Raw genomic sequence first — 115,343 nt, forward strand, 5'->3', positions numbered from 1 at the left:
CGGTGGAACCGGGCTGGGCCTGCATATTGTCTACAACATTGTGACCGGAGCTCTGGGAGGGCAAATGCACTACAGCAGCCCACCCGGAGAGGGACTGTCTTTCAGGATTGTCCTGCCGTCCCTGACCCCTCACGAGGAGGGCCATGTATCATGAGCGGAAAATCCCCCATGCTCAGCCCCAAGTCCCCGCGAAAAAAGAAGAAGCAAGGGGCAGACGAGGTTGCATCCACCGTTGCAAACGGCTGGCCGGTTCTGATTGTCGATGACGAGCCCGAGGTGCATCGCGTTACGGAACTGGCCTTGGCCGGATTCCGGTTCGCAGACCGCCCCCTTGAAATCATCAACGCCATGTCCGCAGCCGAGGCACGCAAAATACTCGAGTTGCGCAGCGATATCGCCGTTATCCTGCTGGATGTCGTGATGGAGACGGAGCACGCCGGCCTGGACTTGGCTCAATGGATACGGAACGGACTGGGCAATACCGATGTCCGGATTGTGCTACGCACCGGACAGCCGGGACAAGCACCGGAACGGGAGGTTATCACCACCTACGACATCAATGACTACAAGGAAAAAACCGAGCTGACAGCCCGCAAGCTGCATACCCTGTTTTTTTCCTGTCTACGGTCCTGGAGAGATATCAAGACCCTGGAGGCAACACAGCGCGGACTTGACCTGATCCTGAACGGAGCCGGATCTCTGTTTTCCTATCAGCCGGCCAACCGGTTTGCAGAAACCGCACTGCACCTGTTTCATGATCTTCTGCATCTACATGAGACAACAACTGAATCCCCCATGCACGGGCTGGTGTTAAGCGTTCAACGCCGCACAGGGAAAACTGCCATCATGGCAGGGGCGGGACGTTACAGTCCACCCCTGACCGGTCGGCTGGAAGACCTTCGCCCGGACCTGCCTGATGACCTGAAACGCCTGGAAAGCAAGATCCCGGAGAACGGTCATTTCGCCATGGATGGGACCATGGCACTGGCCAGTTTCCGCAGCTCGGTCGAGATCAAGAATATCCTGATGCTGGACGGCGTTGATGCCACGTCCATTCCCCAGCGACCCGTTCTTGATATCTTTTGCCGGACCATGGCCTATGCCATGGACAACTACAACTTGATCGATCTTGTGGAGCGTACCCAGAAAGAGGTTGTCCAACGCCTGGGAGAAGCCGTGGAAACCCGGGCCATGGAAAGCAGCCAGCATGTGCGGCGTGTAGCGGAATACTCCTGGATTCTGGCACTGGCAGCAGGCATGCCGCGCCGGGATGCACAGGTTCTGCTGGCAGCCTCTCCGTTACATGATGTCGGCAAGATCGGCATTCCGGATGCCATCTTGAACAAACCCGGCAAGTTGACCGATGAAGAGTGGGAAGTCATGAAAACCCACGCCATTATTGGCGAGGACATGCTGATCCAGTCTGACCTGGAAATTCTGAAATGCGCCGCCATTATCGCCGGCGGGCACCACGAACGCTGGGATGGGACAGGATATCCAAGACGCCTGTCCGGGAAGATCATTCCCCTGCCCGCCCGCATTACGGCTATCGCCGATGTGTTCGACAGCCTTGCCAGTGACAGCGTGTACAAGAAGGCGTGGCCACTCGAACGTATTCTACAATACTTCGAGGAGAGTTCGGGAACCCAGTTTGATCCATCCCTGGTCCGTATTCTTTTCGAGAAGCTGCCGGACCTTCTGGAAGCCCGCGATCGATACCGCGACGATATTTTCTAGACGCTGCCCGTGCTCTCGGGAGGGGGGCCAAACCGGTCCCGGATCCGCTTGATCAGCTCGTCACGCACCTGACGGTATGCATCCAGCCTTACCTCCCGCGATCCTTCAACGACAGAAGGATCGAACGTGTGCCAGAACTCGACATCACACGCCACCGTGCGGGTCAGCTCAACGGCCTTGTGTTGCGCTTCGGGCGACAGGGAAATCACCAGGTCAAAGCTGTCATCATCCAAGTCATCAAACGTCTTGGGGCTATGGCGCGACACGTCAATACCAATTTCGGCCATAACAGCAACCGCGAAGCCATCCAGCTGGCCACAACGAACGCCGGCTGAATCAACGTAGATTTTTTTTCCATACAGATGACGCAGGATGGCTGCCGCCATGGGAGAACGAATGGAGTTCATCGTGCAGACGAACAAGACAGCCGATGGATCGCTCCGCTCCACCCCTCAACTCCGCGCGTGCAGGACGCAGACCAAGGTGAACAAGCGGCGGGCCGTATCCAGGTCAATATCAATACCGGCATCGGAAAGCTGCTGGCGCAACATCGATGCTCCCTCGTTGTGGAGGCTCCGTCGCCCTGCATCAACCGCTTCGATACGCGACGGTGCAGCCGTACGGATAGCCCCGTAGTAGCTGTCGCAAACCATGAAATATTCCCGGATCACAGCCCGGAATCCTTTCAGGGACAGAAAAAACGTTTCAATTGGTACATCGCCTTCCGTCCGGACATCAAAATATAGTTTCTCTCCTTCAACGAAAAGGTGAAGACTGTACGGACCTTCATTCCCCGCACCCGACACACGGAACGTGTTGTCCTCGATCAGATCATAAATGGCGACCCGCCGCTCATGCTCGACCTCCGGCCTGCGGCTGCGAACGATTTTCTCATCCAGATAAACAGAGACAATCCTGTTCTTGTCCACAGCAAGAACCGCCGGTGTCTTCACACCGTCATTTCCTGACCCCGGCATCAAGAGGCACAGCTCCCGGACAGGGTCAAATACCGTCCTGTATGAAACAATCGGCAAGCCATAGTCTCTCCCAAGAACTGCCCGCAATGAAGGTGCCGGCCCGGCAAGGTTTGCCGCACCACAACATCTTGTCAAGGCAGCACATGGAAAAGACTGCGAAAGTTCTACCGGAACCGTACGTAGTACGAGATACCAAAGAACCCGAGACCCAAGGCGATGATCGCAACCAGAACAACCAGAACAATGGTCTGCAGGGCAGAAACAACAGCCCCGCCGCCGCTGTTTATGGCCGCGTTCAACTGATCCATACGTTCCTGGATAGGCTTCTGCATCGCCTTTTTCTTGCCAGGCGGCAAGGCGTTATACATCTCCTGCAGACGCTTCAATTCCTGGATATTCTCTGCACGAGACCCCAGCTTGGGCTTGGACTTGGGCTTGGCCATTAACCCCTCATCTCACCCGGCCCCGCGCCACGCGGATGCCACACACCGGCCTTTGCCGCTGCCCGACTATAGCACGCACTCCCGGGCAATAAAGGGGGGCGGGCCTTTCTGAAGCCGTGGTCTTTCCCGGTGGACGAGAATAAGACCACAGCACAACACACAGTAAAGAATCAGCCACGTAAACGCTCTATATTGGCACCGCAGGCGGCAAGCTTGGCTTCCAGACGCTCGTAACCGCGGTCAAGGTGGTAAATACGGTTCACAATGGTCTCCCCTTCAGCAGCCAGACCGGCCAGAACAAGGGAAACAGAGGCCCTGAGGTCCGTGGCCATCACCGGGGCACCGGAAAGACGGGGCATACCGCGCACAATGGCAGAAGCCCCGTGTACATTTATTCTGGCCCCCATGCGGCACAGCTCCGGCACATGCATGAACCGGTTCTCGAAAATTGTCTCGGTAATCATTGACGCCCCGTTGGCCGTTGCCATCAGGGCCATGAACTGGGCCTGCATATCGGTGGGGAAGCCGGGATAGGGCTCGGTCATCAGATCAATGCCCCGTATCTCGGCACCATCAGCGCGGATACGAACCCCACGCGAGGTTTCAATCACCTCAACGCCACATTCGTTCAGGGCAGAAAAGACTGCGCCCAAGGCTGCAGAATTGGCACCGACCAGCTCCACATCACCACGTGTAATGGCCGCCGCAATAGCATACGTCCCGGTTTCAATGCGATCGGGCAAAACCGAATATTCTGTCCCGTGCAGGGACGACACGCCCTCGACCCGCAAGCAATTGGAGCCAATCCCGGAAATACTGGCACCCATCAGGGTCAAGCAATTGGCCAGATCCGCAATTTCCGGCTCCTGGGCCGCGTTCATGATCACAGTCTCGCCCTCGGCCAGGCAGGCTGCCATCAAGGCATTCTCTGTTCCGCCAACGGTGACGGCAGGAAACATGATGGTGCCGCCGCGCAAACGGCCATTCAGATCATCACGGATACGGGCGTTGATATATCCCTCGTCCAGCGAAATCTCAGCCCCGAGTGCTTCCATGGCCTTCAGATGCAGATCCACGGGCCTGGTTCCGATGGAACATCCTCCGGGCAATGAAACACGACATGCACCAAAACGCGCCAGCAACGGCCCCAGAACCAGAACGCTGGCCCGCATTTTCCGAACAAGGTCATAGGGTGCCGTCAGGCTGGTTATATCGGCAGCCTGCAACTCCAGCACACGGCCTGATGCACTGCCGACACCGCCCTCACCCCCGTTCAGGTGCATACTGGTTCCGTGCTGGGCCAGCAGGTGCGCCATGGTGGTGATATCCGCCAGATGCGGCAGGTTGGTCAGACGCAAGGTCTCCTCGGTCAGGAGTGCCGCCGCCATCAGGGGCAAGGCTGCATTCTTCGCGCCACCGATCGGGATCGTTCCGCGCAGGGGCGTTCCCCCGACGATGCGGATGCGATCCATCCCTCCGCGCTGCTCCTGCCGGGGGCGCTCTACCGTCAGGCTGTCCGCTGCCGGGCGCTCTATCACAGCCGGGGCAGTGTCACGCCCTTCTGGCCCATGTACTTGCCCTTGCGGTCGCCATAGGAAGTTTCGCATTCGGGATTCCCCTTCAGGAAGATAAACTGACAAGCTCCCTCGTTGGCATATATGCGTGCAGGCAAGGGAGTGGTATTGGAAAATTCAAGCGTCACGTGGCCTTCCCATTCGGGTTCCAGAGGCGTGACGTTGACGATGATTCCGCATCGGGCATACGTTGACTTGCCAAGACAGATCACCAGCGTGTCACGTGGAATACGAAAGTATTCGACCGTACGGGCCAAGGCAAAGCTGTTGGGGGGAATAACGCAGACATCTGTCTTGCGGTTCACAAAGCTCTTGTCCGAAAATTCCTTTGGATCAACAACGGCGGAATCAACATTGGTGAAAATCTTGAACTCGTCGGCAACCCGGGCATCGTACCCATACGAAGAGACGCCGTAGGAAATCACGCCATCCCGTTCCAGACGGTCGGTAAAAGGCTCGATCATGCCGCGGTTGCGGGCCATTTCACGAATCCAAGTATCAGGCATGACGGCCATGGGGAACAGTCTCCATCATTTGGAACCGGGGTGTTGCCCTGTGACACAACGGGGCGGAAACGGCACCTTGTAGCGCAGCACGCGCCAGACCACAACGGCGTGTTTTTGGTTTCAGGCCCGTTTTACGGGCATATCATCCGGTTTCATCCCGGGGCACGGCAGATGCTGACGGGCATGTCCCTGAATCATCATCGGAAATGGCGCGCGATCGGGTCTGCTGCTTGCGTCGCAACAGGTTCTCCCGCAGGGCCATGGCCAGACGATCCTGGCGACGATCTTTCGACGGTCGGGATCCACCGCCCTTCTCTTCCGAAACAACCGGAGTATCTGTCATCAGATAATTGCCTGTACAAAACAATCGCACATGATCCCGCTGCCAACAGGCCGGAACGCTGGCACTGTGCGATGATCAGGTCATCACCGTCAACCCACTGGCCCACATTTTTATGCTTGCATGGGTCGATACGCTGTGCCATAAACCCGCCCACCCTGCGGGGTGCCCGAAAAGGCCTTGTCACAAGGCAACTTGGGCTGACAATTCAAGTCTTTGCTGCTGTAGCTCAGGGGTAGAGCACTCCCTTGGTAAGGGAGAGGTCGAGAGTTCAAATCTCTCCAGCAGCACCAGCCGGAACCCCTAGGAAAACCTGGGGGTTTTGTTTTTCCCGGACACACTGCCAGACAGTCTCGTATTGCACGCTTACCCCGTGCCTGCATGCCCCTTAATCAGGGCCGGCAAACCATGCCGCAGATACCACACATAGAACATCTCAAGATTATTTGCTTTTATGATTGAACTATCTTAGGGTGATAAGCGTCGGCAGGGTTCAAAAACCTGTCGATAGAGGCCCAAAAACCTCGTACATACCAAGAGCAGGCAGTCGCCCATATTGCGCGGCGACTGTCTGTACGGTGACGGACTGATTCCTCGCGGTCCGTGCACGTGTCTCATGGCGGGAGGGCGGCGAATAGAAAACCCGCAAGGGGAATAAGCCCGCCCGGTACCTCTGACTCTTGGCAGTGTTATTGGGTTTTGGCCTCCCGCCACCACGTGTGTTGTGGTGGCCGGCGTCTTCGTGCGCTGAACCGGGGACCCGGTGTGGCTTCCCCCCAATGGCCATCCCGTCCGGCTTCCTTGCTCCCCGCCGGGCAGGGGCATCGGGTCCCCGGTTTTTTATACGGCCCCCTCCCAGACATTCCCATAGCAACACAAGAATTCACGTTCGCACTTCCCCATAAACGCGTTACATAACAATGTACTACACGGTTCGCGCGAGATAATGCCGATAACATCTCATTAAATTCAGCAGAAAGTTGACCGCTCTATAAACAACCCTGTATTCAGAAAACAGGGAATATAACCTGTGCGTTTTCAGAAAGCGCAACGAATAAGCCTTTAATAAAATTCAGAGGGTGCCAAACATGTCCGTATTCACCGTATTCTTTTGCGGCACCGCCTCAACAAGATACGATGCCCACAATCCCAACTACCCTAACGGAGAACTGGTCGCAACGCTGGCTCACAACTGCCTTGGCAGGGAATTTGCGGACTGGGTGATCATTGACGGGCCGGGAAGCGGAAACCTTCAGGAAGACCAGCTCTGGGAAGAACCCGGTGGTTACTACAGCGTAAAGGGGACCCTTTTTGGTGCGGGGTGGGAAGAGAATGTGGCGCATGCCCTTGCCCTGACAAAAGGAAAAGCCAACTGGAAGCGTCAGCAACTGACCGAGCAGGAATACAACATCCTGAAAAATGCCGACATTCCCATACAGGATGCAAAAGCGATAGGCTCCTTTTTCTGGAGACAGTACGACTATGGCAAACGCATCGTCACCCCCCAGGACCTCCAGGAACAGATCATACGCATGTTCCGAAAAGGACAGCGGATTCCCGAGCAGGTCAATCTGGTGGGATGGAGCCGGGGTGGCATCAGCTGTCACATGATGGCCAACGCCATGGCGGGTGATCCTGAACTCAAGCATATTCCCGTCAACATCTTCGCTATTGATCCCGTACCGGGGCCAGCAAACTTCCAGAAGCACCGGACAGGAATTGGCGCCAACGTCAGGGAATATGTTGCTTTCTACGCCCGGGATGAACGTTCAAAGGGCTTTGCCTGCGTCATTCCAGAGAACACAGCCCACACACGCATGCATATTTTCCCCATGGCAGGCAGACATGCCACCTTGGTTGGAAACGGAGCCATCGACGGCGATGTGGGAAGGCAACGGTGTCTGGAACCCGGCATCATTGTACGCCATGTTGCGGAAACGTGCCTGACCCGATGGGGTGTTTCGCTATCCAACAAGCTTCTGTTGACAAACAGGAAACTGGAGGATGCATACGCAGCCCTGTCAGCAGACGAGGACCTGTACGTACAAATGCAGGCCAGCGTGTACACCATTCAGGAAAGCATTGGCGAGAACAAGGACCGCTACGTCTCTCACGGGAACAAAGGGATCGCCTTCCACGATGTGCATGGCAACGCGTTCTACACAACCGATGGACTGTCTGCCCGCATCGGGCCTGATAACGTTATCCCGCTTCTTGAGCAACAGCCTGCCCATGCCGGATAAAGTCTGCGCATCACCACTTGGTCTGCAAGGAAGATGCCCGGCAACAGGTCGTTGACCATACGTTGAGGTCATATATCACAGGGGGACAGGGCCAAGCACCTGTCCCCTTTCTGATTAATGCCGTACCCCGGTATCGTGATCTGCAGGTACATCACACCCGGCACGGGCCAAGGCATCCAGAACAGAAACACGGGCGGCCCCGACAAGCAAAGCCGGCTCGCAATCCCCCCAACAGCGCAGCATCTCGACTTCCAGCTCTTCCAGTGCCGTCAGGATTTCTCTTCTTTTGGTTTCTTGCTGATGGTCCATGAGGCAACTTCTCCTGAAAAGTGAGAATGCTGAAAAATGCAGGGATTACGTTAGCATTTCACCCATATAGTTCTTTTTGTGTCCAGCCGTACACAAAATTAGCAACACACTAGCGTGCCATCTCATGGCCTTTGTCCTCGGCCCCCGTGTCCGGTTATAACGCAGTGTCATCCGGCGCCACATCATCTTCCACCAAGGCAGAGCACCCATACCTTTCGTCATCCAGAAGGACTTTTTCAGAACGGGCAACAAGCACAGGCACCAAAGCCTGACCGGTTACATTTGTAGCTGTACGCATCATGTCAACAACACGGTCAACGGCAACAATATACCCGATGGCCTCCAGCGGCAGACCAACGGCACCCAAGGTCAGAGTCAGCATAACAATCGATGGCCCCGGAACACCCGCTGTCGCCAAGGACCCCACCACACCAATAACAAAGACAGTCAACAAGGCGCCAGCCGACAGATCGACCCCCGTGTACTGGGCGATAAACAGGGTAGCAATGGCAGGAAAGATGGCCCCGCACCCATCCATTTTCATGGATGCCCCAAGGGGGACGGCAAAACTGGCATAATCCTGCGCCACACCCAGACGCCGCGTTGTGCAAGACAAGGTCAGGGGCAAACTGGCAAAGCTGGACGCAGTCACAAACGCAACCTGCATGGCCGGAGCCACACCACGAAAAAACTTTCGCGGATCAAGGCCGTGCAGGGACAAAAGTCCGCCATACACAACGAACAGGTGGAACAGGCAAGCCACATACAGGGCAAGGATATAGTGCCCCAAGGGCAGAAGTGATTCTGCCCCTGATGTCCCCACTACCCAGGCAATCAGGCCAAATGTTCCGATCGGTGTCAGTTGCAGGACCAGACGAACAATCTGCATGACCGCCTCATTGGCCTGTGCCACGCATGAACGCAGCAAAGCAGCCTTCTCCCCCAGTACGGCAAGGCTGCCCCCGAAAAGGAGCGATACAAACAAGACCTGCAACACATGACCTTCAGCCATGGCTTGAAAAGGATTGGACGGCACAACAGACAACAGCACATCGACCGGCCCCGGAATAACGGGGGTACGGGCTTCACCAACCGCCAGCTGTCCGATACCAATCCCGGGCTCCAGCAACAGGCCGGTTGCGATGCCGACCGCAGAGGCCAAGGCTGCTGTCAGAATAAAGTACAGAACCGTTTTTACCCCCAGACGCAGGGCACCACCAATGCTCCCCAATCCAGCAACGCTGGAAACGATGCTGGTCAACAGCAAGGGAACCACCAGCATCCTGATCAGGGTAATGTACACATCCCCAATCGGCTTGAACCAGACCGCCGCTTGCGGACCGGCCATATAGCCAGCAATTCCGCCCGCAACAAAGCCCGCAACCACCTTCTTCCACAAAGCAACCCGCATCCACGCTGACAACACAGGCTTCTCCTTACCTCTGAACGACCCTTCCGTTGAAGATAGGGCGCGACCCTGAATTATACAAATTTTTTGGGCTAAATTTTTTATTTAACATAGTTTTACCGCTAAATAAGCCGCGTCCGCCTGGCGGCCCCGCTCGCACCCGCACCTATTTTTCTCTTGCGCCGTGCATCGTCCCCCTATATAAACCGCGCTCTCGATTGCGGGTGTAGCTCAGTTGGTTAGAGTGCCGGCCTGTCACGCCGGAGGTCGCGGGTTCGAGCCCCGTCACTCGCGCCATCGAGATCATGAAAGACCGACCATTCCTGTGGTCGGTCTTTTGGTGTAATATCCGGGATTATCTCTCCCGAACTATCTGCCAAAACACAAAAAAAGCTTGCCTGACCCGGTTCACATGGCTATAAAGCACCCGCACATCACAGCGCGGGTGTAGCTCAGTTGGTTAGAGTGCCGGCCTGTCACGCCGGAGGTCGCGGGTTCGAGCCCCGTCACTCGCGCCATAAACAAAAGCCCTGAACCATGGTTCGGGGCTTTTTGCTATGCCAGAAACCCCACTATCCATAGAACATCAGGCATCAACCCGGATCGTGCCCATCATACCAAAGGCCTGATGCTCGATGATATGGCAATGCACCATCCAGTCCCCGGGATTGTCGGCGACCAAAGCCACCCGCATACGCTCCTTGGGCAACAAAAGCGCGGTATCCGTAAAATGACCGGTACGGATAGACCGGCGGCTCGATGACAGCAGAGAAAAAGCCAGACCATGAATATGGATAGGGTGGAGGTGGGGCGTAAAGTTGTTCAGCTCCAGAATGTAACTGCGGCCTTGCTTCAGCACAGCCAACGGCGTTCCACCACCACACACCGCAGCGCGCACTTCGGGGAAACTTTGCCCAGGCAGGACCGGCAACACCATTCCATCCCTTTCTTCAGGATACCGCTCTACCCAGGCCCGCTTGTTGATCGACCACAGGGCATCCTCTGCTCCACCTTCTCCAAGACCGGCGTTGAAATCCATGCGTATAACCTCTGCTCGATCAACAGAAGGCATGGACACAGGGTTGGGTGGAAGCGGAACAATTCCGGACAAGGCACGGCGGCGCGACATCCCCTGTGATACAAGGCGCATCATAACCCAAGGCGTGCTGGATGATACGTTGTGCAGCTCGAACACCTCCCCCGGGTTGTCGGGCATGCGTACCACCACATCCATCCTCATACCGGGTCCCAGAAGCTCACGCTGCAAGGGCTCGGGAGCCACAAGCGGATGACCATCCACAGCAACCAGAATAGCTGGCGCCCCCTTCCCGACCACCTTGAAAACACGGGTCAGGTCAGCGTTACACAGACGCAAGCGCACAAGGCTACCCGAAGGTACCTGGTAATGCGGTTCCCGCTCCCAGTTTACCGTATGCCACCCCCCGAATGTACCGGCCCGTCCCGCTGCCTCGGGATCAGAGACGGGCAGCCATGCACCCTTCTCGTCACGGCGCCAGTCCCGAATCAGCAGGGGAATATCGGCATCATAACCGGGGTCATCGGCCTCCCGGACAACCAGAATACCGGCCAAACCGGCCCCAATCTGGTCAAGGCTTGCATAATGGGGGTGATACCAGTATGTCCCAGCATCCGGGGGAGCAAAACGATAGTGAAATGCCTCACCTCTTGCGACCGGATTCTGGGTCAGGAACGGAACGCCATCCATGGCAATGGGCAAACGAATGCCATGCCAGTGAACCGTTGTTGGCCGGGCCATGGCATTGTGGAAATGAACAGACAGAGTATCTCCTTGGCGTACATCCAGCACAGGAGGCAAAGCAGCCGGAGCAGCCGGCGTCCGGGCATAGGACAGGACCGGAACAGGCTCTCCCCCCCCGGGGGTACCCGGCGCCTCTATGGCATACAGAACTTCATCACCTGATGCCGGAATGGCACGGTACAACAGACCAGCACCAACAAGACCGGCACCAACCGCACCAGCCCCAAGAAACGAACGACGGGATAACCCCGCTTTTTCCTTACTTTCCGACACATAACACTCCCGCCACGAAACCAAGGATAAAATACTAACTTGTTTGCCCGCTGATGATAGTAATTATTATTGACACATGAAAGCACAAAGCGTAGCAGACCATTAAACAGTGCGGGCGTCACCGCATTGCGCAAACCCACCCGGATATTCCCGCACGGGACAGAGGGGATCAGATCACGATGAGAGCATTTCTTGCCACAGCAACATTCCTGACCGCCACAGCGCTGACAGCCGCAGCCCCCACGCTGGCTGCAAGCAAGGCACAGGAAAAGGACGTGGTGTCCACCTATATCACACTTGCCCATGCCAAGTTCGAAGATGCAGAACAAACAGCCCGGGTTCTGCAGAAAGCGGTTGATGCGCTGGTTGCCCACCCCGACGAGAACACGCTGTCTGCCGCTCGCAAGGCTTGGATCGAAGCACGCGTTCCCTATATGCAAACCGAAGTCTATCGTTTCGGGAACCCTGCCGTTGATGACTGGGAAGGGCGGGTAAACGCCTGGCCTCTTGACGAGGGGCTGATCGATTACGTTGATACAGCCAGCTATGGCGAACACTCTGACGAGAACGCCTGGTTCCGCGCCAATGTCATTGCCAATCCGGTACTGGAGATCGGCGGGCAGACCATTGATGCCACCGTCATCAACAAGGATCTTCTGCAGAAACTGCACGAAATTGACGAGATAGAGGCCAATGTGGCGACCGGTTACCACGCAGTGGAATTCCTGCTGTGGGGACAGGACCGCAACGGAACCGGCCCCGGCGCTGGCGACCGCAAAGCCACAGACTTTGACCTGAAAGCCTGCACCAATGGCAACTGCGACCGTCGTGCGGCCTATCTGAAAGCAGCAACAGATCTTCTGGTTGAGGATCTGGCCGAAATGACTGGCGCATGGGACAAGAACGGTGCCATTGCCAAGGATCTGTTGGCTTCGGAACCCAAGAAAGCCCTGACGGCCATGCTGACCGGGATGGGAAGCCTGTCCTATGGTGAACTGGCAGGGGAACGGATGAAGCTGGGCCTCATGCTGCATGATCCGGAAGAAGAGCATGATTGCTTCTCTGACAACACCCATGCCTCGCACTATTATAATGCCGTTGGAATCCGCAGCATCTACAGCGGATCATACACACGCCCCGACGGGCGCACTGTGTCGGGCAAAGGCATGAAGATCCTGCTGCCACAAGTGGAACGCAAGGAACTGGGTGCAGCCTTGGACAAGACCGTGGCAAAAATGCAGGTGCTGATGGATATGGCAGCCAAAGGCACAGCCTATGACCAGATGCTGGGCGAAAATAACCCCACCGGAAACAAGGTCGTTCAGGATGCGGTTGACTCTTTGGTCGCCCAGACCCGCTCTATCGAGCGCGCCACGGCTGCCCTGGGCCTTGGTACCCTGGAGCTGGAAGGATCGGACAGCTTGGATGCTCCTGAAAAAGTCAGTGGCAACAGCTGATCATCCTTGATCAAAAACCGGGCCGGGTGGATGCTTCTGCACCGTCCGGCCCGTGTTGTTTGAGACCCAATGTTTCTCACAACAATTGTCCTTACCCCGTCAAAGCGATGTCTTGATGCCCCGCCGTTTGTATTCCCTGTTGACTGCCTTGGCCCTGCCTTTCCTTTGTACCGGATCAGCCCTGGCGACAGAACCGCGGCCTGACCAAGGCGAACAGACATCACTTGATCGGCGGGCTTTTTCCCGCTTTCTGCCCGGCCTTTCCGCTGACGAGAAAATGGGTGCTGCCGTTGGAAACGGCTTCTTCAAGCGGCTCTGGGTCAGCTCTCCCTCCTCGACCCAGGCATCAGATGGTCTGGGTCCCTTGTTCAATGCCCGGGCCTGTTCTGGATGCCACGTCCGCAATGGACGCGGGCGCCCACCCGATCCAGACAACGGATACGAACACAGCCCATCCTTCTTCCTGCGCCTGAGTATTCCTCCCCAGACCGCACAAGACGAGCACGACATACAAAGCGGCCATCTCAGCGTTATTGGCGACCCGACGTATGGCACCCAGTTGCAAAGTGCCGCCGTTCCAGGACTGAAAGCTGAGGGACGCGTTGGCGTAACATGGACCGAGGAAACCGTAACACTGGCCGGAGGAGAAAGCGTTTCCCTGCGCCGCCCGACCTGGTCTGCCCGGGACCTTGCCTACGGCCCCCTGTCCCCGCAGATCATGATCTCGCCGCGCATGACCCCGCAGCTTCCGGGGCTGGGCCTGCTGGAGGCTGTTCCCGATACAACCCTGCTGAACCTTGCCGATCCGGATGACCGGGACAATGACGGGATATCCGGGCGTATCAACCGGGTATGGAGCGCACGTGAACACGCCATCCGCATTGGTCGTTTTGGCTGGAAAGCCGGCCAACCCACCCTGGATGACCAGAACCAGAGTGCCTTCAACAGTGACATTGGCCTGTCCACACCCCTGTTCCCGCAGGCCCATGGCGACTGTACCGCAGCACAACCATCCTGCCTTGCCGCGCCCCATGGCAACAGTGCGCAGTTTGACAATCTGGAGGCCCCCAAGGCTGTTACGGACTCTGTCCTGTTGTTTGTTCGTGCCCTTGCACCTCCATCCCGGCGTAACCGCACAGATCCTGCCGTGATGGCAGGCGAACAGCTCTTCACACAAGTTGGCTGTAGCGGATGTCATCGCCCGCACCTGCGCACAGGCCCCTCGCCATACCCGTGGCTGGCGCACCAGGACATTGCCCCGTTCACGGATCTGCTGCTGCACGACATGGGCGATGATCTGGCCGACCTCCGCCCGGAAGCGCTGGCCAGCGGTCATGAATGGCGCACCCCGCCACTGTGGGGCCTTGGCATGACCAAAGCCGTATCGGGCACAGAAACCTATCTGCATGATGGGCGCGCCAGAACCCTGACCGAGGCTGTGCTGTGGCACGGCGGCGAAGCACGGCAGGCACGTGAAGCCTTCCGTGAACTTCCGGCCAAGGACCGGGCAGCCCTTCTGGACTTTCTCAGGTCCCTGTAACACCAGGATCATGGATACCGACCCGACATGACTGCACGCCTTGCCCTGACCACCCTGCTCCTGGTCACGCTCCTGCCTGTGAGCGGACGTGCCGCTGACAGCCTGCGCCTGACAGCCGAGGCTGTTGACACCGTTATCCTTCCCGCTTTCCAGGCATTTGCCGAGGCAACCGCAGCCCTTGACCGCACACTGGACCACAGCTGTCCAGAACAGGACAGCAAGGCCGCCTTTGCCACTGCATTCTTGGCCTGGCAAGGCGTGCAACATGTTCGTATCGGCCCATCACAGACAGAAAACCGCCACTACCGTATCCAGTTCTGGCCTGACCCGAAGAACCTGGGTGCACGGCACATGTCCACGCTGCTGTCGGCACCGGATACAGCCCTGACACCGGAATCCCTGTCCCGGGCCAGCATTGCGGTACAGGGGTTCCCGGCACTGGAACGCCTGCTCTGGAGGCCTGACCCTCTGACTGCACATGAATGCCGGGTTGCCCAAGCGATTGGACAAAACCTGTCATCCATGGCCCAGGCTATCAGAGCGGAATGGACAGAGCCAGACGGCGGATTTCGGGCAATACTTCTGAGGCCGGGTGACAATAACACCCTGTTCCGCAACCCGGCTGAGTCCTTGCGAGCCATACACGGGACACTGTCCACCCTTCTGCAGGCTGCGCAGGACATGAAACTGGGCAGCCCGATGGGATCCAATCCGACAAAAGCACGCCCGGAACGAGGCGAAGCATGGCGGGCGGACTTGCCGCTACAGGCGCTTCTCGCCAATCTTGATGCAGCCCTTCAGCTTTACCAAGGCCGCGCAGGAAAAGATGGAGGACTGCGCGCCGGAGTTCTGGAGTATGAAGACAGCGAAATCGTTGATATCAGCATCCTGCACGGGCTGACCGAAGCCCGCCGCCTGACGGCAGAACTGGCAACACGTCCCTGGAAAAATGTTCTTGCCGATCCTGCGGGCTACAGAACCTTGATGCTGATCCGGGCCAATATCGGTACCGCCCGCAGCATGGTGGAAACGGAAATGGCCGGCATGCTGGGGCTGGGCATTGGTTTTAATGCCTTGGATGGAGACTGACCCCCGTGGATGATCAGAACACCCCCCTTATATTATCCAGACGCTCCCTTCTGTTGGGCGGCATGGGGGCCTTGGCAGCAGGCATGATCCTCCCCGCCACGCCAACACGGGCAGCCATCCATGGAACGGGAAATACTCTTCTCAGCTCTGCAAGAGACAACAGCGGACGCGATCATGCCGTGGCATGGTCCGAAGATTTTGGCATCGTATGGAAGACCCCCCTGCCCGGGCGTGCCCACGGTCCCGCCGTATCACCGGATGGAACCCGAGCTTTTTTGCCGGCACGCCGCCCGGGAAACTGGGCCACGGCGCTGAACCTTACAGAGGGTACCATAGCCGCATCTGTAGAATGCCAACCCGGAAGACACTTCTTCGGGCATGCTGTGTATACAGCCGATGGCCGCCATATCCTGACAACCGAAAACGCTTTTGATCACGGCGAAGGCCGGATCGGCATTCGGGATGCCCACAGCTATGCCTGGATCGGCGAGTTCCCCAGCTTTGGAACCGAGCCTCATGAACTGGCCTGGATGCCTGATCAGCGGACACTGGTTGTTGCCAATGGCGGCATCCTGACCAGCCCTGAATCCGGACGAGCCAAGCTGAACCTGGGTGTGACCGAACCCTCCCTGACCTATATCGACAGCAAGACCGGCACCCTTCTGGAAAAGCGAACCCTGCCGGCGGCACTGCGGGCCGTCAGCCTGCGCCATTTGGCCGTTGCCCCTGATGGAACCGTTATCGTGGCCTGCCAGTACCAAGGGGCGGCGACAGACCGTGTACCCCTTGTTCTCCTGCACAGGCGTGGACGCGACCCTGTTTTTCCGGCTCTTCCCGATGCCGTCGTCACTGGCCTGCGGCAGTATTGCGGCAGTGCCCTGTTTTCGCCGGACGGGGCCTATTACGTTGTCACCAGCCCGGTAGGGGGCATTGCCATCCTGGGCACAACAAACACCCCCGGAACTGTTCGAACAATCCAGCTGCCTGATGTCTGCGGTGCCGCCGTGCTGAACGGAAACCTGATTTTGACCAACGGCTTTGGCCAGATCATGGGCGGGTCGTTTGATGACTTTGACCCCGAACCCCGATCAGAGCCCCTGAAATGGGACAACCACGCCATCGCCTTTTCCAGCCCGTACACCTGAACACTTGCCGTTGGCAACAGTCCCGGCTAGAACCCGCTCATGGAAACTGACATCGTTATCATCGGGGCAGGCGCCGCAGGTTTAATGTGCGCCATGACGGCTGCCCGCCGGGGCCGCCGGGTTCTTGTTCTGGAACATAATGACCGTCCGGGGCGGAAAATCCTGATTTCCGGCGGGGGAAAATGTAACTTTACCAACCGGAATGCCGGCCCTGAATGCTATGTGTCCCATAATCCCCACTTTGCCCGCTCGGCACTGAAGCGATACACGCCGCAAGACTTTCTTGATCTTCTGGCAACCCACGGCATCCCTTGGCACGAACGGGACCACGGACAGCTGTTCTGTGATCACTCTGCCGCTGATATCGTCAATGTTCTGGTTGAAGAGGCTGTAGCAGCAGGGTCCACTATCCAGTGTGGCGTCTCTGCCGGTCATGTTGTCCCGACCGGGGAGGAAGACCGGCGCTGGCTGGTGGAAACATCCGCCGGCCCTGTTCGCTGCCAGTCGGTTGTGCTTGCAACGGGCGGCCTTTCCATTCCAAAGATCGGAGCCAGCAATTTCACCCTGCGCGTGGCAGGGCAACTGGGCATCCCGGTTCTTGATCCCTATCCGGGTCTGGTGCCTTTGGTCTTTGGAGAAGACGATCTGGCGTTTATGCGCCCCCTGACCGGCATCGCCCTGGACGCCACCGCAACCTGTGGCAAGACCCGTTTCCGCGAAGCCCTTCTCTTCACGCACCGCGGCTTGTCCGGACCGGTTATCCTGCAGATTTCCTCCTTCTGGAAACAGGGTGACGCAGTACGTATCAACCTGTGCCCCGACAGGGATATACCGGCATGGCTGGCTGAACGCCGCGACAGCCGCCCAAAGGCACGCCTGCATACGGTTGTCAGCGAGATCCTGCCCAACAGGCTGGCGCAAAGCCTGTGCGAACGCGCCGGCATGCCCGACACCGTGATCGGGCAAACCGGCAACAAGACCTTGTCTATCCTGGCCGACCAGATCCAGGCTTGGACCGTCTACCCGACCGGGACCGAGGGATACCGAACCGCCGAGGTCATGGTGGGAGGTGTTGATACCAACGCCCTGTCTTCCCGGACCATGGAAGTCAAAACCAAACCCGGCCTGTACATCATCGGTGAGGCCGTCGATGTCACAGGCTGGCTTGGCGGCTATAACTTCCAGTGGGCCTGGGCCAGCGGTCATGCCTGTGGCGAATGTGCCTGAGACACAGGCTGCCAGATAACCCCTTGTTATGACCGCTGCAAAGGTGGCAGAAACGCGCAGACGCGAACGGGCACCAACCCGATAACCGCGCTGCGACTGCTGTGCCAGAAGGCAGACAACAGCAAAAGAGCAGCACCAATCCCGGCACTGGAAAAGGCAAACCCAAGGCTGACCGCATCGCCGTGATCAAACAGAGATGCAAACACATAAACAACGTATCCAAGAGCGGATACCATCAGCGCACGGCGGTCAACAAGAAGGGATATCAGGGCCAATACGGCATACAACCCCATGACCAGAACAACACTCTCCAAGCCAACGCTCTCCTCTCGCACCCCCAGGAAGCTGAACACCGGGTGCACCAGCAAGGGAGCCGCCAGAAGGTGCAACCAGAAAGCAACGTCCGAGCGACGGGTCTGACGGCGAATATCGGAACTATCCCAGCGCATTGCCAGGAAAAACACAGCCAAACCACAGACAAAAAGAACAAGGTTATCGTAGGCATCCAGACCGGGAAGGAGACTGTCCAGAACAGTTACGCTCGTCAGGACAAGACCGGCAACACCAGCCGCCACCGTGACCGGCACACGGAAACGGATCCAATGCAGGGCCGCAGCCAAGGCCGCAACAAGTCCTGCAATGCTTGCATCGGCACCACGGTCATACAGGGCGGCAAAGGCACACCCGCCCGAGCCCACGACAAACGCACCAAGCAACGCGATCGATGGCAAAGCCATGCGGCGCTTGCGGGTAAAAAACTCCGCCAGAAACCAAGAGACCACAGCAACAAGTGCCGGTCCGGCCCATGGTTGGAACGAAAACCCGATCCAGGCACAAGCCCCAAGCAGCAAGCCACAGGCAATAACCACAAAGATATCATTGAAGCCACTGATCAGACGGAAATGCTCTTCATCCACAGCCAGCGTATTGCTACGCTGCTCCATATACTCACGAAAAGCCGCAACCACACCGGCAGACAAGATGCCGTCCGTTACGGCTCCGTCAAGATCATCATCCGTATACATTCAGCATAAACCCTTACGATATCATCCAGTGACGCATGCCTCACATAAGAAAGTGGCACAGGCATGACCTTGTATATCATTCATAATGGGGGGATTATTTACAGTCAGAATAGCCCACACCCATCGAGAACAGTATAAACATGCAACCAAAGATTATGACGCGCATGACAGCCCCAAAGAAAAGAGCCTTGTTCCAAGGCTATACAAGAGAAAAGACATCATTGATCGAAGAATTAGAGAAGGCAAATCGCGCCGCTTGGCTGCGCCGACGGTCATATTGAATACACTAGATGTTTTGACGTTGTCATAAGCTTCGGATACAGGCACATTCTCAAAAAGTTGGTCATCGAGAGCGCAAACACCCCTATCATAAACCTACATACCTCATATCTTCCCTGGAATCGTGGCGCTCCATCCTAACTTTTGGTCTTTCTTTGACTGCACACCAAGCGGCGTATCCATTCATTTGGTTGACGAAGGAATTGATACAGGCCCTATTCTCTACCAACGTTACGTAAACTTTACCAAAGAACAAAAGACATTTTCCCAAACATACAGGCAGCTCATTGTGGAGATTGAAAGCCTTTTTAAAGAAAACATCCGTGAAATCATACATGGTACCTATGAAGCTACCCCACAGCGAAGAAAAGGCTCTTGCCACAAAGCGGCAGACCTGCCACCGCAGTTTCGTGGGTGGGATTCCAATATCTAGGGAGAAATCACAAGGCTGGTTTCTTTAATGATCAACAGGGGTTGATAGTAATGCTTATCATATCAGGCCGGGAAGTATCGGAGCATCACCCCCCGTATGTCATTGCCGAGATTTCTGCAAACCACAACGGCTCGCTCGAACGTGCCAAGCTATCTATCGAAATGGCCGCAAAATCGGGGGCAAACGCCGTCAAGATACAAACTTATAACGCCGATACGATGACGATCGACTGCAACAAAGATGATTTTATCGTAAAGGGTGGCTTATGGAACGGATACAAGCTGTACGACCTTTATCGCGAAGCCCACACCCCCTATGAGTGGCACCAGGAACTCTTCCGCTTTGCCCGTGAAATTGGGATTACGTTGTTCTCGACACCCTTTGATGAAACTGCCGTTGACTTGTTGGAATCCCTGAATACACCGGCTTATAAAATAGCATCCTTTGAATTGACTGATTTGCCCCTGATCAGCTACGTGGCAAAAAAGAAGAAACCCATGCTGATGTCTACCGGAATGGCCAGTGAGGGGGAAATAGCGGAAGCCCTGGAATGCGCCCGAAGTCATGGGTGTGATTCCATTCTTCTATTCCACTGCATCAGCAGCTATCCCGCACCTGTCGAGCAAGCCAATATACGATCCATAACACAGCTGAAGAAGACGTTTGGTGTAACCGTTGGCTTATCCGACCATACGATCGGCAATATTGCGGCAACGGCTTCTGTTGCCTTGGGCGCTTCTGCCATTGAAAAACACTTTACCATCAGCAGGGCAGACAAAGGCCCTGACAGCGCGTTCTCAATAGAACCGAACGAACTGGAGAAGCTTGTAGGGGACGTCAACGAAACCTGGTCGGCCTTGGGAAAAGACGAACTTGTCAGGCCCAAGGCGGAGACCAACAGCAGGGTTTTCCGTCGATCGCTGTATTTTGTCAATGATCTCAAGGCAGGAACCCCCATAAAACCCTGCGACGTAAGAAGGATACGCCCCGGGTATGGGCTGCCGCCAAAGCATTACGATGAAATCATCGGAAAGATCACATCAAGAGATGTAGAACGTGGTCAGCCTGTCGGATGGGATGACATACAAAAACATTAAACGAACCCTCATGCCCAGCCACATCAATGACCTGACCGGGCATGACCGGGTCCCGATCCGCCCCCTCTACTCCCACTCGATCGTGCCGGGTGGCTTCGATGTAATATCGTAAACAACGCGGTTCACGCCCTTGACCTCGTTGATAATACGATTGGACAAACGGGACAGGAATTCATGATCAAAATGATAATAGTCTGCTGTCATGCCATCTGTTGATGTAACAGCCCGCACGGCAAGGGCATAGTCGTAGGTACGGCCATCACCCATAACCCCAACCGTACGCACAGGAAGCAGCACGGCAAACGCCTGCCAGATGGCATCATACAGCCCGGCATTGCGAATTTCTTCCAGATAGATCGCATCCGCCTTGCGCAGAATATCCAGCTTTTCACGGGTAATATCCTGCCCCGGAATACGGATGGCCAGCCCCGGCCCCGGAAACGGATGACGTCCGACCATTTCTTCCGGAAGCCCAAGTTCACAACCCAACGCACGAACCTCATCCTTGAACAGTTCACGCAGCGGCTCCACTAGCTTCATGTTCATGCGCTCGGGCAGACCACCAACGTTGTGGTGAGACTTGATCGTGACGCTTGGCCCACCGGTAAAGGAAACAGACTCAATCACATCAGGATACAACGTCCCCTGGGCCAGGAACTCGGCACCCCCAATCTTGCCAGCCTCGGCCTCAAAGACATCAATGAAGGTTTTACCAATGATCTTGCGCTTTTCTTCGGGGTCTGTCTTGCCGGACAGAAGGCCAAGGAACAGCTCCGAGGCATCCACATGCACCAGATTAATATTGAAACGATCCCGGAAGACCCGCACCACCTGCTCGGCCTCTCCCTGACGCATCAACCCATGATCAACAAAGACACAGGTCAGCTGGTCACCAATCGCCTCGTGCACGATGGCAGCCACAACAGAACTGTCAACACCCCCGGACAACCCGCAAATAACACGACCCGTCCCGACCTGGGCCCGGATGCGGGCAATCTCGGTCTCGCGGAAGGACGCCATGGTCCAATCCCCGGAACAGCCGCAAATATCACGAACAAAGGTCTTCAGAAGCTGAGCCCCATGCGGGGTATGCACGACTTCGGGGTGAAACTGGACCCCATAGAAACGGCGTTCATCATCAGCAACGGCCGCAAACGGCGCTCCTTCAGAAGACGCAACAGCACGGAACCCGGGAGCCAGGGCTGTCACCCGGTCACCGTGGCTCATCCATACCTGCTCGACAGCATCAGGAATCCACGTTCCGTCAAACAGGCGGCAATGTCCCTGTACACGTACAAAAGCCCGGCCAAATTCACGGTGGTCCGACCCTTCAACATGGCCACCCAGCTGAGCCATCATGGTCTGCTGCCCGTAGCAAATCCCGAGAACAGGCAACCCCATGGAAAACAGCTCCTGCGGTGCACGCGGCGTATCCGTTCCTGTGACCGAGGCCGGGCCACCAGACAGAATAACTCCGGCAGGAGAAAAAGCCCTTATGCTGTCGGCACTCACCCGGTTGAACGGGTGTATTTCACAGTAAACACCAGATTCGCGCACACGCCGGGCAATCAGCTGGGTGACCTGGGATCCGAAATCGATAATAAGAATACGGTCAGTCATGGGGTTCCGTACAGATACAGGGCCAGAATCGGCAGAACAGGGGCGGACCTTAGCGCAAAGCGGCCCCGGCCTCCACCATTGTTTCATTCCTGCCGTGAACGCACGGACATATTGCATGTCTGCCCGGGCATTACAGCCCCGTATCCGTTGTTCATGCCTATCCCTTAAAGGATAAAGTTGCAGCAATAGCCGTCATGATCGGACAAGTGTCATGTTTCTGAGAAAAGCGCGGATCGAACTCCAGCTGGGGCTTATTGTCGGTGCCATTGTCATCGGCTTCGTGCCTATGTGGGGCCTGTCCCGTTGGCAGGAGCATACCATCCATCAAGCGTCCGAGCGTCAAAACAACGCCAGATCAATCAGGGATGGCGTTGAGGACATAAGATACAACTTCCTGAACGCCCGACGGCGGGAGAAGGACTTCTTCCTGCGCCTGAATGAAAAAGAAATCGGCAACCATGCCGCCGTCACAGAAGAGATTCTTTCTGATTTCAAGGCACTGGAAGCGCAACTGGATAAAGAACAAGCAGCCAATGCAGCCTCCGCCTCTGAAAAGTTCAAGACCTACAACGCCAAGTTCCAGTCCATTGTTGAGATGTGGAAAACTGTTGGCCTGAAAGAAACAGAGGGCCTGCGGGGGGATCTTGAAAAACGTGCCCTCGCGGCAGGCAGTGAAACAGCCATAAAAACCAGCGCCAGCCTGATGGCACGCTATCTGGACCTGCGACGCCTGGAAAAGGACGTCATGCTCTACAGCCGGCCCGCAGATATCGAGGAGTTCCGGAAAGATGCCACTGATCTTCTAACAGCGACAAACAACAGCGCCGTTATTGCGGACTGGCTGAAGCTGTTTGATCAGTATGTTGCTATCAGCGGTACCTTGGCCAAAGAAACATCCTCGCTGAGCAAGCTGTTTGCCGAAGCTGAACCCTTTCTGGAAGCTCTTATTGAAAGGGCCCGCAACGATGTTGCAGCCGCACGTGCGGCCCAGGACGAAACCATGGCGACAAGCCAGCTTATATCTTCCATCACCATGCTGGTTATCCTGACCGTTGTTGTTTGTATAACAATTATTGTTGCCCTCAGCATTTCGCGCCCCTTGGCCCAGATGACAACGGCTATGGAGAAAATATCAAGCGGGAACCTGAGTGTAGATATCCCGGCCGTTGGCTGGAAAAACGCCATTGGCCAGATGGCAGCGGCTCTGGTTGTTTTCCGCGACAATGCCTTGGAGGTTACCCGCCTGAATGCCATGGCTGAAAGCACCCATGTCCGCACAGATGCAGAGCGGCGTGCAATGATGGAAAAGCTGGCCGAAGAGTTCCAAGCCACAGCCGGTGCCATGGTTGAAACGATGGTCAGCATGATTTCCCAAATAGGAGACCAGATCCGTTCCGTGGCCAACGATGCGAAAATGGTTCTGGAACGAGCTGATGCATCCAGTCGCTCGGCTGGGTCTGCCAGCCACAACGTCGAGGCTGTAGCTGCAGCCACCGAAGAGCTGACAGCATCAATCGGTGCCATATCAGAGCAAGTGGAACGTTCCGCAGGGTTGGCGCACAAGGCATCAGACAGTGCCCGCATCACAATCCAGCGTGTGGAAAGCCTTTCAACCGCTGCCGTAAGGATTGGCGAGGTTGTCAGCATGATCACCGCGATTGCCGACCAAACCAATCTGCTGGCCCTGAACGCCACCATCGAAGCTGCCCGCGCCGGCGAGGCCGGAAAAGGCTTTGCCGTGGTCGCCAATGAAGTCAAAGGCCTGGCAACCCAGACCGGCCGCGCCACAGAAGAAATTGTCCGCCAGGTAGGAGCCGTACAAGCCGCAACAGAAGAAGCCGTACAGGCCATTAACGCCATTGCCGGCAATGTACACAATATCAACGATAACATTGCAGCCATTTCAACCGCTGTCAGCGAGCAAGGCGCCGCAACACGCGAAATCTCGAACAACGTGATCAATGCGGTTTCAGCAACCAGCGAAGTGTCTGACAACATCCGCGAGGTGGCCAGCTTGGCCAACACAACCAGCAAGGCCACCCATACCCTTGACGGGACCATTATAGAACTGCGGAGCAAAGCCTCGGCATTGCAGGACAGCGTGACCCAGTTCCTGGGCTATGTGCGGGGTGACAAATAGGTTCACGCCTCTGACGGCTCCGCACGTTCCAGCACGGCAACGAAAAACCCGTCGGTATCATGCTCCAGCGGATCAAGCCGTAAAAACGGGCCTGTCGCAGGGCAAGGAGCCGTGCCCACAAGATCGGACCACAGGGTCCGGACATCCAAAACGCGAAAATCCGGCGAAGATGCCAGAAAACGTTCTATACGTGCCTCGTTTTCCTGAGGCAGCAGGGAACACGTGGCATAGACAACTCTCCCGCCAGGCCGGACCAAGCGGGATGCGCTGTCCAGAATATGCCCCTGCAGCTCATCCAGGGCCTGCACACTCTGACGATCCAGCCGCCAGCGGGCATCGGGGTTGCGGCGCCAGGTCCCGGTCCCACTGCAAGGGGCATCAATCAGAACCCGATCAAAACGACCGGCAGAGCGCTTGACCCACTTGTCCCGTTCACCGGACAAGACATGTCGGGTCACATTGTGAACCCCGGCACGCCGCAAACGGACAGCTGAACGTTCAAGGCGCCCCTGTGACACATCACAGGCAACCAGCCGCCCCTTGTTCTGCATCCCCGCAGCCATAGCCAAGGTTTTGCCACCCGCACCGGCACAAAAATCAACCACGGCCATTCCCGGGCGGGCATCAACCAGCAGACCGACCAGCTGCGATCCCTCGTCCTGCACTTCGACCAGACCTTCACGGAACGCCTCGGTTGCAGGCAGGTTGGCACGGCCCTCCAGCCGAAGAGAGAGCGGCGACAACAGACCGGGACGGACCGTAATCCCTTCATTCTCCAAGCGGGCGATACCCTCGGCCACATCCGCTTTCAGGCTGTTGACCCGGATATCAACCGGGGCCTCGCGATTGAGCGCCTCAAGGAGCGGCATAACCCGGTCACCGTAACAAGCCGCCAGGTCCGGGATGATCCATTCCGGAACCTCACCCTGCACCCAGTCCGGCTGATCACTGTGGGTCAGCCTTTGGCCCCGCAACGCACGGATCAATGCCTTTTCCCGCTCGCGCAGACGATGCGGGCAGAATTTATCCCCTGAACAGAGGAGATCCAGGTCTGACAGGCTGTATCCCGCAACCAGCACACGATGAGCCAGAACCCGCAGACGCGGCGGAACATCGCCCCATTCCGGAGCTTCTCCCGGCAGGCCAAGCTGGCTGTGCAACCGACGGATCCACCAGCCGATACGCGCCCATGTCCGCAGGAGGCTCCATACGTCATCGGCAATGAACCGGCGATCTTTCGAGCCGATATAACGGCGTGCCCGGAAAAACTCCGACGCTGTGCCATCCGCCGGACGGGGGGAGGAGACAACAGCCTCCAGAAGATCAACAGTAGCTTGTAAACGGGCAGCAGGAATCACGATTGCAATCTTTTCATACCAAGCAGGAACCAGGGACAAGCCCCCAAGAAACCGGAGCCGATGGCAACCCACCGGCTCCGGAGCAAAGCATCAACAACGAAGACCAGATACCCTTACGCCCCTACACGGTAGTTCGGCGCTTCATGGGTAATGGTCACATCATGGACATGGCTTTCACGATAGCCGGCGGTCGTAATGCGACGGAATGTACACCGTTGCTGCATTTCGGCAATGGTACGGTTGCCGGTATAACCCATGGCGGCTTTCAACCCGCCAACCAGCTGATGCAGGATATTGCCCGCTGCACCCTTGTAAGGCACACGCCCCTCGATCCCTTCGGGAACCAGCTTGAGGTCATCCCGGACTTCTTCCTGGAAATAGCGGTCAGCCGATCCACGCGCCATGGCGCCAACAGACCCCATCCCACGGTAGTACTTGTAGGAACGCCCCTGATACAGGACCACCTCCCCGGGGGCCTCGTCCGTTCCGGCCAGCAGGCTGCCGATCATGCAGGAGTCAGCCCCGGCAGCAACAGCCTTGGCCAGATCACCAGAGAACTTGATCCCGCCATCAGCGATCAGGGGAATGCCGTGACTGTGGGCCACCGCACTGACCTCAAGGATGGCAGACAACTGGGGCACACCAACACCGGCCACAACGCGGGTTGTACAGATCGAACCCGGACCAATCCCGACCTTCACGGCGTCAGCCCCGGCTTCTGCCAAAGCGGCCGCTGCTTCCGGGGTTGCAATATTGCCGGCAATAACCTGGGCCGCCGGATAGTTCGACTTGATATCGCGAACAGCCTGAACCACCCCGGATGAATGGCCATGGGCCGTATCAACGACCAACACATCGACCCCGGCCTCCAGAAGGGCCTCGGCACGCTTCATGCCATCGCGGCCCACACCTGTTGCCGCAGCAACCCGCAACCGTCCATGATCATCCTTGCAGGCCAGCGGGTAATTCTGGGCTTTTTCCATATCGCGGACGGTCACCAACCCCACACACCGATAGGCATCATCGACCACCAGCAACTTTTCGATCCGGTGGCGGTGCAGCAGGGCCTTGGCCTCATCCTGGCCAAAGCCCCCAGTCACAGTAACCAGGTTGGTATCGGTCATATAGGATGAGACCGGCTGGGACCGGTCATTGGCAAAGCGCACATCCCGGTTGGTCAGAATACCGACCAGGCGACCTGTGCCACGATCAACAACGGGGATACCGCTGATGGAAAACTGCTCCATCATCTTCAGGGCATCGGCAAGTGGCTGGTCAGGATGAATGGTCAGGGGATTGACAACCATACCGGACTCAAACCGCTTCACACGCCGCACTTCCTCGGCTTGCTCGGCAATACCAAGATTTTTATGGATGACGCCAATACCGCCTGCCTGGGCCATCGCAATGGCCATCGGGCTTTCCGTAACCGTATCCATGGCTGAGGACAAAAGCGGAATTCCCAAGGACACACCACGGGTCAGACGCGTGGAAACATTGGCCTGGGCAGGCAGAACATCAGAGGCTGCAGGAACCAGCAGCACATCATCAAAGGTCAGGGCTTCAGAGAAATTCATTAATTTTGCACCTTACGACCGGCAGCAGCATATTTCGGGATGCGCGCCATCATACACAGAAAGTTTTCTGTGCCAAGCAACAGAATTGCAGCCCCGCACCCCGAAAAGTGCAACCCGGAACACCTATAGACAGCAGATCCCCTAGCCCCGGAACCCCCGGGCGACTAGATACAGCTCCGGGCTTTCCTTGCGACTGGCCGGGGGTTTTATGTGCTTGATGCTGTCAAAGCGGGGCTTGAGAACCTTGAGCAGGTCACCCGTCGCCCCACCCTGAAACACCTTGCAGAGAAAGGTTCCACCGGGGGCCAGAACCTCGGCCGCAAAGTCCCAGGCGACTTCCAGCAACGCAATAATCCGCAGATGGTCTGTACGGGGATCCCCGGTTGTTGGGGCCGCCATATCGGACATCACCACATCGGCAGTCCCGCCAAGGGCGTCTTTCAGGGCCTGCGGGGCAGCCGGATCAAGAAAGTCCAGGGTAATACAATGCGCCCCGGGAATTGGACCCCATTCCAGGATATCGATCCCGACCACGGTTCCGCCACGGGGCTGATCGGCCCGTGTCCGTTCTACCGCAACCTGGGTCCACCCACCAGGCGCAGCACCAAGATCAACCACTTTCTGACCGGGCTTAAGGAACGCCAGCTGCTGGTCCATCTCAACCAGCTTGAAAGCAGCCCGGGACTTGTAACCCTGCTGACGTGCAGCCACCACATAAGGGTCATTCAGCTGGCGTTGGAGCCATTGCACAGACGACGTACTGCGCCCACGGGCAGACTTGACCCGTACAGACGTCATCCGCACCGACACCGCCGACCGGTTCGATGCAGACGGTACGCGACGACCGCTTTTTTTTCCTGGTGCTCGTGCCATAACAACCAAAAGATTAGTATACCTGACAAATACACTCCATGCCAAAATCGGCCGGAGTATTACGTACCCCCATAAGCCCCATAAGCAGCCCTTCGCGCAAGCCCCGATCTGCAATCGTCAGCGAACCACCTGGCCACAGACTGAAAACAGCCTCCAGAATGGCGCACCCAGCAATAACCAGATCAGCCCTCTGAGGCCCAATACACGGCGAATCTGCCCGTTGCCGGGCCGTCATGCCCATCAACCGCTGCCCTGCGTCAAGAATGGCCGCACACGACACATCCAACCCATCAACTGCTGCGCGATCATAGCGCGTCAAGCCAAGATGAAAAGCCCCCAAGGTCGTAACTGTCCCGGACGTACCCACCACCTGGAGCTGCTCCATCGTCACACGTTCCGCAAGATTATGGCGCTCCCCAAAGGGTTGGACCATGGAGCAAATGCGGGCGCACACCTCCCGGTATGTGCGATACGAGAAGTCCCCCCCTCCACAGGCATCCGCAACGGTCACGACACCGAAGGGAAGAGACATGAAACCCTCAACCCGTAACCCGGAGGCACCCTGCACAATCAAGACCAACTCGGTCGACCCGCCGCCAATATCAAACAGAAAGATAGAACTGGACCCGGCAGAAAAAAGCCCCGAACACCCGACCAAAGCCAGGCACGCCTCTTCTGCGGCAGAAATACACTCTACGGTCAAACCTGTCTCGCGGTATACGGTCGCCAGAAACTCCAGCCCGTTCCCGGCGCGGCGACATCCTTCTGTTGCAACGTGGCGCGAGCGAACCGGACCAAACCGGCCAATCTTTTCGGCGCAGCTGCGCAAGGCGTCAAGTGTTCGCTCCTGCGCAGCAGCAGACAAAACGCCCGTTTCAGCCAACCCTTCCCCCAAGCGGGTTATGCGTGAGAATGAGTCCACAACCCTGAAGCGCTCTCCGTCAGGGCGGGCAATCAGCATACGGCAATTGTTTGTCCCAAGGTCGATCGCCGCATACGCAGATGCCACGTCTGTCAGGCCACCACCGGAACCAGCAGAGTATCGACGCCCCTCTAACGGCGCGTTTACCGCAAGATCTGCCATACCGGCCCCTTCCATGCCAACCATACATACCCATATAATCATATCCTAGAGGGTTACAAACGGGGAAGCATGCTCCACGACAGCACTGAAAGTTAAAAAAGATAATAAAGGGGGTTCACAGCATGGAAACAGAAGGATATAAGGGCGCCCGCCTGCCGGATCGATCGATCAAGAGTGATCAGGCTGACTGTCCTGTTGGGGGATAGTTTAATGGTAGAACAGCGGACTCTGACTCCGTTAGTCTTGGTTCGAATCCAGGTCCCCCAGCCAAAAACGAAACTCCCCGCATACATGTGCGGGGAGTTTCGTTTTCAGGGCAACGGAAACAAGGACCGGATAATACCAGCCCTTGCCAAGCTGCCCGCCTGTCACGCCATAACCATGGACTTTGCGATATAAGAATCCACGGTCGATACAACCGTATCAATATGGCCGGAGAAAAAGTGATCTGCCCCCGGAATGGAAACATGATCCACGCTGATATTCTTCTGGGCCTGAAGCTTGTCGGCCAGCTTCTTCACAGACTCAGCGGAAACAACCCTGTCAGCCGCACCATGCACGATCAACCCGGGAGAAGGGCAAGGCGCCAGGAACGAAAAGTCATAATGGCTGGCCGGCGGCGCAACACTGACAAAACCTGAAATCTCCGGACGACGCATCAGAAGCTGCATCCCGATCCATGCACCAAAGGCAAAGCCTGCCACCCAACACTGCCCTGCATGCGGATTTATGGCCTGCATCCAGTCAAGAGCGGAAGCAGCATCGGACAGCTCCCCCTGCCCGCTGTCAAAAGAACCCTGTGAACGGCCTACACCACGAAAGTTGAAACGCAGGACCGAAAAGCCACGCTGGGCAAACACATGAGAGAGGTCAAAGACAATCCTCTGGTTCATCGTGCCGCCATGCTGGGGATGGGAATGCAGCACAAGCGCCAAGGGGGCATTTGCGGTGCTGGAATGGTGATAGCGACCTTCCAGTCGGCCTTCAGGACCATTGAAGATGACTTCATGCATTGGCGTCTGTTTCTTCAGCAAGTTGGTTACCGGAATAAATGCGTGGAGCGAAATCGCACAGCAGGACCAGAACGAAATAAGGCGGCCCGGCGACAGTATAGCCCTGCCCGGACACAAAAAGCCATTCCCACGATACAGGGAAGAACGGAAACACACCACGACTGACCACAATTTTATCATAAACGCAATGAAAAACACGTTTGTTCATGCCCGTGTACGACTATTTTACGTTGCGCCGCCCCCGATTACTTGATCTTTCTTGTCAACTATCCTAGATTCGCCATAAAAAATAAAAGGCCTTTACACAGGCTTGGGAAGCCGGGGCCAACTCGAAAAATCGGGATCTCCCAGACATCAGGACAGCGCAATGATTTTCAGTCGCCTGAAAGAAGACATAGATACGATCCTGGCCCACGATCCGGCAGCACGCAGCCGGCTGGAAGTGGTCTTGGTTTACCCGGGCGTTCACGCCATCATCGCCTATCGTCTGGCACATCGACTCTGGAAAACAAACCTGCGCCTGCTGGCACGCGTGATTTCCCATCTTGCGAAAATGGTGACAGGCGTTGAAATTCACCCCGGCGCGACCATCGGGCGTCGCGTTTTCATCGATCACGCAACCGGCGTGGTCATTGGAGAAACCGCTGAAATCGGCGATGACGTGACCCTGTACCAAGGCGTGACCCTGGGCGGTACATCTCTTGCCAAGGGCAAGCGTCACCCCACCCTTGGCAAGGGGGTTATCGTCGGGTCGGGGGCACAAGTTCTGGGACCGATCACCGTCGGCGACGGTGCCCGGATCGGGGCTAATGCGGTGGTCCTTGCCGATGTTCCTGCCAATGCGACTGTGGTGGGCATCCCGGCCCGACAGGTTGTTCCCCGTGCGAAGCACGAGGCTGAATTCTGTGCCTATGGTATCCCTGAACGGGATATGCCTGACCCACTCGAGCGGGCTATAACAACACTGTGCGAACAGGTACGCACCCTGTCTGACCGGATTGACACGCTGGAGAAACAGAAAGGCTCAGCGGCATCCGCCCAGCCGGAGACCAGTCATACGGCCGTTGTTATCCCCACTCCGTTTGCCCAACCCGGACCGGACCGGACCCCGGGTGATGATAATACCGAAGACGGCAAAGCCGCTTCAGGCATTTAAGAGCGGGAGCCGAAAACCGTGAGACTGAGCACCAAAGGACGCTATGCGGTTATGGCGATGGCTGATCTGGCCAGCCAACCCGAAGGGAAGCCTGTTTCCTTGGCTGATATCGCCGTACGCCAGGAAATTTCACTGTCCTATCTGGAGCAGTTGTTCGGGCGGCTCCGCAAAGGCGGCCTGGTCAAAAGTGTTCGGGGACCGGGCGGCGGCTACCTTCTTGCCCGCACAGCCGGGCAAACGCGCATTTCCGATATCATCCTTGCCGTGGATGAACCTATTCAGGCCACACGCTGCACGCCGGGCAGTCCCGCTGGCTGTCACAACAACCGTGGACGCTGCCTGACCCATGACCTGTGGGAAGAGCTGGGCAACCAGATTTACCTTTACCTCAGCTCTGTTTCCCTGGAGCAAGTAGTCAAACGTACGATTCTGGGGACAAGCGGACCTCTGCCGGTGGTGGCCACCACCGCTGGAACCTGACGAGCAAAAACAACACAACCTGCCTGAAAAATGAACACGCGAACCGTTTATCTGGACTACAACGCAACGGCACCGGTCAGACCCCAGGCGATTGATGCCGTGGTACGCACCCTGCACATGACCGGAAACCCGTCCTCTGTGCACAACCCAGGGCGCAAAGCCAGGGCCATTGCAGAAGATGCACGGGAAACCGTTGCACAACTGGTCGGCGCTGTTCCGTCCCAGGTCATCTTTACATCCGGCGGGACGGAAGCCTTGGTCCTTGCCCTGCAAGGATACCCGCCCGGTCCCCGGCTTATATCGTCCATAGAGCATCCCTGCGTACGGGTTGCCACACCAGAAGCCAAGGATATTGCCGTAACGCAGGGCGGCATTGTTGATCTGGAGCATCTTGAAAACCTGCTACGGACCGTTCCTGCCCCAGCGCTTGTGGCGGTTATGCTTGCAAACAATGAAACTGGTGTGATCCAGCCTATCCGCGATGTTGTACGGATTGCTCATGCTGCCGGCGCCAAGGTTGTTTGCGATGCCGTACAGGCTGTTGGAAAGATACCCGTTGATTTCCAGAGCCTGGGCGTGGACGCACTGGCTCTGAGTGGCCACAAATGGGGTGGCCCCCAAGGCATTGGTGCCCTGATTACCCGCACACCGGAGCAGCTTGTCCCGCTTTTCACTGGAGGAGGACAGGAACGCGGAAAACGCGGCGGGACCCCCAATACTCCGGGTATTGCCGGGCTGGGCGCAGCCGCCGAGGCTGTCCTGAACCAGGGGCAGGCCGAACGGGAACAAATCCTCCATCTCCGTAACACCCTGGAAAGCCGGATCGTCTCCCTGGCTCCCGGGGCCAGAATCTGGGGCCATGCGGAAAACCGCCTTCCCAATACAACCTGCGTTGAACTGAAGGGGGTCAACCAGCAGCGTCAGATCATGGCCCTGGATCTTGCCGGCATTGCCGTATCTGCCGGATCGGCGTGCTCGTCCGGGAAAACAGCACCCAGCCCTGTTCTGGCCGCCATGGGGGCAAGCGAGTCGCAAGCCCGTGACACGATCCGCATCAGCTTGGGCTGGAACAGCCAGAAGTCAGATATTGAAGCCTTCCTGACAGCTTGGTCTCCCTTGGCGCGGGCTGCTGCGTAGGACAGCAGGGACCAACCGCCTGTTTCCTGTAAAATGCCTTGCCCCAACGCAGGACAGGAGCTATCCATTCCCGCACGTGTAACCATAATCTGTTATCATGGAGAGCTGTCGGCATGCCGAAGATGACCTTCCTCAGCCCTGATGGAACCCGACTCGAGGTCGAAGCCCCGGAAGGCCTGTCTGTACTGGAAATTGCCCATCGCAACGACGTTGATCTGGAAGGCGCGTGCGAAGGATCCTTGGCATGCTCCACCTGCCATGTCGTCATTGCTCCGGACTGGTTCGACCGCCTGGAGCCACCGGCAGAGGATGAGGAAGACATGCTGGACCTCGCCTTCGGGCTGACAAAGACCAGCCGGCTCGGATGTCAGATTATCATGAAGCCGGAACTGGATGGCCTGACCGTGCACCTGCCGGCAGGAAGCCGTGGGACAGCGGGAAGCTGACGCCCCCGCACAACACACCCGGAACAGAACACGTTCGCCGGAAACCCCCTCGGATACCGTTTTTGCTATGCAGATGATGTCCCACGCCCTGATTGATCTGGATATTCCCGGCAACCCGGCTGATACACGGGTTGTTGTTGCCATGTCTGGCGGCGTTGACAGCGCGGTGGCCGCAGCCATCCTGAAGGATGCCGGTTACCAGGTCATCGGGATGACCATGCAGCTTTACGATGCAGGCATAACGGTCGGACGCACCAAGACCTGTTGCGCCGGTCAGGATATCTATGATGCGCGGCGGACGGCAGACCATCTGGGTATCCCCCACTACGTGGTGGATTACGAAGCGACGTTCATGAAAGACGTCATGTCCGCCTTTGCCGATTCCTATATTGCCGGCGAAACGCCTGTTCCCTGCGTGTTGTGCAACCAGACAGTCAAATTCCGGGATCTGGTTCAGGCCGCTCGGGATCTGGATGCCGCAGCCCTAGTGACCGGGCACTATGTCCGCCGGATACCAACCCCGCAAGGGCCAGAGCTGTGGCGCGGTGCCGACCACGGGCGGGATCAGAGCTATTTCCTGTTTGCCACAACGAACGAACAGCTGTCGTATCTGCGCTTTCCCCTGGGTGCCTTGGACAAGGATCAAACCCGCGCCATTGCCCGCAGGCACGGGCTGGCTGTTTCCGAAAAGCCGGACAGCCAGGATATCTGCTTCGTCCCCGATGGCAACTACGCCCGCGTGGTGCAGGAACTCAGACCGGAATCTACCATGCCGGGTGACATTGTTCACATAGACGGCACCGTACTGGGACAGCATGAAGGCATTATTCACTTCACGGTCGGTCAACGCCGTGGACTGGATATCGGCGGGACGGCAGAGCGGCTGTATGTTATACGCGTGGAACCAACGTCCAGACGCGTCATTGTCGGCCCACGTTCAGCACTGGGCAGGGATCGCTTTGCCCTGCGGCATGTCAATTGGATGCCCGACAAGGGAACCTTGCCCACCGAGGGGGCTGCTGTCAGCATCAAGGTGCGCAACAGCTTCCATCCCGTTCCTGCCACAGTATACGGGCGCCCAGGTGGATGGGCAGAAGTCGTTCTGGATAACCCCGCTGATGGAGTATCCCCCGGTCAGGCGTGCGTTTTCTATATCGGGGAACGTATGGCCGGTGGCGGCTGGATCGCACGGAACGCTCCGTGGGAGCAGGATATCTGAAAGTCTTATAGCCTTCCTGCGCAACGCAAGAAATAGCCCAACAAAAACCCCGCCATGATCTGGCGGGGTTTTGCACATAAGCACCTTGTGAAACGCGGCCTACCGCTTCCACCAGCCCCGACGGGGAGCAGCGGCAGCATCGGACTCCCCAGCAGCTGCCATGGCAAGCTGCTGTGGCTCTGTTGAAGGAAGCGACTGATGCTCATCAACCTTCACGCTGGTCTCCTTGGCTGACGCCCCATCAGCATCGGCCACAGGGGTCGCAGCCTTTCGGGAAACACGACGCTTCTTGGGTTTCGGATCAGCCGCTTCCGCAACAACCAGATCTGCTTCAACAGCGACTGCTGCACGGGAACGGGACGTCCGCTTGCGAGCAGGTTTTTTCGCTGGCACCGCCTCTTCCCCCCCGGAATGCTCAACCACATCCGCCACAACAGCGGCAGGAGCAACGATATCGACCCGGTCCAGAACAGCCACAGCATCCCCAGCCCCGGCCACAGCATTTACCGCCGCCATCAAGGACAGGTTATCAACAACAGGATCGGGTTGACCGGGATCTTCGTTCCGACGAACCCGCCTTACACGGCGCGGTGGGGGCCGTGTAACAGTCTCGCCGGCAATGCCATCAGACGGCGGAGTTGCCGTGACAGCATCACCGCTCACGGGCAGCGCCACCTCCGGGTCACCATGATCCGCCAAGGCCAAGCCCACCACATCACCACCCTGTTCTGTAGGCCGCCGCCGACGACGGCCACCACGCCGGGAACGGCGACGGCGCTTGGCATCACCCCCGTCATCATCAGACGCATCAGCCGTGACGGCGATACCCTGAGCCTCATCAGAAGAGTCATCGCCATCAACCGCGACAACCGCATCATCAACACCCATATCACCGGACACGGTAAGATCACTGCCTGACGGCTCCACAGGCATCACAGCTCCGTCACGACGCCGACGCCGACGCCGCTTGCGCCGCTTGCGAGGATCCCCCCCTTCTCCCTCACCCGGTTCCCCGCCTTGGGAGACAACGACAGAGACAGGCTCACCCACAGCGGCGACTGGAACTTCAGCAAGCACCTCGTCACCGGAAACGGGCAGATCGTCCTCTTCCTCATCCAGATCGGGCTGAACAGAAATCGGTATAGAACGAACACCGGCAGCGGGAAGCGATATAGCAGGCTTCAGCCGCTCGATCCGACACTCTGGTGGAATCAAGCTGTCATCACCCTTCAGGAAGGCCGTCAGGGCATAACGCTGTTCAATCTCGGTCAGGGCCGCACGCTTGTTGTTCAACACATACAAGGCAACCGGCGTTGCAACATGAACCACAACCTCGGAAGCACGACGGCGCACACCCTCTTCCTCGATCACCCGCAGAATATGAACCGCCGCACTTTCAACAGAACGCACCATGCCCGTACCGGCGCAACGGGGACAGGGCTGAAAACTTGTTTCCATAAGGGATGGACGCAAACGCTGGCGTGAAAGCTCCAGAAGACCAAACATACTGATCCGGCCCACCTGAATACGGGCACGGTCCAACCGCAGGGCTTCTTTCAGACGCCGCTCTACCGCCGCATTGTTGCGGGGCTCTTCCATATCGATAAAGTCAATGACCACCAGACCGGCCAGATCCCGCAGACGCAACTGACGGGCCACTTCCTCGGCCGCTTCCAGGTTCGTCTTCAGTGCCGTTTCCTCGATGTGACGTTCCCTGGTGGCACGCCCGGAATTGACATCGATGGCAACCAGTGCCTCTGTCTGGTTGATGACAACATACCCGCCAGACTTCAACTGCACCGTCGGGTTGTGCATGGCATCCAGCTGACTGTCCACCTGGAAACGGTGAAACAACGGCATGGACGGATCGCGGTAAGGCTGAACACGGCGCGCATGGCTGGGAGTCAGGATTTTCATGAAATCCTTTGCAACGCGGTATCCGTCCTCACCTTCCACCAGCACTTCATCTATATCGGTAGAATAGATATCACGAATGGCGCGCTTGATCAGATTACCTTCCTCATGCACCAAGGCCGGGGCACAGGACTGCATGGTGATATCCCGTATCTGGACCCAAGTTCGGATAAGATATTCGTAGTCACGCTTGATTTCGGCGCGGGACCGTTCCTGACCGGCTGTACGCAAAATCACTGCCATCTGGGACGGAACATCCAGATCGCTCATGATTTCCTTCAACCGCTTGCGGTCAGCGGCGTTTGTAATCTTGCGGGAAACACCGCCCCCACGAGCCGTATTGGGCATCAACACACAGTAACGCCCGGCCAAAGACAGGTAGGTTGTCAGCGCGGCCCCCTTGTTGCCCCGCTCTTCCTTGACTACCTGCACCAGCATAATCTGGCGGCGCTTGACCACTTCCTGAATTTTATAGGACTGCAACAGGGATGGACGGCGGGAACGATAGGCCTGCACATCGCCGCCTTCATCGACGGCTCCCTCAACCTCTTCCTGCTCTGCGGCAACGTTTTCGCGTTCGGCTTCTTCCGCTGCACGGGCAGCCTCTTCAGCCAACAGAGCCTGACGGTCAGCAACCGGAATTTGGTAATAGTCCGGATGGATTTCACTGAAAGCCAAGAAACCATGACGCCCGCCGCCATATTCAACAAAAGCAGCCTGGAGGGATGGCTCTACACGAATAACTTTTGCTAAGTATATGTTCCCTTTTATTTGTTTCTTTGTTGAGGTCTCGACATCAAACTGTTCGAGCCGTGTCCCATTCAAAACCACAACCCGTGTTTCTTCCGGGTGGGTCGTATCGATCAACATGCGCTTGGCCATAAGCCCTGAAACTCCGTGTCACCGCCGGCATACCCCGAACTTGGGGCAGCCTTTGGGAAATCGTGCCGACAAGGCTTCCGGCGCCACGCATCATGTCACCAAGGACACAGCCACCACGCACCGCGCCGGCTTGCCGACTGCGGAGCGAAAAAGAAAACTGTGTTACATCCATGGCGACGTGGGGCTGCACAAAAGCCTCGAATCTTTGTGGTTAATACCGTTTACCTTGGGTTAACCAGCCTGCCGGATTGCTGCGGTGCGATACTCCCCCTTCACCACGAACCTTCTCTGAACCGGCTTGACCGGCCGCGTCCGTTGGTAAAGCACACACGCCACACAGCCTGTTCAGACGCTACCCCCGCCCCCTCCCGAGAATCCAGCAACGCAGGGCTTGTGAGGAGGTAAGGGAGTAATATGGCAGGAAAACTGTCCAACGCCTGTCTGGCAACGGTAACCCATCACCGATGACAATAACGGTCCGTGCCCCCGGGTACAACATTTTGTTCAGCAATACCCCGCTATCACATCCCTTCGGCACCCGTCCGGATCTTGCAGATACGCCGCAGCTTTGCTGTTGCAAGAAGGCTAGCACGTGGAGAAACTTGTCAAACTTGCGAAATAGCGCCATATGATCCGCACTGGATGCCATACGCCAATATCGTCCCGGAGCAGTGAAACGGGACAAAACGCTACCCAAGGATGATTGGGGCCACCACAGAACACCTGCACGCCACCGCCTGATACTGATACACCCTGCCCTGGCTGACATTTCCTCGATACCGGATACCATGGACACGCCCAAGACTCCTTCCAGAAATACACTTGTCGCTTTTGCCCCCGCCCGGGATGGACTGGAATATCCCTGCCTGTCACGGCGGGCTATCCTGGCTGGTGCAGCCGGGCTGGCCGGGGTCGTCCTGTTCTCCAGCCACGGGGCGGAAGCGGTTGGCGCACGGAATGTACGCCTGGGCAACCATGGAACGTTTACCCGTGTTGTGATCGATGTAACCGGCGACGTCCCGTTCAGTGCCTTCTCCCTGACGAACCCGGCACGGATCATCATCGATCTTCCGGAAATTGACTGGCAGTTCGAACAACCCACTGTTCCGGGGAAACCGGGCCTTCTGGTCAAGGCAATGCGCTATGGCCTGTTCCAGCCCGGCAACTCGCGTATTGTCCTGGATCTGGCAGAACCTGCTGCCGTGAAGAATATGTTTGTTCTCCCCCCGGGGGAACAAACCAGCTGGCGTCTGGTGGTGGATCTGGCACCCGTTGACGCAGCTATGTTCCAGCGCTCTGCCGGACCAAGAAACCGGACCGGCACATTTCGCCCCAAACATGGCCCACAGGATACGGAGCCGGCAACAACACAAGCCGACAACGCTCCACCCCGCCAGCCGATGACACCGGAAAAGCGAAAGGCCGTACCCTCTCCGGCCAAGCCTGTGATTGTCCTTGACCCGGGCCATGGAGGCATTGATCCCGGCGCCACCGGGGTATCCGGTATTTTCGAGAAAAACCTGACCCTGTCCACAGCGCGGGAACTCAAAGCTGCCCTGGATAAAACGGGCCGGTACACGGTACACCTGACACGGGACCGGGATATCTTCCTTCAACTAAGGGAGCGCGTGGCCATTGCCCGCACGCATCGGGCCGACCTGTTTATTTCCATACACGCCGATGCCGGTGCCAAACCATCGATACGGGGCCTTTCCGTCTATACCCTGTCGGACAATGCCTCTGACGCCGAGGCTGCCGCCCTTGCCACATCGGAAAACAAGGCGGACATTATTGCCGGAATCGACCTGAGCCACGAGAGCAAGGAAGTCACCAACATCCTGATTGACCTGGCCCAGAGGGAGACCATGAACCTGTCATCCCGGCTGGCTGAAATTGTGATTGCCGAACTGCGGCGCGACGTCACACTGCTGCCGCGGTCACACCGTTTTGCCGGATTTGCTGTCCTGAAAGCACCTGATATTCCGTCATTCCTGATGGAAATGGGCTATCTGACAAACCGTGATGAAGAACGCCTGCTGCGAACCCGGGGCTATCGCAAGAAACTGGCATCAGCCATGGTCCGCGCCATAGACCGTTATTTCTCGGCCACCCAAAAAGCCTCTCTGCCATGAAACAGACACCAAACTTCGGTAGCTGGCGTGACCTTCAGCCGCTATAGTGTTCGGCTTCTCAGACGTATAGGCATCTGCGGCAGCGGCGCCGTGAAACAAAGGTATACCCGCCCATGTCCAGGGTTCTGGTGGTTGTTTTCAGTTTGTTGCTTTTGTCCATTATCGCCGGGATCGCTGTTGTTGGCAGCGTTATGTGGCACTTTGGACGTGATCTGCCGGACTATCGGCAGCTGGCTGACTACCAGCCACCGATCACAACGCGCCTTTATGCCGGCGACGGGCGGCTGATTACTGAATATGCTGTCGAGAAACGGGTTTTTGTTCCTGTCTCCGCCGTCCCCCGCCGGGTTGTCGATGCCTTCCTGTCCGCTGAAGACAAGAACTTTTACCAGCACTACGGCCTGGATCTGACAGGCCTGGCCCGCGCGGTTATCGTCAATGCCCGCAATTTCGGTTCCGACAAACGCCCGGTTGGCGCCTCTACAATCACGCAACAGGTCGCCAAGAACTTTCTGCTGACCAACGAGGTCTCCATAGAGCGCAAGATCAAGGAAGCCATTCTGGCCCTGCGTATCGAGCAGGCCTTCTCCAAGGATCATATTCTGGAGCTGTACCTGAACGAAATCTATCTTGGCTACGGTTCCTATGGCGTAGCAGCAGCAGCCCTGAATTACTTCAACAAAACGCTGGATCAGCTCACCGTTGCCGAAGCCGCCTATCTGGCTGCTGTCCCCAAGGCCCCAAACAACTATCACCCGGTACGCAAACACGCCGCTGCCCTAGAGCGACGCAACTGGGTCATCATGAGAATGCTGGAAGACGGCAACGTCAGCCCGGAAGAAGCCACCGCAGCACTGGCAGACCCCCTAGAAACCAGGGCCCGCGATGAAACAGAGTATGTCCAAAGCGCTGATTTCTTTGCAGAAGAAGTCCGCCGTCAGATTGTCGCCCGCTATGGCGAGAATTCCCTTTACAAGGGGGGCCTTGCCGTCCGGACAACACTGGACCCTATCTACCAACACCTTGCTGAAAAAGCCCTGCATAACGGCCTTATTGCCTATGACCGCCGCCATGGCTGGCGGGGTGTTCTGGCAGAGCTGGCTGACCCGGGTGCCTGGAAACAGGTTCTGGGCACATTCCGCCCCCCCCTTGGCACACCCGAACATTGGGGACTGGCCGCCGTTCTGAAGGTTGAACGGGAACGGGTCGTGGTTGGCTTTGCCGACGGCAGCACCGGGACCGTTTCCTTTCAGTCCATGAAATGGACACGGGCGCAAAGCCCGGGCGCTATCGTCAAGGTTGGCGATATCATCCTGGTTGGGGAAACCAACCGGGCACATGAATACAGCCTGGAACAAATCCCCAAGGTAGAGGGGGCCCTTGTGGCCATGGATCCCCACACCGGGCGCGTTCTGGCCATGGTGGGTGGCTTTTCGTCCGAACGGTCGGAGTTCAATCGCGCCACACAAGCCCTGCGCCAGCCGGGATCAGCGTTGAAGCCGTTTATCTATCTGGCTGCCCTTGAGTCGGGATTCAGCCCGTCAACCCTGATCATGGACGCCCCCTTTGTGTACGACCAGGGCCCGGGCCTGCCGCTCTGGAAACCTAAAAACTACTCCGGCCAATACTATGGCCCAACCACCCTGAGGGTCGGGCTGGAGAAGTCCAGAAACCTGATGACCATCCGCCTGGCCCAGGCCACCGGCATGGACAAGGTTGCACACACCGCTGAAATTTTCGGTATCGACCGGAAGTTCCCGCGCAATCTGGCCTCATCCCTCGGTGCCGGGGAAACCACGGTTCTGCGCTTGACAACAGCATATGCCATGTTGGCCAACGGCGGAAAACGGATCACACCAACCCTGATCGACCGAATCCAGGATCGCAGCGGCACAACAGTATACCGGCATGACACACGCCCATGCCCGGATTGCCGGGATGTGTTCTGGACAGGACAGCCGATGCCGGAAATCCCGGATTACCGGGAACAGATTGCAGATCCACGCAGTGTGTACCAGATCGTGCATATTCTGGAAGGTGCGGTCCAATATGGTACGGCACGTCGCCTCGCACCGCTCGGGGTTCCCATGGCGGGCAAAACCGGAACCACAAATGACAGCAACGACACCTGGTTCGTCGGATTTACCCCGGATCTGGTTGTTGGCGCCTTTGTCGGGTTTGATGAACCCAAGTCACTGGGGCAGCGGGAAACAGGTGCCAGTACAGCTCTGCCAATCTTCCACGATTTCATGAAAGAAGCCCTGAAAGGAAAGCCGGTACGCCCCTTCGCGGTCCCACGCGGGATCCAGCTGGTCCGGGTGGATCACCGCAGCGGCCGCCTGGCTATGCCCGGTGACAGCGATGTCGTCCAGGAAGCGTTCAAGGTCGGCAACAGCCCGGGCTTTACCACCGGCGCCGTTGTTGACGGATCGGCAGCCATGGCAGAAAGCGTTGAAAGCCAGGACGATGCCGTCATTACCGACGAAGACGCACTTCTTGGCCCTGCCGATGTGTACCGCGAACCAGCCGACAGTGCAAAACGCCCCCCGCCCCGCCAGGATGGCCAACCCCGGGCCGGCGGGCTGTACTGAATGCAGGTATCCCATGCCGCAGGGTTGATACCACGGGCAAGATGCCATAAAACCCTCCTCCGTCAGGTGCAATGCCGGACACGGACATAAAAGCGAACAGGAAAGATACGAAACCATGCGCGCTGAAGCACAGGCGATGGCCGATGAGATCAAGCAGGCAATGGCCCTGCTGAGGAGGCATCTTTGACTGGGATACAGCCCACCTCCGACTGGATGAACTGAACGCCTTGGCTGAAAACCCGGCCCTGTGGGACAAACCGGCTGAAGCCCAGAAGGTGATGCAGGAACGCACCCGCCTGGAACAAGCCCTGACCAGCTTTCGCAAGCTGGAAGAGGAGTTTGAGGATGCCTGCACCTTGGTTGAACTTGGCGAGTCTGAAGGTGATGAGCCAACCGTCGAGGAAGGACTGGCCGCCCTGCGCCAGGTTCACGCGGAGACCGAGAAGCGCCAGCTGGAAAGCCTGCTCTCCGGCGAGGCAGACGCCAATGACGCCTATCTGGAAATCAATGCGGGGGCCGGCGGTACCGAAGCCCAGGACTGGGCCAACATCCTGATGCGCATGTATACCCGCTGGTGCGAGAAACACGGCTACAGCGTCGAGATTCTCGAGGAATCGGAAGGTGAAGAAGCTGGCATCAAGTCTGTCACCCTTCAGGTCAAGGGGCACAATGCCTATGGCTGGCTGAAAACCGAAAGTGGCGTGCACCGGCTGGTACGCATTTCACCGTTTGACAGCTCGGCCAGACGGCATACCTCGTTCTCGTCGGTATGGGTCTACCCGGTTGTTGATGACAACATCGAGATCGAGATTGCCGAAAGCGATTGCCGGATCGATACCTACCGGGCATCAGGGGCGGGTGGACAGCACGTCAACAGGACCGAATCCGCCGTGCGTATTACCCACATACCAACAGGTGTTGTCGTGGCCTGTCAGACACAACGGTCGCAGCACCAGAACCGCGATGCCTGCTGGAAAATGCTGAAAGCCCGCCTGTACGAGCTGGAACTCCAGAAACGCGAAGCGGCAAGCCAGGCCGAGCAGGACGCCAAGACAGATATTGGCTGGGGGCATCAGATCCGTTCGTACGTGCTGCAACCCTACCAGATGGTCAAGGACCTGCGGACCAGCCTTGAAACATCCGATACCCAGGGTGTTCTGGATGGCGATCTTGATCCGTTCATGGCAGCATCACTGGCACAGAAGATCAAGGGATACGCCGACACGGCCAACAGCGGATAGACAATGAACAACTTGGTCAACATAGCAGGGGCAACACTGGGCATTGGTATTGCCCTCTATGTTCTGGCTGTTTTTGGCATGTTCGCCTTCCAGCGTCACCTTCTGTATAAGCCGGAAGGAATACCGGCCCCGCCAAAGGCCAATGATGTGCCGGAAATGCGTGAAATCCTGTTCCGCACAACCGACGGGTTGGCTCTTGCGGCCTGGTGGTCTCCACCCCCGTCGGAAGAGGCAGCGACTGTCATTATCTTTCACGGCAATTCGGGAAACCGGGCGTGGGTAGCCCGCAAGATCCGCCTGTATCTGGATGCCGGCTTTGGCGTCATGGCACCGGATTATCGGGGATTTGGCGGAAATCCCGGCTCCCCCAGCGAAGATGGCCTGCGGATCGATGCGGTAGCGGCACGCAACTATGTTCTGGAAGAAGGCGTGCGTGAAAATCGTCTTTTCTATCATGGTGAGTCGCTGGGAAGCGGTGTGGCCACCTGGCTTGCTACCGAACATCCGCCTCGTGGGCTGATTCTGGAGGCCGCCTTTACCAGTATCCCGGATGTCGCCCAAGGAATTTATCCATGGCTTCCGGCCCGGGCTGTCGCACTTGACCGCTTTACGTCACTGCGCCGTATCGGTCAAGTACGGGCACCGGTTCTGCTGCTGCACGGCGAGAAAGATGAAACGGTGCCCCACACGCACAGCCAGGAACTTCTGGAAGCACACCCCGGCCCCAAGCAAAGAATTACGTTCCCTGACGGCGAACATGCCAATCTGTATGACCACGGGGCCGGTGTGATCGCCATCAGCTGGATACACGACCAGCTCTATTCCCGGGAATCCGGATCCGCTGCTTCGGGCTCAGGATCACTGCCTGCGCCGGAGCACTTGTAATAACTGCGATGCGGTGTTGCGACCGAACATTGCCAGTGTGATGTATGGGAAAACAGGGCTGTCCGACCGGTTCTGCGGCACTGCGCATCCGCCATGTCCTGCAGAACAGCTGGATCTTCATCCGAAACGTGGCAGATCACAATGCGATCCATGGTCGAAGCCCCAACCTGCTTGCCGGGGGATCCAGCCTCACGCCGGCTGTCAACCCATGGTGCCCCGGTACAACCGGCCACAGAGACCGCCAGCAAACATACGGACCCCAGAACCATCACTTTCCGACACACAGACCGCACAGTATTACTCCTGCCTGTAAAAGAATGTCCTTCTTACCCCTCAAGACAAGATGGAGCAACAGGGACGCCATCACCACCCTTATTGATATTAGTTATCATTATCATAAATGATGTGGATTCCGGGTCACAACAGCCCTATAGTGAGCGTATCCTTGTTCGGTTCTGCCTTCCCGGAGCGTACCTGATGTTTTCCGACAAAACCCTGACCCCGCGCGAAGCCATACGCTTGTGCATTCTGGGAACTGTATACCAGAGTACCATGCATTACGCTGATCTGGCCTCCTCTGCACGACTTTTTATTACGCGGCTGTCCGGTCCATCGCTGGAGCTGATGGGGACGTCAGTAGAGCTGCTGCGCTACGAAGGACTGATTGAACCTTTGGATGGAAAGGGCATGGAAGACAACGCGCGTGTTGCCATAACAGAGGCCGGCCGGAATGCATTCCGTACCCTGATGACAGCCCCCCTGCGGCCTGCCAGCGATCTGTCCAAGCTTGTCACTGCACTGAAGTTCCGTTTCCTCCACCTCCTTCCCCCGGAAGATCAGCGTGAACAGGTTGATCTTCTGGTGGAAACACAGGAAACAGGCTTGGCCCGACTGGCTGATCTGCGCGATGCGACAGCCGCTGATTCCGGCTACATGACACGCTGGCTGGATGAAGAAATACTGCGGGCAGAACAGAGACTGTCATGGCTACAGGGCCTGCGCGACCAGGTTGCCCCCTGAAAACACGAACAGGGCGACCGTGTTATAGCGCCTGCGCTCTTGCGCCATAAAAAACAGCGCCCACATCGGGGCGCTGTTTCGCGGAAACAAACGGATCAGAACGCCGGAACAATCGCCCCCTTGAAGGTATCCCGGATGAAGGTACGAATGTCTTCTGCCTGATAGGCCGCCACCAGATCCTTGACCCAGCCCTCGTCCTTGTCCTTTGACCGGACGACAATAATATTGGCATACGGGCTGCTGGCATCTTCAATCACAATAGCATCTTTCAGCGGGTTGAGGCCCGCCTCCAGGGCATAGTTGGTGTTGATCGCCGCAATATCAACATCATCCAGGGAACGTGGCAGCTGGGCGGCATCCAGTTCTATGAATTTCAGTTTTTTCGGATTGCCGGTCACATCCGCCGCACCGGGCGTCATGCCGGCAGACGGATTGACGGTTATCACGCCCTTGGCTGCCAGCAGGAGCAACGCCCGGCCACCATTGGATGGATCATTGGGGATGGCAACCTTTGCCCCCTCTTTCAGGTCGGACAGGGACCGCACCGTGCGCGCGTAAACCCCCATTGGCTCGACAAAGTTTGTCCCGGCCACGGCCAGATCAACCCCCAGCCCCTTTTTCTGCTGTTCCAGATACGGAACATGCTGGAAGCTGTTGGCATCAAGATCACCGTTGGCCAAAGCCTGGTTGGGCAGAATATAGTCGCTGAAGGTGATAATCTTCAGGGTATGCCCTTTCGTCTTGATCAGCTCGGCCACCTTCTCGACAACCTGTTCGTGCGAGCCTGGCGTCACGCCAATACGGATCTCCTTGGCTTGGGCAAGAGAAATCAGGGTACCTGTAACAACAGCGGCCGCAGCCAGAACACCATACAAACGCATTGTAGAACCCCTTTATAATCTGCGTATCCCGTTACTGGATATTTCGTTTGTCAGCCTTGCGGGCCAACCAGTCCCCCAGTGTCTGGAGCCCCTGCACCAGAGCCACCAGGACCACCACCACGGCAATCATCACGTCCGGACGGAAGCGCTGATAACCATAACGGATTCCCAAATCCCCAAGACCACCCCCGCCAACAGCACCCACCATGGCGGAGTACCCAATCATCGCCACCAAGGCGAGGGTAATACCGTGGATCAAACCCGGCAGGGCTTCGGGGAGCAATACCTTGAACACCACCTGCAAGGGCCTTGCGCCCATTGCCTGGGCAGCTTCAACCAGACCGGCATCTACCTCGCGCACAGCCCCCTCGACAATACGGGCCAGAAAGGGTACTGCGGCCACGGTTAACGGAACAATTGCCGCCGTTGTCCCGATAGAGGTCCCGGCCACCAGCCGTGTAAACGGAATAATGGCGACGGCCAGAATAATAAAGGGCACCGACCGGGCGGCATTGACAACCGGCCCAACCACAACCTGGAACCAAGGCATCTCGAAGAGCTCACCCCGACGGCTTGTGGCCAACAGCACCCCAAGCGGAGCACCAAGCAGCACACTCAGGAACAGGGACACCGAGACCATGTACAGCGTCTGCAGGGTTGCCTCCCACAAGATGCCGATCGTGGCACTATCGAGCAGCAGTTCGTGAATCGAAGGCATGGCCGTTCTCCAGGGGAATCACATTGCCGTCTTCTTCCTCGTGACCATGCGCAAGCAGCAAACGGGTCACCGGGTGACGGGGGTCAGCAAAAACATCGGCTGTCGTACCGCTTTCCACCACTTCACCGTGGTCCATGACGGCAACCTTGTCACACAAAAGGCGTACCACCTCCATTTCGTGGGTGATCACCACCATGGTCAGGTTAAGACGCCGGTTGATATCTTTCAAAAGGCGCAGGATCTGGCGTGTGGTCTCCGGATCAAGAGCCGAGGTTACCTCGTCACACAGCAGAACATGGGGCTTGCTGGCCAAGGCCCGCGCAATGCCAACCCGTTGCTTTTGTCCACCGGATAGTTCCGACGGATAACGGTCACGCTTGTCTGCCAGTCCGACCAAAGGCAGGAGCGGCTCCACCGCCGCCTTTATATCGGCACGCGAGGCCCCCGCCAGCTCCAGTGGCAAAGCGATGTTCTGGAACACCGTGCGCGAGGACAACAGATTAAAGTGCTGGAAAACCATCCCGACCCGACGACGAAACAGGGGAAGTTCCCTCTTGCTCAGGGCCAGGACATCGATGCCATCAACTTCCACCAAGCCGCTGGTCGGGCGCTCAAGAACATTGATCGTCCGCAACAAGGTTGATTTCCCGGCACCGGAACGACCGATAATACCAAAGACCTCCCCTTCCCCTACGGTCAGGGTGATGCCCTTCAGGGCAGCATGAGGCAAAGTGCCCTTGCGGGCAGGATATACCTTGCACAAATCAACAAGACGGATCATTCAGGATCCTCCGGGCAACAAAAAAACCGCCAAGCCTTGCGGCCTGCGGCGCTTTGGGTATTCCCGTGCACTCGCTTTAGCCGCATTTATTAAGCGCCCGCAAGCTGAGAAGCAAATCGGCGCTGTGTACACACGTTAGCGGAAAGAAAGCATACAATCAAGCCCTAAAAGTGCAAAATATCCGGAAGGACAAAACCGTGCGGTTGGGTTTCCGCCAGAAAGCCGGAATCCAACCGCACCCGAAAGGCCAACAATCAGCCCAGACGCACCAATGCGTGCTTCTTTTTACCGGCCGAAAGACGTACAATACCATCCACCAGATCCGTACGGGTCAGACAAAAGGCTTCGTCCCCAACGCGGGAATCATTAAGGCGAACACCCCCACCACGCACCAGACGCCGGGCCTCGCCCTTGGATGCTGCCAACCCGGTTGCAACCAGAACATCAAGCACAGAAACGCCCGCATCCAAGGCAGAACCATCCAGGGACACCGATGGCAGATCATCACCGGCGCGGCCGCGTTCAAACGTTTCCTCGGCGGTACGGCGCGCCGCAACCGCTGCCTCATCACCACGGGCCAAAGCTGTAACCGCATCTGCCAGAATCTTCTTGGCTTCGTTGATTTCAGCCCCCTGCAAAGACTCAAGACGTGCAATTTCATCCAGGGGCAACTCCGTAAACAGGCGCAGGAAACGCCCGACGTCCGCATCCTCGGTGTTGCGCCAGTACTGCCAGAAGTCATAGGCCGGCAGGCGCTCCTCGTTCAGCCACACGGCGCCTCTGGCTGATTTCCCCATCTTGGCACCGGATGCTGTTGTCAGAAGCGGCGAGGTCAGACCAAACACCTCACGATACGACTCTGTACCACCCTGCACGCGCCGCGTCAGTTCCACCCCGTTGACGATATTGCCCCATTGGTCGGATCCCCCCATTTGCAGGCGCACCCCTTTCCGCCGGGCCAGCTCGCAGAAGTCATACGCCTGAAGGATCATGTAGTTGAATTCCAGGAACGTCAGCGGCTGTTCCCGGTCCAGACGCAAACGGACTGAATCAAAGGACAGCATCCGGTTGATAGTGAAGTGGACACCGTACTCACGCAGAAACGTGATGTAATCGATACCGGACAGCCAGTCATTGTTGTCCACCATCATGGCGTCGGTGGCAGCATCACCAAACGTCAGATAACGGGCAAACACCTTGCGAATACCGGCCATGTTTGCCGTAATCTGCTCATTGGACAGCAGGCGACGGGCTTCGTCCTTGCCAGAAGGGTCACCGATACGCGTTGTACCGCCGCCCATCAGAACCACCGGCTTGTGCCCGGTCTTCTGAAGCCAGCGCAGAAGCATGATCTGGATCAGGGAACCAACGTGCAAACTGTCGGCCGTGCAGTCAAAGCCGATATAACCCGGTACAACCCCGGCACACAAGGCATTGTCAAGGTTTGCCAGGTCGGTACACTGGTGAAAATAGCCCCGCTCGCTCACCACCCGAAGAAATTCAGAGCGGGGGGTGTAAACAGCGGTATTCATCGACAGGTTCCTTTTGTACAGCAGTCAAAACAGGGGTAGAAATCAGGACAGGGGGCAAGCTTTAGCATACCTGCCCAGACACGACAACGGAGCCGGAACCTCAATGCTTCACCTGCCCTGCCGCGCCTTGGGACTGATGAGCGGCACGTCGCTGGACGGTGTGGATGCCGCCCTGATCGAAACGGATGGTGAGCGGGTCCACGCTTTTGGCCCTTTCCTGACCCAACCTTGGCCGGATGGTTTCCGCGATACACTGCGCGGGATCCTGGGGGAGAAGGACAACACAGAACAGGTCCGGCTTGCAGAACAAACCCTGACCGACGTACACGCCCGGGCCGTATCAGCCCTGCTGGAGAAAGCAGGGCTGGGCGCGCAGGACATCGGGATTATCGGCTTTCACGGCCAAACCATCCTGCACCGGCCCCAGCAACGACAAACCCGGCAGATCGGGGATGGTGCGCGACTGGCAGCCCTGACCGGTACACCGGTTGCCTTTGACTTCCGCAGTGCCGATGTCGCTGCCGGAGGACAGGGGGCACCACTGGTGCCGGTCTATCATCAGGCCCTGCTGGGATCTGTGGCCGATACAACGGTGGTGCTCAATATCGGCGGGGTGGCAAATGCCACGGTCATCACACCCCATGGGCCCCTGATGGCGTTTGACACCGGGCCGGGCAATGCCCTGCTCGACGATTGGGCCCAGCGCCATACCGGCATTCCAGCTGATACCGACGGCGCCCTGGCCAAGGCCGGAACCGTTGACCACAAGGCCTTGGCCACCATGCTGGATGACCCATGGTTCCACAAGCCACCCCCCAAGTCCCTGGACCGGGATGATTTTGCGGGCATGATGCGCCATATCAACTCTCTGGGTGCGACTGACGGCGCCGCAACCCTGACAGCATTCACCGTTGAAAGTGTCCGCCTGGCACTGCGCTGGATGCCGACACCTCCAGACCGATGGCTGGTCTGCGGGGGAGGACGCCACAATCCCGCGCTGATGTCCGGGCTGCGGGCAACCCTTGGGAACGTCGATCCGGTTGAAGCTGTCGGATGGAACGGCGATGCCCTGGAAGCACAGGCTTTTGCCTTTCTGGCCGTGCGCCATATCAGGGGGCTGCCGCAAAGTTTCCCCGGTACAACCGGCTGCCCCCGCCCAATGACCGGAGGGCGCCTTGCCCCTGTACCGGGGCACGAAAAACCCGGCTGAGCAACAGCCCAGCCGGGTTCCCGCAATACAAAACAAGGAACTATTCGCTACGGCGTCCAATCAGCAGGCCATAACCGGCACCGCGACTGTCCGCAGCTACACGACACGAGCCGGGCCAGGGCGGCAAGCCGCGGTCACAATGCAGGGCAGAGACCAAGGCCGGACCAGAGGCCGACGAAGAGAGTGCCATCACGGATTTCGGCAGCACATCATCCCCACCTTTGCCCAGCGCGGACGACAAGACGGCAACCGCATTTCCGGCAGCCCCGGCACCCGCCGCCGCAATACCGGAGCGGAATTCGTTGACATGGTCATTGATGGCCAACGCAACCGCCAGAGGCGTATCGCCACCGGACGCAGGTGTCAGGAAGCTTCCAAAACCGGGGACCATCCGCCCGGTTCCGAACGGCTTGCGCATGGTCAACGCACACGCCACGGCTGAACCGGACGGATCAACCACTACAAAACCGGTACCACCGCCGCTCAGCCCTGCAACGGGCGCAACGGCACGCTTGATCCAGGCATCATGAATGCTGCCACCGGCACCGGACATCGGAGGTGTATACAGGGTATCATGCCCGTTCACGATCGTTTCAGGGGTGACCCAGCGCGGCTTCCACGACCGCATATGCTCAAGGGTCAATGAAGCCCCGGCATGCCTGGATGCGGCAACAAACTCGCGCCCCAGGACACCACCATACAAGTCAGCCGGATTCCGGCGCAGTCGTCCGATGAAGGCCGCCAAATCCATTTGGGTCAGATGATCGCCGGCCCGCACCGGCTCGCCGGTACCCCGGGCAAAAACCTGACGCGCTGCGGAATCGTGAACCAGACCGGCGCCATGCGTGCCCAGATCAACAGCCAGTGCCCTGGAAACGGGTTCCCCGAACCGGGCCAGTTGCTCCGCCGGGCCAAGAATTTCTTCCCACCGCATACGGCCATAGCGGGCATGCAGGGCAAACAAGCCACGCGGCAGGGCTGGCACGGCTGCAGAAGACTGTCCGGGCAGGAAGTCCAGCACCTCGGTTGTCCCTTGAGCCCGGTCGTGCACCACGCAGATGCCGCCCCCGCCGATACCGGCAGATGACGGCAGGGTTACGGCCAGCGAGAAACCCGCGGCAACAGCGGCATCAACCGCTGACCCACCGGCCGTCAGCACATCACGCCCGACCAGAACAGCCCGCGGCTCATCTGCCACAATCCCGCCAGCAAAACCTTTTACATAACCTACTGTTCCGGTTTTCAGGTCACGGGCCGGATCCCAGCATCCGGACAGAGCCGGGACCAGGGCTGTCATGACCATCGCCACAAACAGCCCCCGTTGACGGGGAAACATCCCCACCCTACGCTTTGTTTCTCTTTCCGGGGTCAAGACTGTGCACATATTCTTCTCGATCACTCGCATGTTTCGATACGCTGTCCTGGCATTGTCAGCCATGGCGATTATTCCGGGGAATGCCCTGGCCGGACGGGGTGGAGGCATCCTGCGGGATGCCGAAGTAGAAAGTATCATTCGTTCCTATGCCGATCCACTGTTCCGAGCCGGCGGCATTCCACCGGCCAGTGTCAGGATACGGGTGATCAATGACCCGTCGCTGAACGCCTTTGTTACATCCGGATCACGGATGTACATCCACTCCGGCCTTCTGGAACGTACCGAAAACCCGGAACAACTGATCGGCGTCATTGCCCACGAAACAGGACATATTGCCGGAGGGCATATTGTCAACCGGATCGATGCCCTGGAAAAAGCCGGCATATCCAGCCTGGCGGCACTGGCAGCAGGTATTGCCATTGGTGCGGCATCAGGTCGGCCGGATGCCGGACTGGCCGTCACATCACTGGGAACCAGCGTGGCAACCCGGAACTATTTCTCTTTCTCCAGAACACAGGAAGCTTCAGCGGATGCCTTTGCCCTCAAGGTCCTGGACAAGACCGGGCAAACCGCAGAGGGGCTTCTGGAATTCTTTCATATCCTGGAAGGTCAGGAATACTTGGCCTCGGCCAGCCAGGATCCCTATGTCCGGACACACCCGCTGAACGCAGAACGCATATCTGCCGTTGCCGCCCATGTGGAACAATCTTCCGCAACAACGCATGCACCAACGGCACAGATGGCCGCACACAAGAGAATGGTGGCCAAGATGTTTGCCTTCCTGCAAACCCAGGGCCGCACCCTGCAGAAATATCCGGAAACAGACCAATCTGTCGCGGGACGCTATGCCCGCGCCATCGCCTACTTCCGCCGTGGAAATACGGCCAAGTCCCTGCCCCTGATTGACGGCCTTCTGAAAGAGTATCCGTCCGATCCCTACTTTCATGAACTGCGCGGGCAAATGCTGGTGGAAAATGGGCGGGTTGCCGAAGGACTGCCAAACTATCGCAAGGCTGTCTCGCTGCTGCCCAACGAGCCCTTGATCGCCACAAGCTATGGCCATGCCCTGATTGAAAGTGGATCACCCGAAGCCATGAAGGAAGCAGCACAGGTCTTGCGAACAGCCCTAGCCCGTGATCCGGAGAACAGTTTTGGCTGGAGACTTCTTGGCACAGCATGGGGCCGCACCGGGAATGAAGGCCAGGCATCATATGCCCTGGCCGAATACGCCCTGCAAACCGGTGACCCCTCGCAGGCGTCCTTTCATGCCGGAAAGGCCGAAAAGCTTCTGGGGCAAAGCCATCCCCTGTGGCTGAGGCTTCAGGACATCAAGATGGAAGCCCAGAACCAGCTTGACAAGAAGTAGGCCTTTCCACTCTGCTCACGCCCCGAAACACAAATCCGGAGAGTGCCCCAGTGCCCCTGTACCCGTTCCTTCGTCGCCTTGCCCTTTGCCTTGCCGGCCTGATCGCCTCGGGCATTGCCTTACCAACAACCACCTGGTCCTCTTCCCAGATCGACAGGACAGAGCTGCACCGGGAAATCCGGTCCTATCTTCTTGAACATCCGGAGGTGATTACCGAGGCCATAGACGTCCTGCGGGCACGTCAGGCAGAACAGGCAGAGACCGAACTGCGCTCCGTCCTGGATGCCCGCCGTCCCGAACTGGTGGCTTCAACAGCCGATCCGGTTCTGGGCAACGCCAAGGGTGACGTAACAATCGTCAGCTTCTCCGATTATCAGTGCGGATACTGCAAGCGGATGCTCAAACCCTTGATGGAGGTGCTGAAACAAGATCCGAATGTACGGATTGTTTTCAAGGAACTTCCCGTTCTTGGCCCGATGTCCACAAATGCGGCCGAAGCCGCTTTGGCTGCACACATGCAGGGAAAATACCGGGCGTTCTATACAGCCATGATGGAGCGCCGCGGCGCCTTGACCGAAGCCATCATCCGTGACACAGCGCAGAAAGCCGGGCTGGACATGAAGCGCCTTGACCGGGATATCAAGCAAAAGTCTATTGCCGGAACGCTGGAGAAGAACATCGCCCTGGCAACGGCACTGGGTATTCGCGGCACACCGGCTTTTGTCGTTGGCGACCGGATTCTACCCGGGGCCGTAGACACCAACACGCTCATGACGGCCATAAAAAGTGCCCGGGAAGCATCCTGATCACGTACTTCTGATCGCACATGGCTTGCGGGCCCCGTGGACATATCCTGTATCATCGTTCTTCAGGGCACATCTTATCCCGTAACCGGCCCGGATTCGGGCCCTTGCCTGTCGGGGAACGATGAACATACGCCATGCAAGATTCGAAATTGGCCAGATTGTCCGGCACAGGATCTTCCCGTTCCGCGGCGTGGTTTATGATGTAGACCCGATTTTCTCCAACACCGAGGAATGGTGGCTGGCCATACCGGAGGAGGTGCGCCCTCCGAAAGACCAGCCCTTCTACCATCTTCTGGCAGAAAATACCGAAGGCCCCTATCACGCATACGTTTCTGAACAAAGCCTGATCGAGGACAACAGCGGTGATCCCGTTGAACACCCGGACGTCGACAGCCACTTTGTCTGCCTGCGTGACGGACACTATGTCCCGCGCCATGGAACCCCGAATTGACTGTTTCTGCTTGACCCCGGCCCGGAACGCTCTATGGTCCGGTTCGCCAGATGGCCGGATGGTCGCCCCTTGCCACCTTTGATGATGGCGGGGGGAGGAAAGTCCGGGCTCCACGGAAAAACGGTGCCGGATAACGTCCGGCGGGGGCGACCCCAGGGACAGTGCCACAGAAAGCAGACCGCTGCGGCCTTGGCAGCAGCAAGGGTGAAAGGGTGCGGCAAGAGCGCACCGCGCCTCTGGCAACAGGGGCGGCATGGTAAACCCCACCGGGAGCAAGACCAAGTAGGGACGGCAGCCGCAACAGGCGGCAGGCACTTTTCCGGGCCGCCGTCCGGGTCGGTCGCACCAGGTGTCCGGTAACGGGCATCGCAGATGAATGACCATCCAGCGCACAAACCGTGCGTGGACAGAACCCGGCTTACAGGCCATCTGGCACATCCCCCCCCGCCACTCAGGCGCATAATCCACGAAAAGAAACCATTGCGCGATAAAATACGTCGCGACAAAACCTGTACGCTCATGAAAAAGGTCAGCGTTCATGCGGGATGCGGCCTTTTATTCCCCGGCGGTCAAATCCCGTTATCACGGGGCAGGTGTCGTTGACACCCATGTGATCCCATGACATACCATGACATACCATAATTGCTTCCCGCCCAGCACGGACTCCGGCCACCGGCTTCACTGTCGGTCAGGGCGTATCCAAAGCGGAAAGCGTTGCTTTTGACACACCTGCGGTGCTGGTCACACCGCCCAACCATGGGAAGGCCTGGGAAGCGATGTCGCTTTTCGTTTCCACGATCATCAACAAGATTGACCGGAAGGGACGGGTGTCTGTTCCGGCACTGTGGCGATCATCCCTGACAGGGCAAGGCTTTGCCGGTGTTGTCTGCTACCCGTCCTTCACGACATCCTGCCTGGATGGCATGGGCATGGATCGCCTTGAAAAGATTGCCTCCAGCCTGGATCGGCTGGATATTTTCTCACCTGAACAGGATGAAATGGCCCAGCTTGTTTTTGCGTCTGCACGCCAGCTCGCCTTCGATACCGAAGGCCGGATCATGGTCCCCGAGGATTTGCTCGAACATGCGGGGCTGTCGAGTGAGGCCGCTTTTGTCGGTCGGGGGCGCACCTTCCAGATCTGGGAACCATCTGCCCTGAAAAAGGCCGAAGCCGAAATCCGGCGCCGGGCAGCGGAACGCCGCCCGTCCCTGCACCTTGGCAGCGGGGACTGAACCATGACAACAGAAACAGCCCTGCACATCCCGGTTATGCTGACCGAAGTCCTGGATGGCTTGCAGGTACACCGTGGCGGAACATACGTTGACGGCACATTCGGTGCCGGTGGTTACAGTCGCGCCATTCTGGAAGCTTCAAGCGATACATGCGTTGTTGCCATCGACCGCGATCCCGAAGCCGCACCGCGCGCAGAGGATCTGGCCTCCCGCTATCCCGGCCGCTTCCTGTTCCTGCCCGGTCGTTTTGGTGACATGGCCGCCCTGCTGCAGCAAGCCGGCGTTGGCCTTGTCGATGGCATCACCCTGGATGTCGGGGTCTCGTCCATGCAGATCGATACCCCGGGACGAGGGTTCTCTTTCATGCGCGAGGGTCCCCTGGACATGCGGATGGAAAAGGCCGGTCTGTCTGCTGCAGACGTAGTCAATACCTTTGAGGAAGAGGATATTGCCTCGATTCTGTATCGCCTCGGCGAAGAGCGGCAGTCGCGCCGCATCGCACGGGCCATTGTACGGGAACGCCACAACGGCCCGCTGCAGACAACCCGTCAACTGGCCGAGATTGTCCGCTCTGTCGTGCATAAGGGCAAGGATACCATAGACCCGGCAACGCGGACTTTTCAGGGACTGCGCATCTTCGTCAATGATGAAATCGGTGAACTGCGCCGCGGCCTGGAGGGAGCCCAGTCCATACTGGCCCCCGGTGGACGGCTTGCTGTTGTGTCCTTTCATTCCCTGGAAGACCGCGAGGTGAAGGCCTTCCTGTCAGAACGCTCTGCCAAAAGCGCCTCACGCCTGTTGCCGGGCGAAATACCGCCCCCGCCAGCAACCTTTGTCGGGTCAGGACGCAAGGCCGTACAATGCTCGGCTGCCGAGGCACAACGAAATCCCCGGGCCCGCTCCGCAAAGCTGAGAGTGGATACCCGAACCGATAGCCCCGCACAGGATGGTGCAGCATGATCCGCGGCACCACAGCATTATGGGTTTTTCTTGTGCTGGCCGTCAGTGTCGGCATGTTTCTGATGAAATTCCAGGTCCAGAACCTGGAAGACCGGCTGGCCGGACTCAACCGGGATATCCACAAGACACACAACGAAATTCGCGTTCTGTCTGCCGAATGGGCTTATCTGAACGATCCGGCCCGTATTGCGGACCTTGCGTCGCGCCTGCTGGGCCTTGGTATCCTGGATGGACAGGCCATGGCACAGATTGCCGACCTGCCGCTGCAACAGCCTGAAAACCCTGCACATCAGGGAACCTTCTCCCCGACACTGGCCAACCATTCCAGTCCGGAGATGGTGCCATCGCATACATCGCGATCCCGGGTTCCCTCCAGAACAGGGAAGCCATAGCATGATGGCCCGCCTGTTCCCACGTCGTCGGAAGGTCGCACCGTTTCTCTACCCAGGGGAAGAGCTGCTTCCATCCGCAGGCATTGACCGGAAAGGAACCCATGTGGTTCTGGACGGAGAGATCAAACAAGCCCTGGAAACCGGGCGCGTCCGCATGCTGGTCACAGCCAGCCTGTTTACCTTGGCTTTCTGCGGGATCAGTGTCCGGCTGTTCGACGTCATGGTCCTGGGAGCTGTTGACCACCAAGTCTCGTACAAGGCCAAGGCCGTCGCGAAAACCGAGGTTATTACACACACACGCGCAGACATTGTGGACCGGAACGGGCTTCTTCTTGCCACAAACCTGCCAACCGTCAACCTGTATGCCGACAGCCAGAAACTGATCAACCCTGCCGAGGCCGCAGACAAACTGGTCGCCGTTCTGCCTCACCTGAACCGACACGATGTGTTCAACCGCCTGACATCCGGTCGGCGCTTTGTCTATCTTGACAGGAACCTGACGCCACACCAGCAGCAAAGCGTCAATTCCGAAGGCATCCCCGGTCTCTTCTTCGAGAATGCCGAGCGGCGCGCCTATTTGCAGGGTTCGTTGTTCAGCCACGTCCTTGGCGCCACAGACCCCGACAACAATGGCATTGCCGGAACCGAACTAACCTTCAACGAAGCCCTGCGCCAGAACCCCTCCATCCCGCTGCGCCTGACCGTGGATGCCAGGGTCCAGCATGCCGTCCGCCACACTCTGTTGCGCAACATGGAAAAGTTCAGCGCCACAGCGGCAAGTGCCGTGATCATGGACGTACGCAGCGGAGAAATCGTGTCGCTGGTTTCACTGCCTGATTATCAGCCGGAAAACTTCGGAGCCTCTGATGCCAATGCCCGCTTCAACCGGGTCACGTTAGGCGTTTATGAAATGGGCTCCATCTTCAAGCTGTTCAATACTGCCATGGCCTTGGAATCCGGTCAGATCCGCCTGCAGGACAGCTATGACACGATCAATCCGCTGAAAGTGGCACGCTTTACCATACGCGATGTACACCGCGAGAACCGTCGGCTGAATGTCGCCGAAATTCTGACCCGCTCGTCCAATATCGGTTCGGCCCGGATGGCCATGCAGCTGGGAACCGAATTCCAGAAGAAATTCCTTGGCAGGCTGGGCATTCTTGACGCAGCCCGTATCGAACTTCCTGAAACGGGCCACCCGCTGTACCCCCAGCCATGGCGGGACATCAATACCATGACCATATCGTTTGGCCACGGCATTGCGGTCACGCCGATCAGCATGATCAGGGGACTGGCTCCCTTGGTCAATGGCGGCTACATGGTTCAACCCACCCTGCTGCCACGCGATGCCGGTGATCCGGAACCGCAGAAAGTCCTGCGCACGGAAACCTCTCTGGCCCTGCGCAAACTGATGCGGACCGTCATTACGGATGGCACGGCCCGCAAGGCCGAAGTTCCCGGCTATATGGTCGGTGGCAAGGGAGGAACAGCCGAAAAGATCTCTGCATCCGGTGGATACAACCGCAAAAACAACATGAACAGCTTTGCCGGTGCCTTTCCCATGGATGATCCACGCTATGCGCTGGTTGTCACACTGGACGAGCCAAAAGGACTGAAGTCCACATGGGGCTTTGCAACATCGGGATGGAATGTTGTTCCAACAGCCGGCGAGATCATTGCTGAAATTGGCCCCATTCTTGGTATACAGCCCCATGTCAATGGCCAACCGATTGAGGTCAGGGCCATGAAAACTGCCCAGGCACGGGTGGCCAGGACAGCGGTTGTGGAAGAGGAAGGTATTGATGTTGCTCGGTGACCTGGCAGAAAAAGCCGGCATACAGAAACCGGATGAAGGGGCTTGCCGGACAGACATCCTTGGCATTACGGCCGACTCGCGGCTTGTAAAAGGCGGTTTCCTGTTTGCTGCCATGCCCGGAACCCGGTCCAACGGGCAGGATTTTATTGCCGATGCCCTTCAACGGGGGGCCGTAGCCATTCTTGCCGCACACGGCACCACCACACCTCGTGAAGCATCCTGCATTCCTGTTCTTGGAACCGACAACCCCCGGCGCGACTTGCCCCGGCTGGCCTCTGCCTTCTATGCACGCCAGCCCGAAACAACAACCGCTGTCACCGGAACCAACGGAAAGACATCAACGGCTGTCTTTTTCCGCCAGATCATGACCCTTCTGGGCAGAAGGGCCGCCAGCCTGGGCACGCTGGGGCTGACCGGTCCCGACTTTGACTGCACAGAAGGCATGACCACCCCGGACCCGGTCAGCCTGCATCGCCTTCTGGCCATGGCGGCGGATCGGTCCTGCTCTTTCCTGTGCCTGGAAGCGTCCAGCCATGGGCTGGACCAGTTCCGCCTGGATGCCGTGCGACTCAAGGCCGCCGCCTTTACCAACCTGTCCCGCGATCATCTGGACTATCACGGATCGATGGAAGCCTATCGGGCCGCAAAGACACGCTTGTTTACAGATGTGCTGGAACCGGGTGGCCTTGCTGTCCTGAATGCAGACAGTCCGGACTATGGCATCCTGGATGCCGCAACCCGTAAAGCCGGGCGCCGTGTCTGGAGTTATGGCAGAAACGGACATGAAATCCGCTTGCTTGAAAACCGGGCCAGTCTACGCGGACAAGCCCTGTCGCTGGATGTCCTGGGTAACAGGATGGATGTTGACCTGCCCCTGACCGGGCATTTCCAGGCGATGAATAGTCTTGCTGCCCTTGGACTGGTCCTGGCCTGCGACCGCTCCGTCACACCGGCTGCAGCTGTGGCCACACTCCCCCGCCTGACCGGGGTGCCAGGACGACTGGAATATGTAGGCAGCTGTGCTGATACAGCCGCTGTGTATGTGGACTACGCCCACACACCGGATTCCCTGGAACAGGCCATACTGGCCCTGAGGCCCCATACACAAGGGAGATTGATCGTTCTATTTGGTTGCGGTGGCGACCGCGATCCCGGCAAACGCTCCCTGATGGGCGAGGTCGTCCATCGTCTGGCCGATGGCGTCATCCTGACAGATGACAACCCACGCACCGAAGATCCGGCTGCCATCCGGGCTGACGCACGAACCGGGTGCCCGGACGCTGTTGAAATCGGTGATCGCGGCGAAGCAATCCGCACCGGCATTGCCATGCTGCGTGCGGGCGACGTGCTGTTGCTGGCAGGCAAAGGGCATGAAAGCGGGCAAACCATCGGCGCAATCACGCTTCCTTTTGATGACCGCCACGTTGCCCGGGAAGCCCTGAAAGCCCGCATGCTACAGGAGATGGCACCATGACCCTATGGACATCATCGGACATTGCCAAGGCTACCGACGGCAAAAGCAGCGGAGCTTTTCCGGTCACGGGCCTGTCGATTGACAGCCGGACAACAGCACCCGGCGATCTATTCATCGCCCTGAAAGGCCCCAATTCCGACGGACATGACTGGGTAAGGCAGGCTCTTGAATCCGGTGCGGTCGGCGCCTTGGTCCATAAGGCGGTACCAGACGTCAATCCAGAACAGCTGATTATGGTCTCCGATACCTTTACGGCCCTGCATGCCTTGGGACGAGAAGCGCGGAACCGTTTTGGTGGCCGCGTGGTTGGTGTCACCGGCAGTGTTGGCAAAACATCAACCAAAGACATGCTGGCGCATATCCTAGGCAATTTCGGTCCCACGCATGCCGCCTTCGGGAGCTTCAACAACCACTGGGGTGTTCCGGTTACCTTGGCACGGATACCTGCCGATGCACGCTACAGCGTCGTCGAGATGGGGATGAACCATGCCGGAGAACTCCGCGCCCTGACAGCCCTCGCCCGGCCCGACATTGCCGTGATCACATGGGTTTCGGATGCACATCTGGAATTCTTCCGTGACGTCTCTGAAATTGCTGATGCCAAGGCCGAAATTCTGGAAGGCGTACAGACTGGTGGCACAGCCATCCTGCCCCGCGACAATCCATTCTACGAACGCCTGGAAGCACGGGCACGGGATCTGAATCTGAACATCCTGACCTTCGGACAACACGGCGAGGCTGACGTGCGGCTTCTGGATCTGGTGATCGGGGCAGAGCAGACCGAGGTCTCTGTACGGCTTGACCGGGAAGGACTGAATTATACCATCGGAGCACCAGGTGCACACTGGGCCCGCAACAGCCTGGCCGCTCTTGCCGTTGTCCATGCACTGGGGCTTGACACGACACAGGCCGCCCGCACACTGGCAACGCTGGTCCCCTCACAGGGACGGGGCCAGACCCGGATCATCCCCCTGCCCGATAGGCGTGGATGTATCACGCTGATCGATGAAAGCTACAACGCCAATCCGGCATCGGTCCGCGCCGCCCTTGAAGCTCTTGCCGTTGCAAAACCCGGACCGGGCGGACGACGTATTGCCGCACTGGGGGACATGCGCGAACTGGGACCAACCGGTCCAGAACGGCACGCAGCCCTGGCAAAGGAAATTGTGGCACTGGGGATAGAGCAGGTGTATACCGCTGGACCCTTGATGATGAACCTGCATGAAGCCCTTCCCCCCGCGATCAAGGCTGCCCACGCCGTTGACAGTGCCACACTGGCGTCGTTGCTTGCACCGGCCCTGAAAAATGGCGACGTTCTGATGGTCAAGGGATCATTCAGTACCCGGATGGGGCATCTTGTCTCCTTCCTGGAAGCCATGACCGACAGCGTAAGCGAGGCGACCTGACCGGAAGCCCCCGCCCGTTTCCTCTTGCTACCCAAGGATCACAAGAAGACCACACGATGCTCTATTATCTATCCCAGCTGTCCGGCGATCTCAGCATCCTCAACCTGTTCCGGTATCTTACCTTCCGGGCCGGGGGTGCTGTGCTGACAGCCCTGCTGGTGGCCTTTGTCTTCGGGCCGGCTATCATTCGCTGGCTGAAGCACAAACAGAAGCAAGGGCAACCGATCAGGGAGCTGGGACCGGAAAGTCATCTGCTGACCAAAAAAGGGACACCGACCATGGGCGGGATGATGATCCTGCTGGGATGCACGGTCTCTACCCTGCTGTGGGCAGACTTGGCCAACTCCTATGTCTGGGCTGTTCTGCTGGTCACCATCGGCTATGGCCTGGTTGGCATGATCGATGACCTTCTGAAAGTCACCAAGCGGAATACAAAGGGCGTTCCGGGCAAGATAAAACTGGTCGCACAGTGTGCTGTCGGCGGGGTGGCCACATGGTGGATCATGTCGATCACAGATCCATCCATTGCATCGGCGCTGACCATTCCGTTTTTCAAGAACGTCCTGATCCAGATGGGTTGGTTCTATCTTCCTTTCGGCATGGTTGTCATTGTCGGCTCCTCAAATGCCGTTAACCTGACCGACGGGCTGGATGGGCTGGCAACGGTCCCGGTCATGATAGCCGCCGGCGTCTTTGCGCTGATCGCCTATTTCGTGGGATCAAACCTGTACGCAACCTATCTGGGGATCCAGCACATTCCGGGATCGGGCGAACTGTCGGTCTTTCTGGCCGCCCTTATCGGTGCATGCTTGGGATTCCTGTGGTTCAATGCACCGCCCGCAATGGTTTTCATGGGTGATACCGGGTCCCTGGCCCTTGGTGGCGCACTTGGCAGCGTGGCCGTTGTGACCCGCCATGAGATTGTCCTCGCCCTGGTGGGGGGGCTGTTTGTGCTGGAAACCGTCTCTGTCATTGTCCAGGTTGTCAGCTTCAAGCTGACAGGGAAGCGGGTCTTCCGGATGGCTCCCCTGCACCATCACTTCGAGAAAAAAGGCTGGGCCGAGCCAACCATCGTGGTCCGGTTCTGGATTATTGCCACTATTCTGGCCATTCTGGGCCTGTCTACCCTCAAACTGAGATAAGGAAGCCGGCGAATGCACCCAGCGCTGCATTACCTGAAAAGTCGCGTCGCCACCCTGGGACTGGGCAAGTCCGGGCTGTCAGCGGCGCGTGCTCTACAGGCTGTCGGAGCAACGGTGCTGGCGTGGGATGACAACCCCGAATCCCGCAACAAGGCCGCACGCATGGGGATTTCCATTGCCGAGCCATCAGAGAAAAACTGGGTTGGCCTGAAATCCGTTATCTGGAGTCCGGGTATCCCGAGTACCCTGCCCTCTCCCCACCCGACAGCACTGCTGGCACGCCGGATGGGTATTCCCCTGGTATGCGACGTTGATCTTTTGTGCGAGGCACGGACAGACGCCTTTGTCATTGCCATCACCGGCACAAACGGAAAATCCACAACCACGGCCCTGATTGGTCATATCCTGGAACAGGCCGGGCTTCCCGTTGCTGTTGGTGGCAACATCGGGGTTCCAGCCATGGACCTGCCAGAGATGGACTGGCGGGGAACCTACGTCCTGGAACTGTCAAGCTATCAGTTGGAGCTGATGCCTCACCTGAAGGCAAACGTGGCCGTATGGCTGAATATCAGCCCTGATCATCTGGATCGCCATGGCAACATGGATGGTTACGTCCGCGCCAAGACAAGGGTCTTTGCCGATCAGCCTGCCCATGCCACCAGCATTATCGGCGTTGATGATCCCGACAGCGCCCGTATGTACGAAACAGTATCACGGCACGCCCTGCACAAGGTCATTCCCGTACGCACAGGACGGGCAGTCGCCAGCGGTATCTTTGTTGCCGACGGCATCCTGTTCGATGCCAGTGAAGGCACGCCCGTTGAAATCTGTGACCTGCGTCCGCTGAAGCGCCTGCCGGGGATCCACAACGGACAGAATATTGCCTGCGCTTTTGCCGCAGCCAGGGCACGGGGTGTTGCCGTCCCCGTTATCATAGAAGCGCTACGCACCTTCCCCGGCCTTCCACACAGGCTGGAACTGGTCGAGGACATAGAGGGCGTACCCTTCATCAATGACAGCAAGGCAACCAATGCCGAAGCCACAGCCCGCGCCCTGGCCTGCTACGACCGGGTCCTGTGGATCGCCGGCGGGCAGGCAAAAGAAGGCGGCATCCAGGCCCTGCGCCCGCTGTTTCCACGCATTCGCCATGCCTTTCTGATTGGAGAGGCGCAAGACCTGTTTGCACAGGAGCTGGGGCAGGATGTGCCTTGGACCAAGTGCTCTGACCTGCAGAACGCGGTTGAACGTGCAGACGAAATTGCCGACCACGGCGATGTGGTCCTGCTCTCCCCGGCCTGCGCATCCTTTGACCAGTTCCGGAACTTCGAGCACCGGGGCGAAGTCTTCCGCCGGATTGTTCAGGAACTGGCCGAAGAAGAGTCCGAGGACGTACCCGAAGGAGAAGAGGCAACATGACCCTTCTTCAGTTCACCCGTACCGACACATCGATTATCGGCCGTTGGTGGTGGACCGTGGACAGGGTTTTGTTAACGGTTACACTGCTGCTGGTCATCATCGGGGCTATCCTGCTGATGGCAGCCGGACCCGCTGCTGCGGGGCGCATCCATGCCGAGCCGTTCCACTTTGTCCGGCGCCAGTTTGTCTTTCTTCCCTTGGCTGTGGGCCTTATGTTTGCGGTGTCGCTGCTTTCGCCACGCTGGATCCGTCGTGTGGCCTTGGCGGGCTTCCTGGCATCGGTGACCCTGATGATTGTGGCACCATTCAGCGGGGTGGAAATCAAGGGCGCAACACGCTGGATCCATCTGGGTGGCCTGTCGATCCAGCCGTCCGAGTTTCTCAAGCCAACCTTTGCCATCGTTGCCGGGTGGATGTTTGCCGAAGGCCGAACGTCCGAAGCGTTTCCCGGGTTCCGGATTGCCAGTGCCCTGTTTCTTGTTGTTGTCGGCCTGCTGCTGATCCAGCCTGATTTCGGGCAAGCGATGGTTGTCACCGCCATGTGGAGCACACAGTTCTTCCTGGCCGGGCTGTCCTTGTTCTGGGTTTTCCTGCTGGTTGCGGTCAGTCTTGGCGGGGCGGCAGGGGCCTATTTGATCTTCCCGCACGTGCAAAGCCGCGTTGACCGGTTCCTGAATCCGGACGGCGGGGATACCTACCAGATCGAGAAAGCGCTTCAGGCATTTCGCAACGGCGGTATTTTTGGCCGTGGCCCCGGAGAAGGACGGGTCAAGGAGCAGCTTCCGGATTCCCATACAGACTTTATCTTTGCTGTTGCCGGGGAAGAATTCGGGGTTCTGTTGTGCCTGCTGATCGTGGGGCTGTTCGCGGTTCTTGTCCTGCGGGCCATGAGCCGAACCCTGCAGGGCAACAGCCTCTTTGTCCTGATTTCTGTTGGTGGACTGGCCGTTCAGTTCGGTCTTCAGGCCATTATCAACATGGCTTCCAGCCTGCATATGATGCCGACAAAAGGGATGACCATGCCTTTTGTGTCCTACGGGGGGTCATCCATGCTGGGACTGGCACTGGGGATGGGCATGATCCTGGCCCTGACCCGGCGCCATCTTGTGCTTGGCCCGGGGGGGACGCTGCCATGAATGGACAGGTGACTCCCCGTGGATGCATTGTGCTTGCGGCCGGGGGAACAGGCGGACACGTGTTCCCGGCCGAGGCGCTGGCCACAGAACTGTCAAAGCGGGGTTGGTCCCTGAGCTTGATCACCGACCAACGCGGACGCGCCTATGGGGGAACTCTGGGGCAGGTCGAAACATTTGGGGTGTCATCGGCGCAGGTTCTGGGACAAAGCCCCCTGGCCCGCATCGCCGCCCTTGCGGCGCTGCTGCGTGGAACCTGGCAAGCCCGGCGCATCCTGCAGCAAATACGCCCCAAGGCCGTTGTCGGGTTTGGCGGCTATGCATCAGTTCCGGCCATAGCTGCAGGCATACAGCTGGGTATCCCGGTTCTGATCCACGAGCAGAATGCCGTTCTGGGGCGTGCCAACCGCCTTTTTGCAAAACGGGTTCAGGCTGTTGCCACTGTTTATGACGCGATCCGCTTCCTGCCGCCACAGGTTCCGGCGATCCGTGTTGGTATGCCGGTCCGGAGTGGCATACAGGATATTGCAGGAACCCCTTACATACCACCGGGCCCCGATGGCCCCGTTGAACTTCTGGTCTTGGGCGGCAGCCAGGGCGCCCGCATCCTGACCGACGTCGTTCCCGCAGCCCTTGCCGCCTTGCCCGACGCCATACGCACACGCATTACCGTCAGCCATCAGGCAAGACCGGAAGATCTGGAGCGTGCCCGTCATGACTATGACCGTGCCGGAGTCCCCGCAACGGTCAACGCCTTCTTCGACGATGTACCCGAACGTCTGGCACGTGCGCACCTGCTGATCGCACGCGCCGGGGCATCAACCGTTGCCGAGGTAACCGTCGCCGGCCGGCCTTCTGTTCTGATCCCCTATGGCGCGGCAGCCGATGATCACCAAACGGCAAATGCACGGGCTGTAGAAGTCGCCGGTGGCGCGACTGTCATACCTCAGGATTCCTTTATACCCTCGACCCTGACCCATACCCTTGTGCATCTTCTGTCCGCCCCCGAGCATCTGGCTGCCATGGCACGGCACGCCGGCGCGTGGTCCATACCGGATGCGGCTGTCCGCTTGGGCGATGCGGTCGAGAACCTTGCCTGTACCCCGGAGACTGCCTGACCATGCGTGCGATTCCCCTTGATATTGGCCCCCTTCACTTCACCGGCATCGGCGGCATCGGTATGTCCGGTATTGCCGAGATCATGCATAACTTGGGATACGCCGTTCAGGGATCGGATGTTGCCGAGAATGCAAACGTCCAAAGACTGCGGGCGATGAATATCCCGATTTCCATCGGTCATGATGCCGCAAATCTGGGGAACGCAAAGGTTGTTGTCGTCTCTTCGGCGATCCAGGCTGCCAATCCGGAAGTCGAAGCCGCACGCACACGCCATCTTCCAATCGTACGCCGCGCTGAAATGCTGGCCGAACTGATGCGCCTGAAGTGGGCCATTGCTGTCGGCGGCACGCACGGCAAGACCACAACCACCAGCCTGATTGCCGCTTTGCTGGATACAGCCGCCATGGATCCAACCGTGATCAACGGCGGTATTATCAATGTCTGGGGCACGAATGCCCGCCTGGGCACGGGTGACTGGATGGTTGTAGAGGCTGATGAATCTGATGGCACCTTTACCAAGCTGCCAGCCACGATTTGCGTGGTGACCAACATCGACCCCGAGCATATGGACCACTATGGCCGTTTCGAACGGCTTCAGGACGCGTTCCACACCTTTGTCACCAACATCCCGTTCTATGGCTTTGCCGCCCTGTGCATTGATCACCCGGAAGTGCAGACCCTGATCGCCCGGGTGGCAGACCGGCGCATTGTCACCTATGGCTTCAGCCCGCAGGCAGAGATACAGGGGATCAACGTTGAGGGCGGTGTCAACGGGGCCCGCTTCGATGCCGTGGTGCGAAATGGTGATCCGCACACATCCCGTACGATCGAGAATATCCGCCTTCCCATGTTCGGGGATCACAATGTGCAAAATGCCCTGGCAACTGTTGCCGTCGGAGTGCGCATGGGGCTGACGGATGACGTCATCCGCCGGGCCTTGGCTGCATTTGGTGGTGTCAAACGCCGGTTTACGCGTACAGGCGAAAGTGACGGGGTCACCGTCATCGATGACTACGGCCACCATCCGGTGGAAATTTCTGCCGTCCTGAAAGCCGCCCGCCAGGCAACACGTGGACGCGTGATTGCTGTGGTGCAGCCGCATCGTTATTCACGTCTGAGAGACTTGTTCGAAGGATTCTGCACCTGTTTCAACGAAGCGGAGGAAGTCATTGTCGCCGACGTCTATGCGGCCGGAGAAGCACCCATCGAAGGCTTTGACCGCATGGCTCTGGTCAACGGCCTGCGCGATCATGGACACCGCAGCGTCCATGCCCTTGAGGGACCAGAACATCTGGCATCGCTGGTCAAGTCCCTGACCGCACCGGGTGATCTTGTTGTATGCCTTGGGGCCGGCAATATCACAGCATGGGCACAGACCCTGCCCCGTGAACTTGATGCCCTGTCAACCTCGGCCGGAAAAGTAACAGCCTGATGACGGAAAGCGCACGAACCATGACCCGAACAGCCGGAACGCATCTGCTGGAGCGCCTGCGCCCCCTGATGGACGGGGTTCGCGGACAGCTGCGTGCCGATTACGATCTGTCGCGGGTTACATGGTTCCAGGTCGGTGGCTTGGCCGATATTGTTTTCAAGCCAGAGAATGATACGGATCTGGCGCATTTCCTGTCTGCGCTGCCGGATGATGTTCCCGTAACCGTTATCGGTGTCGGCTCCAACCTTCTTGTACGGGACGGCGGCATTCCGGGGGTCACCATCCGGTTGGGACGGGGATTTTCTGCTGTCGTATCCAGCGAGGGGCACATCCTGAAGGCTGGCGCGGCAGCCTTGGATATTCATGTTGCCCGCTTTGCGGCTGTACAGGGTTTGTCCGGTCTGGAATTCCTGAGCGGCATCCCCGGAACTCTTGGCGGTGCCCTGCGCATGAATGCCGGGGCCTATGGATGCGAAATGGCCGATATTCTGCTGTCCGCCACCGCCATCGACCGCAGCGGGCACTACCACACCCTGGACCGGGAGGCTATGGGACTGTCCTATCGCCACTGCGCAGTTCCGGATAGCTGGATCTTTACCCATGCCACCCTCCGGGGAACACCGGGCTCCAGCTACGCCATCCAGTCACGGATGGACGAGATCGCCCAGTCCCGCGAAGACACACAGCCAGTCCGGACCCGAACCGGCGGCTCCACATTTGCCAACCCGGACGGCCACAAGGCATGGGAATTGATTGATCGCGCCGGCTGCCGTGGCTTGCGCCATGGTGGGGCGCAGGTCTCGGAGAAACACTGCAATTTCCTGATCAATACCGGCAGTGCCACGGCACGTGATCTCGAAGAACTGGGGGAAGTTGTCCGGCATAAGGTCTGGGCCCGGTTCGGGGTGGAACTGCGTTGGGAAATTCGTCGTATCGGAGTCGAAAAACGGACGCCTGCCGGAGACAGATCATGAACCTGGACTTCACCAGCACAACAGCCACGCAACCTGCCAATGCCGCAGCTGTCGAAGAAGTTGCACGGCTGCGCGCAAACCGGCGCCACAGGAAGGTAACCGTCCTGATGGGGGGATTCTCCGCAGAGCGGGAGGTTTCTCTCAGCTCGGGAGCTGCCGCTGTCAGGGCCCTGGAAAGTATTGGTTATGCCGTACAGGCGGTGGATGTCTCACGCAATGTCGGGGCCTTGCTGCATCATCTGGAACAAACCAGCCCGGATGTTGTGTTCAATGCCCTGCATGGACGTTACGGAGAGGATGGCTGCATCCAGGGCATGCTGAATGTTCTTGGCATCCCCTACACCCATTCGGGTCTGATGGCCAGTGCCCTGGCCATGGACAAACCGATGGCAAAGAAACTGTGTGCCAGTGCCGGCATCGCCGTTGCACGGGAAAAGATTGTCACGCGGGAGGACTTGATCGCGGGTGACCCCATTCCGGTTCCCTATGTTGTCAAACCACACAACGAAGGCTCATCGGTCGGTGTCGCAATCATCACCGACACCAAAAGTCCCCGGCCTTTTGCCACCCACTGGCCTTATGGCGAACGCGTCATGGCAGAAGAGTTCATCCCCGGGCGTGAACTGACAACAGCCGTCATGGGGCACCATGCCTTGGGGGTTACAGAAATCACAACCAGCCACAGTTTCTATGACTACGATGCCAAGTACGCGGCGGGTGGATCCGCGCATACCCTGCCTGCCGACCTGCCTGCCGATATATATGCCGAGGTGCAGCGGCTGGCTGTCGTGGCCCATCATGTCCTGGGATGCCGGGGCGTATCGCGCGCAGATTTCAGGTATGATGGAAAACGGCTGGTGATTCTGGAGGTCAATACCCAACCCGGTATGACACCCACATCACTGGTGCCAGAGCAGGCTGCCCTGTCCGGGATTTCGTTTCCCGACCTTTGCACCTGGATGGTGGAGAATGCGCAATGCGACACATGACCATGGCCGTTCCCTTTCTGGTCTCCCTACCCGGTACCCGGGCCCGGAAATGGCTGGCAGCAGGTACGATGACCACGGCCTTGGTCATGGCAGCCTGGATGTCTGGTGCCATCGCATGGACGCAGAACATGTTGCGCGATGTAACGCTGGACGGCCTGATGGATATAAGCGCAGACGCCGGCATAAAGCTGCGCCAGATTACCGTAACCGGACGGGGGAGCACAGACCCGGATGATCTGCTCGGTGCCGTGGACCTGCCACGGGGTGCGCCGCTTCTGGAGCTGGATCCGGCAACCGTCCGGACACGGCTTGAACAGTTGCCATGGGTCCGGCTGGCGACTGTTGAACGGCACCTGCCCGATGAACTCCACATCACGTTGGTGGAAAAAACACCCATTGCCCTGTGGCAGAACGGAAGTGATTTCCGAATGGTCGATGCGGACGGCAGCGTCATCGGTCCCATGTTGCCGGAATACAGCCACCTGCCCTTGATCGCGGGTCGGGGTGCGCCCGATGCTGTCAGCGACCTGTTAACCCTGTTATCCGCAGAACCCGATATCATGCAACGTGTCCGGGCCGCTGTCCGGGTTGGATCCCGGCGCTGGGATTTGTGGATTGATGCTGTCGGCGAGGGAGGCACAGAAGTCAAGCTGCCTGAATTTAATACCGGCACGGCCCTGTCGCGACTGGCCGCCATGGACCGTGAGCAGAAACTTCTGGAGCGTGGGCTGGAAATGATCGACCTGCGTGTTGTGGACCGTATGATCGTGCGTGCCGCACCGACCACGCAGACACGCAGCACACCTCCGGGCAAGGGGCGTACCCAGCCCCCTGCACTGCCTGCAACCGGTCCGGCACGGAATGCCTGACGTTACTGAAACAAAAAACAAATACATAACAGAGTGCACGGAGACTACAGTATATAATGGCAAGAAACCGCCAACGTAATGATCCTGTTACTGCTCTTGACGTGGGCACGACAAAAGTTGCCTGCTTTGTTGCAACAGCGGATGAAAATGGTGACCTGCGGGTACTGGGCGTGGGGCATCATCGGTCACGCGGTATGCGCAACGGACAGGTTGCGGATATGGCCCAGCTGGAAGAATCTGTCCGCGCTGCGGTTGATGCAGCTGAACAAACAGCCGGCGTCCGCGTTGGGGATGTTTGCATCAATGTCACTGGCGGAGGCCTGCACTGCCGTAACGTGGATGCAGAGGTCTCTGTTGCCGGTCACGCCATCCGCGACAACGATGTGCGCCGCATCCTGGAACAGGGACACCAGTTCCTTTTGGCCGAAGGTGGCGACCGGGAGCTGATCCACTGCATCCCGACGGGTTACACCATTGACGGGACCGACGGCATTGTTGATCCACGCGGCATGTATGGCGATCGCTTGGGCGTGCGCATTCACATGGTTGCTGCGGGTGGCGGTGCCCTGCGTAACCTGGCCAATGTCATTGATCGTTGTCATCTGCGCATTGAAAGCCGCACGGCAAGTGCCCATGCCTCTGCTGTGGCCTGCACCGTGGATGACGAAAAAGAAATGGGCGTAACCGTCATCGACATGGGCGGCGGGACAACAAGCATCTCTGTATTTCTGGATGGACACCCTGTCTTTGCCGATGTCGTACCGGTTGGCGGGCATCATGTCACCAATGACATCGCTCGTGGCCTGTCAACACCAGCCGGAATGGCAGAGCGCCTGAAAACCGTCTGGGGCACAGTTCACAGCGCACCGGCCGATGCGCGGGAACTGCTGAAGGTTCCGCAAGTCGGCGAGGACGAAGATGCAGGTGCGCAGGAAATTCCGCGCTCCGAACTTGTCCGTATCATCAGACCCCGTATCGAGGAAACATTTGAGCTGGTCCGCGCACGGCTGTCCACGGCAGGAATGCTGCATGCCGCAGGCCGGCGTGTCGTGCTGACAGGTGGCGCAAGCCAGTTGCAGGGACTGCGTGAAATGGCCGAGCTGGTGCTTGACAAACAGGTGCGACTTGGACGGCCGCGACGGATCCGTGGGGTCCCCGAGAACGCTCTTGGTCCCGCATTTTCTACCTGCGCAGGACTGCTGCGTTACGCCATACGCGACCAGGCATTCCGGACCGCACCCGCCGATGCCGACATGGCCGGATTGGTGGAAAGAAATGCGCGCCCCAGTCGCGGGATTGGTCGTGTCTTTGGATGGCTGAAAGAAAATCTTTAGGAAAAAGCGCCGGGCCTCTTCCAACGTGGCTCAGGATTATGTACCAAGGAATGTCAAGATACGTAAAACAGAAACCTGACATAATGTAGCGGGATCAAGAACGGTATCAGTACCGCATCCGCACTTTCGTCAAAGGCACTGAACAGAAGCAGAAGCGATCAAGCCCGGAGGCCCACGATATGATAAACCTCACTGTTCCACAACAGGGTGAGCCCCTGCTCAAACCCCACATCACAGTTGTTGGTGTTGGTGGTGCCGGTGGTAACGCGGTCAACAACATGATTGCAGACAATTTGCAAGGCGTTGACTTTGTCGTTTCCAATACGGACGCACAGGCCCTGACCATGGCGCGGACCAACCGCCGCATTCAGTTGGGGGCAACCACCACCCAGGGACTGGGGGCCGGTGCACGTCCGGAAGTCGGGCGGGCGGCCGCCGAAGAGACAGTCGAGCAAATCGCTGCAGAAATCCAGGGATCGAACATGGTGTTCATCACCGCCGGTATGGGCGGTGGAACCGGAACCGGTGCTGCACCCGTCATTGCCAGGGTAGCCCGCGAGATGGGCATTCTGACCGTTGGTGTCGTAACCAAGCCGTTCCAGTTCGAAGGCGCCAACCGCATGCGTCTTGCCGAAAGCGGTATCGAAGATCTGTCCCAGTACGTTGACACCCTGATCATCATTCCGAACCAGAACCTGTTCCGGGTTGCCAACGAAAAAACCACCTTTGCCGATGCCTTCAAGATGGCGGACAACGTCCTTCACCAAGGCGTACGCTCCATCACCGACCTGATGATCCTGCCCGGCCTGATCAACCTTGACTTTGCCGACGTACGCACCGTCATGAGCGACATGGGGCGTGCCATGATGGGAACCGGCGAAGCCACAGGGGAACGGCGCGCACTGGACGCCGCCGAGGCCGCCATTGCCAATCCCCTGCTGGAAGATACCTGCATGAAGGGGGCACGGGGTGTTCTGATCAACATCACAACCGGCATGGACGTGACCCTGTTCGAGGTCGATGAAGCAGCAAACCGCATCCGTGATGAAGTGGAAGGTGAAGCGCATATCATCTTCGGCTCGTGCTTTGACCCAAGCATGGAAGGCACCATGCGCGTCTCCGTTGTTGCGACAGGCATCAACAGCGAGGCCGCCTGCCTGCCCCAGACCACGCCGATGCGCCCGGCAGTCCAGCAACAACCGCAGCCCCAGACGGTTCAGGTTGTACAGCCTCCCCGTGTTCCGGAACCTGCGCCTGTTCATGCCCCACCTGCCTTTGCTGCACCGGCTCATGCCAACCCTGCCGCGGCTCAATCACCAATACCGGTCCCGGTGCAGGCGACGCAGACGACAGCACAGCCTTCATATCAGGCCATGCCCGCACAGGTTTCTGTCAGCGCAACAGCCCAGATGCCACCAAGAAGAGAGGCCGACAGCTTTATTCCTGCGCAGTCTGCAAGCCATGACCCCTTGGCCTATCAGATGCCGCAGCAGCATGGCTATGCCTCCGGCGCTACGGCTCATGCCCAAGCTACGGCAGTAGCTCCGGCTGCGGCAGTGGAACCCGTTCTGTATGCCGAAGAGCGTACAGCCCCGGCCAGCGCACCACGCAACAACCTGTTTGCCCGGCTCAGCCGCTTGGCACACCGGGATGAAATGGCCCCGACCGAAGCCCATGTCGAGGCTCACCCGGCGGCGGTTGCCCCTGTAGCAGCGCAGGCCATGCCGGTAACCCGGCGCGAGGAGGATGAGCTGGAAATTCCGGCGTTCCTGCGTCGCCAGGCCAACTAGTGGCTTTTGTGCTGGATTGCTTCACCCACAAAAGGTCCGGTGCATGATACCGTTTGCCTGATGTGGCAGAAACGTGCCAACCTGACAGGGAGAGCTTCGGCTCTCCCCTTTTTTTTCATATATTGACAATGCGTTATGGAGTATCAGATTGCACGCTTGAGAAGAATAATATGCCCCTTGCAATCAGGGCATATCGCCCGGTATGAAACATTTCGCAACAATCATTGATTTGCTCTGTTGTCTCCGGGTTGCTAAGCCTTTACCGGTTGAAAAGTTTGATGGCCCGCCGCTATAGGCCGGGTGTGTTTTGTAGTGTTGTTCAGATTGTGCCCTGTGGATTGGATTGTACCAATGATGTTTGATGGTCTGGCTGATGCATCTGTTGCCTCCCATGCGGTTGACACCAAGCGGGTGTCCCGTCGTGCCGGAGGGCAAAGGACCGTCTCGTCATCATCCTTGTTGCGGCAGAGAACACTCAAAAGCACCATATCCTGCACAGGTATTGGGCTGCACAGCGGCATCAAGACCCGCATAACGCTGGCACCTGCTGCCCCGGACACAGGCATTGTTTTCCGCCGCACGGATATCGCGGGCAGCGCGGCCATAATCCCTGCGAACAGCGATCATGTCCGGGATTCCCGCCTGTGCACAGTTATCGGTGACAATGCAGGCAATACCGTGGCAACGATTGAACATCTGATGGCCGCACTGGTCGCCATGCAGGTAGACAACGTGGAAATCCAGATCAATGGCCCGGAAGTACCGGCCATGGATGGCAGCGCCGCACCTTTTGTCTTCCTGACAGAATGTGCCGGGATCGTGGAGCAGGATGCCCCTCGCCGGGCCATACGGGTTCTCAAGCCCGTAAACGTCAGCGCACATGGGGCCGAAGCATCCCTGCACCCAGGGCGAGGCTTCAGCATAGACTTTACTGTTGATTTCCCTGCAGCTGCCATCGGTCGTCAGTCCTGTTCGCTGGACGTAACCAAAACGTCTTTCAAGGCTGCCCTGTCGCGCGCCCGTACGTTCTGCCTGATCGAAGATCTGCCGAAAATGCGTGATATGGGGCTTGCACTGGGGGGGTCCCTGGACAACGCCGTTGTGGTCAACGGGGCCGATGTCCTGAATGACGGCGGTCTGCGTTACGGCAACGAGTTCGCCCGTCACAAGGCCCTTGATGCCATAGGCGACCTGGCTCTTGCCGGACGGCCCTTGCTTGGTCATTACAGCGGCCTGAAGTCCAGCCATGCACTGAACACTGGCTTGGTCAAAGCTCTTCTGGCGGATCCTTCAGCATGGGAAGAGATTACCATGACAGAAGAAGACCTTACGCCCAACCGCGCCCCACTCTTCGCCGCCTCGGCCTGATATCATCTTTACGGTTGTTACCTGTGAAAAAAAACACGGCTCTTCTGGGACCGTGTTTTTTTTGTGCTGGCGCCCACGGTCAAGTTCTTCCAGAATTCCAGGCAGGCCAAAAGCCAAGGAAACCAGAAAAGACCATGCCGAGGATTATTCCAGTACTGTGCGTCCTTGCCGTACTTCTTCTTGTCCCGGTCTGGACAGAACAACAGGTGCGTGCCGCAGCTCCGGTATCACTGAACGGGATCTGGAAAGCCAGCAACCGGCCCGATGTCCTGTGGGTGGAGGCACCCTATTACACGATCTATCAGATGACCGGCCCCACGACCCTGATCCGCAAGCGGGGCATGGTTGATGACTTGCGCCGCGATGCTTCCGTTATTTCACGGCAGGGCGCCGATGAACTGATGATCACCAAGGGGGGTGATCTGGTTCCCGTACGTTACCAGCTGGCTGACGATGATACCGTGCGCCGTATCAAGGAGCGATCGGTGATGGAGCCAGCACGGGGGACAACCCTGACCCCTGATCTCAATACCATGGTCTTTCTGATGCTCTTGGCCAACGCCAACCGTTCCGAGGAAAGCCCCAACCTGAAAGAACAGGCAGCAGCCATTCTGGAAAACCTGCCCACAGCCAGCATACATGGCTCGGAACTCTTTACCCGCCTGTGCACAGCCTTGATTGAAAGCGGCGACGACCTGGGCACCATGGTCCGCCCTGACGGAGCACTCTGCGAGGCTGCCCCGGCATCGGCGGGCACCATGCTGAGCCTGTGGAAACAAGCGGGGGGTGCATCCGGCGATACAAGCGATGCAACCAGTCTGGAAGCCTTGCGCGGGGCGTTTATTGCCCATATGAACCGCACCATGCTGGGCGGGAAAGCCGTATTCAGTGCCCGGGGACGCATTGTCCGGGGAAAACTGGACGATGGATCGGCCTGGCTTGGGGTTCTCGACCTGGAAGGTTTGTCCGAGGAATCAGGGGCCGTCACAAACACGCAGGCCCTGATCAACGCCTTGAGCGAAGCCCTTGATGACCTGAAAACAGCACCAAGACTGGTCCTGGACCTGCGCTTCTCCACCGGCGGCGGCCTGGCGACGGGACTGGAACTGGCCAGCCGCTTCACAGATGCCACGCGCGTTGCGTTTCTGGTTGCCCCGGCAAGTCCGCAGGCCGGTCTGACCGATGCAGAGGAAATTTACGTAACACCCAGCCTGCGCAGCAGCTGGTCCGCGCCCGTCGCCGTCCTGATCAGCGACCTGACAGCAGGAGCCGCTGAAGCCGCTGTTCTGGCCATGCATGATGTTCCCGGGATTATCCTCGTCGGGGACAATACACGTGGCGAGCTGGCCGAATCCCATGACTGGGTTCTTCCCAACAACTGGCGCGGCACCCTCAGCGCAACCCGCTTCCTGGCCAGCGACGGCACAGCCTATCAAAGGACCGGCATTCCCCCTGCCGTCAGAACATCGCCGGGCAGCGCCGATACCTTCCTTGATGACTTGGTAGCCGATATCAACCTGGCGATAACACAAATCCCGGCCCTGCCCCGCTAAACAAACGGGTTGGTTGCGAACGTCGTGTTTCTTCGTCATGGCACAGAGTATCTCTTGCCCCGCAGCCGGACCTGCGTGATATAGTCTGCCGACCTTCAAGACAGGGTGAACCGGATTATACCATGCTTCTGCTGCCCAACCCGCAGACACTCCGTTATCTTCTCCGCCACATGGCCACCATCTCTGTGGTCGCGCTGCTTGCCGCCTGCGCCGGAGACAAGGACCAGGAATACGTGGAACGCCCGGTCGGCGAGCTTTATGGCAAGGCGATCGAGGAACTGAACGACCGCAACTACGTTGAAGCCGCCCGGGCTTTTGACGAGGTGGAGCGTCAGCACCCGTATTCGACGTGGGCTACAAAAGCCCAGCTGATGTCAGCCTATGCCTATTACGAAGACGCAAAGTACGATGATGCCATCATTGCCTTGGACCGCTTCATCCAGCTGCATCCCGGCAACGTCGATACGCCATACGCCTATTACCTGAAGTCCCTGTGCTATTACGAGCAGATCAGCGATGTCGGTCGTGACCAGAAAATGACCGATATGGCCCGTTCTGCCCTGGAAGACGTCATCAACCGTTTTCCCGGCACATCCTATGCCCGGGATGCCCGCCTGAAACTGGATCTGACCCTGGATCACCTGGCCGGCAAGGAAATGGAGGTCGGGCGCTGGTATCTGCGGCATCAGAAATACCTGGCCGCCATAAACCGCTTTCTGGTCGTCATCAACCAGTATGATCGCACATCCCATGCCCCGGAAGCCCTGTACCGCCTGACCGAATCCTATACGGTCCTTGGTCTGAAGGATGAAGCCAAAAAGACAGCGGCTGTGCTGGGGCACAACTACCCGGGCAGTGACTGGTATGACGACGCCTATGACTTGGTCGAGCGTGGCGAGACAAATCCCGAGGCCAACAACGCAGCCCTCGACGAAGGCGGTGAAGGCTGGTGGGACAGCATTACCGACATCTTCTGAGAACGGCGGGTTCTGTCTCCGTATGAACACAAGGATAGCATCCTCTCATGCTTGTACGGCTGTCCATTCGTGACGTTGTTCTGATCGAACGTCTTGACCTGACGTTCGGAGCTGGCCTTGGCGTGCTGACCGGTGAAACCGGGGCTGGCAAGTCGATCCTGCTGGACAGCCTGGGGCTGGCTCTGGGGGAACGGGGTGACAGCGCGTTGGTCCGCAATGGAAGCGATCAGCTGTCGGTTACGGCGGCGTTCGACCTTCCGGCTGCCCACCCGGCCCTGCTGCTGGCCCGTGAACAGGGACTGGACAGCCCGGACGGCGAGGAACTGGTCCTGCGTCGCACCGTGTCGCGGGATGGTCGGTCACGGGCCTTTGTCAATGACCAGTCCGCCAGCATCGGCCTGTTGCGCCAGCTCGGGCGGGCTCTGACGGAAATACACGGCCAATTCGATGCCCATGGCCTTCTGGATCCATCAACCCACCGGGGTGCACTTGATGAATGGGCGGGCACAGGCCAGGCCCGCCAGATATGCCAGCAGGCATGGCAAAGCTGGAACACAGCCCGCACCAACCGCCGCCGGATACAGGAAGGGCTGGACGCCGCCCGACGGGAAGAGGACATCCTGCGCCACCACGCGGAGGAACTGGCGGCTGTTGCCCCCAAAGCCGATGAAGAAAACAGCTTGGCCGAACAACGACAGTTGTTGATGAACCGCGAGAAACTGGCTGAAGGTCTGGAAACAGCCTTGCGGTCCCTTGCGGCGGGTGGAAGCGGGGTTGATGCCCTCTTGCGGTCTGTCTCACGGCAACTGGAACGCCTGACCCCCATGGCCGGGGAGGTCTTTCACCCCGTTATCGAATGCCTGGACCGGGCCGCTCTCGAAACGACGGAAGCCCACGCCACGCTTGAGCGGATCAGCAGCGCCCTGGATCTGGATCCCGGACAGCTGGAATATCTGGAAGACAGGCTGTTCACACTGCGCAGCCTGGCACGCAAGCACCATTGCCGGGTTGATGACCTGCCTGCTGTCCTGGAATCCCTGCATCAGAAGTTACGCGCCTTGGATGACGGGGGGGCTGATGTGGCGCAATGGGAGGCTGAAGAACGGCGTGCACGCGAGGCGTACCAGCATGCCGCACAAACCCTGTCGAACGTGCGTACCAAGGCCGCCGGACAGCTGGACAAGAAGGTTGCAGCAGAACTCCCCCCGCTGAAACTGGATCGTGCGCGCTTTGTGACGCGGGTTGAGGAACTGCCCGAAAACCGCTGGGGACCGGATGGAACGGATCTTGTCACCTTTGAAGTGGCGACCAATCCAGGGGCAACTCCTGGCCCGATCGGGCGCATTGCCTCCGGGGGGGAACTGTCGCGCTTCATGCTGGCCCTGAAGGTTGTTCTGGCCCGTTCGTCCACCATCCCCACGCTTGTGTTTGACGAGGTGGATACCGGTATCGGTGGCGCCACCGCAGCCGCTGTAGGGGAACGACTGGCCCGGCTGGCCGCGGATGTCCAAGTTCTGGTTGTCACCCATTCCCCCCAGGTCGCCGCACGGGGAACCCACCACTGGCGTGTGGTCAAGACAGTCCGGGGCGGAAAGACAACAACCGGGGTCGAACCTCTTGACGAAACAGCACGGCGCGAGGAAATTGCCCGCATGTTGGCTGGCGAAACCGTGACCGAACAGGCACGTGCCGCCGCCGACAGCCTGATGCATTCCATCTGATCCGGACCGTGTGGATGAAAGAAATTGCTGCCCTTTCCCGACAGGAAGCTGTCGCGGAGATCGAAGCCCTGTCGGTCGAACTGCGACGACACGACACCCTGTATCACCGCGATGACGCCCCGGTTATCAGTGATGCGGATTATGACGCCCTGAAACGGCGCCTTCTGGCTTTGGAAGAACAGTTTCCCGATCTACGCCGTCCCGACAGCCCGTCGCTGCGGGTCGGGGCTCCGGCTGCAACCGGCTTCGGCAAGGTGCGGCACAAAGTCCCCATGCTGTCTCTCGACAATGCTTTTGATGCAGAGGAAACCGCCGAGTTCGTAGCCCGGGCCCGCCGCTTCCTGTCCCTGCCTGAAGACACCATCCTGGATATCCTGGCCGAGCCCAAGATCGATGGGCTGAGTTTTTCTGCGCGTTACGAAGATGGTGTTTTCGTTCGTGCCGCAACCCGCGGCGACGGACAGGAAGGGGAAGACATCACAGCCAACCTTGCAACCATTGCCGACCTGCCGGCACGGCTGAATACATCCACCCCGCCCCGCATTCTTGAGGTCAGGGGCGAGGTGTACATGCGCCGCGATGATTTTGCGGCCCTCAACAGCAGGCATAGTGCACATGGTGGCAAGGTCTTTGCCAATCCCCGCAATGCGGCCGCCGGGTCCCTGCGTCAGCTGGATGCCAAGATCACGGCATCGCGCCCGCTACGCCTGTTCTGCTATGCGTGGGGTGAGCTTGACGGCTTCACGCCGGAAACCCACAAGGGCTGGCTGGACCAGCTTCAGGCCTGGGGGCTGCCTGTCAATCCGGAACATCAGTTGTGCCGGACACTGGAAGATGTAGAACGCTTCGCAGCCGATATCTACGCACGGCGGGCCGATCTTCCCTATGACATCGACGGGCTGGTGCTGAAAGTCAACGACATAGCACTACAGAAACGGCTGGGCTTTGTTGCCCGTGCACCCCGGTGGGCCATTGCCCGCAAGTTTCCTTCGGAACAGGCGCAGACACGGCTGCGGTCCATTGAAATACAGGTCGGACGGACCGGGGTTCTGACTCCGGTTGCTCATCTGGAGCCTGTCACGGTTGGCGGCGTGGTTGTCAGCCGGGCGACCCTGCACAACGAAGACGAAATCCGCCGGCTGGATGTACGCGTCGGCGACTTGGTCACCCTGCAGAGAGCTGGCGACGTGATTCCCCAGATCCTTGGGGTTATAACCGGGCAACGCCCCGCAGACAGTACCGCTTTTGTGTTTCCCCATACATGCCCGGAATGCGGAGCCACCGCCACCCGCGAAGACGGCGCCGTCGCCTGGCGCTGTACGGGCGGCCTGACTTGCCCGACCCAGGCAACCGAGCGTCTGAAACACTTTGTTTCCCGCAATGCCTTTGATATCGAGGGACTGGGCGGGAAACACATCGAGGCGTTCTTTGCCGATGCCCTGATCCGCACACCGCAGGACATTTTCACCCTGGAAGCACGCGACAGGGCAAGTCTGTCCAAACTGAAGAACCGCAACGGCTGGGGCCCGGCCAGTGCCGAGAAGCTGTTTGATTCCATCAATGCTCGCCGCACCATTACCCTGGACCGTTTCCTGTTTGCCCTTGGCATCCCACAGGTTGGACAGGCCACCGCCCGCCTTCTGGCCCGTCATTACGGATCTTTGGGCAATCTGCTGGATACCCTGGACGCAATCCCCGTACCGGATGAGGAAGCCCGCCTCAGCGAGGCATGGCTCACCCTGACCGGTATTGAAACCATTGGTCCAGCCGTTGCGCAGGAACTTCTGGCTTTTGCGCGGGAACTCCACAATCGCGATGTGCTGCGGGCCCTGCAGGCTGAAATTACCATTCTGCCTGTCGAGGAACCGGATACAACCCACTCCGCGATTGCCGGCAAGACCATTGTGTTCACAGGAACCCTGACCCGGATGGGACGGGCTGAAGCCAAGGCCAAGGCCTTGGCACTGGGGGCAAAGGTCGCAGGATCGGTGTCAGCAAAGACCGATCTGGTTGTTGCCGGGCCGGGTGCGGGATCAAAACTGAAGCAGGCCGAGGCGCTGGGGGTCACCGTCATGGACGAGGACAGCTTTTTTGACCTTGTTTCCAACATGACCTGATGCCACACAGACGATCGTTTCCCTGCTCTCTGGCCCGGGCAACGGAAACCTGCCACAATTCACCTGCTTTCCCTGTCCCTGCTTGCGGATTATGCCCTGATGAACGCCTCGCCCCTCCCCTGGATGACTCTGGCCGACTGGCTTGGCTTGGCCAGCTTCTTTGCCTTGTGGACAGGTTATACAATCTTTGCCGATATCAGCCCGGCACGGCATCGATCGATTGCAACCCTGATGGCCAGCAGGCGGCGGGCCTGGTTCAGGGAAGCCACGCGACGGGATTTGCGCATTGTTGATGCCAATATTCTGGGCAACCTGCTGCAGGGCGTCAGTTTCTTCTCCTCCACCACAATCTTTGTCATCGGGGGCTTGATGGCCATGCTGGGAGTTACGGAAACCGTGGCCCATGCCATCGGGCGCCTTCCGTTTGCCGAAAATGGGAGCATCGATGCCCTGGAAAGCAAAATCTGCTTTCTTCTCGCCATTTTTGTATACGCATTTTTCAAGTTCAGCTGGGCATTCCGGCTTGCCAACTACTGCTCCATTACGGTAGGCGCACTGGGCCCGGCAGCGGATGCCGACAGTGAACGCTCCCGCTGTATTGCAGAAACAGCTGCGGTCCTGTCCTCGCGCTCGGGGCATCACTTCAACCGTGGCCTGCGAGCCTACTTTTTCGCACTGGGGGCGTTGGGGTGGCTGGTCAACCCTTTTCTTCTGACGGCTGTAACAGCCGGGGTTGTCGTAACCCTGTACCGTCGGGAGTTTCACTCCCTGGCCCTGCAATCCCTGTCGCACCTGAACGCGATCGATCCGGCACCTCCGACAAGGCCCGGCCAGTAATCACACCACGGCCCCGGGGTGAGCCATATTCCCGCCCCGGAACGCGTACATCAATGACGGGAAGAACGGTGTCCGCCACGCACCTTTGCTTCGGCCACAGCACGGTGGCGCAGGGCGGCAGCAGCCAGAACAGCGATACACAGAGAAGCTCCAAAGACTGCCATAAATGATGCCATAGGCCCTGCCCCCGTCCTGAAGAATGACGATGGCTCTATAGTGGGGAGACCCGCACCGGGCCGCAAGGGAGCCGTAGGAACCATAGGCTCTTTTTTCCGGACGGGAATATTCATAAAGCCCTTGATTGTATCTACAGATACAAGAAACCCCATGGATGCTGCTCAGAGCCCCGGCTTTCACAGATCTTGGGCACGGCACGCAAACAACATCGCACGCAGAGCTACCGGATACCCTTACCGCACCGGATTACCCCGAACGGCGAATCCACCCTGCCGGGCAACACGAGGGAGGAACCTCCTCTCCTGGAAAAAAGTCTTCCATGCGCTGTAGTTATCCAATCCCAATAATAAACGCCCACACTCCCCCCAAAGCCAGGGCGATGAAAGACGCAAAACCGGAGCCGATTGCCCAACGTCTGCAAGAATCACCACGCTCAGAGGATTCACACGTGTAAGCTGATTGTGAAAAATAGCAAAGAAATCCACGGAGTAGTGAAAGAGTGAACCCAGCAGAAAAACAAATCAGGGATCCGGAGTATAGTCTGAGCGTAGCCCCACTCTTGAAGGTAACAAGCGCAGCAATCGCCGCCAAATTCCCTGCAATTAGTCCATGAATAATCGTTACACCATAGTGGGCTGTGGACTGACAGCGGCCAGCGCAATTCGCTCTTGCTTATCGTACACGCCGCTCATCTGTTAGCGCCCCCCCCTGAACATACAAAGAAAATACCTATATTAGGGATAATGGAAAAAGAATAAACAATCTTTGACAATCATTGACATCGGACAGGAATGTGCAAATTCCTGATAAAGATAAGTATGTTATGTTGATATAATGGAGCGAACCGATGCTCTTCACTACTCAAACAGTAGTTTGCCCTTATTTCGCAATAAAAAAGACCCCAGCACATCATAATATGTGAAGAGGTCTTCTGCATTTGGTAGCGGAGGAGGGATTTGAACCCCCGACCCCAGGATTATGATTCCCGTGCTCTAACCAGCTGAGCTACTCCGCCATCGCGCTGGGAGCGCTGTGTTTATCTGTTCTCCCATTTTGTGTCAAGCTGGATCTTCAACAATATATTCACCATCACACAATCACGGATCATGGACAAATGGCGACCAAAACAGCATGGTTCGGTCACCTTGTTGTTTGTACCGGATCCTTGCCACAATGCCTGCCCGCTGCCTTCTGCTGATACCACTGGCCCCCGTCATAGGATTCATTGCCCCGAAAGGCCTGTGGATCCTGGTGATGCTGACGGCCCTGTGGGGACTGTGGCACGTTCGCCCCTCGATGAGGGACCTGTGGTCCTACAACCCCTGGCTCTGGTCCCTGTTCCTTGTCGGGCTGGCACTGTCCCCCCTGTCCCTGATACCGGGCCACAGCGCTGTCGTCGCCCTGCGTCTCTTGCTGCTGACCCTGTGCGGTTCTGTGATCGCCATGGCCATGATGAGACTGGACACGCACCAGCGCGGCACACTCGCCCTGGTAACATTAGGCATCGCAACAGGGATTGGCGCCCTGGCCCTTCTGGATATGCAGACAGCCGGTATGCTGAGCATCCCGTGGCGCAAAACAATCACGATCAAGGCCTTGACCCAGGGCAGTCCCTACAGCCGTGGGGCAGCCTTTCTGGCACTGCTTCTGTTCCCCTGCGCCTTTGCCGGCTGGCAGGGGGGATGGCGGCGTAGCAGCATCACAATCGCATTCCTCGCACTTGCTGTCCTCAGCCAACACTCCAGTGAAACAGCCATCGGGGCCGTCCTTCTGGGTGGAACCGCAGCAGCAGTGATCCGCGTTCTGCCTGCCTTGTGGCGGTTGGTACCTGTGGCTCTGGCAACCGGCCTGCTGCTGATGCCTCTTCTGGCCCCGTCCCAGAATAGCCCGGCCTATTGCTTCTTTGTCGAACGGGCGCCATCCATGGCCCACCGCATGATGATCTGGACCTTCACAACCGGGAAAATCCAGGAACAGCCGCTGATCGGGTATGGCCTGGAGGCAGAGCGCGTCATCGAAGGGGGTAATGACACCATAGCCATGACCCGGTGCCATAATGGGACAACACTGGGCTATCTTGAAGCCATGCCACTGCACCCGCACAACGGCCCGCTTCATATCTGGTTTGACCTGGGCCTTGTCGGGGCCATCCTCGCGGCGGCGGCTCTTTTCTTTGCCCTGCGCCGTATCCCTCCCGGAACGCCACGGGTAGCCACCACAGGCGGAGCCGTTATAGCCTTTGTCATTGCATCGCTGGGCTATGGGCTTTGGCAAACGTGGTTTGTGTGCGCCTTGTGGATTGCCCTGCTGTTCCTGACCCCCTTGCCACAGGAAAACAGCATGGCCCCAAAAGATGGAGACCTTGATACAGCTGCAGCATCATGAGACCCTTTCGGGAAGAAAATCGATGACGGGCCTGTCTGAATGTCAACGGTTCTGGTTGCAACACCGTCCAACGCCGCACTGTGGGCAGAGCTGCTGCAACGTGCCTGCCCTGGAAGAACCATCTCCTTCTATGACAAGACAGCCCCGCTTGCCCGGTCAACCGATGACCTGATCCTCTGGAAGCCGGACCAAGACCTATTTGAGCATGTTGTGGTGAGACGCTCCATCTTTTGTCTTGGGGCCGGCGTAGACGCCATTCTGGCACTCCCCAACCTGCCCCGCACCGTTGACCTTTTCCGCCTGGTTGATACCGGCATGGCACCACAAATGGCAGCATGGTGCAGTTACGCCGTGCTTCACTTCTTCCGTGACATGGATGCCTATCAGGACAGCCAAAGGGAAAAGAGGTGGCACCCGCTGCCATACCGGGCACCCGCAGACTTCCCGGTTGGCATTCTGGGAGCCGGTACATTGGGAATAGCCGTTGCCCGAGCCTTGTCCGGGTTTGGCATACCCGTGACCGGCTGGCGTCGCACTGCCTCCGGACAGGCAACCGATTTTCCCTGTGTCTATGGCCCGGAAGGGCTGCACACCCTTCTTGCCAACAGTATGGCTGTCATTTGCTTGCTGCCCCTGACACCAAAAACCCGGGGCCTGATCGATGCCGGATTCCTGGCACGCATGCGCCAAGGGTCCGTGTTGATCAACGCGTCACGCGGGGATCTGGTCGTGGAAAAAGATCTGCTCAACGCTCTGGAGCAAGAACATCTGCACGGTGCTTTTCTGGATGTGACATCTCCGGAACCACCGCCCCTGGACTCATCCCTGTGGCATCACCCCGGCATCCGGTTGACACCACACAGTGCGGCCGCAACCATACCTGAAACGGCTGTCGCGCAAATAGCCGCTGCACTGGAACAGCTTGACCGGGGTGAGCGGCCCGCCGGGTACGTTGATCCCGATCAGGGATACTGACGATCAGCGGAACACGACCCTGTCGTGACTCAGCCACAGGATAGCCCCACTGTCAGTTCTCACCTGATGATACAGCGCACCTGTTTTCCGCATCCCGGGATCAGACACAAGCACATGCCGGGAATCAAGTGGCCCACTGACGACGGTTCTGGAGTGCAGAATGCGACACCCGGGGCCAGCTATAATCCGACCGGCCTCTGCATACTGGTGCATGCCCAGCGCGGCATGGTAACGGCGCAGAAGGTCGGGGTTAACACAGGCATACTCCTGCTGGCGAACCATGCCCTGCCCGAATTCCAGCACAGGCGAGGACGAAAGCCCTGCATCAATAAAGGTAGCAAGAGAATGTACAGGGGCCGCGTTATCCCCGTAACCGGTCCGATAATGGTTTGCCAGCGTCATAAGATCACGGGGAACGAACCCAAGCGACTGGTATATACGTGACCCGTTACCATCGCCCAAACGGTCCAGGCGTTGCTTCCAGTCGCTGAAACGGCAGCACGCATCGAAACCAACCCTGTGAAACTCCGGATCATGCCGGAATGTCTGCAATTCATTGTACAGTCCCCTCAGGACAGCAACATGATCGGCTTCTATCGGTGAAGCTGGCGACCCCATACGACCAGCAGACACGTTATGATCAAGATATCGGGGAAGAAAGAGTGCGCACAGAACAACAAGACATGCGAACAGGGCTGTCCGAACAACACGTCGCCGCACTGGCGGACCAAGGCGTACGCAGGACCGCATCGCCGCACAGGCCATGGCAAAAAACAGGATCAGGGACAGGATAAACGTGATTTCCTGCATGGTTTCCACCTTGTCCGAAAGCACAACGCTGACAAGCCAGGATTACAGGACACATTATTCCCCCCACCCGGATGCACAGGACAGGCAGAAACAGAAAGACAGCACACGGTATACAGCCAGAACCATGGCTGAAGCACACAAACAGCCACATATGTTACACGCTGGCATATGACCGCCTGGAAAGACAGGCACAGCAAACATGTCCCCGGGATTTCCCCGGGGACAAAATCAGTTCCTGCACCACGGCCGGGTCAGAGATGAGCTTCTACACAAACTCCGGTGCCGAAACAGCAAACAAACCACCGGTTATCAGCGTATAGTCTGTCACGTCAGATGGCATAAGGTGCACAACCCCCATCATGGTGATGGCCATTTCATGCGTCTGGATATCACCATCCACATCCCCGTACAGGACCAACCCACTTCCATCCTGTGCCCGCTGATACCAGAGGGAATGGGCTGTCGGCGTCTGACCGGAGAAACCGAACAGCTGCTCCCCCGGCTGCAGGGTGTTGGCATCAATATTCATCAAACAGATACGGTCACCATCAGCCCGGCTGAAATCAACAATGATGTCGCCGAATGTCTCGTCCAGGGACCAATACTGAAACGCATCGGATGACTCTCCACCGGTCAGGGTATCGGCTCCTTGCCCACCTGTCAGATAGTCAATGCCATCTCCGCCCTTCAGGCGATCATTCCCGTCGCCTCCAACCAAGTGATCGGAGCCATCACGCCCGACAAGAAGGTCATCGCCACCGCGACCATGGATCCTGTCATCCTCCGAACCACCAAACAGCAGATTGGCATTGTCTGTACCCAGAACAACATTGTTCACACCATCTTTACCAACAAACGTGCTGATGCCGACAAAATCAGGAGCCTCCAGATCCGCAACAATTGTGTCGTCCCTAGAGGACACAAACGTCAGTGCCGAACCAACAATATCGGCTGCCAGCCCGGATGAAGGCGCATTCTGCACACGGACTGCCGCCTGCATAACCCCGCTGTCGGGCACCCGCACCGGCGAACTGTCTGAATGGCCTAGGTCCGGAGGGAACGGCAGGTCTCCGGCCAAGAGAATATCCTTCCGCTCCAGATCATCGACCCCATTCAATCGCACTTTAAGCTCAGGGGTTGATACGTCACCATCCCTGTCCACAGACAGCAGCAGATCACCCCCGTCACGGGTGAACCAGGCCGAATACGGGGTTGCTACGTCGCCCGCAAAATCAAGCTGTGGTGCCAGCCTGGAAAGATCGATGCGGTCGCCCTCGTCCTGACTGAAGTCACGGATGATGTCCCCTGGCACAGGGTCAAACGCAGAAAAAACAAACAGATCGGCACCGGGTCCACCGATCATGATGTCCGCACCGATCCCACCGTCCAGAATATCATCCCCGAAGCCACCCGAGAGAGCATCATCACCAAAGTCACCATGCAGCACGTTCTGCCCCACATCACCGAGCAAAACATCATTACCCATGCCCCCGGTCACGTTTTCGACATTGCGTATGACATCGCCCGGTACGCCACCGATCCAGACAGCACTGCTGTCCGAACCATTCAGCTCAACCCACAAAGACGGGAACTGTCCCCTGTAAAGGACCGTATCCCGGCCCTCTCCCCCGTCCAGAATCCGCTTCCCGCCAAGGCCGGTCAGGACATCATCCCCCGGCCCACCGTACACATGGCTGTACCCTGACGCAGCCAAACGGTTGTTAGCCGCATCCCCGATCAAAGTACCCATGACAGGGGACATCAGCGTAACATTCTTGATGCTTTCCATGCCGGGCACTGTCAAGTCGACCAATACCTCAGGGCTACCGGCAGCCGGCTGCATATGCATCACACGGCCATTCTGATGAATAACAAGATCAGATCCCAGATCCCTGGCAACACGATGGACAGAGCCAGATGCGTCTGTAAGAGAAGACGCCGCTTCACCGGCACCGGAAGCTACAATCGTAACCCCGGTCAGGTCCTCATCAGGATCTGGAAACATAATATTGTACACACCATTCTGGGCCATATCGCCAAGCCGGTCCAGAACACGCCCGGCCTCACGGCCAATATCCGGAAGCTCCACCTTCTTTACCGCGTCAACACCGTTCTGGATCACATCACCAACCTGATCCAAAGCATCCTGACGCGCTTCCTTGTCTTTCAGAAGACGAGACCATTTGATTTTCATGGCAGATTCCCTCCTGCGCCTTGATATTTATGAATCAAAGTGCGTTCTTTCCCATGCAAAAATCAACTATAGATATTCTCTTCTCTATACAAACAACCATGAAAAGGAGGGGATGCCCACAGGTCACAAAACCTTTGCAACCCGCCCCTGAAGACAGCCCTGCTTGCCCGGGAAAAACGCTACAAAATAGCTGTCAGGAATCCTTGGTCAAAAGAAAGCGGGGACATGCCCTGCAAAAAAATATTAATTTCACTGCTTTCGACATTACCATCGACATCCCCCTCCAACCAGATTGGCTTGCCGGCACCGCTGACCGTATACCATAAGGCATGAGGCGCAGGCTTTTCACCGGCAAGGACGAAAGACTGTTCCCCGGGCATGTTCTTGTCCGCATCCGTCAGCAAATCAATCTTCAATTCCAGGGAAACAAGTGTTTTCTCGGCCACAGAGCGCTCAAGACGTGCACCATGCCCCTCGAATGTGTTCGACGCAAATGCATACATGCCCTGCTGCCCCGCCTTGCTTCCGGCGTGGTCAACCAGCACAGACAAAAGCGTAACGGCCCCGAAAGACGTTGCTTCGGCATGGCTGTAGAACCAGGCTGAACCATGTCGGTCAACCAGCAGAAAAAGCGGCGCCGAACCCGTTTCCGGGACTTCAATAAACCCCTGGACCTCGGGACCAGTCTCCGGATCCTTCAGAGGATAAAAAACATCATTCATAAACAGGTTGACTTCCTGGGTTTCCACATTTCCGTCCGTGTCTCCCCTCAGGGCGATAATCCCGTTTGATTCATCCAGCCACAGGGACCAGGGAAAAGACTCAGAACCGCTGAAAAACAACCCCTCCCCCGTACCAGAGAGGTGGAAAATCTGACCGTCATCGGTGTGAAAGTCTGTTACGATATCGTCACCGTCATACCCCTCTGTCACATAAGACAGCTGGTCCGGTACAGACGTATGCAACGTAAGATCCAGCATGGTATCGGCAAAGCCCTCAATATCCATCGGGCCTGCGGCATGAACGAACGAGCGTTGTGCATCATATGTCACGATATTCCCCCTTCAACGGTTTCTGACCGCAAAAGCATCTCCCCCCTGCATCATCCAGAACAAGGATGCAGGACAACAGCCAGCGGTGCAAAAAGAAACCGAAGATAACAATCTTCAGGGGCTAGACAACCCCATATTGAAAGACAACATCGGAGGGCTGTAATTCGGTTGCGCCACGCAGAACAATCTGTATTTCCTGCGTATCCACATGCCCGTCCGTATCCCCAAAAAGAGTCAGATCCTTGCCATTACCGGCAACGCAGTACCACAGGGCATTGGCCTCAGGCTCGGTTCCGTGAAAGGCCAAGGGCAAGGGGTGCTCGGAATCAGGCTTGAAGCCATCCTGAACAGACGCCTGCAAAAGGGTGTCCGCAAACACAAACTGAATAACATCCCCCTGATCATGACTGAAATCCGTAATGATATCCCCCCGGGTTTCAGACGCACTGCTGTACAGAAAACGGTCAGCCCCCGCACCACCCGTCAACAGGTCGGCACCCGAACCTCCGGCCAGAGTATCACGACCCGGGCCACCATCCAGAACGTCCGGCCCACCACGACCACGCAACCAGTCATCACCCTCCATCCCCTGCAACCGATTGGGGCGCCTGTCCCCGGTCAAGCTGTCCGGAGCATGACCCCCGATAGCGCCCGAGGCATACCGAACTGTTGATACCTGCTCTCCCCCGACAAAGACAGGGGTAGGAGCACCCTCCTCCAATGAAACAACAACAGATCTGTCGGTGCCGCTGTAATCCAGCAGCTTGTTCCTGGACGTATATCTCCATGTTACTTCGGCAGCAGCCAAAGGGCTTGGCAAGGAACGCATGGCGCCTCACATGACAGCCGAGGGAAGATTATGGGTTCATTGTACGCCTTTTGATTGTATTTACGCAAGTACCAAGCGGGCCAAGAATATCCTGTCCCTTGGACACAGGCATCTTTATTTGGCTGCAAGGAAATACTGCAGCACAAACAAAAAGATCCCCCCCGGATCCACAACACCGTGATTCCGGGGGGCCTGTTTATACAAAAAATACGGATGTGCGCACTTTATACTCCTTATCCAAACCAAAGGTCTGCATTCTGAAGGCCTGTCGTGTCTTGCGCGGTTACGGCAATTTCGTGCGTGTCAACCTGACCGTCGGCATCCTCGGACAGATGAAAGTCCTTGTCATTCTCGACAACTTGGTACCACGTGGAATAAGGAGCCGCCGATGTCCCGTTCAAAGGCAGAAGCATGGGCTCGGGATCAGACTCCGGCTTCTGGTGGTTATGGTCATACTGCCCCTCTTCCATAAAAGAAAAATTGATGGTATCGCCTTGGTCCTGATTGAAGTCGGTAATCACATCTCCTTGGGTATGGGATGCGTTCTGGCGCACAAACGTCTTGTCTTCCGGAGCGTCCTTAGTGGTATCAGCGTTTCCTCCGACCAGGAACTCACTAACCGGACCAAGGTTCAAAGTTTCGTTACCCTTACCTACATTGCCCAGTACATCACTGCGGGGACCTACACTGAGCGTGTCATCACTGCCGGCTCCATCTGCCTGGCCTGAGGTAGGTTGCCCTTGTGTCGATACGTCGGGCTGCTCTGTCGAGGCCACAACAGATCCGCTTTCATCCGCATAATCAATCGAATCCTGTGCATTCGGGCTGTGCACAGCCTGGGGCATAAATGAACTCATTGGAGAAACTCCCAAAGTAGAGTGAACAGTGGCAGGATCACGAAGACTCTGCCGGCAGGACGCAAACCATCGCTCTGATTTGCAGCACAGCACCACATCAGGAATGATTTGCGGAAAAACAGTAAAAATCAGGGCAAGGCCCGAAGGAACTCTCAGGTGTAGTAGTTAAATTGGATGTCAGAGTCCTGAATGTGGGTAACACCCTGAAGGGTTATCTCGACCTCATGCGTCGAAATGTCACCGTCACTATCCCCATACAGCACCACATCCCGCCCGTTCCCGGACGGCGTGTACCACAAGGTATTTGGGGCCGGCGTGGTACCGTTCAGAGGCAGAGGCGTTGGCTTTTCCGGATCTTGGACATATCCTAGTTGTGACGCTGCATGGGTAACGGAATGATCGAACGAGAAATGAATCCGGTCGCCTTCTGACCGATTGAAGTCCGTAATGATATCACCCTTGGTGTTGGACAGGCGGTGAAATGAAAAGATGTCCCTTCCCGAGCCACCGGTCAGGACGTCGGCCCCCGGACCAGATAAGAGATAGTCATCATCTGGCCCTCCATCCAAGGTATCATTGCCGCCATTACCAACCAGGATATCCTCTCCATCCATTCCCTTGAGAGTATTGTCACGATCATCACCCTTCAGAACATCATGCGAAGATCCCCCAATAACACTTTTATCGTAACGTATGGATCCAACGCGCTCACCAGCAACAAGAATAGGTGATACGATACCGAACCCCTTGATCTGCACAAAAATAGGCTGATCCTGATCGCTGAGATCACGGGTTCCTTCCATGATGACATGCCGCTTGTCACGGGCCACATCACCTTCTGCATTCAGCCCGGCTACACCGGAATGTTCCACCGATACAGTCATCGTCAACATCCTTCCACGCAATATGCAAAACATCCATAACGAACCGTAAATAGACAATCACACTCAGAAGGAGAGTCAAGGTAATTTTGACAATTAAAATCAGGTAATTTGTCATTAAAAGGACAGAAATATGTGCATCTACCGTCGCGGCGTAGGCCCAGTATCAAACAAAAAACAGGGCCCTTCCTACAGAGCCCTGCACCATGCATCCGAAATGGAAAAAATAACGAGAATTCCATTTTTATATAATAAAATCAGATAGGTGGAGAGATTCTAATCCTAGCATGGACACCACCACTTCCCACGTATCCACATCACCATCAATATCAGCAATCAAAATCAGCCCAGCTTCCTGATCTGCAAGGCGATACCAGAATGTATGCGGCGTGGCCACGGCATCAGAAAATCTGAAAGGCTGCTGTCCGACAAAGTCAGGGTTGGCATCAAACTGGTGGTGCAGCCAAATCCGGTCCCCCTGCGCACGATTGAAATCTGTTATCGTATCCCCATGCATATCCCACAAGCGAAAGTAGCCAAACAAATCAGCACCGGACCCACCAGTCAGGCTATCAGCGCCTTGGCCACTGAAAAGAGAGTCATGCCCCGGACCTCCGTCAAGAACATCGTCACCATCTCCTCCATACAAGGTATCACTCCCCCCCTCACCCCGAAGAACATCCTTTCCACCCCGGGAACGGAACCAGTTACTTTTACCATCACTAGTCAAGAGATCATTCCCGTCCCCGGTCTCAATCTGCTCGACATTACGCAAGCTGTCCTCAATGCTTCCGCCAATACGAACATAAGCATGCGTTGAGCCATTCAAGGTCACGGCAACATTTTCCACCCGGTTACTGTACACGGCGCGATCAAATCCATCACCCCCGTCCAGAACATCACGATCGGGGCCCCATCCAGAACATCATTACCGGAGCTGCCAAACAAAAAGTCACGACCGGCCCCACCAGACAACTGATTGTCACGGTTGTTCCCGATCAGATGGTCGTGCCCCGCACCCGTGACAATATTTTCAACACTGCGCAAGAGGTCTTCGTGAACTCCGTTGACGTACACAATACCATCGCCGGAATCATTCAACAGGACATACACAGAAGCTGTGTCACGCCGGGTATACAGCGCTGTATCATCACCGGCTCCCCCGTCCAGAACGTCGTTGCCTTCACCGCCATCCAGCAGGTCATTCCCCTCCCGTCCCATCAGGACATCATTTCCCCGGTTGCCCCAGAACATATTATGGCGGGTGTCACCGACCAAAACGTCGTGACCGTCACCACCCTCAACGTACTCGATATGACGGAGCGTATCTTCAGCAACACCCCCGACGTAAACAATCGTGTCCGCTCCGTTATCAAGATTGACAACCACGGCCTCGTTTTTCTCCCGGTAGATTGCCGTATCGCGGTCCCCCTCACCGCCATCGATCAGATCTTTTCCCTCGCCACCGTGCAGATCATCATTCCCGCCTCGCCCACGCAGGGTGTCATCTCCCTTCCCCCCACACAGGTAATTGGGTTCATCATCGCCTGTCAGAACATCAGATCCATCCCCACCTTCCAGACTCTCGATATTCTTCAGGGTATCTTCCAGCCGCCCTCCGACGAAGACTACGCTCTCCAGCGGCCCCATCAGGACGGCCAGAACCGGTTCCTGCCTGTCGCTATAAGACGCCGCATCATACGCACCCAATCCACCATCAAGCCGGTCTGCCCCTGTCCCTCCACGCAAGATATCACGAGAGAGTGGGCTTCCGATCAGAAGGTCATCCCCATGACCACCGACCAAATCCACAGCATGGTGAATCTGGTGGCTGGCATCCAGAACATTGGGAAAGCGCAAAGCCCCATCAACGCTCGTGATGGACGCCATGGATGGATCATGCCAGTCCACAGAAACGGGGGACGACGCTTCAGCAAGATTCAAATGACCATCGCCGGCTGTCAGAACCAGACCAAGATCATCAGCCGATACACTTTTCACACCCGGCAAACGGTAGCGGGCTTCAACGGTACGCAGGTCTCCGTCGGCATCAATAAAAATATCAAGATTGTTCGCGTCACGTGAAAACCAGACCCCATACCGGAATGGATCCTGCCCACTGAACACCAATACAGAAGACAAAGGAGACAACATAGACCTCAGGGACTGCAAGGCATCAAGCCCATTTCCTGATAAATCGGTGTTCTCTCTTAATACAACATAGACAGAATGCTCTTGGTCAACAGTATGCATAACACCCCCCTTCCAAAAGAAAAGAGGTGAAACCATAAGGTTAAAATAGGTACAGGTCCATCATCATACCGCCACAATAATATAATCACGAATTATACATACACATTACACAGAACCATTTATTTCCACATAACATACGTGCATGACCAATAAAGTACATTATTATCAGACTATTCTTATAAAGATGCATCTACCGAAGAACATCCTGCACAGCGACAACAAAATCGAATTCCGCAGGATTCTGGATACCATCAGCGTCCATCAAACGAACCGCAAAACGCAGAAGGGTCCGGCAGGCTACAGCATCAGCAGCAGGGGAACGCAGCGCACTGTCGACAGCCTCACGCTCCGGGCGCAAACGCCGAATCCATCCGGCAAGCACGGAACAGCTATCGCTGGGCAGTTCTCCCCCGCCCACTTGTATCACGTTGGCTGCATAATCAAGCATAACGCCGACATCGGCATCGTCCATCAAGCCATCTACATGAGCAAGACCTGGAAAAAATAAAAAACCCGGCATTCTAGGCCGGGTTTTTTATATTGGTGGGTGCACAAGGACTCGAACCTTGGACCCGCTGATTAAGAGTCAGCTGCTCTACCAACTGAGCTATGCACCCAATAGATTGTTTTTACGGAAGAACCGCGAAAACCTCCCCCTGTCGGAGAGGGGCGTTTTATAGCCCTCACCCTATGGGATGACAAGAGAAAAATACGTCCCTGCCATTCACGCGCTCTATCAGCCAGACCCTACCCATCATCAAAGGCACCGCCGCGACCGATATGAACATCGCGGTGCACATGCACACTCATCAAAATACCAAACCCCAGCATCAGGGTAATCATGGCCGTACCGCCATAGGAAATCAGGGGCAAGGGGACCCCGACCACCGGAATCAGCCCCATCACCATGGCGGTGTTGATGAAAATGTATAAGAAGAAGTTGCACACAATGCCTATGGCCACCAGCCGCCCAAACTGATGGCGGCAACGCAGGGCAATGGCGTATCCATAAGCAATAACCAGGATATAAAGCCCCAGAAGCCCCATACCCCCCAGCATGCCGAACTCTTCACCCAGCATGGTAAAGATAAAGTCTGTCTGATGCTCGGGCAGAAAGTTCAAATGGCTCTGGGTTCCCTGCATGTACCCCTTTCCCAGCACCCCCCCGGACCCCAGGGCTATCTTGGACTGGGTAATGTGATAACCAGCCCCGAGTGGATCACGCGAAGGATCCAGAAACGTCAGGACACGGTTTTTCTGGTAGTCGCGCAACATGCTCCAGGCGACAGGAATGAAGGCCACCCCTGATACACCGCCAACAATAAAGATCCAGATCCGTACCCCAGCCGCAAACAAAAGCGCAACCGCGCCCATCATCAACAGAAGGGCGGTCCCCAGATCGGGTTGCTTGAGAACCAGAACCACCGGCGCCGCAACGATCAGTACCGGGGGCACAAGAAAGGTCAGGCTGCGCACCTCATCGTGATCTGCGCCATGGAAATACCGGGCCAGACACAGAATAACCGCAATCTTCATGATTTCTGAAGGCTGGATCTGGAAGACCCCCAGATCAATCCAGCGCTGCGCCCCCATACCGATCTCGCCGCGCACCTCCACCCCGACCAGCAGGATCAGACCAACAGCATACGCTACATAGGCATAACGCATGAACTGGCGAATATCGATCACCGCACAGGCCAGGAGGAACAACAGCCCAACCCCGAAACGAACAACCTGCCGATCCGCCCAAGGCGACCAATCCCCTCCGGCGGCTGAATACAGCATCATGAAACCAACAGAGGCCAGCAGGACAAGCAGCAAGATCAGGGACCAGCTGACATGCCACAGCTTTTCGCCTACAGGCATGTCGCCACGCCGGCGGCGCGTACCGGAAAGACCAAGGGACATCAGCCGCCCCTCCCGTTCTGGGTTTCAACATCAAGCGAGGGCATCTCGTCCGGTTCAACCGGGAACGATTCCTCGGGAACCGATGTGGCCTGTGCGGTTACGGGCTGTGCGGAACGCGCCGGATCCAGGCGCAGGGTTTCCGCCATGACCGAACGGGCAATCGGGGCCGCCGTGGCAGCCCCCCCACCGCCATGTTCAATAACAACGGCCACAGCATAACGGGGCGTGGACACCGGCGCATAACAGACAAACAACGCGTGATCGCGGCGTTCCCATGGCAGATGCTCATTCTTGATCACGCCGGTTTCCCGCTCCGCCCGCGAAATGCGCCGCACCTGGGCTGTCCCCGTCTTGCCTGCCATTTCCCCAAGATCCGACGGCAGCCTGGCCCGACGTGCGGTTCCTCCATCGGCATTCACAGCTTCCCACATCGCCCTTTGAACCAGCTGCATATGGGCCGCCGGAATACCCATGTCCGGCCCCGGCGTCGGCACACGCGGCACCAAGCTGCCCTGACTGTTCACAGTGACCCGCGACAGGGTTGGATGGACAGCCAATCCCCCGTTGGCAATACGGGCCGTCATCATCGCAAGCTGGAGAGGTGTTGCGGTTATATACCCTTGGCCAATGGCAGCCACCACGCTCTCGCCCGGGTGCCAGACATCCCCCATGACGGCCTGTTTCCAGCCACGGTCCGGTATCAGACCGGGTTTCTCCCCGGGCAGGTCAATACCGGTCAGGGTTCCAAGACCAAAGCGACGGGCCATGTCGGCAATCCGGTCAATCCCCAGACGACGCCCCACTTCATAGAAGTACACGTCACAGGAATGACGAACAGACCCGACCATATCAACATGGCCATGCCCCTGCTTGCGCCAACAATGAAACTTGGCCGTACCCAGGGTAAAGCTTCCCGGACAGTACACCGTCTGCTCAGGGCGAATGACACCGGCTTCCAGGGCTGCCAGCAAGACAACCATCTTGAAGACGGACCCCGGAGCATACTGACCGGCAATGGGCTTGTTTGCCAAAGGCCCCTTGGGATTACCGGTCAAGGCTTTCCATTCTTCAGCCGTAAGTCCCCGGCTGAACGCATTGGGGTCATAGCCTGGCTGTGATGCCAAGGCCAGAAGCTCTCCGGTCATGACATCCATCACAACGACCGTTCCGCTTTCATCCCCGATCGCCTTGCAGGCAAAATCCTGAATCCTGGAGTCGATGCTCAGGGCCAGTTCTGACCCGGTCTGGCCATCAACCCGCGCCAGTTCACGGATAACACGGCCAACCGCGTTTACCTCCACCTGCAAGGTACCGCCTGTTCCGCGCAGGGCACGATCAAACTGGCGTTCGAGTCCGGCCTTTCCAATCCGGAAGCCGGGCAGATCAAGCAAAGGATCCTCGGAGCCGACAAGATCCTCTTCCGAGACAGCCGCAACATAGCCCAGGACATGCGAGGCCTCGGCACCAAAAGGGTAGTAACGCGCCAAACCTTCGTCAATGAAAACGCCGGGCAAGTCCGGCGCATTGACCTGGATCCGGGCCATTTCCTCCCAAGTCAGGTTTTCACGAACCGGCACCGGCACAAACCGGCGCTTGCGGCGTACTTCGCGCAGAACCCTTGTCTTGTCACCCTCACCCAATGGAACAATCCGACCGAAACGTTCCAGGGTTCCGGCCAGGTCCGGTGTTTGTTCAGAAATGATCAGGGCGCGGAAGTTCTGCTGGTTCACGGCCATGGGCACGCCGAACCGATCAACAATCTGGCCACGGGGAGGAGGAAGCAAACGCAGGTTGATGCGGTTTTCTTCGGCCAGGGTGGCATATTTCTCGGCCTCGACCACCTGAAGAAAATACATCCGCCCGACCAGGGTTGCCAGAAGAGCGGCCTTGCCAGCCCCCAGAACAGCAATCCGGCGCGTAAACAGCCGGGTCAGATCCTGTTCCCTGCGCGCTCCGCCCAGTGTACTTACAGCCACTCAGACCTCCCGCAGAAAAGCCATCTGCAGTCGCCCAAAAATCCATGCGACCAGAGGATAAAAGGTGACGGTCATGAAGAACGTTGCCAGTGCCAACGGCGGATCAGACACCATACCTTGGGCAAGACCGGAAAGGGCCCACCGCACAACCGTGGCAAAAGCCGCAACCACCAGAAAAGCCCACCACGTTACGATAAAAGACCGATTGCGGAAGAAGCGTTCCTGGGTCAGCACGATCATCAGCGACAGCATCAGGGTCAGCGAACCAACCCCCAGAGGCGTTGCACCCAGAATATCCTCCAGAAGGCCAACAAAGAAAGCCGTGCCGTATCCGGTGATATCCGGCCGCTGGACACCCCAGTAATAAATACCGACCAAGGTCAACATCGGCGATATACTGGCAAAACCCGGCACATGCGTGGGCGTGGCCTCAACCAGCATCAGGGCAAGACACAGAAAAAACGGCAACTGGTGCCGGGCAAGTATATCCAGCCTTTGCAACAGGGATGGCTGCATGTCGCTCCTCCGCGCCCCTCAGCGGTTCTTTTCCGTCCGGGATTCCCCCGCCGCACCGTCAATGGATGGCGAGGTAAGGTCACTGATGACATCGGATACACCATAGTCAACCACCCGGACATACTCCAGACGGTCACGCTGGTAATAAGGCTTGATGCGGATCTCACCATCGTTGACAGATGCCACAATACCTACCGGCAAACCCGGCGGAAAAACACCGGCCACGCCTGATGTGGCCACACGATCCCCTGGCACCACCGCCATCTGCCCGCGGGAAAACATCAGCCGCGGTCGGTCGGTATTATCGCCGGCCAGTATAGCACGCTGCCGGGCATTGCCGATCGCAACGGGAATCCGACTGTTGATATCGGTCAGAAGCAAAACGCGCGAAGCACGCCGCCCTGTTTCGATTACACGACCGACCAATCCCTCACCGGAAACAACGGCATGCCCCTTGGAAACTAATTCGCGGGCACCGGCCGTTACCAGGACAGAGTGCGCAAAAGCACCGCCAGTATCAGCCACAACGCGTGCGGATACAAATGTTGCCTGGGGACCGGGAACAAAATGCATCAGCTGGCGCAAGGATTCGTTTTCTGTCTCCAATACCCTGGCTGCTGTCTGCCAACGCAACAACCGCGCATTCTCGTCGCGCAAGCGGGCGTTTTCTTCCCGAATGGCAACCAATTCGCGGATATTGGCGGTCACAGCCGTGATAAAGGACGCAGGCTGGGACATCACATCCATAACCGGAACCAAGGCATCGGCTACCCAGATCCTGACACTGCGGACAGCAACCGTATCCGCCTTGCCGACAAGCATCAGGGCAAACGACAGGATCACCAGAACGACAAAGGCAAAACGCCCGAACAAGGTGCGCAGATGGCTCAGCCGTGTTGACGTCGGCGCAGATTGCTTCACGTTCGGTCAGCCCCTGTTTGTGTTGCCGGCAGACTGTGGAAGTATAGCACAGCTTCCCGGAATAGCACGACCAGAGCGCTCAGTACATCGACGTCAACACGTTGCGCAGCTTCTTCAGCTCCTCCAGGGCCCGTCCTGTTCCCAAGGCAACACACGACAAGGGATCGTCGGCAATGGAAACCGGCAGCCCGGTGGACACACGCAACACATAGTCCAGGTTCTTCAGAAGGGCACCACCGCCGGTCAGGACAATGCCTTTTTCAACGATGTCCGCAGCCAGTTCCGGAGCCGTGTGCTCCAGCGCAACCTTGACTGCCTCCACAATATTGGCAACAGGCTCAGCAAGGCTTTCCGCGATTTGCCGCTCCGAAATAACCAGCTCTTTCGGGACACCGTTCATCAGGTCACGCCCCTTGATCTCGATGGTACGTCCCTCACCCTCATAAGGGGGGCAGGCACACCCGATATCTTTCTTGATGCGCTCCGCCGATCCTTCGCCAACAAGCAGATTATGATTGCGCCGGATGTAGGCGATGATCGCCTCGTCCATTTTGTCGCCACCGACACGAACGCTGCGGGCATAGACGATTCCACCCAGTGACAGCACGGCCACTTCTGTGGTTCCGCCACCGATGTCAACTACCATCGATCCTGTTGGCTCGGTCACGGGAAGCCCGGCACCGATCGCGGCAGCCATCGGCTCCTCGATCAGATAGACCCTGCGGGCACCGGCGGCTTCGGCTGATTCCTGGATTGCGCGTCGCTCGACAGCCGTTGACCCGGACGGAACGCAGATGATGACCATCGGGCTGGCAAAAGAACGACGGTTGTGCACCTTGCGGATGAAGTGCTTGATCATCTCCTCGGCGACTTCAAAGTCGGCGATGACACCATCGCGCAAGGGACGTATGGCCTGGATATTCCCCGGCGTGCGGCCCAGCATCTGCTTGGCCTCGTCCCCGACGGCCAGAACCTGCTTCTTGCCCTTGACCTCGGCGATGGCAACCACCGATGGTTCATTCAGAACGATACCGCGCCCCTTGACGTACACCAGTGTGTTGGCGGTACCAAGATCAATGGCCATATCGGCGGAGAGCCAGCCGGTCATCCTAGAAAGCATCTTGCCTCACTCGTCCTAAACGGGGTCGTTGCCTGGCGCCGGAAACGGCGGAACAATCTTTTGTATCGACCATCCGGGAACGCCAGCACCCAACGGCGGGGCCTACTTTTCCCGAACGTTTGCGACATTGCTGCACACACTGTTGCGCACCGCTGCCGCATCACCGCTGCCTGTTCGCCCAAACAACAGGTGACCGTGTGTTTATCTTCTGCCGCACGGTGAAGTTCAAGGGGAAACGATGCAGCGGATCATTCTTTTTCTCGCTTTCCACACCAATACCCTCCACAGTGCCGCCGTATATTTGCTGAACAAACCTGTTCACAGGTTATCATGCCCCACGTTTTCGCCTCTGCCGATGCCGCACAGGGATCCGACACCCTTCTGACAAATATGACTTAATACCATGCACCGGTTTATCACATGACTGCCTTGTCCATCACACTTGCCCTGCGTCATACCCTCCAGGCAATTGCCCACGTCCCGAACCTTCTGGCGCACCTGATGCTGCCGGCACTGGCTGTCGCGACCCTGTCGGCTGGAATGCGGTTCAGCCTTGGACAGGAACACCCGGCGCTTGTAATCCCAAGCCTCCTGGAACTGTGGCTGGGGATCACGCTCAGCGCCAATATGGCTCGCCTGGCTGTCCTGGGACCCGATGACCTAACCAATCCCGGTCGCGCAGCCTGGAATCTGGGCAGACGGGAACTGGTGGTTCTGGTGATGAACATGTTGGTTGCCGCACCCTTCTTTGTCAGCTTGGCTGTATTTGGAGCCATAGGAGCAGGATCCACCAACGCAGGCCCTGCAATGGGCATGCTGCTTGCCTTGGCTGTAGCTGGCGGAGCATGGGTTGCCCTGCGTCTCAGCCTGGCACCGGTTGCGGCTGCGCTGGACCTGCCGGCCCCGGCCAGGGTCAGCTGGCGCGCATCGGATGGCATAGTCCTGAAGCTGTTTCTGCTGGGACTGGCCTGCACGCCGGTACACCTGCCATGGTTTGCTCTTCAGGTCACGGAACCGGACTCAGTCCTGGCTGGAATGTTGGCCGGTATCCTGCAGGTCATGGCCATGACATTCAGCTGGCTGGCCTTGGGGTTTGCCTTCCGACAGGTCCGGGACCGGGAGGGACAGACAGTATCCTGATCCTGAAAGCATGACGTGTGCACGGACATGCGTCTGCGACCTTAAACACCAGCACAAGGGGGCCTGTTTTGGGGCATAAGACCATACTCAGCCTGGCGGGAATCTATCTCGTCATTTTCATCGACAGCCTGGGGGCCAGCCTGATCATCCCGATGCTGACCCCCATAGTCCATAACCCGGATATCGGGTTGATGGCCTCCGGAACCGAACACTATCGCAATATCCTGTATGGCGTGGCTCTGGGTGCCTTTTCCTTGGCCATGTTTTTTGGCTCCCCCCTGCTTGGCTCACTGTCAGACAGCCTGGGACGCAAAAAGACCCTGCTGATCTGCCTGGCCGGTCTGGCAGCCAGCTATAGCCTGATGACCTTTGCCATCATGCTGAAAAGCGTGTGGCTGTTCATTGGCGGGCGACTGGTCGGTGGGTTTTTCTCCGGCAGCCTGCCGGTTGCCCAGGCTGCCATTATTGATGTCACCGAACCGGATCACCGCGCCCGCTTTATCGGCTACATCATGTTTGCAGTTTCCCTGGGGTATGTGATTGGCCCACTGGTTGGCGGGTGGTTGAGCAATCCGGATATTACGCCCTGGTTCAGCCTGACAACGCCGTTTGTGTTTGTTGCCGTCCTGTCTGTGATCAACCTGCTGGCCCTGCTGCTGACCTTCAGGGACAGCAGCCATACAGGATCCGACCGTGTACCCTACCAGAACCCGGTTCGCACCCTTGCCGATGCCTTCCATTCCGACAGCGCCCGCACCTGCTGTATCCTGCTGCTGTTCATGCTGGTGGGGTGGAACACCTTTTTCCAGTTCATTGGTCTGTTTGTCACCCTGGAGCGGAACTTTGACCCACAGACGGTCAGTCATCTGGTTGCCTGGGCCGGTTTCGGCCTGGCCGTGTCTTTTCTGGTTCTGGTGGGCTTGGCCCTGAAATACATGAAGCCTGCCACCATGGTCTCACTGGCCCTGTTCCTCATGGCCCTGTGTATCGGGGGGGCTCTGTTTGTCTCCCACCCCTATGCACAGTATGCTCTGGCCACCATCGGGGCCTGTGGCTTCGGCCTGTCCTACAGCGGGCTGATGGCACGCCTGTCCGCCAGCTTCGATGCAGACCGGCAAGGCTCCATCATGGGGCTTGCTGCGGCAATTGCGGCCTTCAGCGCCGGCTTCTCGGCATTCTCTTTCGGAGCCATGGCCAATATCAGCCCCGGCGCCCCCCTTGCGGCGGCGCTGGCTTGCGTTGTTCTGGCCCTGTTGCTGAGCTGCCGGCCATCGCTGGATCCCGCGGCAACCCTCCAGAGCCAACCTTGATTCCACCCCGGGTCACAGCCCGGCTAACAGAGCTGCAGCCTGCTCGCACCACTGTCGGGAATCCTCCCCCGACAGGCGCAGGGTTGCCGGCAATTGATGCCGGAACCAGGTAACCTGCCGCTTGGCAAAGTTGCGGGTTGCCTGTTGGGCTGCATCAATCGCGGCTTCTTCCGACATTACCTCATGCAACAACGCCCGCAGTTCCGGCACACCCAGTGCCTTCAGGACCGGGGCATCGGCAGGCAGCTCCATGGCATCCAGGGCCCGCACCTCGTCGCGTGCCCCCTGTTGCATCATCTGCACAAAACGCAGGTCACAACGCTGGTAGAGCCACGGACGTGCCGGATCCAGAATGATGGTCAGGACATCCGCATCAACAACCGGCACCGGCGGTTCTTTCTGCCATGCGGTGATGGACCGTCCGGTTGCCTCCAGAACCTCCAGCGCCCGGATCTGTCTCTGGGTATCCCCCACCGACAGACGGGCCGCTGTTACGGGATCCCGCTCTGTCAGCAGGGCATGAAAGGCAATATTCCCGATGTCGTCCATCAGCGCCCGGGCCTGCACACGCACATCCCATGGAACATCCGGTATCGGCGACAGCCCATGCACCAGGGCACGCAGGTACAAACCCGTTCCGCCGGTGACAACCGGCAGGATACCCTGCTCCCGGCATCGAACAATCTCTTGCGCCGCCATATCGGCCCAGCGCGCTGCCGAACACACTTCGTCCCCACCAAGCACACCATACAGGCTGTGAGGAACGCTTTGCTCCTCTTCCACAGTCGGGCGGGCCGTGACCACGCGCAGTTCGCGGTACACCTGCATGGAGTCCGCATTGATAACGCAGCCACCAAAGCGATGAGCCAGATCCAGGGCCAAGGCAGACTTGCCGCTGGCTGTTGGCCCGGCGACCACCACCACGGCCCTGTCACGCTGCACAGAGCCCAATGCATCAATTACCCTTGCCAACTGTCTTTCCTGCCTCGTAATACCTGTATCCGGATGACATACCGGGGCAAAAACCCCGGCTTCCGCGCCGGCATTCTGACCGCCTGTTCTCTTCCTTGCAAGGGCTGCCAAAAATGGATTGTGTACTGACACTCATCGCCCCCGAAGCCGGTCAGTTGAGCCCGGACATGGTAAACACCGCGCGTGCCGCCCTGCGCAGCCGCCATGCCGAAACCGGGCGCCCGGAATGGCTGGCAAAGGAAGAAGCGTGCGACATTCCCTTTAGCGCCATCGACCCCAGCCTGGCCGATGCCGCTGTTCGCCACGTCCTGCAGGGGTACCAGCTTGACTGCATCAGCCAGCGCACGGAACACCGCCGCAAGATGCTTCTGGTCGCCGACATGGACTCCACCATCATTACCGGGGAAACGCTGGATGATCTGGCCGCCTTTGCCGGTGTCCAAGACAGGATCACGGCTATCACGGCCAAAGCCATGCGGGGCGAACTGGACTTTGAGGCCGCCCTGGAAGAACGCGTGGCCATGCTGCGCGGCCTGCCGGTCAGCACCCTGGAACAGACATGGCAGGCCATCACCCTGACCCCGGGTGCCCGCACATTGGTACAAACCATGCGGGCCCACGGGGCTTATTGCCTTCTGGCTTCGGGGGGATTCACGTTCTTCACAGAACGGGTTGCCCGGACCTGCGGCTTTGACGAACACCAGGGCAATACCCTTGATCTGGACGGGCAAGCCCTGGCCGGAACCGTCGCGTACCCGATCCTGAATCAGGGAACCAAGCTCCGCCTGCTGATGGAACGCGCCGGCGCACGGCACATCCCCCTCAGCGCCACAGCGGCAATCGGGGATGGCGCCAACGACATCCCCATGCTGAAAGCCGCCGGCCTTGGCATTGCCTGGCGGGCAAAGCCCCTGGTCCACAACAGCACGGCGTTCCGGCTGGATTACTGCGACCTGACCGGGCTGTTGTATGCCCAAGGGTATCGCAAGGACCAGATACAGGAAAACAGCAACCCCGGTTGCGAAGCAACCCTCACTGATATAGCGTGACAGGTGGGATTGAACAGGGGACCGGGGGGCGACCGCATATCCATGAAAGCCGGGATACTCATCGTTGAAGATGATCCCCTGATGGCGGAACGCTATGCCGGTGATCTTGCGGCATGGGAAACCCGTGTGGCCGAAACCGGCAGGCAGGCCATGGATATCCTGTCACAATCCCCGCCGGATGCCGTGGTTCTGGATGTCAACCTCCCGGATATGAACGGGCTTGAAATCCTGCGCCATATTCGCGGCAACGGCATGCCATGCGGTGTCGTGGTTGTAACGTCACAAGCCTCGGTTCGTCTGGCTGTCGAGGCTCTCCAGGCCGGGGCCGACGACTTTCTGGTCAAACCTTTTCCACCTGAACGCCTGCAGGTTACGGTCGGCAATGTCATTGCCAAACAAAAGCTCAGCACAAAGGTCGAGCAGCTGACCGAACAGCTCCAGCCTGAACCACCGGGGCAATGGGGTGGATTTATCGGGTCATCGGCCGCCATCCGGGGCGTATACCGGATGATCGAGGCCGCAGCCCCGTCACGCGCCACCGTCTTTATCACCGGCGAAAGCGGCACCGGCAAGGAACTCTGCGCGGAAGCCATTCACAGGGCCAGCCCACGTCGCAACGGGCCGTTTGTGGCTGTCAACTGTGCCGCCATCCCCCGGGACCTGATGGAAAGCGAGCTGTTCGGACACCTGAAAGGGGCCTTTACCGGGGCCATCGCAACCCGGGACGGTGCCGCAAGCCAGGCTGACGGCGGCACGCTGTTCCTGGATGAAATCGGGGAAATGGACATCAACCTTCAGGGAAAGCTGCTGCGCTTTCTCCAGACGGGAATGGTCCAGAAGGTCGGGGCCGACAAGGCGCAAAAGGTTGATATTCGCGTTATCTGCGCCACCAATCGGGACCCCTTGAAGGAAGTGGAGGAAGGACGGTTCCGCGAGGACCTGTACTATCGCCTGCACGTTATCCCGATCCATCTGCCTCCCCTGCGGGAACGGGACGGCGATGCGCTGGAAATTGCCCAGGCCCTGCTGCTGCGCCTGGCGGCCGAGGAAAACAAGCCCTTCCACCGCATTGCCCGCCCGGCCGCCCTGGCGATTGCTGGACATGACTGGCCCGGGAACGTGCGACAGCTTGAAAACGTTTTGCGCAGCGCCATTGTCCTGCATACGGGGGAAGAGCTGACCCTGGACATGCTCCCCGAGCAACTACAGGCTGAAGCAAAGGCAAACCCCGGACCAGCCGCCCTGGCCATTCTGGGCAATACGGTTGCCGCCACATCCAGTGCCCTGAAAGCAGCGATCCTGCACAATCACGATGCAGGCCATCCTGATGCAGGCAATGGTCCGGGTCATCTGAAGCCTCTGTGGCTGATCGAGAAAGAGGCAATTGAGTCCGCAATCCATGTGTGCGGGGGCAACATCCCGCGTGCCGCTGCGCTGCTGGAAATCAGTCCGTCCACCATTTATCGCAAAAAGATCAGCTGGGCCGAGAAACAACCGAATTAAGGGGACAGGTAACCGGGGCTTGCCTCTTGCAACACCCTCTGCGGCTCAGAGGCAGAAACAGGATCGTGCAATGGAAGCGTAAAATGGACGGCACTGTCCTGCCCATCCGGATCCAGACCACCTGACGGATCAATCCACAAGCGGCCACCATAGTTTTCAACGATACGGCGGCACAGCGACAGCCCGATACCACCGGCTGTCACCACGGGGCGGGTGTCATCACCATGTGGAGCCACATCATGATGCGTACTGATCGGCGCAGCATGCCCGTTGTAGGCAACAACACATTCACAGAAAGCCCCGGCCTGCAAAACACGGATCACAATCTTCAGCGCATGCTGCGGATCCCGGCTGTCGAGAATATGAAACAGCACATTACGGAACAGCCCGGCCACAGGCTCGGGATGTGCAGCAACCGACGGCAGGCGACCATCAACGGACAGTACGGCCCCACACTCCTCAAGAACCGGTCCAAGTCCCCTGGAAACCCGTGCAACCACATCCCACAGGGGTACGGGCTCGCATGCGCCACCACAGCCAATCCGGGAATAGTCGAGAAGCTCTGCAATCATGCGCTCCATGCGCCGCCCGCCCTCGGCAACACGCCCCATGTCGCTGCGGAATGACTCATCAAGCAGATCACCGGCCCTGTGGCCAATCTGCTGCAGGCCATTGACCATCGCACGCAAAGGATCCTGCAAGTCATGGGCAATGCTGTGGGCAAACTGTTCCAGTTCGCGGTTTGAACGTTCCAGATCATCGATCAACAAACGCAAACGATTTTCATAATGCTTGCGATCCGTAATGTCTGCCAAGCCGACCAATGCAATGGCACGACCATCCAGCGCACCGGTACGGGCGGATACCAAGGCCCAGAACGGTGGCGCCGCAACACGACGGAACTGCATGTCCAGACGCTCCACCGCGTCATTGTTACGTAAACGGGACAACACATCCGAGACCGCTTCGTGACTGACCCACAAATCCTCGGCCATTACACCGGACAAGCCATCGCACCGGATCCCGAACAGGTCGGCAGCAGCAGCATTAACGCGGGAAACAAGACCCGAGGTCAGATCAACCAGCATGAAAGGGGCGGGCGAAATATCCAGCAGATATTCCAGCTGCTGTCGGCCACGCAGGGCATTCTGCTCGCTGTCCTTCAAATTCCCCAGGGCACAGGACAAACGTTGAACCGCCTCCCCAATCACCTGGAACTCTTTCAGTGATGCCGGTTCCTGCATGGGAAGAGGATCCCCGCTGTAAATCGCATCCAGGGCTTCACGGGCACGAACAGCCGGTCGCACAACATGCCGCAGCAACAAAAGCCCGCCCACAAGGATCAGAACCAAGGATCCACACACTAGGACAGAGCCCATGATGATGCCCTGCCATCCAGCCTCGACAATCGCCGCAGCACTGTTCCGGACCGTATTTGCAGCCGCCCTGGACAGATTTGCCGTCATATGCTCCAGCGACATACGCGTCTGGCTGGCCTCCTTGTCAGCCTGCACCAAGACCGCCAGCTGTTCGCGGCGCAGATCAACCACCGACAGGATATCATGCAGCAGACTGGTGGCAATTTCAGGACATTCCAGACATGGAGAAGACCCTTTGTAGAGAGCAAGCAAACGGTTGCGGGCGGCAGAAATATGAACCTGAAGAGCTTGCAGCCGGTCAATGTCCTGCTCGACCTCCACACGGGCCAACAATGACTGCAGTTCCAGCATGATCTGTGACCAGAGGGCATTGACAGGGCGGACAGGAATGATGACTTCGACCAGCCGCACCTGAATACCAACCCGTTGCACCGCCAATGTATCGGCAAGATCACGCAGATAGGCACTGCGCCGAATGGCAGACAGCGCTGTATCCAGACAAGCCATACTGTCCACGCCGGCAAGGGGAGCAAAACGGACAGCCGTTCTTTCTGCCGTCAGCAAAGCCTTGTCGCGACGGACAGGATCATTGGTTCCCAGAACCACTTCGGCTGTTCTGGCCAGTTCCGCCGCCAGTACAGCCAGTGTCTGTTGCCCCAGAACTTCCGGGATAATACGCCCCTCTGTTTCTTCAGCCAAGGATATGGTACGGCTGAAGGCCAGAAGAATAGCCAGCGACGCACCGGCAACCGTCACCAGCATCACAATGCTGGCGACCATAACAACGGAACGAAGGCTCATCCCCTTCAGGGGAAAGGCAGGCGAAGCCGAAGACGGGAACATGTCACACCCTGCTTACGGGGTACAGCCAAACCCCGGGCATCCTGTCAACAAACAGGCCCGGAACTGACTTGAATTGTTGCACTTTATCAGCTTCTTGACCATCCTTCCACAGTCCATACCGCAACAGCCACATGGAGTCTGCAGGCGCTATCCGGCCTCCGGATCTATCATTGACACAAGCCCCGGCATGCAACACCAACGGCCATAATGATCGCGTCAGGAACAGGTGCATAATGACACAACAGCCCGAAAACCTGCGGAAGAAGATATGGAAAAGGGGAGCCATCCTCGCGGTGATAGCCTTGGCCCTGGCAAGCCACAGCGCGGCGTACGCACGCAACCTGTCGGAAAAAACCCTGCGTATTGCCCTCGCTTCGGAAATCATATCGGCGGACCCGCACCGCCATGTCTACATGCCTGATATCCTGCTGCTCTCACACATCTACGATACCCTGATCACACGCGATCAGGATGGGCGCCTTGCTCCATCCCTGGCCGTAAAGTGGGCACAGCCAGCACCGAATACATGGGATTTCACCCTCAGGAAAGGCGTCAGGTTTCACGATGGGTCACACTTGCGGGCGCATGACGTGGCATCATCCATCCAACGGGCCCGGTCGGTGCGCGACAGCCCGGTATCCTTCGGCGATTACCTGTCTGCCATTGCGCGGACAGAGATCCTGTCACCCCATGTCCTGCGCATTCACACAACAGACCCCATTCCGGATCTTCCATACCGGCTGAGTATTCTGAAGATCATACCGGCCAAAGCTGTTATGGCCAGCCGGGCTGACTTTGACCAACTGCTGCAAAAAACAGGAAGCGGGCCCTATCAGATCCAGCAATTCGATCGCCAGAAGCAGGAAATCATTCTGCGGGCTTCCACCAGCTACCATGGACCGCCACCACAATGGGATACCGTTATCCTGCGCGTCATACCCGATGATGCCCTTCGGGTTACTGCCCTGATTGCCGGGCATGTTGATATTATCGAACAACTTCCTCCTGCTGATGCAAGCCGTCTGGTCCGTAATCCCGCCTATACGGTCACCAGCCTGAAACCCGACCAACTCCTGTTTCTGGCCCCTGACACCCGCAAGCGCCACAGCCCGTTTGTCCTGAAAACCGGAAACCGGAGTACCAACAAGAACCCGCTGCATGACCCACGGGTTCGACGGGCCATTTCACTGGCAATTGACCGCCAGACCCTGGCAGAAGACAGTCTGTGCGGCTTCGCGGAACCAACCGACAGCCCCCTGCCCACTTCCGTACATCCGACACAGCTTCGGTCAGAGCCGGAGCAAGCCAGGGAGCTCCTGCGCGAAGCCGGCTGGGAAGGCGGCTTCACGGTTACCCTGCATATGCCGGAAGACCGCTATGTATCCGCGCTTGAAATTGCCAACACCATAGCCCTGCAACTCAGCCGGATCGGGGTAACAGTTGTCATAGAACCCGTTGATCCGGAACGGTTCTACCGGGCCGCCGGGAATGGGGACTATTCATTGATGTTGCTGGGAATAGCCCTGGATATCCGGACCCCCATGCATCCTGCCTCTTCACTTCTCGGCAGCACACAAAAGATGAACCGGACAGGGTGGCAGAATCCACGTATGGACAGACTGCTGGCAGCGGCTGCGGAAACAGGAAACGCCGGAGATAAGGGCACGCGACTGGCAGAAATACAGGTCATCCTTGACGCAGAGGCACCCGTTATCCCCCTGTATCGACAGATCCCGCTTTATGCCATGCGGGCGCACCTGACCATGAACAGTACCCAACAGGAAGGAAACTTGGCCGACACGATCACACCGTCACCCTCTCCATCCCGCACGGTCAGTGACGCGGGGCATTGATCTGCGACAGGATCATCCGGCGCACCTCGGATACAGATCCCAGAACATCCTGGGCCCGCACCATAAGATCTGCCAACTTCGGCGTTGTCGTTTTGCCGGGAGACCCGACACCGCGTGCCACCTCGGCATACAGCTCGTCCAGCTGGCCGCCCGGATCCTTGATCTGCGAGGCATCCTCGTCCAGGGCCTTGTACAGCAGAACCACCGACATGGCCGCCGTTGCCCGGCTGGTCAAGGTAGACAGGTCACGGGTCAGCCCGATACGGGCTTCCGGCGGCAAGGAAGCGCTCTCTTTTTTCTGCTGGTCCGAATCAGTGATCCAAGACCGGGTATCTTCCAGAAGCCCCAGAAGGTCATGGAAGACTCCGTCAACAAAGGCGGATTCATTCTGTCGTTCTGCGCTCAAGGTCTCTCTCCGGGAAACAAGCCCCAGGCACAAGGCCGGAATGCAGGGATCATCACACAGAGGCAGGGCGCCGACAATCATCCCCGCACAGACCGGAATACCGGCGCAGAACCAAAGCCGGCTGCCATCATGCCCAAGAGCCTGATAAAACAAGAGGCTGGGAGCCAACATTCACGACACAGACTGACACCATCCTGGAAGGCAGGCCCGAAAACGTCGTTTCTGCACAGACACCAGGCCATACTGGACCCGATTCTATAGCCCCTGCGCAACGCCGGCATTTTGCAGAAAGTCCTTCAGAACCGGGTCCGATGGATCTTCCAGCACAATCATCAACCGGCAAATCTGGTCGCCACGCCCGCTTCCGGAACCGGAACGGACAATCCCTTTCCCCTTCAGACGCAACTGGGTTCCTGTGTTGGATCCGGACGGAATCACAAGCTGCACAAGCCCGTCAACCGTCGGCACCGTCACCCGCGCGCCCAGGACAGCCTGGGACAGGGATACCGGAATATCGGCCAGCACATTCAGACCATCACGCCGGAACAGGGGGTGATCCTGCACAGTCACCTCCACCAGGGCATCACCGGGCTGACCGTCGCCGGCTCCCGGAAGCCCCATGTCTTTCAGACGCAAAACAGCGCCTGTCTCGCAGCCTGCAGGAACCTTCACATCCAGCGCCCTGCCCGAAGCCAGGGTGATACGCTTGACCCCACCCAGAGCCGCTTCCTCGAACGTTACAGACAGCGTATAGCGCACATCCGATCCGGGCCGCGATGCGCCGCGGTGCTGATACCCGGTCCGGCGCAACAGATCGGCAAACAGGTCATCATCAGAGGCTCCATCGTCCTCATGGCCGTATCCCCATGGCGACCGTCCGGCTGTCCCCTTGGCATAGCGGAAAGAAGAGGCCCGCTCGCTGCCATCGGCATTGATCTCGCCCCGGTCAAAACGGGCACGGCGCCGTGGATCCGACAACAGGTCATAGGCCGCCGTAACATCGCGGAAACGCTCCCCGGCCCCGTCATCGCAAGGGTTGCAGTCGGGGTGCACCGTGCGGGCCAGGGCACGGTATGCCTTCTTGATCTCGGCACTCGTTGCCGTTCGGGGTACCCCCAAAACAACATAGGGATCCTGCATGCACCATCACTCCGTGGAACCGGAAAGCGGCAGGCCCGGATTCCGGAAGCCGTCACAGCCTGCCCATACACGCCCACCCCTTATAGTGGGAGCAGGCTGACAGAACCGCAAGCCCTGCACAAGAACACGGACAATACAAACCCATCCATTGCATACATCCTGTTTTTCTGGGAACCGGAAACAACAGGCGTTATGGTGGGGGAGCAATGCGCCCGGAAACGGCACAAGACCCGCAGCATGCCCAGCAGGATTGCCCCACCATGAGCAGCACTTCCCTTGACGAGAACGCCAACCCCATCGTCCAGTTCGGCCAGTGGCTGAAAGCTGCGGAAGCATCCGAACCCAACGACCCGAATGCCATGAACCTGGCCACGTGCAATGCACAGGGGCACCCGTCCTCGCGCATGGTGCTGCTCAAGTCTTTCGATCACCAGGGCTTTGTGTTCTACACCAACCGGGAAAGCCACAAGGGTACGGACCTGCAGGAAAACCCCCGCGCAGCCCTGTGCCTGCACTGGAAGTCCCTGCGGGCGCAAATCCGCGTGGAAGGGCGCGTGGAAACCGTCAGCGAGGCCGAGGCCGATGCCTATTTCGCCTCCCGCCCGCGGGATTCACGGATCGGGGCCTGGGCTTCTTCACAGTCCCGCCCGCTTGGCAGCCGTTTCGAACTGGAAAAACGCATCGCGACGTACGGCCTCAAATTCGGCTTCGGAGACATACCCCGCCCCCCCTACTGGTCGGGGTTCCGGGTTGTGCCGGCACAGATTGAATTCTGGCGCGACCGCCCTTTCCGCCTGCACGACCGCATCGTGTACACAGCCGAAAGCGACGGAACGTGGACGACCAAACGCCTGTATCCGTAACCGGACCATCCTTCCCGCGACCAACCTCGCTTGGCGGGGCTTTCCCTGCATGATAGGACTGGGGCCACAGCCAAATCCCGCAAGGTTGCGAGGCTGACCCGGGACCTGTTCCCCGTCAACACGCCATAACAGACCGGGACCACGGCACCCACCCAGGCCATCAATGGAAAACCCGTTCCCATCCACACCAGACACACCATGCCCCCCATGGAAACACCATGACAGACAACACAGCACCCCCGGAAACCTCCACCTCTGTCAGCCCGGAGCAGGCCGCACGCCTGATGCGCGGTGTGACTGCCCTGGCAACCGGGATGGCGGTTCTGATGGTTGCCATCAAGTTTGCCGCCTGGTGGATGTCGGGTTCGGTCGCCCTGCTGTCCAGCCTGATCGATTCGGGCCTGGACTTTGCCGCATCCCTGATCACCATGCTGGCCGTCCGCAAATCCCTTGTGCCGCCGGATGCCGATCACCGCTTCGGTCACGGCAAGGCTGAACCCCTGGCCGCCCTGGCCCAGTCCGTGTTTGTCGGTATATCGGCTGTCCTGCTGAGCATAGAGGCCGTATCGCGCGTGATCACCCCTGAACCGGTACAGCATGAAACAACCGGCATTGCTGTCATGCTGGTTTGTATTGTCCTGACCCTGGGCCTTGTCGCCGCACAGAAACGGGTTGTCCGGCTGACCGGGTCCGTTGCCGTATCGGCCGACAGCCTGCACTACTCCGGGGATTTGATGATCAATATGGGGGTCATTGTCGCCCTGCTGGCATCCTCACAGATAGGCTGGACATGGGCTGACCCCCTGTGTGCGCTGATCGTGGCCGGCGTTCTGGTCTACAGCATTGTCCGCATTACGGCCCATGCCCTGGACAACCTGATGGACCGGGAGCTACCCGATGCCGACCGCGAACGGATCCTGGCCCTGGCCGCGCACGATCCACGGGTCATCGATGCCCATGACCTGAGAACCCGGCGTTCCGGGCTCCAGACCTTTATCCTGCTGCACCTGACCCTGCCACGGGACATGACCCTGGGCAGCGCCCACGATATCTGCGAGGCCGTGGCAACATCCATACGCCAGGCCTACCCGGGGTCCGAGGTCACAATTCACCAAGACCCCGGCGGACTGATTGAAGAGCGACTGGATGACCGGATCCGCTAGGACACCGGTACCAACACGCCAGCGCAACCAATTCTGGCGTACACCAT

At 58.0% G+C, this 115,343-nt stretch carries 98 protein-coding genes, 6 tRNA genes, 1 other RNA gene and 1 pseudogene (1 of these 106 only partly in view); 61 read left to right on the forward strand and 45 right to left on the reverse strand.

The features are described 5' to 3' along the window. Both HEQ61_RS02825 and HEQ61_RS02830 read left to right on the forward strand, forming a co-directional pair. Positions 1–154, forward strand: partial view of an ATP-binding protein gene (locus tag HEQ61_RS02825; protein WP_168019614.1) — the end only. Its footprint begins 1,700 nt before the window's first position; the window shows 154 of its 1,854 coding nt (coding positions 1,701–1,854); its start codon lies off the left edge, out of view; its stop codon occupies positions 152–154. Then, a complete protein-coding gene (locus HEQ61_RS02830) occupies positions 151–1,737 on the forward strand; it encodes an HD domain-containing phosphohydrolase (protein WP_168019616.1) in 1,587 nt (528 codons plus the stop codon). Before HEQ61_RS02825 ends, HEQ61_RS02830 begins: the two co-directional genes overlap by 4 nt. On the opposite strand, the gene HEQ61_RS02835 is transcribed toward HEQ61_RS02830, so the two are convergent. The 6 genes from HEQ61_RS02835 to HEQ61_RS02860 all read right to left on the reverse strand — a co-directional run bounded on the left by HEQ61_RS02835 (position 1,734) and on the right by HEQ61_RS02860 (position 5,580). Next, positions 1,734–2,186 carry a low molecular weight phosphatase family protein gene (locus tag HEQ61_RS02835; protein ID WP_168019618.1) on the reverse strand — a complete coding sequence of 151 codons (453 nt, stop codon included), beginning with the start codon at positions 2,184–2,186 and terminating at the stop codon, positions 1,734–1,736. The two genes, HEQ61_RS02830 and HEQ61_RS02835, sit on opposite strands and share 4 nt — an antisense overlap. Positions 2,187–2,189: 3 nt before the next feature. Next, on the reverse strand, positions 2,190–2,714 hold the full coding sequence (locus tag HEQ61_RS02840; RefSeq protein ID WP_168019619.1) for a UPF0262 family protein: 525 nt from the start codon (positions 2,712–2,714) through the stop codon (positions 2,190–2,192). A 164-nt stretch (positions 2,715–2,878) separates the two neighbouring features. Beyond that, positions 2,879–3,157 carry a hypothetical protein gene (locus tag HEQ61_RS02845; RefSeq protein ID WP_168019621.1) on the reverse strand — a complete coding sequence of 93 codons (279 nt, stop codon included), beginning with the start codon at positions 3,155–3,157 and terminating at the stop codon, positions 2,879–2,881. 170 nt (positions 3,158–3,327) lie between these two features. Beyond that, positions 3,328–4,629 carry a UDP-N-acetylglucosamine 1-carboxyvinyltransferase gene (gene murA, locus HEQ61_RS02850; RefSeq protein ID WP_168019815.1) on the reverse strand — a complete coding sequence of 434 codons (1,302 nt, stop codon included), beginning with the start codon at positions 4,627–4,629 and terminating at the stop codon, positions 3,328–3,330. Between the two features lie 62 nt (positions 4,630–4,691). Then, the gene (dcd, locus tag HEQ61_RS02855) at positions 4,692–5,246 is read right to left on the reverse strand and encodes a dCTP deaminase (RefSeq protein ID WP_066134997.1); all 555 of its coding nucleotides are present in this window, start codon (positions 5,244–5,246) and stop codon (positions 4,692–4,694) included. 133 nt (positions 5,247–5,379) lie between these two features. Then, entirely contained in the window at positions 5,380–5,580 is a 201-nt protein-coding gene (locus HEQ61_RS02860; RefSeq protein WP_168019623.1) for a hypothetical protein, read from the reverse strand. 215 nt (positions 5,581–5,795) lie between these two features. Between HEQ61_RS02860 and HEQ61_RS02865 the strand changes: the two genes are divergently transcribed. Together HEQ61_RS02865 and HEQ61_RS02870 are read left to right on the forward strand one after the other, a co-directional pair. After that, positions 5,796–5,870: transfer RNA gene (locus HEQ61_RS02865), tRNA-Thr, on the forward strand. 795 nt (positions 5,871–6,665) lie between these two features. Next, positions 6,666–7,820 (forward strand): hypothetical protein, encoded by a 1,155-nt coding sequence (locus tag HEQ61_RS02870; protein WP_168019625.1) that lies wholly within the window; start codon positions 6,666–6,668, stop codon positions 7,818–7,820. A 114-nt stretch (positions 7,821–7,934) separates the two neighbouring features. On the opposite strand, the gene HEQ61_RS02875 is transcribed toward HEQ61_RS02870, so the two are convergent. Both HEQ61_RS02875 and HEQ61_RS02880 read right to left on the reverse strand, forming a co-directional pair. Continuing rightward, the gene (locus tag HEQ61_RS02875) at positions 7,935–8,129 is read right to left on the reverse strand and encodes a hypothetical protein (protein WP_066134887.1); all 195 of its coding nucleotides are present in this window, start codon (positions 8,127–8,129) and stop codon (positions 7,935–7,937) included. A 154-nt stretch (positions 8,130–8,283) separates the two neighbouring features. Further along, the gene (locus HEQ61_RS02880; protein WP_168019627.1) at positions 8,284–9,555 is read right to left on the reverse strand and encodes a dicarboxylate/amino acid:cation symporter; all 1,272 of its coding nucleotides are present in this window, start codon (positions 9,553–9,555) and stop codon (positions 8,284–8,286) included. Between the two features lie 202 nt (positions 9,556–9,757). Here HEQ61_RS02880 and HEQ61_RS02885 point away from each other — a divergent pair. After that, a tRNA-Asp gene (locus tag HEQ61_RS02885) sits at positions 9,758–9,834 on the forward strand. Between the two features lie 144 nt (positions 9,835–9,978). Further along, a tRNA-Asp gene (locus HEQ61_RS02890) sits at positions 9,979–10,055 on the forward strand. 68 nt (positions 10,056–10,123) lie between these two features. Here the strand turns inward: HEQ61_RS02890 and HEQ61_RS02895 are convergent. Next, complete coding sequence (locus tag HEQ61_RS02895) at positions 10,124–11,590, reverse strand: multicopper oxidase family protein (RefSeq protein ID WP_168019629.1); 1,467 nt, start codon at positions 11,588–11,590, stop codon at positions 10,124–10,126. Positions 11,591–11,769: 179 nt separating this feature from the next. Between HEQ61_RS02895 and HEQ61_RS02900 the strand changes: the two genes are divergently transcribed. From HEQ61_RS02900 to HEQ61_RS02920, 5 genes are all read left to right on the forward strand, one after another. Further along, positions 11,770–13,047 (forward strand): imelysin family protein, encoded by a 1,278-nt coding sequence (locus HEQ61_RS02900; protein ID WP_168019631.1) that lies wholly within the window; start codon positions 11,770–11,772, stop codon positions 13,045–13,047. A 115-nt stretch (positions 13,048–13,162) separates the two neighbouring features. Next, complete coding sequence (locus tag HEQ61_RS02905; RefSeq protein WP_168019633.1) at positions 13,163–14,587, forward strand: di-heme oxidoredictase family protein; 1,425 nt, start codon at positions 13,163–13,165, stop codon at positions 14,585–14,587. Between the two features lie 27 nt (positions 14,588–14,614). Further along, positions 14,615–15,676: an imelysin family protein gene (locus tag HEQ61_RS02910; protein WP_168019635.1), complete on the forward strand. Its 1,062-nt coding sequence runs from the start codon at positions 14,615–14,617 to the stop codon at positions 15,674–15,676. Between the two features lie 5 nt (positions 15,677–15,681). Beyond that, a complete protein-coding gene (locus tag HEQ61_RS02915) occupies positions 15,682–16,821 on the forward strand; it encodes a DUF1513 domain-containing protein (protein ID WP_168019637.1) in 1,140 nt (379 codons plus the stop codon). A gap of 39 nt (positions 16,822–16,860) precedes the next feature. After that, positions 16,861–18,048, forward strand: coding sequence for an NAD(P)/FAD-dependent oxidoreductase (locus HEQ61_RS02920; protein ID WP_168019638.1), 1,188 nt, complete (start codon positions 16,861–16,863; stop codon positions 18,046–18,048). A gap of 26 nt (positions 18,049–18,074) precedes the next feature. Here HEQ61_RS02920 and HEQ61_RS02925 read toward each other — a convergent pair whose 3' ends face one another. Then, the gene (locus HEQ61_RS02925) at positions 18,075–19,073 is read right to left on the reverse strand and encodes a hypothetical protein (protein WP_168019639.1); all 999 of its coding nucleotides are present in this window, start codon (positions 19,071–19,073) and stop codon (positions 18,075–18,077) included. 403 nt (positions 19,074–19,476) lie between these two features. On the opposite strand from HEQ61_RS02925, the gene HEQ61_RS02935 reads away from it, so the two are divergent. Both HEQ61_RS02935 and pseI read left to right on the forward strand, forming a co-directional pair. Beyond that, positions 19,477–19,785, forward strand: a complete 309-nt coding sequence (locus tag HEQ61_RS02935) for a formyltransferase family protein (protein ID WP_168019641.1) — start codon at positions 19,477–19,479, stop codon at positions 19,783–19,785. A 50-nt stretch (positions 19,786–19,835) separates the two neighbouring features. Next, positions 19,836–20,882 carry a pseudaminic acid synthase gene (pseI, locus tag HEQ61_RS02940; protein WP_209315623.1) on the forward strand — a complete coding sequence of 349 codons (1,047 nt, stop codon included), beginning with the start codon at positions 19,836–19,838 and terminating at the stop codon, positions 20,880–20,882. Positions 20,883–20,948: 66 nt separating this feature from the next. Here pseI and guaA read toward each other — a convergent pair whose 3' ends face one another. Further along, the gene (gene guaA, locus HEQ61_RS02945) at positions 20,949–22,502 is read right to left on the reverse strand and encodes a glutamine-hydrolyzing GMP synthase (RefSeq protein ID WP_168019643.1); all 1,554 of its coding nucleotides are present in this window, start codon (positions 22,500–22,502) and stop codon (positions 20,949–20,951) included. A 211-nt stretch (positions 22,503–22,713) separates the two neighbouring features. On the opposite strand from guaA, the gene HEQ61_RS02950 reads away from it, so the two are divergent. Next, positions 22,714–24,642 (forward strand): methyl-accepting chemotaxis protein, encoded by a 1,929-nt coding sequence (locus HEQ61_RS02950; protein ID WP_168019645.1) that lies wholly within the window; start codon positions 22,714–22,716, stop codon positions 24,640–24,642. Between the two features lie 2 nt (positions 24,643–24,644). Here HEQ61_RS02950 and HEQ61_RS02955 read toward each other — a convergent pair whose 3' ends face one another. From HEQ61_RS02955 to HEQ61_RS02970, 4 genes are all read right to left on the reverse strand, one after another. Further along, positions 24,645–26,039, reverse strand: a complete 1,395-nt coding sequence (locus HEQ61_RS02955; protein ID WP_245183094.1) for an RsmB/NOP family class I SAM-dependent RNA methyltransferase — start codon at positions 26,037–26,039, stop codon at positions 24,645–24,647. A 74-nt stretch (positions 26,040–26,113) separates the two neighbouring features. After that, on the reverse strand, positions 26,114–27,577 hold the full coding sequence (gene guaB / locus HEQ61_RS02960; protein ID WP_066134857.1) for an IMP dehydrogenase: 1,464 nt from the start codon (positions 27,575–27,577) through the stop codon (positions 26,114–26,116). Between the two features lie 141 nt (positions 27,578–27,718). Further along, positions 27,719–28,450: an RlmE family RNA methyltransferase gene (locus tag HEQ61_RS02965; protein ID WP_245183095.1), complete on the reverse strand. Its 732-nt coding sequence runs from the start codon at positions 28,448–28,450 to the stop codon at positions 27,719–27,721. Between the two features lie 13 nt (positions 28,451–28,463). After that, complete coding sequence (locus HEQ61_RS02970; RefSeq protein ID WP_168019649.1) at positions 28,464–29,534, reverse strand: Ppx/GppA phosphatase family protein; 1,071 nt, start codon at positions 29,532–29,534, stop codon at positions 28,464–28,466. Positions 29,535–29,730: 196 nt separating this feature from the next. Here HEQ61_RS02970 and HEQ61_RS02975 point away from each other — a divergent pair. Further along, positions 29,731–29,804, forward strand: a tRNA-Gln gene (locus tag HEQ61_RS02975). A gap of 98 nt (positions 29,805–29,902) precedes the next feature. Here HEQ61_RS02975 and HEQ61_RS02980 read toward each other — a convergent pair. Both HEQ61_RS02980 and HEQ61_RS02985 read right to left on the reverse strand, forming a co-directional pair. Further along, positions 29,903–30,547, reverse strand: coding sequence for an alpha/beta hydrolase (locus HEQ61_RS02980; protein ID WP_168019651.1), 645 nt, complete (start codon positions 30,545–30,547; stop codon positions 29,903–29,905). Then, positions 30,540–30,755 carry a hypothetical protein gene (locus HEQ61_RS02985; RefSeq protein ID WP_168019653.1) on the reverse strand — a complete coding sequence of 72 codons (216 nt, stop codon included), beginning with the start codon at positions 30,753–30,755 and terminating at the stop codon, positions 30,540–30,542. The genes HEQ61_RS02980 and HEQ61_RS02985 overlap by 8 nt, the downstream gene beginning before the upstream one ends. A gap of 159 nt (positions 30,756–30,914) precedes the next feature. On the opposite strand from HEQ61_RS02985, the gene cysE reads away from it, so the two are divergent. The 5 genes from cysE to mnmA all read left to right on the forward strand — a co-directional run bounded on the left by cysE (position 30,915) and on the right by mnmA (position 34,985). Next, the gene (gene cysE, locus HEQ61_RS02990) at positions 30,915–31,703 is read left to right on the forward strand and encodes a serine O-acetyltransferase (protein WP_168019655.1); all 789 of its coding nucleotides are present in this window, start codon (positions 30,915–30,917) and stop codon (positions 31,701–31,703) included. 18 nt (positions 31,704–31,721) lie between these two features. Further along, positions 31,722–32,183, forward strand: coding sequence for an Rrf2 family transcriptional regulator (locus tag HEQ61_RS02995; protein WP_168019657.1), 462 nt, complete (start codon positions 31,722–31,724; stop codon positions 32,181–32,183). Between the two features lie 30 nt (positions 32,184–32,213). Then, positions 32,214–33,320, forward strand: a complete 1,107-nt coding sequence (locus HEQ61_RS03000; RefSeq protein ID WP_168019659.1) for a cysteine desulfurase family protein — start codon at positions 32,214–32,216, stop codon at positions 33,318–33,320. Between the two features lie 113 nt (positions 33,321–33,433). After that, positions 33,434–33,766, forward strand: a complete 333-nt coding sequence (locus HEQ61_RS03005) for a ferredoxin family 2Fe-2S iron-sulfur cluster binding protein (protein ID WP_168019661.1) — start codon at positions 33,434–33,436, stop codon at positions 33,764–33,766. A 73-nt stretch (positions 33,767–33,839) separates the two neighbouring features. After that, on the forward strand, positions 33,840–34,985 hold the full coding sequence (mnmA, locus tag HEQ61_RS03010; protein WP_209315633.1) for a tRNA 2-thiouridine(34) synthase MnmA: 1,146 nt from the start codon (positions 33,840–33,842) through the stop codon (positions 34,983–34,985). A gap of 99 nt (positions 34,986–35,084) precedes the next feature. Here the strand turns inward: mnmA and HEQ61_RS03015 are convergent, their stop codons facing one another. Then, positions 35,085–37,781, reverse strand: coding sequence for an Rne/Rng family ribonuclease (locus HEQ61_RS03015; RefSeq protein WP_168019663.1), 2,697 nt, complete (start codon positions 37,779–37,781; stop codon positions 35,085–35,087). A gap of 671 nt (positions 37,782–38,452) precedes the next feature. On the opposite strand from HEQ61_RS03015, the gene HEQ61_RS03020 reads away from it, so the two are divergent. From HEQ61_RS03020 to HEQ61_RS03035, 4 genes are all read left to right on the forward strand, one after another. After that, positions 38,453–39,913, forward strand: coding sequence for an N-acetylmuramoyl-L-alanine amidase (locus tag HEQ61_RS03020; protein WP_322099175.1), 1,461 nt, complete (start codon positions 38,453–38,455; stop codon positions 39,911–39,913). A gap of 113 nt (positions 39,914–40,026) precedes the next feature. After that, on the forward strand, positions 40,027–42,504 hold the full coding sequence (locus HEQ61_RS03025; protein ID WP_168019665.1) for a penicillin-binding protein 1A: 2,478 nt from the start codon (positions 40,027–40,029) through the stop codon (positions 42,502–42,504). A gap of 115 nt (positions 42,505–42,619) precedes the next feature. Beyond that, a protein-coding gene (gene prfB / locus HEQ61_RS03030) for a peptide chain release factor 2 (RefSeq protein WP_168019667.1) occupies positions 42,620–43,745 on the forward strand; the annotation gives its coding sequence in 2 pieces (ribosomal slippage) (positions 42,620–42,688 and positions 42,690–43,745; 1,125 coding nt in all). 3 nt (positions 43,746–43,748) lie between these two features. Beyond that, a complete protein-coding gene (locus HEQ61_RS03035) occupies positions 43,749–44,630 on the forward strand; it encodes an alpha/beta hydrolase (protein ID WP_168019669.1) in 882 nt (293 codons plus the stop codon). Here the strand turns inward: HEQ61_RS03035 and HEQ61_RS03040 are convergent. Further along, positions 44,564–44,923 carry a hypothetical protein gene (locus HEQ61_RS03040; protein WP_168019671.1) on the reverse strand — a complete coding sequence of 120 codons (360 nt, stop codon included), beginning with the start codon at positions 44,921–44,923 and terminating at the stop codon, positions 44,564–44,566. The two genes, HEQ61_RS03035 and HEQ61_RS03040, sit on opposite strands and share 67 nt — an antisense overlap. Positions 44,924–45,107: 184 nt before the next feature. Here HEQ61_RS03040 and HEQ61_RS03045 point away from each other — a divergent pair, with 184 nt between their 5' ends. Beyond that, complete coding sequence (locus tag HEQ61_RS03045; protein WP_168019673.1) at positions 45,108–45,650, forward strand: hypothetical protein; 543 nt, start codon at positions 45,108–45,110, stop codon at positions 45,648–45,650. 95 nt (positions 45,651–45,745) lie between these two features. Here the strand turns inward: HEQ61_RS03045 and HEQ61_RS03050 are convergent, their stop codons facing one another. The 4 genes and pseudogenes from HEQ61_RS03050 to tyrS form a co-directional block, all read right to left on the reverse strand. Continuing rightward, the gene (locus tag HEQ61_RS03050) at positions 45,746–46,531 is read right to left on the reverse strand and encodes a MetQ/NlpA family ABC transporter substrate-binding protein (RefSeq protein WP_168019675.1); all 786 of its coding nucleotides are present in this window, start codon (positions 46,529–46,531) and stop codon (positions 45,746–45,748) included. 31 nt (positions 46,532–46,562) lie between these two features. After that, positions 46,563–47,249: a methionine ABC transporter permease gene (locus HEQ61_RS03055; RefSeq protein ID WP_066134819.1), complete on the reverse strand. Its 687-nt coding sequence runs from the start codon at positions 47,247–47,249 to the stop codon at positions 46,563–46,565. A gap of 61 nt (positions 47,250–47,310) precedes the next feature. Next, positions 47,311–48,030 (reverse strand): annotated as a pseudogene (locus HEQ61_RS03060) (methionine ABC transporter ATP-binding protein); the annotation flags it as partial. Between the two features lie 254 nt (positions 48,031–48,284). Continuing rightward, positions 48,285–49,562 (reverse strand): tyrosine--tRNA ligase, encoded by a 1,278-nt coding sequence (gene tyrS, locus HEQ61_RS03065; RefSeq protein ID WP_168019677.1) that lies wholly within the window; start codon positions 49,560–49,562, stop codon positions 48,285–48,287. 103 nt (positions 49,563–49,665) lie between these two features. On the opposite strand from tyrS, the gene HEQ61_RS03070 reads away from it, so the two are divergent. Continuing rightward, positions 49,666–50,772, forward strand: coding sequence for an anhydro-N-acetylmuramic acid kinase (locus tag HEQ61_RS03070; protein WP_168019679.1), 1,107 nt, complete (start codon positions 49,666–49,668; stop codon positions 50,770–50,772). A gap of 40 nt (positions 50,773–50,812) precedes the next feature. Here HEQ61_RS03070 and HEQ61_RS03075 read toward each other — a convergent pair whose 3' ends face one another. After that, positions 50,813–52,210 carry a gamma-glutamyltransferase gene (locus HEQ61_RS03075; RefSeq protein ID WP_245183096.1) on the reverse strand — a complete coding sequence of 466 codons (1,398 nt, stop codon included), beginning with the start codon at positions 52,208–52,210 and terminating at the stop codon, positions 50,813–50,815. On the opposite strand from HEQ61_RS03075, the gene HEQ61_RS03080 reads away from it, so the two are divergent. From HEQ61_RS03080 to HEQ61_RS03205, 26 genes are all read left to right on the forward strand, one after another. After that, the gene (locus HEQ61_RS03080) at positions 52,209–53,513 is read left to right on the forward strand and encodes a M48 family metalloprotease (RefSeq protein ID WP_168019681.1); all 1,305 of its coding nucleotides are present in this window, start codon (positions 52,209–52,211) and stop codon (positions 53,511–53,513) included. The two genes, HEQ61_RS03075 and HEQ61_RS03080, sit on opposite strands and share 2 nt — an antisense overlap. Positions 53,514–53,563: 50 nt before the next feature. Further along, the gene (locus tag HEQ61_RS03085; RefSeq protein WP_168019683.1) at positions 53,564–54,319 is read left to right on the forward strand and encodes a DsbA family protein; all 756 of its coding nucleotides are present in this window, start codon (positions 53,564–53,566) and stop codon (positions 54,317–54,319) included. A 121-nt stretch (positions 54,320–54,440) separates the two neighbouring features. After that, complete coding sequence (gene hspQ / locus HEQ61_RS03090) at positions 54,441–54,770, forward strand: heat shock protein HspQ (protein WP_066134807.1); 330 nt, start codon at positions 54,441–54,443, stop codon at positions 54,768–54,770. Between the two features lie 46 nt (positions 54,771–54,816). Beyond that, an RNA gene (rnpB, locus tag HEQ61_RS03095) (RNase P RNA component class A) lies at positions 54,817–55,207 on the forward strand. A 339-nt stretch (positions 55,208–55,546) separates the two neighbouring features. Beyond that, positions 55,547–56,002: a division/cell wall cluster transcriptional repressor MraZ gene (gene mraZ, locus HEQ61_RS03100; protein ID WP_168019685.1), complete on the forward strand. Its 456-nt coding sequence runs from the start codon at positions 55,547–55,549 to the stop codon at positions 56,000–56,002. Between the two features lie 3 nt (positions 56,003–56,005). Continuing rightward, positions 56,006–56,962 carry a 16S rRNA (cytosine(1402)-N(4))-methyltransferase RsmH gene (gene rsmH / locus HEQ61_RS03105; RefSeq protein WP_168019686.1) on the forward strand — a complete coding sequence of 319 codons (957 nt, stop codon included), beginning with the start codon at positions 56,006–56,008 and terminating at the stop codon, positions 56,960–56,962. Further along, a complete protein-coding gene (locus tag HEQ61_RS03110) occupies positions 56,959–57,354 on the forward strand; it encodes a hypothetical protein (protein WP_168019688.1) in 396 nt (131 codons plus the stop codon). The genes rsmH and HEQ61_RS03110 overlap by 4 nt, the downstream gene beginning before the upstream one ends. A gap of 1 nt (position 57,355) precedes the next feature. Beyond that, positions 57,356–59,170, forward strand: a complete 1,815-nt coding sequence (locus HEQ61_RS03115) for a peptidoglycan D,D-transpeptidase FtsI family protein (RefSeq protein ID WP_245183097.1) — start codon at positions 57,356–57,358, stop codon at positions 59,168–59,170. Then, the gene (locus HEQ61_RS03120) at positions 59,157–60,644 is read left to right on the forward strand and encodes a UDP-N-acetylmuramoyl-L-alanyl-D-glutamate--2,6-diaminopimelate ligase (RefSeq protein WP_168019690.1); all 1,488 of its coding nucleotides are present in this window, start codon (positions 59,157–59,159) and stop codon (positions 60,642–60,644) included. The genes HEQ61_RS03115 and HEQ61_RS03120 overlap by 14 nt, the downstream gene beginning before the upstream one ends. Then, a complete protein-coding gene (locus tag HEQ61_RS03125) occupies positions 60,641–62,050 on the forward strand; it encodes a UDP-N-acetylmuramoyl-tripeptide--D-alanyl-D-alanine ligase (RefSeq protein WP_168019692.1) in 1,410 nt (469 codons plus the stop codon). The genes HEQ61_RS03120 and HEQ61_RS03125 overlap by 4 nt, the downstream gene beginning before the upstream one ends. A gap of 56 nt (positions 62,051–62,106) precedes the next feature. Continuing rightward, positions 62,107–63,192 (forward strand): phospho-N-acetylmuramoyl-pentapeptide-transferase, encoded by a 1,086-nt coding sequence (gene mraY, locus HEQ61_RS03130; protein WP_066134785.1) that lies wholly within the window; start codon positions 62,107–62,109, stop codon positions 63,190–63,192. Between the two features lie 12 nt (positions 63,193–63,204). Further along, positions 63,205–64,608 carry a UDP-N-acetylmuramoyl-L-alanine--D-glutamate ligase gene (murD, locus tag HEQ61_RS03135; RefSeq protein ID WP_168019694.1) on the forward strand — a complete coding sequence of 468 codons (1,404 nt, stop codon included), beginning with the start codon at positions 63,205–63,207 and terminating at the stop codon, positions 64,606–64,608. After that, the gene (locus HEQ61_RS03140; protein ID WP_168019696.1) at positions 64,605–65,744 is read left to right on the forward strand and encodes an FtsW/RodA/SpoVE family cell cycle protein; all 1,140 of its coding nucleotides are present in this window, start codon (positions 64,605–64,607) and stop codon (positions 65,742–65,744) included. Before murD ends, HEQ61_RS03140 begins: the two co-directional genes overlap by 4 nt. After that, positions 65,741–66,859, forward strand: a complete 1,119-nt coding sequence (gene murG / locus HEQ61_RS03145; protein WP_168019698.1) for an undecaprenyldiphospho-muramoylpentapeptide beta-N-acetylglucosaminyltransferase — start codon at positions 65,741–65,743, stop codon at positions 66,857–66,859. The genes HEQ61_RS03140 and murG overlap by 4 nt, the downstream gene beginning before the upstream one ends. Before the next feature lie 2 nt (positions 66,860–66,861). After that, a complete protein-coding gene (gene murC / locus HEQ61_RS03150) occupies positions 66,862–68,292 on the forward strand; it encodes a UDP-N-acetylmuramate--L-alanine ligase (protein WP_168019700.1) in 1,431 nt (476 codons plus the stop codon). Between the two features lie 20 nt (positions 68,293–68,312). Continuing rightward, positions 68,313–69,266 (forward strand): UDP-N-acetylmuramate dehydrogenase, encoded by a 954-nt coding sequence (gene murB / locus HEQ61_RS03155; RefSeq protein WP_415877247.1) that lies wholly within the window; start codon positions 68,313–68,315, stop codon positions 69,264–69,266. Further along, positions 69,263–70,255: a D-alanine--D-alanine ligase gene (locus HEQ61_RS03160; RefSeq protein ID WP_168019703.1), complete on the forward strand. Its 993-nt coding sequence runs from the start codon at positions 69,263–69,265 to the stop codon at positions 70,253–70,255. The genes murB and HEQ61_RS03160 overlap by 4 nt, the downstream gene beginning before the upstream one ends. Then, positions 70,243–71,124, forward strand: a complete 882-nt coding sequence (locus tag HEQ61_RS03165; protein ID WP_168019705.1) for a cell division protein FtsQ/DivIB — start codon at positions 70,243–70,245, stop codon at positions 71,122–71,124. Before HEQ61_RS03160 ends, HEQ61_RS03165 begins: the two co-directional genes overlap by 13 nt. A gap of 56 nt (positions 71,125–71,180) precedes the next feature. Next, entirely contained in the window at positions 71,181–72,458 is a 1,278-nt protein-coding gene (gene ftsA, locus HEQ61_RS03170) for a cell division protein FtsA (protein ID WP_168019707.1), read from the forward strand. Positions 72,459–72,637: 179 nt separating this feature from the next. Further along, positions 72,638–74,248 carry a cell division protein FtsZ gene (gene ftsZ, locus HEQ61_RS03175; protein ID WP_168019709.1) on the forward strand — a complete coding sequence of 537 codons (1,611 nt, stop codon included), beginning with the start codon at positions 72,638–72,640 and terminating at the stop codon, positions 74,246–74,248. Between the two features lie 351 nt (positions 74,249–74,599). Beyond that, a complete protein-coding gene (gene lpxC, locus HEQ61_RS03180; RefSeq protein ID WP_245183098.1) occupies positions 74,600–75,616 on the forward strand; it encodes a UDP-3-O-acyl-N-acetylglucosamine deacetylase in 1,017 nt (338 codons plus the stop codon). A gap of 134 nt (positions 75,617–75,750) precedes the next feature. Next, positions 75,751–77,169, forward strand: a complete 1,419-nt coding sequence (locus tag HEQ61_RS03185; RefSeq protein ID WP_168019710.1) for a S41 family peptidase — start codon at positions 75,751–75,753, stop codon at positions 77,167–77,169. 122 nt (positions 77,170–77,291) lie between these two features. After that, positions 77,292–78,146, forward strand: a complete 855-nt coding sequence (locus tag HEQ61_RS03190; RefSeq protein ID WP_168019711.1) for an outer membrane protein assembly factor BamD — start codon at positions 77,292–77,294, stop codon at positions 78,144–78,146. 47 nt (positions 78,147–78,193) lie between these two features. Then, complete coding sequence (gene recN / locus HEQ61_RS03195; RefSeq protein WP_168019712.1) at positions 78,194–79,867, forward strand: DNA repair protein RecN; 1,674 nt, start codon at positions 78,194–78,196, stop codon at positions 79,865–79,867. A 14-nt stretch (positions 79,868–79,881) separates the two neighbouring features. Beyond that, on the forward strand, positions 79,882–81,984 hold the full coding sequence (gene ligA, locus HEQ61_RS03200; protein WP_168019713.1) for an NAD-dependent DNA ligase LigA: 2,103 nt from the start codon (positions 79,882–79,884) through the stop codon (positions 81,982–81,984). 99 nt (positions 81,985–82,083) lie between these two features. Continuing rightward, positions 82,084–82,821 (forward strand): DUF599 domain-containing protein, encoded by a 738-nt coding sequence (locus HEQ61_RS03205; RefSeq protein WP_168019714.1) that lies wholly within the window; start codon positions 82,084–82,086, stop codon positions 82,819–82,821. A gap of 50 nt (positions 82,822–82,871) precedes the next feature. Here the strand turns inward: HEQ61_RS03205 and HEQ61_RS03210 are convergent, their stop codons facing one another. Further along, complete coding sequence (locus tag HEQ61_RS03210) at positions 82,872–83,150, reverse strand: hypothetical protein (RefSeq protein WP_168019715.1); 279 nt, start codon at positions 83,148–83,150, stop codon at positions 82,872–82,874. Positions 83,151–83,936: 786 nt separating this feature from the next. Beyond that, positions 83,937–84,013: transfer RNA gene (locus HEQ61_RS03215), tRNA-Met, on the reverse strand. A 158-nt stretch (positions 84,014–84,171) separates the two neighbouring features. On the opposite strand from HEQ61_RS03215, the gene HEQ61_RS03220 reads away from it, so the two are divergent. Together HEQ61_RS03220 and HEQ61_RS03225 are read left to right on the forward strand one after the other, a co-directional pair. Then, positions 84,172–85,383 (forward strand): O-antigen ligase family protein, encoded by a 1,212-nt coding sequence (locus tag HEQ61_RS03220; protein ID WP_168019716.1) that lies wholly within the window; start codon positions 84,172–84,174, stop codon positions 85,381–85,383. Between the two features lie 39 nt (positions 85,384–85,422). Next, the gene (locus HEQ61_RS03225; RefSeq protein WP_168019717.1) at positions 85,423–86,358 is read left to right on the forward strand and encodes a 2-hydroxyacid dehydrogenase; all 936 of its coding nucleotides are present in this window, start codon (positions 85,423–85,425) and stop codon (positions 86,356–86,358) included. A 3-nt stretch (positions 86,359–86,361) separates the two neighbouring features. Here HEQ61_RS03225 and HEQ61_RS03230 read toward each other — a convergent pair whose 3' ends face one another. From HEQ61_RS03230 to HEQ61_RS03300, 15 genes are all read right to left on the reverse strand, one after another. Further along, a complete protein-coding gene (locus HEQ61_RS03230; protein WP_168019718.1) occupies positions 86,362–87,168 on the reverse strand; it encodes a hypothetical protein in 807 nt (268 codons plus the stop codon). A gap of 265 nt (positions 87,169–87,433) precedes the next feature. Next, positions 87,434–89,362, reverse strand: a complete 1,929-nt coding sequence (locus HEQ61_RS03235) for a calcium-binding protein (protein ID WP_168019719.1) — start codon at positions 89,360–89,362, stop codon at positions 87,434–87,436. 179 nt (positions 89,363–89,541) lie between these two features. Continuing rightward, entirely contained in the window at positions 89,542–90,414 is an 873-nt protein-coding gene (locus HEQ61_RS03240) for a hypothetical protein (RefSeq protein ID WP_168019720.1), read from the reverse strand. 121 nt (positions 90,415–90,535) lie between these two features. Continuing rightward, positions 90,536–91,243 carry a hypothetical protein gene (locus HEQ61_RS11390; RefSeq protein ID WP_168019721.1) on the reverse strand — a complete coding sequence of 236 codons (708 nt, stop codon included), beginning with the start codon at positions 91,241–91,243 and terminating at the stop codon, positions 90,536–90,538. A gap of 233 nt (positions 91,244–91,476) precedes the next feature. Then, positions 91,477–92,100: a hypothetical protein gene (locus tag HEQ61_RS03250; protein ID WP_168019722.1), complete on the reverse strand. Its 624-nt coding sequence runs from the start codon at positions 92,098–92,100 to the stop codon at positions 91,477–91,479. Positions 92,101–92,252: 152 nt separating this feature from the next. After that, positions 92,253–92,984: a hypothetical protein gene (locus tag HEQ61_RS03255; RefSeq protein ID WP_209315624.1), complete on the reverse strand. Its 732-nt coding sequence runs from the start codon at positions 92,982–92,984 to the stop codon at positions 92,253–92,255. 241 nt (positions 92,985–93,225) lie between these two features. Further along, on the reverse strand, positions 93,226–93,816 hold the full coding sequence (locus tag HEQ61_RS03260; protein WP_209315625.1) for a calcium-binding protein: 591 nt from the start codon (positions 93,814–93,816) through the stop codon (positions 93,226–93,228). Beyond that, on the reverse strand, positions 93,813–95,234 hold the full coding sequence (locus HEQ61_RS03265; protein ID WP_168019724.1) for a calcium-binding protein: 1,422 nt from the start codon (positions 95,232–95,234) through the stop codon (positions 93,813–93,815). The genes HEQ61_RS03260 and HEQ61_RS03265 overlap by 4 nt, the downstream gene beginning before the upstream one ends. 190 nt (positions 95,235–95,424) lie before the next feature. Then, on the reverse strand, positions 95,425–95,706 hold the full coding sequence (locus tag HEQ61_RS03270) for a hypothetical protein (RefSeq protein WP_168019725.1): 282 nt from the start codon (positions 95,704–95,706) through the stop codon (positions 95,425–95,427). 69 nt (positions 95,707–95,775) lie between these two features. Beyond that, positions 95,776–95,851, reverse strand: a tRNA-Lys gene (locus HEQ61_RS03275). Between the two features lie 130 nt (positions 95,852–95,981). Continuing rightward, complete coding sequence (rodA, locus tag HEQ61_RS03280; RefSeq protein ID WP_168019726.1) at positions 95,982–97,142, reverse strand: rod shape-determining protein RodA; 1,161 nt, start codon at positions 97,140–97,142, stop codon at positions 95,982–95,984. After that, positions 97,142–99,118 carry a penicillin-binding protein 2 gene (gene mrdA / locus HEQ61_RS03285; protein WP_322099176.1) on the reverse strand — a complete coding sequence of 659 codons (1,977 nt, stop codon included), beginning with the start codon at positions 99,116–99,118 and terminating at the stop codon, positions 97,142–97,144. The genes rodA and mrdA overlap by 1 nt, the downstream gene beginning before the upstream one ends. Next, positions 99,119–99,634, reverse strand: coding sequence for a rod shape-determining protein MreD (mreD, locus tag HEQ61_RS03290; RefSeq protein WP_168019727.1), 516 nt, complete (start codon positions 99,632–99,634; stop codon positions 99,119–99,121). 18 nt (positions 99,635–99,652) lie between these two features. Continuing rightward, complete coding sequence (gene mreC / locus HEQ61_RS03295; RefSeq protein WP_168019728.1) at positions 99,653–100,555, reverse strand: rod shape-determining protein MreC; 903 nt, start codon at positions 100,553–100,555, stop codon at positions 99,653–99,655. A 79-nt stretch (positions 100,556–100,634) separates the two neighbouring features. Continuing rightward, complete coding sequence (locus HEQ61_RS03300) at positions 100,635–101,675, reverse strand: rod shape-determining protein (RefSeq protein ID WP_066134692.1); 1,041 nt, start codon at positions 101,673–101,675, stop codon at positions 100,635–100,637. A gap of 420 nt (positions 101,676–102,095) precedes the next feature. Here HEQ61_RS03300 and HEQ61_RS03305 point away from each other — a divergent pair, with 420 nt between their 5' ends. Both HEQ61_RS03305 and HEQ61_RS03310 read left to right on the forward strand, forming a co-directional pair. Beyond that, positions 102,096–102,815 (forward strand): hypothetical protein, encoded by a 720-nt coding sequence (locus HEQ61_RS03305; protein ID WP_168019729.1) that lies wholly within the window; start codon positions 102,096–102,098, stop codon positions 102,813–102,815. A 68-nt stretch (positions 102,816–102,883) separates the two neighbouring features. Next, positions 102,884–104,125 (forward strand): MFS transporter, encoded by a 1,242-nt coding sequence (locus HEQ61_RS03310; protein ID WP_168019730.1) that lies wholly within the window; start codon positions 102,884–102,886, stop codon positions 104,123–104,125. Between the two features lie 12 nt (positions 104,126–104,137). Here HEQ61_RS03310 and miaA read toward each other — a convergent pair whose 3' ends face one another. Next, positions 104,138–105,097 carry a tRNA (adenosine(37)-N6)-dimethylallyltransferase MiaA gene (miaA, locus tag HEQ61_RS03315; RefSeq protein ID WP_245183099.1) on the reverse strand — a complete coding sequence of 320 codons (960 nt, stop codon included), beginning with the start codon at positions 105,095–105,097 and terminating at the stop codon, positions 104,138–104,140. A 113-nt stretch (positions 105,098–105,210) separates the two neighbouring features. Here miaA and serB point away from each other — a divergent pair, with 113 nt between their 5' ends. Further along, complete coding sequence (gene serB / locus HEQ61_RS03320; protein WP_168019732.1) at positions 105,211–106,146, forward strand: phosphoserine phosphatase SerB; 936 nt, start codon at positions 105,211–105,213, stop codon at positions 106,144–106,146. A 42-nt stretch (positions 106,147–106,188) separates the two neighbouring features. After that, positions 106,189–107,649: a sigma-54-dependent transcriptional regulator gene (locus tag HEQ61_RS03325; protein WP_168019734.1), complete on the forward strand. Its 1,461-nt coding sequence runs from the start codon at positions 106,189–106,191 to the stop codon at positions 107,647–107,649. Here the strand turns inward: HEQ61_RS03325 and HEQ61_RS03330 are convergent. Next, complete coding sequence (locus tag HEQ61_RS03330) at positions 107,646–109,871, reverse strand: sensor histidine kinase (RefSeq protein WP_168019736.1); 2,226 nt, start codon at positions 109,869–109,871, stop codon at positions 107,646–107,648. The two genes, HEQ61_RS03325 and HEQ61_RS03330, sit on opposite strands and share 4 nt — an antisense overlap. A 233-nt stretch (positions 109,872–110,104) precedes the next feature. Between HEQ61_RS03330 and HEQ61_RS03335 the strand changes: the two genes are divergently transcribed. Next, on the forward strand, positions 110,105–111,724 hold the full coding sequence (locus tag HEQ61_RS03335; protein WP_168019738.1) for an ABC transporter substrate-binding protein: 1,620 nt from the start codon (positions 110,105–110,107) through the stop codon (positions 111,722–111,724). On the opposite strand, the gene HEQ61_RS03340 is transcribed toward HEQ61_RS03335, so the two are convergent. Further along, entirely contained in the window at positions 111,705–112,301 is a 597-nt protein-coding gene (locus tag HEQ61_RS03340) for a hypothetical protein (RefSeq protein WP_168019740.1), read from the reverse strand. The genes HEQ61_RS03335 and HEQ61_RS03340 overlap by 20 nt on opposite strands. Positions 112,302–112,385: 84 nt before the next feature. Next, positions 112,386–113,270, reverse strand: a complete 885-nt coding sequence (locus HEQ61_RS03345; RefSeq protein WP_168019742.1) for a DnaJ C-terminal domain-containing protein — start codon at positions 113,268–113,270, stop codon at positions 112,386–112,388. A 260-nt stretch (positions 113,271–113,530) separates the two neighbouring features. On the opposite strand from HEQ61_RS03345, the gene pdxH reads away from it, so the two are divergent. After that, positions 113,531–114,133, forward strand: coding sequence for a pyridoxamine 5'-phosphate oxidase (pdxH, locus tag HEQ61_RS03350; protein WP_245183100.1), 603 nt, complete (start codon positions 113,531–113,533; stop codon positions 114,131–114,133). Positions 114,134–114,351: 218 nt separating this feature from the next. Next, positions 114,352–115,296 carry a cation diffusion facilitator family transporter gene (locus HEQ61_RS03355; protein ID WP_168019746.1) on the forward strand — a complete coding sequence of 315 codons (945 nt, stop codon included), beginning with the start codon at positions 114,352–114,354 and terminating at the stop codon, positions 115,294–115,296. The last annotated feature ends 47 nt before the right edge of the window (positions 115,297–115,343 follow it).

The sequence above is a fragment of the Haematospirillum sp. H4485 genome, assembly GCF_012102745.1.
Classification (GTDB): domain Bacteria; phylum Pseudomonadota; class Alphaproteobacteria; order Rhodospirillales; family Rhodospirillaceae; genus Haematospirillum.

Coding starts and splice junctions, on each gene's coding strand:
- ligA (WP_168019713.1), top strand. CDS start 79,882: ATGAAAGAAATTGCTGCCCTTTCCCGACAGGAAGCTGTCGCGGAGATC.
- HEQ61_RS03185 (WP_168019710.1), top strand. CDS start 75,751: ATGCCGAGGATTATTCCAGTACTGTGCGTCCTTGCCGTACTTCTTCTT.
- rodA (WP_168019726.1), bottom strand. CDS start 97,142: ATGTCCCTTGGTCTTTCCGGTACGCGCCGCCGGCGTGGCGACATGCCT.
- HEQ61_RS02985 (WP_168019653.1), bottom strand. CDS start 30,755: ATGAACAAACGTGTTTTTCATTGCGTTTATGATAAAATTGTGGTCAGT.
- HEQ61_RS03345 (WP_168019742.1), bottom strand. CDS start 113,270: ATGCAGGATCCCTATGTTGTTTTGGGGGTACCCCGAACGGCAACGAGT.
- dcd (WP_066134997.1), bottom strand. CDS start 5,246: ATGGCCGTCATGCCTGATACTTGGATTCGTGAAATGGCCCGCAACCGC.
- HEQ61_RS03035 (WP_168019669.1), top strand. CDS start 43,749: ATGAACAACTTGGTCAACATAGCAGGGGCAACACTGGGCATTGGTATT.
- murD (WP_168019694.1), top strand. CDS start 63,205: ATGCACCCAGCGCTGCATTACCTGAAAAGTCGCGTCGCCACCCTGGGA.
- pseI (WP_209315623.1), top strand. CDS start 19,836: ATGCTTATCATATCAGGCCGGGAAGTATCGGAGCATCACCCCCCGTAT.
- HEQ61_RS03120 (WP_168019690.1), top strand. CDS start 59,157: ATGTTGCTCGGTGACCTGGCAGAAAAAGCCGGCATACAGAAACCGGAT.
- HEQ61_RS02910 (WP_168019635.1), top strand. CDS start 14,615: ATGACTGCACGCCTTGCCCTGACCACCCTGCTCCTGGTCACGCTCCTG.
- HEQ61_RS03110 (WP_168019688.1), top strand. CDS start 56,959: ATGATCCGCGGCACCACAGCATTATGGGTTTTTCTTGTGCTGGCCGTC.
- mraY (WP_066134785.1), top strand. CDS start 62,107: ATGCTCTATTATCTATCCCAGCTGTCCGGCGATCTCAGCATCCTCAAC.
- HEQ61_RS03070 (WP_168019679.1), top strand. CDS start 49,666: ATGCTTCACCTGCCCTGCCGCGCCTTGGGACTGATGAGCGGCACGTCG.
- HEQ61_RS03270 (WP_168019725.1), bottom strand. CDS start 95,706: ATGGACGATGCCGATGTCGGCGTTATGCTTGATTATGCAGCCAACGTG.
- HEQ61_RS02845 (WP_168019621.1), bottom strand. CDS start 3,157: ATGGCCAAGCCCAAGTCCAAGCCCAAGCTGGGGTCTCGTGCAGAGAAT.
- HEQ61_RS02905 (WP_168019633.1), top strand. CDS start 13,163: ATGCCCCGCCGTTTGTATTCCCTGTTGACTGCCTTGGCCCTGCCTTTC.
- HEQ61_RS02970 (WP_168019649.1), bottom strand. CDS start 29,534: ATGGCAGATCTTGCGGTAAACGCGCCGTTAGAGGGGCGTCGATACTCT.
- HEQ61_RS03230 (WP_168019718.1), bottom strand. CDS start 87,168: ATGCAGGAAATCACGTTTATCCTGTCCCTGATCCTGTTTTTTGCCATG.
- HEQ61_RS03080 (WP_168019681.1), top strand. CDS start 52,209: ATGGCGATTATTCCGGGGAATGCCCTGGCCGGACGGGGTGGAGGCATC.
- HEQ61_RS03210 (WP_168019715.1), bottom strand. CDS start 83,150: ATGGGGTTTCTTGTATCTGTAGATACAATCAAGGGCTTTATGAATATT.
- tyrS (WP_168019677.1), bottom strand. CDS start 49,562: ATGAATACCGCTGTTTACACCCCCCGCTCTGAATTTCTTCGGGTGGTG.
- HEQ61_RS03000 (WP_168019659.1), top strand. CDS start 32,214: ATGAACACGCGAACCGTTTATCTGGACTACAACGCAACGGCACCGGTC.
- HEQ61_RS03255 (WP_209315624.1), bottom strand. CDS start 92,984: ATGACTGTATCGGTGGAACATTCCGGTGTAGCCGGGCTGAATGCAGAA.
- HEQ61_RS02980 (WP_168019651.1), bottom strand. CDS start 30,547: ATGCATGAAGTCATCTTCAATGGTCCTGAAGGCCGACTGGAAGGTCGC.
- rsmH (WP_168019686.1), top strand. CDS start 56,006: ATGACAACAGAAACAGCCCTGCACATCCCGGTTATGCTGACCGAAGTC.
- HEQ61_RS03115 (WP_245183097.1), top strand. CDS start 57,356: ATGATGGCCCGCCTGTTCCCACGTCGTCGGAAGGTCGCACCGTTTCTC.
- HEQ61_RS03055 (WP_066134819.1), bottom strand. CDS start 47,249: ATGCCTTCGATTCACGAACTGCTGCTCGATAGTGCCACGATCGGCATC.
- HEQ61_RS02920 (WP_168019638.1), top strand. CDS start 16,861: ATGGAAACTGACATCGTTATCATCGGGGCAGGCGCCGCAGGTTTAATG.
- HEQ61_RS03050 (WP_168019675.1), bottom strand. CDS start 46,531: ATGCGTTTGTATGGTGTTCTGGCTGCGGCCGCTGTTGTTACAGGTACC.
- HEQ61_RS03140 (WP_168019696.1), top strand. CDS start 64,605: ATGACCCTTCTTCAGTTCACCCGTACCGACACATCGATTATCGGCCGT.
- HEQ61_RS03340 (WP_168019740.1), bottom strand. CDS start 112,301: ATGTTGGCTCCCAGCCTCTTGTTTTATCAGGCTCTTGGGCATGATGGC.
- HEQ61_RS02870 (WP_168019625.1), top strand. CDS start 6,666: ATGTCCGTATTCACCGTATTCTTTTGCGGCACCGCCTCAACAAGATAC.
- murB (WP_415877247.1), top strand. CDS start 68,313: ATGACCCGAACAGCCGGAACGCATCTGCTGGAGCGCCTGCGCCCCCTG.
- guaB (WP_066134857.1), bottom strand. CDS start 27,577: ATGAATTTCTCTGAAGCCCTGACCTTTGATGATGTGCTGCTGGTTCCT.
- lpxC (WP_245183098.1), top strand. CDS start 74,600: ATGATGTTTGATGGTCTGGCTGATGCATCTGTTGCCTCCCATGCGGTT.
- murA (WP_168019815.1), bottom strand. CDS start 4,629: ATGGATCGCATCCGCATCGTCGGGGGAACGCCCCTGCGCGGAACGATC.
- HEQ61_RS02830 (WP_168019616.1), top strand. CDS start 151: ATGAGCGGAAAATCCCCCATGCTCAGCCCCAAGTCCCCGCGAAAAAAG.
- HEQ61_RS03025 (WP_168019665.1), top strand. CDS start 40,027: ATGTCCAGGGTTCTGGTGGTTGTTTTCAGTTTGTTGCTTTTGTCCATT.
- murC (WP_168019700.1), top strand. CDS start 66,862: ATGCGTGCGATTCCCCTTGATATTGGCCCCCTTCACTTCACCGGCATC.
- HEQ61_RS11390 (WP_168019721.1), bottom strand. CDS start 91,243: ATGCGTTCCTTGCCAAGCCCTTTGGCTGCTGCCGAAGTAACATGGAGA.
- HEQ61_RS03235 (WP_168019719.1), bottom strand. CDS start 89,362: ATGAAAATCAAATGGTCTCGTCTTCTGAAAGACAAGGAAGCGCGTCAG.
- serB (WP_168019732.1), top strand. CDS start 105,211: ATGGATTGTGTACTGACACTCATCGCCCCCGAAGCCGGTCAGTTGAGC.
- ftsZ (WP_168019709.1), top strand. CDS start 72,638: ATGATAAACCTCACTGTTCCACAACAGGGTGAGCCCCTGCTCAAACCC.
- HEQ61_RS03005 (WP_168019661.1), top strand. CDS start 33,434: ATGCCGAAGATGACCTTCCTCAGCCCTGATGGAACCCGACTCGAGGTC.
- HEQ61_RS02840 (WP_168019619.1), bottom strand. CDS start 2,714: ATGCCGGGGTCAGGAAATGACGGTGTGAAGACACCGGCGGTTCTTGCT.
- cysE (WP_168019655.1), top strand. CDS start 30,915: ATGATTTTCAGTCGCCTGAAAGAAGACATAGATACGATCCTGGCCCAC.
- murG (WP_168019698.1), top strand. CDS start 65,741: ATGAATGGACAGGTGACTCCCCGTGGATGCATTGTGCTTGCGGCCGGG.
- HEQ61_RS03190 (WP_168019711.1), top strand. CDS start 77,292: ATGCTTCTGCTGCCCAACCCGCAGACACTCCGTTATCTTCTCCGCCAC.
- HEQ61_RS02925 (WP_168019639.1), bottom strand. CDS start 19,073: ATGTATACGGATGATGATCTTGACGGAGCCGTAACGGACGGCATCTTG.
- HEQ61_RS03205 (WP_168019714.1), top strand. CDS start 82,084: ATGAACGCCTCGCCCCTCCCCTGGATGACTCTGGCCGACTGGCTTGGC.
- mnmA (WP_209315633.1), top strand. CDS start 33,840: ATGATGTCCCACGCCCTGATTGATCTGGATATTCCCGGCAACCCGGCT.
- HEQ61_RS02860 (WP_168019623.1), bottom strand. CDS start 5,580: ATGACAGATACTCCGGTTGTTTCGGAAGAGAAGGGCGGTGGATCCCGA.
- pdxH (WP_245183100.1), top strand. CDS start 113,531: ATGAGCAGCACTTCCCTTGACGAGAACGCCAACCCCATCGTCCAGTTC.
- HEQ61_RS03355 (WP_168019746.1), top strand. CDS start 114,352: ATGACAGACAACACAGCACCCCCGGAAACCTCCACCTCTGTCAGCCCG.
- HEQ61_RS03335 (WP_168019738.1), top strand. CDS start 110,105: ATGACACAACAGCCCGAAAACCTGCGGAAGAAGATATGGAAAAGGGGA.
- HEQ61_RS03045 (WP_168019673.1), top strand. CDS start 45,108: ATGTTTTCCGACAAAACCCTGACCCCGCGCGAAGCCATACGCTTGTGC.
- hspQ (WP_066134807.1), top strand. CDS start 54,441: ATGAACATACGCCATGCAAGATTCGAAATTGGCCAGATTGTCCGGCAC.
- recN (WP_168019712.1), top strand. CDS start 78,194: ATGCTTGTACGGCTGTCCATTCGTGACGTTGTTCTGATCGAACGTCTT.
- HEQ61_RS03165 (WP_168019705.1), top strand. CDS start 70,243: ATGCGACACATGACCATGGCCGTTCCCTTTCTGGTCTCCCTACCCGGT.
- HEQ61_RS02965 (WP_245183095.1), bottom strand. CDS start 28,450: ATGGCACGAGCACCAGGAAAAAAAAGCGGTCGTCGCGTACCGTCTGCA.
- HEQ61_RS03220 (WP_168019716.1), top strand. CDS start 84,172: ATGCCTGCCCGCTGCCTTCTGCTGATACCACTGGCCCCCGTCATAGGA.
- HEQ61_RS03330 (WP_168019736.1), bottom strand. CDS start 109,871: ATGTTCCCGTCTTCGGCTTCGCCTGCCTTTCCCCTGAAGGGGATGAGC.
- HEQ61_RS03015 (WP_168019663.1), bottom strand. CDS start 37,781: ATGGCCAAGCGCATGTTGATCGATACGACCCACCCGGAAGAAACACGG.
- HEQ61_RS03125 (WP_168019692.1), top strand. CDS start 60,641: ATGACCCTATGGACATCATCGGACATTGCCAAGGCTACCGACGGCAAA.
- HEQ61_RS03250 (WP_168019722.1), bottom strand. CDS start 92,100: ATGAGTTCATTTATGCCCCAGGCTGTGCACAGCCCGAATGCACAGGAT.
- HEQ61_RS03265 (WP_168019724.1), bottom strand. CDS start 95,234: ATGCATACTGTTGACCAAGAGCATTCTGTCTATGTTGTATTAAGAGAG.
- HEQ61_RS03225 (WP_168019717.1), top strand. CDS start 85,423: ATGTCAACGGTTCTGGTTGCAACACCGTCCAACGCCGCACTGTGGGCA.
- HEQ61_RS02950 (WP_168019645.1), top strand. CDS start 22,714: ATGTTTCTGAGAAAAGCGCGGATCGAACTCCAGCTGGGGCTTATTGTC.
- ftsA (WP_168019707.1), top strand. CDS start 71,181: ATGGCAAGAAACCGCCAACGTAATGATCCTGTTACTGCTCTTGACGTG.
- HEQ61_RS02875 (WP_066134887.1), bottom strand. CDS start 8,129: ATGGACCATCAGCAAGAAACCAAAAGAAGAGAAATCCTGACGGCACTG.
- guaA (WP_168019643.1), bottom strand. CDS start 22,502: ATGACTGACCGTATTCTTATTATCGATTTCGGATCCCAGGTCACCCAG.
- HEQ61_RS03075 (WP_245183096.1), bottom strand. CDS start 52,210: ATGGCTGACAATGCCAGGACAGCGTATCGAAACATGCGAGTGATCGAG.
- HEQ61_RS03160 (WP_168019703.1), top strand. CDS start 69,263: ATGAACCTGGACTTCACCAGCACAACAGCCACGCAACCTGCCAATGCC.
- HEQ61_RS03325 (WP_168019734.1), top strand. CDS start 106,189: ATGAAAGCCGGGATACTCATCGTTGAAGATGATCCCCTGATGGCGGAA.
- HEQ61_RS02900 (WP_168019631.1), top strand. CDS start 11,770: ATGAGAGCATTTCTTGCCACAGCAACATTCCTGACCGCCACAGCGCTG.
- HEQ61_RS03300 (WP_066134692.1), bottom strand. CDS start 101,675: ATGCTTTCTAGGATGACCGGCTGGCTCTCCGCCGATATGGCCATTGAT.
- HEQ61_RS03305 (WP_168019729.1), top strand. CDS start 102,096: ATGACTGCCTTGTCCATCACACTTGCCCTGCGTCATACCCTCCAGGCA.
- mreD (WP_168019727.1), bottom strand. CDS start 99,634: ATGCAGCCATCCCTGTTGCAAAGGCTGGATATACTTGCCCGGCACCAG.
- mraZ (WP_168019685.1), top strand. CDS start 55,547: ATGTCGCTTTTCGTTTCCACGATCATCAACAAGATTGACCGGAAGGGA.